Source organism: Lysobacter sp. ISL-50, from assembly GCF_018612875.1.
In the GTDB taxonomy this organism is placed as follows: domain Bacteria; phylum Pseudomonadota; class Gammaproteobacteria; order Xanthomonadales; family Xanthomonadaceae; genus Lysobacter.
Map to the genome: position 1 here is coordinate 1 of NZ_JAGGRI010000029.1, position 81,644 is coordinate 81,644.

The window sequence follows — 81,644 nt, forward strand, 5'->3', positions numbered from 1 at the left end:
GCGCTCGGCCTGGCGGCCCGCGCGTTCGGCGTCCCGGCCCGCCTGCTCGGCTTCGCGTCCGGCCTGCTCGGCCTCGCGCATCGCCTTGGCGGCTTCGCGGGTCGCGCGCTCGGCGTCGATGCCGGCCTGCCTGGCATCGGCCATGCGCTGTTGCAGGCGCGCGCGGGTGGCCGGGTCGCGCACGGCTTCGTAGCGGCCGTCGTCGCCGACGCGGTAGTACTCGCCGCCCTTCACCGCCCAGGTTTCCGGCTTGCCGCCGCCTTTGAGTTCGGTGATGCGGGTTTCGCCGCCGCGCGAATCGGAATGGATCGACACGGTCTGCGATTGGGTTTTCGGCGCGCGCTCGCCGGCGGCGGCGGTCACGCGGTAAGGCACCAGCCCCAACAGCACCACGGCGGCGGTCAGGACCAGTCCTCCGATATGCGAGGACGAAGTCGCGTTCTGCAACATGGTCAATCTCCTCTTCAGAACGACATAAGTGGGCGACGCGCTGGCCACGCCGGCCGCGGGCCGCGGCGCGACGCCCAGGCGCAGCAGCAGACGGCCGTAGTCGTGCGCCGCGTAACGCCGGCTTTCGAGCACGGCGGCGTCGCAGGCGGCTTCGCGCGCGATCGAGTATTCGCGCGCGATGACGTGCGCGAGCGGATGAAAGAAGAACAGGTGCTGCACCATCGCCGGCACCCAGCCCCACCACAGATCGCGGCGGCGCACGTGGACCAGTTCGTGATGCAGGGCCATCGACAGCTCTTCGCTGTTCAACTGCTGCGCTCGCGCACCGGGGAGCAGCACGGCGGCCGGCCACGGGCCGATCAGCTGCGGCGAATGGATCTGCGCCGACAAGCGCAGCGGCGGCAGGCGGCGCAGGCCGAGGCTGTCGCCGAGCGCGCGATAGGCCCGCAGCACCTGCGCTTGTTCGCACGGCAGCGAGTCGGCGACGCGGCGGCGCGCGGCGGCATAGCCGCGCGCGCTGGCGATGCCGACCAGGACGAAACCCGACAGCCACAGCGCGGCGAACACCAGCGGCCACGACAACCAGTCCGCGCCGGCCATCTGTTCGCCGACGGCCGGCCCCGCGGCGAGATCGGCGCGGGTCACGAAATACGGCAGCTGCGCGGCCGACGACAACGGCGGCGCGGGCTGCGTCGTGAGCGCCGCGTCGTTCCACGAGGCCGGTAACAGCGGCAGGCTCAACGGCGTCGGCCACAGCGCGCCGAGCAGCAGTTGCAGCGCCGCGCACCACCACAGCCAGCAGCGCATCGCCGCGCTCAGGCGCAGGTAGCGGCACAGCACCCACACCGCCGCGACCACCAGCACCGATTGCAATCCGGCCGCGACCAGGCGCGGCAACAGGGTCTCGCCAATCCAGTCCAGACTCATCTCAGTTCTCCTTGCGGCGCGACTGCAGATCGGCGACCAGGCTTTCCAGTTCAGCCAGTTCGTCGTCGCTGACCTGCGCGCGTTGCGACATCCAGGCCACGAACGGCGAGACCGAGCCTTGCAGCGTGTTGGCGACGAACTTGGCCACGGCCGAGCGCATCACGTCGTCGGGTTCGGTCGCGGTGGAATAGCGGTACACCCCGCCGGCCTTGCGCCGGCGCAGATAGGACTTGGCGCGCAGGCGCTCCATCATGGTCAGCACGGTCGAACGCGCCAGCCCGCGCGGCTCGCCGTAGCCGGCGGCGACGTCGCCGACCGAGGCCTCGCCCTGTTCGGAGAGGTATTGCAGCAGCGCCAGTTCCTGGTCGCCGATGGATTTCTGGGTCATGGCCGCTCCTTGACTACAGCTGTAGCCAAGGGTGCGTGTGACTACAGGCGTAGTCAAGCGTGCAGGAAGTCATAGGCCGGGTCCCGAGAGGCGCAGACAGGTATCGATGTCGGGGCGGCGGAAAAGGTTTAAGGAACGGCGGCTATCGATGGTGGACCGGGGCTCGGGCGGCCTCGGTGCGGATGCTTGCGGGCGGCGCCTCACGGCGGGCTCGCCGATGCGAAGGCGGCATCGCTTCGCGCGGTGCATTCCACGGCAGCATCGCGACAGCTTGCGATGTTCGCGCACGGCAATGCACTCGCGCCACCGAACGGCGCTCGCGAACGATCTCGACTACGCTGCGCGGCCGCGGGGTTGCCATCGATGCCACGCGATCGAAGCGCTCGCGCGACTCGCATCGCGATGCGCCTGTCGCCGCGCGACGCGGCAATGAAATGTTATGCCGTACCAACGCCGCGCCGCCGCATCGATCAATCCGCAAACCCCGAAGGAAAAGCCCGATCTGCGACGCGAGGCGCGCTTAACCGCCGCCGCCGCGGCGCTGTAATAGTGTTCACGACGGCGGCCGTGACAGCATGTGCGCATGCACTCGCACAACCACCACGGTCATCACCACGGCCTCAGCGGCACCCGCGCGTTCGCTGCGGTGACCTTGATCAATCTCGCCTACACCGCGCTGGAAGCCGGCTACGGCTTCATGACCAATTCGCTGGCGCTGCTGTCGGACGCGCTGCACAACTTCGGCGACGTGCTCGGCCTGGGCCTGGCCTGGGGCGCGGCGGCGCTGGCCAAGCGCGCGCCGACCGATCGGCACACCTACGGCTGGCGCCGCGCGACCTTGCTCTCGCCGCTGGCCAACTCGCTGCTGCTGGTCGGCTTCTCCGGCGCGCTGGGCTGGGAGGCGATCCGCCGTTTCAGCGCGCCGCCGGAGATCCCCGCGTTGCCGGTGATCATCGTCGCCGCGCTCGGCATCGCGGTGAATCTGGGCGCCGCATGGCTGGTGCGCGACGGTCACGATCACGATCTCAACCGCCGCGGCGCGTTCCTGCACCTGATGGCCGACGCCGCGGTGTCGCTGGCGGCGGTACTGGCCGGCGCCGGCATGTGGCTGACCGGCTGGGAATGGCTGGACCCGGCGATCGCGCTGCTGATCGGCGTGGTGGTCGCGGTCGGCGCGTTCGGGCTGCTGCGCGAGGCGTTCAACGCGGCGATGGACGCGGTGCCGCGCGGGGTCGATCGCGGCGAAGTCGAAGCGCTGCTGCGCGGGCAACCCGGAGTGATCGCGATCCATCATCTGCACATCTGGTCGCTGGGCGCCGGCGAGATCGCCATGACCGCGCATATCGTGCGGCCCGACGACAGCGACCACGACGCGTTCATCGATCGGCTCAATCGCGAACTCGACCGCCGCTTCGGCATCAATCACCCGACCCTGCAGGTCGAGCACGGCCGCGCCTGCGAGCACGACCGCCACGATCGCGCGCCGCACGGCGATCGTGCGCATGCGGGCGGACATCGCCACGCTCACGATCACGGCGATCACAGCGATCACAGCGATCACAGCCACGACGATCACGATCACGGCGACCACGCCCACGGGCACGGCGCCGCCGACCGCACCGACGGCGACAAGGCCGACGCACCGGCGCACCCGCACGGCGCCACGCACCGGCATTGACCCGCGCGCCGGGGTCGCCATGCTGCAACGCAGCGAAACCGGCGACACTGATCGCCCCGCCCATCCGCGGCCGGCGAATTCGGCCGCGAACGCGCGCAAAACGTGACCGATGCCAGCGCAAACCCGGGCATCGGTCGATTCGCTCGATCCCGCCGCGGCACGCGCAAAACAGCGGCGATCGCGCGCGCGGCGGCGGTCGCGATGGGTCCGGGGCGCCGGTCGTCGTCCGCAAAACCCGCCCGAGCCCATATAATCCCGCGATTACCGCCACTGGAACGGAGCCGGCGATGCTCAATGAAATCAAGAAAGACGCACAGAACCGCATGGCCAAGAGCGTCGAAGCCTTTCGCCACGATCTGACCAAGATCCGCACCGGGCGCGCCTCCACTGCGCTGGTCGATCATCTGAAGGTCAACTACCACGGCTCCGAGATGCCGCTGGGCCAAGTCGCCAGCGTCCAGGTCAGCGATGCGCGCACGCTCACCATCACCCCGTGGGAAAGGCAGATCGTCGGCGCGGTCGAGAAGGCCATCCTCGCCTCCGACCTGGGCCTGACCCCCAACACCGCCGGCACCGTGATCCGCATCAACCTGCCGGCGCTGACCGAAGAACGCCGCAAGGAACTGACCAAGGTCGTCCACAGCCAGAGCGAGGACGCCAAGGTCGCGATCCGCAATATCCGCCGCGACGCCAACCATCAGGCCAAAGAGCTGCTCAAGGACAAGAAGGTCACCGAGGACGAGCTGCGCGGCTTCGAAGGCGATATCCAGAAGGTCACCGACAACGCGATCAAGGACGTGGACGGCGTGGTCAAGGCCAAGGAACAGGAACTGATGGCGGTCTGAACGCAGACCATCGCGGCGACCGGCGACCGGTTCACCCGTCGCAGCCGCGCTGAACTTCTGCGTATCGTGCAGGTCCACAACGGGCAGTGTCCCCGGCCGACTCGCCGACACCGCCGCGCCGCACGATGGACACCGCGGCTTCCACCCTCGTCCATCGCCCCATCCGTTGCCTGAGGTCCACATCATCGGCGCCATGCCTTCCGAGCCCGCCAACGCCGCGCCCGCACGCATCCCGCGCCATCTGGCCGTCATCATGGACGGCAACGGTCGCTGGGCCGAGCGCCGGCGCCGGCCGCGCATCATCGGCCACCGCGCCGGCGCGCGCGCGGTCAATGTCTGTATCGATTTCTGCATCAACCGCGGCATCCGCGCGCTGACCCTGTTCGCTTTCTCCAGCGAAAACTGGGGCCGGCCCGAGGACGAGGTCGGCGCGTTGATGAAGCTGTTCCTCAATGCGCTGGAACGCGAGGTCGAGGAGCTCGACCGCCGCGGCGTGCGCGTGCGCTTCATCGGCGAACGCGACCGTTTCGGAACAAAGATCGGCGAACGCATGGCCGCGGCCGAACGCCAGACCCAGGGCAACGACGTCCTGCATCTGAGCATCGCCGCCAGCTACGGCGGGCGCTGGGACATCGCCCAGGCCGCGCGCGGGCTGGCCCAGGACGTGGCCGCCGGCCTCCTGGACCCGAGCGATATCGACGAAACCCTGCTCGCCTCGCGCATGTCGCTGTCCGACCTGCCGGCGCCGGATCTTTTCATCCGCACCGGCGGCGACACCCGCATCAGCAATTTCCTGCTGTGGCAGCTGGCCTATACCGAACTGTGGTTCACCGAAGCGCTGTGGCCGGAAGTCGACGCCGGCCTGCTGCAGAACGCGCTGGACGATTTCGCCAGCCGCGAACGCCGCTTCGGCCTGACCGGGGCGCAGGTCGCGGCCCAGACCAACGAGATCGTTGAATGACCCGAACCCGCCTGCTTGCCGCGCTGGTCATGGCACCTGTCGCGATCTCGGCGATCTTGCTGCTGTCCACGCCGTGGATCACCGCGCTGGCCGCGGTGATCTTCCTGATCGGCTTGTGGGAGTGGTTCGATCTGGCCGAAATCGACGACACCTTGTCGCGCACCGTGCTGCTGGTCGTGCATGCGGCGCTGATGGTGGCGATCGTGTGGGCCTCGCGCACCGGCGGGCTCGGCGCGACGCAGGCGCCGATGGTGTTGTTCAAGATCGCCTCGCTGGTCGGCGTGATCTGGTGGCTGCTGGCGTTCCTGTGGCTGCAGCGCTTCAACTTCGCCAGCGATCACCGCACCTATGCGCGCATGTTCAAGCTCGCCGCCGCCGCACTGAGCGTGATCCCGGCCTGGGCCGCGCTGGTGTGGATTCATGCCGAAGGCCCGATCGGCCTGTGGGGGCTGCCCGACGGCCATTGGTGGCTGCTGACCGCCTTGGCGGTGGTGTGGGCGGCCGATTCGGGCGCGTATTTCGCCGGGCGCAAGTTCGGCATGCTCAAGCTGGCGCCGCGGGTCAGCCCGAACAAGACCGTCGAAGGCCTGATCGGCGGCGCGTTCGCCGGCGTCGCCGCCGGCGTGGGTTTCTCGCTGCTGGCCGGCGCGACCACCGACCAACTGCCGTGGGTGGCGCTGGTGTCCTTCGTCGCGGTGCTGTTCTCGGTGGTAGGCGATCTGTTCGAAAGCCTGCTCAAGCGCCATGTCGGGGTGAAGGATTCGGGCCATCTGATTCCCGGCCACGGCGGCATTCTCGACCGCATCGACGGCGTCCTCGCCGCGTTGCCGGTGTTCGCGCTGGGCAAGGCGATTTTCGGATTCTGATGATGAGTACGCGGGTCCGCCTGGTTGAAGCAAATCCCCCCTGCCCCCCTTTTTCAAAGGGGGGAACAGCCGATAGCGCCGGCGATACCGCGGCGTCGGCCGTTGCCGTTCCCCCCTTTGAAAAAGGGGGGCAGGGGGGATTCGCTCTTGTTGCCCCGCACATCGCCGCGCCCCGCGCGAGCGGAGCCTTCGCATGAGCGCCCCCGCCCACAAGGTCGCCGTGCTCGGCGCCACCGGTTCGATCGGCACCTCCGCGCTCGACGTGATCGCCCGCCACGGCGACAACCTGCGCGCCACGGTGCTCGCCGCCGGCGGCAAGGTCGATGCACTGCTCGCGCTGTGCGAGCGCCATCTCCCCGAACACGCGGTCATCGCCGACGAGGCCGGCTTCCCCGCCCTGCGCGAGGGTCTGCGCGAACGCGGCCTGGCCACCCAGGCGCATTGCGGCGACCAGGCATTGGTCGAACTGGTGTCCTCGGAGGTCTGCGACACGGTCGTGGCCGCGATCGTCGGCGCCGCCGGGCTGGCGTCCACCCTGGCCGCGGCCCGCGCCGGCAAGCGCCTGCTGCTGGCCAACAAGGAATCCCTGGTCCTGGCCGGCGAACTGCTGATGCAGGCCGCGCACGAGGCCGGCGCCTGCATCGTGCCGATCGACAGCGAGCACAACGCGATCTTCCAGTGCCTGCCCACCGCGCAGACCGGCGGCGAACGCGCCGATACCCGCGCCCACGCCGGTTTGAAGCGGATTCTGCTGACCGCCTCGGGCGGGCCGTTCCGCGGCCGTACACGTTCGGACCTGACCCAGGTCACACCCGAGCAGGCCGTCGCCCACCCGAAATGGTCCATGGGCCCGAAGATCTCCGTCGATTCGGCCACGCTCATGAACAAGGGCCTGGAAGTCATCGAGGCCCACCACCTGTTCGGCGTGGAAGGCCAGCGCATCGAGGTTCTGGTGCATCCGCAAAGCCTGGTGCATTCGCTGGTCGAATTCGTCGATGGCTCGACCCTGGCCCAACTGGGCCTGCCGGACATGCGCACCGCGCTGGCGGTGGGCTTCTCCTGGCCGCAGCGGATCGAATCCGGGGTGGCCGGACTGGACTTGCTGGCCCACGGCCGCCTGGATTTCGAACGTCCCGACCTGGAAGCCTTCCCCTGCCTGCGCCTGGCCTTCGAGGCTCTGGCCGCCGGCGGCACCGCTCCGGCGGTGCTCAACGCCGCCAACGAAGTGGCCGTTTCAGCCTTTCTTCAGCGGCGCGTGGGTTTCCTAGCCATACCCGCGCTGGTCGAGGACACTCTCGCCGCGCTCCCGCCCACCCCGGCCAGTTCGCTGGCGGCGTTGCGCGAGGCCGATACCCAGGCCCGACGCCATGCCGAGCAGGCGATCGGTCGCGCAGCCCAAGCCTACAGAGCCTGATACAGCCATGAGCGAAATCCTGGGCTCGTTGTGGTGGCTCATCATCAGCATCGGCGTGCTGGTGACCTTCCACGAATTCGGCCATTTCTGGGTCGCCCGCCGCTGCGGGGTGAAGGTGCTGCGCTTCTCGGTGGGCTTCGGCAAACCGCTGTACGAGCGCACCGGCAAGGACGGCACCGTCTACGCGATCGGCATGATCCCGCTCGGTGGCTACGTCAAGATGCTCGACGAGCGCGAGTACGAAATCACCGAGGCGCTGGCGCCGCAGGCCTTCAATCGCAAGCCGGTGTGGCAGCGCATCGCCATCGTCGCCGCCGGCCCGGTCGCCAACCTGATCCTGTGCGTGGCGTTCCTGTGGGGCATGTTCGTGATCGGCCGTCCGGACTTCGCGCCGGTGGTCGGCAGCGCCAGCGGCATCGCCGCCGAGTCCGGCCTGCGCCGCGGCGACACCCTGATGCAGATCGGCGACCGCCCCACTCCGACCTGGAGCGAGGTGCAGATGGCGCTGATTCCCTACGCCCTGGACCGCGAGGACGTGCAGGTCAAGGTGCGCACCGACAACGGCACCGAACTGAACCGCGAACTGCGGCTTTCGCGCCTGCCGGCGGCCTTCGACGAACGCCGCGCGGTCCAGGTCATCGGCCTGGGCGGGCGCCATGAACTGGTGCCGCCGGTGATCGGCCGGATCGAGCCGGGCACCGCGGCCTGGGGCGTGCTGGCCGAAGGCGACCGCATCACCGCCCTGGACGGCGAGCCGATCCCGAGCTGGAACGACCTGCCGCCGGCGGTGGCCCGCCTGGGCGAGCGCGGCGGCACGGCCATGATCGAGGTCGTCCGCAACGGCGACCGGCTGGCGCTGGAGATCGCGCCCAAGCGCATGGAGCGCGAAACCGGCGAGAAATTCTGGGGCCTGGGCGTCGCGACCGCGCCGCCGCAGCCGCCGCGCCGCGACGCGGTGCTGCGCTACGGCCCGATCCAGGCGCTGCCGGCGGCGCTGAGCGAAAGCGTGCATCAGGCCCGCGAGCTGTTCGCCATGATCGGCCGCGCGTTCACCGGCCGGGTCTCGCTGCAGAACACCGTGGCCGGCCCGGTGACCATCGGCCGCGCCGCCAACGCCTACGCCAGCAACGGCCCGGCCTGGTATCTGCAACTGCTGGCGATGCTGTCGCTCAGCCTGGGAATCCTGAACCTGCTGCCGATCCCGATCTTGGACGGCGGACACCTGCTGTATTACCTTATCGAGCTTGTCAAAGGCAGCCCGGTCAGCGAGCGCGTGATGGCGGCCGGGCATTTCGTCGGCCTGGCGTTGATCGCGAGCCTCATGGGCCTGGCGTTCTACAACGACATTTTGAACAACCTGGTGCGCTGATGCCGGCCTGACGCTCGATCGAACGCTTTAGCTCCACCTGGCCTGCTTCAAACCAGCCGCCCGAAACCTGCCGCCTTGACCCCCGCCAGCCCGCTCCGCGAGCGCTGGCAGACCAGCCCCCAACGGACGTAATGATGACGCGAATTCCTAATCGCCGCCTGCTCGCCCTCGCCCTTGCCACGGCAATGACCTCGGCCCCGGCGATTCCGGCGTTGGCGCAGTCCGCCGATCCGTTCGCCCTCAAAGGCGCGACCCCGAACACGCCCGGCCCGGGCTCGTTCACCGTCGGCGACATCCGCATCGACGGCCTGCAGCGCATCTCGGCCGGCACCGTCTTCACCTACCTGCCGATCGAGCGCGGCGACACGATGGACGCGGCCAAGGCCGGCGAAGCCATCCGCGCGCTGTACAAGACCGGCTTCTTCGAAGACGTGCAGCTCGACCGCCAGGACAACATCCTGGTGGTGACCGTGACCGAGCGTCCGGCCATCAACAAGCTCACTCTGAGCGGCAACAAGGACATCAAGTCCGAGGACCTGCTCAAGGGCCTGAAGGAAATCGGCCTGGCCGAAGGCGAAACCTTCGACCGCCTGGCGCTGGACAAGGTCACGCAGGACTTGGCGCGCCAGTACAACAACCGCGGCAAGTACAACGTCGAGATCACCCCGACCGTCGCCCGCCTGGATCGCAACCGCGTCGATATCACGATCAACGTCAAGGAAGGCAAGGCGGCCAAGATCCGCCACATCAACCTGATCGGCAACGACAAGTTCGAGCAGAAGGACATCCTCGACGGCTGGGAATCGCGCGAGCACAACTGGCTCAGCTGGTACCGCCGCGACGACCAGTACTCGCGCGAAAAGCTGTCGGGCGATCTGGAAAAGCTCAACTCGTATTACCTGGACCGCGGCTACGTCGATTTCAGCATCGACTCGACCCAGGTCTCGATCAGCCAGGACCGCCAGGACATGTTCCTGAGCGCCGGCCTGAGCGAAGGCGAGCAGTACAAGGTCTCCACCGTGGTGGTCACCGGCGACACGATCCTGCCCAAGGAGCAGGTCGAGAAGCTGGTCATCGTCAAGCCCGAACAGATCTTCTCGCGCCGCCTGCTGGAAATCAGCTCCGAGGCGATCACCGCCTCGCTGGGCAACGTCGGCTACGCCTTCGCCCAGGTCAATCCGATCCCGGACGTCAATCGCGAGAACAAGACCGTCGGCATCAACATGCAGGTGGTGCCGGGTCCGCGCGTCAACGTGCGCCGGGTCATCTTCAAGGGCAACACGCGCACCGGCGATGAAGTCCTGCGCCGCGAAATGCGCCAGTTCGAAGGCAGCTGGTACTCGCAGGCCGCGATCGACCGCTCCAAGATCCGCCTGCAGGGCCTGGGTTACTTCGAAACCGTCGACGTCGAGAGCAAGCCGGTTCCCGGCACCAGCGATCAGGTCGATGTGATCTACAACCTCAAGGAAACCACCTCGGGCAGCTTCGTGTTCGGCCTGGGTTATTCGCAGCTGGGCAAGCTGACCACGCAGGTGCAGCTGTCGCAGAACAACTTCCTCGGCAGCGGCAACCGCGTGTCGGTGCAGGCGCAGCGCAGCTACTACCAGGAGCGCTTCGACTTCTCCTACACCAACCCGTATTTCACCGACGACGGCGTGTCGCTGGGCTACAACCTGTCGTGGCGCAAGCTGGACTACTCCGACTTCAACACCGCGCAGTACTCGACCACCAACGGCACCGCGCAGGTCGTGCTGGGCGTGCCGCTGACCGAGACCGACTCGATCACCGGCCTGATCGGCATCGACAGCAACGAAATCATCGCCGGCTACGGCTACACGCCCAAGAGCATCGTCGATTACCTCGACGCGCTGGGTCACCGCACCTTCCACGCCTGGCGCGCGCAGATCGGCTGGGGCCGCAACAGCCTCAACCACGCGCTGACGCCGACCGCCGGCACCCAGCAGCGCCTGTGGCTGGAAGCGACCCTGCCCGGCTCGACCGTCGAGTACTACAAGCTCAACTACAGCTTCTCCAAGTTCTGGCCGCTGTCGCGCCACCTGGTGCTCAACACCCGCGCCGAACTGGGCTACGGCGACAGCTACGGCAAGGACGTCAGCCGCGTCATCGATCGCGACGGCCCGGACGGCCCGTTGCCGGCGGAAAGGATCACCGCCACCGGCCTGCCGTTCTTCGAAAACTTCTACGCCGGCGGCGTGCGCTCGGTGCGCGGCTTCACCGACAACACCCTGGGCCCGCGCGAAGCCGCGGTCGCGGGCAGCTACACCCAGCCGTTGGGCGGTTCGTTCAAGACCACCGGCTCGCTGGAAATGTACTTCCCGACCCTGCTCGACACTCCGGCGGCGCGCGTTTCGGCGTTCCTGGACTTCGGTAACGTCTACAAGGACTACGACGCCTTCGACGCCGGCGACCTGCGCGCTTCGGCCGGTATCGCGATGATGTGGCGCTCGCCGATGGGCCCGATCTCGATCAGCTACGCGTTCCCGTTCAAGAAGAAGGGCCCGATCTACAGCGCCGACGGCAAGACCCAGTTGGACCGCGGCGACGAGTTGGAGCGTCTGCAGTTCACCTTCGGCGGTACGTTCTGAGCGCGGCGGCCCAGCCGCACGGCCCGGTGGACGCGCCCGCCTATACCGCACGCGAATTGGCCGAGCGTTTCTCGCTCGGCCTGCACGGCGATGCCGATGCCCGCGTAAGCGGCGTCGGCACGCTCGCCAAGGCCGGTCCCGGCCAACTGGCCTTCCTCGCCAATCCCAAGTACCGCGCGCAACTGGCCGAAAGCCACGCGGGCGTGGTGGTCATGCGCGAGGACGACGCCGCCGCGCACGCCGGCACCGCCTTGATCGCGCGCGACCCCTACTCCGCCTTCGCCAAGATGTCGGCGCTGTTCGAGCCCAAGCCGGTGCGCGAGCCGGGCATCCACGCCCTGGCCGTCGTCGATCCCAGCGCGCAGGTCTCGGCCGATGCGCACATCGGCCCGTTCGTCAGCATCGGCGCGCGCAGCCGCGTCGAGGCCGGAGCGATGATCGGCCCGGGCTGCGTGATCGGCGAGGACTGCGTGGTCGGCGAAGGCTGCGAACTGATCGCGCGCGTGACCCTGGTGACCCGCGTGCGCCTGGGCCGGCGCGTGCTGATCCATCCCGGCGCGGTGCTCGGCGCGGACGGCTTTGGCCTGGCGATGGAAGCCGGCCGCTGGCTCAAGGTGCCGCAGCTGGGCGGGGTGTCGATCGGCGACGATTGCGAGATCGGCGCCAACACCTGCATCGACCGCGGCGCGATCGAGGACACCGTGCTGGAAGAGGACGTGCGCCTGGATAACCAGATCCAGATCGGCCACAACGTCCACATCGGCGCGCACAGCGCCATGGCCGGCTGCTCGGCCGCCGCCGGCAGCGCCCGCATCGGCCGCTACTGCCTGATCGGCGGCGGCGCCGGCGTGCTCGGCCACCTGGAGGTCTGCGACAAGGTCACCATCACCGCGATGAGCCTGGTCACCAGCTCGATCCGCGAGCCGGGCGAGTACTCCTCGGGCACCCCGCTGATGGACAATCGCAGCTGGCGCAAGAACGCCGCGCGTTTCAAGCAGCTCGACGCGATCGCGCGGCGCACGCGCGGCCGCGGGGGCGACGAGACCTGAGCGGCCGGCGGCCGGGCCCGGTCCCGGCCGTTTCCATACGGTGGCGCCACACCCGCGCGGGAAACTGCGGGACAATACACGCGAACACGCGCCACCCTCGATAGGCCGCGACGGACTGCGGATCGCAACGCAGGAGGCGACCGCCGTCGGCGCGACACAGATGGACACAGGACGAACACGAAGATGAGCCAGACCCTGCAACTCCCGCTCGACATTCCGGCGATCCAGAAGCTGTTGCCGCACCGCTATCCGTTTCTGCTGATCGACCGGGTGGTGGAGCTCGAGCCCAACAAGCGCGTGCTCGCCTACAAGAACGTGAGCTGCAACGAGCCCTTCTTCAACGGCCACTTTCCCGGCAACCCGGTCATGCCCGGCGTGCTGGTGGTCGAGGCGCTGGCCCAGGCCGGCGGCCTGCTGACCCAGATATCGCACGGCGGCGTTGCCGCCGGCCGTTCCTTCTACCTGGTCAAGATCGACGGCGCGCGCTTCTCGCGCATGGTCACCCCGGGCGACAAGCTGGAACTGGAAGTCACCCTCAAGCGCATGATCCGCAACATGGCCATGTACACGGGCGTTGCGCGCGTGGACGGCGAAATCGCCGCCTGCGCCGACATCATGTGCGCCGAGGCCAAGGACTGAACCGATGAGCGCGACCGTCCATCCCAGCGCTTACGTCGAGCCCGGCGCCAGACTCGCCGACGGCGTCGTGGTCGGCGCGTTCACCTACATCGGCGATGAGGTCGAAGTCGGCGAAGGCACCGTGTTCGGACCGCATTGCGTGGTCCACGGCCCGACCACGATCGGCCGCGACAACCGCTTCTACGCGCAGTGCGCGATCGGCGGCGATCCGCAGGACAAGAAATTCGCCGGCGAGCGCACTCAGTTGCACATCGGCGACGGCAACGTGTTCCGCGAGTTCGTCACCGTCAACCGCGGCACCGGCAACGGCGGCGGCATCACCCGCATCGGCGACGGCAACTGGCTGCTGGCCTACACGCATGTCGCCCACGACTGCGCGATCGGCAACCTGTGCGTGTTCTCGAACAACTCCACGCTGGCCGGCCATGTCACCGTCGAAGACCAGGTGATCATGAGCGGCTTCTCCGGCATCCATCAGTTCTGCCGCATCGGCGCGCACGCCTTCATCGGCATGGGCGCGCTGGTCAACGGCGACGTGCCGCCGTTCGTGATGGTCGCCCAGGACGGCTACGGCCGCCCGCGCGGCATCAACAGCGAAGGCCTCAAGCGCCGCGGCTTCGACGCCGAGCGCATCGGCGCGATCAAGCGCGCGTATCGCGCCTTGTACGTGTCCGGCGCGCCGCTGGAAGAAGCGCGGGTCAAGCTCGAAGACATGGCCGCGACCAGCGCCGATGTGCGCGCGTTGCTGGATTTCATCGGCAACGGCGAGCGGCCGCTGCTGCGCTGAAGCGGCCCCGATGACGACGGTCCATCGGTTGCGCATCGGACCGGCCGTCGTCGAATACGAAATCGGCGGCGTGGTCCATCGCAGCGAAGTCGCGGAGATTTTCATCGACGAGCGCTCGCTCGCCGACTGGCTCGGCATCGAGCGTCATCTGGGCAACAGCGGCAGCGACCTGGACCTGGACCATCCGCCGGCCCTGCGCCAGCACGGCCGGGCGATGTTTCTCGGCCTGGAGCCCGCATCCAATCGCAGCGGCCGCCACGTGCTGTACCGCTGTCACTGCGGCAGCGACTATTGCGGCGTGATTTCCTGCATGCTGGAATTCGACGGCGATCACGTCGCGTGGCGTGAGGTGGCGTTCGAAGACGACGCCGGCATCATGCCCGCTGCGTATGCTGTCGAACATCCGCACGCCCGCGCCTTCGCGCCGGACGCGCCGTTGCGATTCGTATTCGATCGCGCGCAGTATCTGGACGAATTGGAACGTCACTACGCCCAATGACGACGACCTCCCCGAGCACCGCGATAAACGAAATCTTCCCCGCCGCGCCTCCGCCGCCGCCGCGCTTCGCCCTGATCGCCGGCGAAGCTTCCGGCGACCTGCTCGGCGCGGGCCTGATCGAGGAACTCAAGCGCCGCTATCCGGGCGCGGAATTCGTCGGCATCGGCGGCGAACAAATGCGCGCGGCCGGCATGGATACCTGGTTCGACGCCACTGAACTTGCGGTGATGGGCCTGGCCGAAGTGCTCAAGCACCTGCCGCGCCTGCTGCGCCTGCGCCGCGACGTGCGCCAGCGCATCCTCGACTGGAAACCCGACGCCTTCATCGGCATCGACGCGCCCGACTTCAATCTCGGCGTGGAGCGCTGGCTCAAGCAACGCGGCGTGCGCACCGTGCACTACGTCAGCCCTTCGGTCTGGGCCTGGCGCAGGAAGCGCGCGCAGAAGATCGGCCGCAGCGCCGATCGCGTGTTGTGCCTGTTCCCGATGGAACCGCCGATCTACGCCGAATACGGCGTGGACGCGCGTTTCGTCGGCCATCCGCTGGCCGACGAGATGCCGATCCATCCCGATCGCGACGAAGCGCGGATGAACCTGGGCCTGGACGACGAAGCGCCGGTGCTGGCGATGCTGCCGGGCTCGCGCGTGGGCGAAATCGAAACCCTGGCCGGCGATTTTATCGCCGCCGCTTCGATCCTGCTCGGCGCCGAGCCCAAGCTCAACATCGTCGCGCCGATGGCCAACGCCAGCGCGCGCGCGGCGTTCGAGCGCGTACTCGCCGCCCATCCCGACGGCGAGCGCCTGCGCCGCGCCCTGCGCGTCGTCGACCGCGGCGCGCGCGCGGTGATGGTCGCCAGCAACGTGGTGCTGCTCGCTTCGGGCACGGCGACGCTGGAAGCGATGCTGGCCAAGCGGCCGATGGTGGTCGGCTACAAGATCGCGCCGCTGACTTACACCCTGGTCAAGCGCATGGGCATGCTCAAGGTCGATCACTACGCCCTGCCCAACGTGCTGGCCGGCGAGGTGGTGGTGCCCGAGCTGATGCAGCACGACTGCACGCCGGAGAACCTGGCCGGCGCGGTGCTGCGCTGGCTGCGCGATCCGGCCGCGAGCGCGGCGCTGCTGCCCAAGTTCCAGCGCATCCATCTGGAGCTCAAGCGCGACGCCTCGGCGCGCGCGGCCGATGCGATCGCCGAGTTGATCGCCGAACCCAGGCCCGCGGCCTGAGCCGGCCGTGGCGACCGTGAATCCGCCGTCGCGCCCGCGGCGGCATACACTGGCGCCGAACCCGCACCGAACGCCGTCACCGTGGACAGCCTGATCGCCCCCGCCCCCGCCCCGCCCCGGCCGCGCGCGAAGCCGCGCCTGATCGCCGGCGTGGACGAGGCCGGCCGCGGCCCGCTGGCCGGGCCGGTGTCGGTGGCGGCGGTGATCCTCAATCCGCGCCGCCGCATCGACGGCCTGGACGATTCGAAGAAACTCAGCGAACCCAAGCGCGAAGCGCTGTACGCGCTGATCGTCGAGCGCGCCGTGGCTTGGCGCATCGAGTTCGTCGAAGTCGAGGAGATCGACCGGGTCAACATTTTCCAGGCGACCATGCTCGGCATGCGCCGCGCCGTGCAGGCGCTGGCGCCGCAGGCGGAATTCGTGCGCGTGGACGGCAATCACCTGCCCAAGGGCCTGCCCTGCGGCGGCGAGGCGCTGATCGGCGGCGACGCGCTGGAGCCGTCGATCATGGCCGCCTCGATCCTGGCCAAGGTGGCGCGCGACCGGATGATGCGCAGCTTGCACGAAACCTTCCCGCATTACGGTTTCGACCAGCACAAGGGCTATTCCACGCCTTCGCACCTGGCCGCGCTGAACCAGCACGGGCCTTGCCCGCAGCATCGGCGCAGCTTCGCGCCGGTGCGCATGGCGCTGGAGACGTTGAGTTTGTTCTGAGGTTTTCCCTCTTGTTCCCGCGAATTTTTCACTCGTCATTCCCGCGAACGCGGGAATCCAGGGCCTTTCGTGCGAGAACGTTTGAGGTCGCTGGATTCCCGCGTTCGCGGGAATGACGATCTGGAAGGATTTCGCGGCAAACGAGCAACACGCCCCTCCACCGCGAACACGACAATACGCATGACCGCAACACGGTACGCAACGCAAAAGTTCCCCGCCGCGCCGTTCCCGGTCGGCTGAACGCGTAACCCGTGCCACAGGTCACAGCGACTTCATACCGGCGCGCTCACACTGGCCGCAGGCGCAAAGTTCGTTCATAGACCGCAACCGCTACGCGTCGCCACCGGCCCGCGACGCGCACCGCCCCCGCCTGATCCGGCCGGACGCGAGGTGTTCCATGCGTCTGCCTCATCCCACGCCCACGCCCGAACCGTTTCCGTTCGAACGCGAAAGCGCGCTGCCTCACTACGTTCAACCCGACGAGCCGGCGATGACGATCCGCCCAGCCGCGATCGCCGCCTTCGACGCGCTCGTTCACGAACTGCATCCCGACGCCGCGCGCGTGGACGCCACCCGCCTGCAGCGCCTGGCCGGCTGGCTGGCCTCGCTGCCGGCCAGCGAAGCGCGGCGCGCGATCGACGAGCGCCTGCAATGCCTGCAGGATCTGCGTTCGATGGTCGCCGACCCCGGCTGGGACTGCGAACCGGCCATGCGCCGGCGCCTGGATCAGCTGTTCGCCTACGTGGACAGCGACGACGACCTGATTCCCGACCGCGAGCCCTTGTTCGGTCTGCTCGACGACGTGCTGCTGATCGAGCTGACCTGGCCGGCGTTCGCGGCCGAGGCGGAGGACTTCCGCGATTTCTGCGCGTACCGGCGGATCGAGCATCCGGACGGCGATGTGACGCAGCAGCGCGCGGCCTGGGTTCGCGATCGCTTGGCCGAGTTGGCGTTGTTGCAGCATCACGCTCGGGTCAGCGATAGCCATTACGCCGATGGGCGCAGTCCGGAGGCGGTGTTTCGGGTGGCTTGAGTTGGGGGTGAAGCAAATCCCCCCTGCCCCCCTTTTTCAAAGGGGGGAACAGCCAAGGCATGGGCTGAACCAAGTACGTTGATTCGCCCCCTTTGAAAAAGGGGGCCAGCGCCCGGCGCGACCACATCAACCCACGACAGCCCAAAGCGCGGGGGATTTGCCCCGCCGCCTCCCCACAACACCACTCGCCAGTTTTCGCGATTCACCCAATTCGCCCCGCAACCCCCAATCCGATCCTGTCAAGGCTTGCCCCCGGCCGCCGGGCTGATACCCTGCAAGGCGGCTCGCACGCCGCCAGCCGACCTACGGCTTGAGTCTCCATCGGCAGGGCCGCAGAACCGGTACGCATGTCCGCTCCATTCGTTCATCTCCACTTGCACAGCGAGTACTCGCTGGCCGACTCGACGATCCGCATCGGCGATCTGGTCAAACGTTGCGTCGCGCTCGGCCAGCCGGCCGTCGCGCTGACCGACGTCGACAACATGTTCGCCGCTGTGAAGTTCTACAAAGCCTGCGAAGGCGCCGGCATCAAGCCGATCATCGGCGCCGACGTGCATCTGGCCGACGGCAACGAAACCGCTTCGCGCCTGACCCTGCTGTGCCGCGATCGCGGCGGCTACCTGAGCCTGTCGCGCCTGCTCAGCCGCGCCTGGATGGAAGGCCACCGCACCGAAGGCGTGGTGCTGCGTCCGGAATGGCTGCGCGAGGACAACGAAGGCCTGTTCGCGCTGGCCGGCCGCCACAGCCTCGCCGGCCGCCTGGCCGCGAGCAACCGCGACGAACTCGCCCACGCCTGGCTGGTCGATTGGCAGGGCGTGTTCGGCGATCGCCTGCACCTGGAGCTGACCCGCTCGCAGCGCGACGGCGAGGAAGCCTTCAACGCCTTCGCCCTGCACGCCGCCAGCAAACGCGGCCTGCCGGTCATCGCCAGCAACGACGCGCGCTTCATCGACGCGGAAGGCTATGAGGCGCACGAAGCGCGCGTGTGCATCGCCTCCGGCCGCGTGCTCGACGATCCCAAGCGCCCGCGCGACTACAGCGCCGAGCAGTTCCTCAAGTCCAGCGAGGAAATGCGCGAACTGTTCGCCGACGTGCCCGACGCGATCGACAACGCGCTGGCCCTGGCCAAACGCTGCAACGTCGAACTCAAACTCGGCGAATACGCGCTGCCGGATTTCCCGGTACCCGACGATCACACCATCGAGTCCTGGCTGCGCGCGCAATCGCGCGAAGGCCTGATCAAGCGCCTGGAGAAGAATCCGATCGCGCCGGGCAAGACCCGGCAGATTTACGACGAGCGCCTGGAAATCGAGCTGGACGTCATCATCAAGATGGGGTTCCCCGGTTACTTCCTGATCGTCGCGGACTTCATCAACTGGGCCAAGGACCACGACATCCCGGTCGGTCCGGGCCGCGGTTCGGGCGCCGGTTCGCTGGTGGCCTGGGCGCTGGGCATCACCGATCTCGATCCGCTGCCCTACGACTTGCTGTTCGAGCGATTCCTCAATCCCGAACGCGTGTCGATGCCCGACTTCGACATCGACTTCTGCATGGACCGCCGCGACGAAGTCATCGACTACGTCGCGCGCAAGTACGGCCGCGACCGCGTCAGCCAGATCATCACCTACGGCACCATGGCGGCGAAGGCGGTGGTGCGCGACGCCGGTCGCGTGCTCGGCCATCCGTACGGCTTCGTCGATGGCATCGCCAAGCTGATTCCGAACACGCTCGGCATTTCGCTCGACGATGCGCTGGGCGAATCGGAAGCGGCGGCGAAGAACCAGGAACTGGCCTCGGCCGATCTGATCGCGCGCTATCGCAGCGAAGACGACGTGCGCGATCTGCTGGACCTGGCGCGCGAACTCGAAGACCTGACCCGCAACGCCGGCAAGCACGCCGGCGGCGTGGTGATCGCGCCGAGCCCGCTGTCGGACTTCTGCCCGCTGTTCGCCGAACACGACGGCGAGGGCCGCGGCAAGAGCCCGGTCACCCAGTTCGACAAGGACGACGTGGAAGCCGTCGGCCTGGTCAAGTTCGACTTCCTCGGCCTGCGCACGCTCACGATCATCGATTGGGCGGTCAAGGCGATCAACAAGCGCTTGGCGAAGCAAGCCGCGGGACTCGGGACTCGGGACTCGGGACTCGAAAAGCCCGCTGTTGCCGTCGGCGAGTCCCGAGTCCCGAGTCCCGAGTCCCGCCCCACTCACCTCGACATCACCGCGCTGCCGCTCGACGACAAGGAAACCTACGAGCTGTTCGCCCGCGGCGACACCGTCGCGGTGTTCCAGTTCGAATCGCGCGGCATGCGCGAGTTGCTCAAGCGCGCCAAGCCCGACACCTTCGAAGACATCATCGCGCTGGCCGCCTTGTTCCGTCCCGGCCCGCTGGGCTCGGGGATGGACAAGGACTGGGTCGATCGCAAGCACGGCAACGCCGAAGTCACCTATCCGCACGACAGCCTGGAACCGGTGCTGGGGCCGACCTACGGCGTCATCGTCTACCAGGAACAGGTGATGCAGATCGCCCAGGTCCTGGCCGGCTACTCGCTCGGCGGCGCGGACATGCTGCGCCGCGCGATGGGCAAGAAGAAACCGGAGGAAATGGCGAAGGAGCGCGCCAAGTTCGAAGCCGGTTGCGCCGAGCGCAATATTCCGGCCAAGCAGGCCAGCCCGATCTTCGACTTGATGGAGAAGTTCGCCGAGTACGGCTTCAACAAGTCGCACTCCGCCGCGTATGCGCTGGTCGCGTACCAGACCGGCTGGCTGAAGCGTCACTACCCGGCCGAATTCATGTCCGCGACCTGTTCGTCGGACATGGACAACACCGAAAAGGTCGTGAACTTCCTCGACGAAGCGCGGGTCATGGGCCTCACCGTCCTGCCGCCGCACGTCAACGAATCGGACTATATGTTCGAAGCGATCGACGCCACCACGATCCGCTACGGCATCGGCGCGGTGAAGGGCGTCGGCCGCGGCGTGTGCGAGGCGATCGTGGAAGCGCGCCGCGCCGGCCCGTTCTGCGACCTGCTGGATTTCTGCAAGCGCGTGGACACCGGCAAGCTCAATCGCCGCGCGCTGGAAGCCTTGGCCCATGCCGGCGCGCTCGACGGCCTGGGCCGCAACCGCGCCAGCTTGATGCTGCAGCTGCCGGAAGTGCTCAAGGCCACCGACCAGTTGGCCAAGGAACGCGCCGCGGGTCAGGTCTCGCTGTTCGGCGGTTTCGAAGCCGCCACGCCGGCATTGCACCTGGACCTGCCCGAAGCCAACGAATGGCCGCTGAGCCAGATCCTGCACGGCGAGCGCGAAACCCTCGGCCACTATCTCAGCGGCCATCCCTTCGATCCGTACCGCGACGAGTTGCGCAGCCTGGTCGGCAACGACCTGGGCGAGCTGGAAACGATCTGGGAAAAACGCCCGGAAAGCGCGCGCAGTGGCTGGCGTCCGGAATTGGACATCATCATCGCCGGGCAAGTCGTCGGCTTCCGCAAGAAGGGCGACAGCCAGATGTTCGTGCAGATCGAGGACGGCCGCGGCCGCCTGGAGTGCGCGTTCTTCTCCGAGACCTACAGCGAGTTCGCCTCGATGCTGGCGCGCGACCGCTTGCTGGTGATCCAGGGCGGCCTGCGCGAGGACGCCTTCAGCGGCGGCTTCGCCCTGCGCGCGGCGCGCTGCTGGGATTACGCCCAGGTCTGCGCCAAGCACGCGCAGCGCCTGGCCCTGCGTCTGGACCTGCGCGTGCCCGGCACCTGGCAACGCGTGGACGCGCTGCTAGCCAAGCAGCGCCCCGGCCCGACCCCGATCCGCCTGGATCTGCTGCGCCAGGGCGCGGCCGGCATGCTCGACCTCAACGGCCCGCAATCGGTGCGCGTGGATGCCGATCTGGTCGGCATCCTGCGCTCGCAGCCCGGCGTGACGGCGGTCAAGTTGAGCCTGTCCAAGCCCTGGGCGAATTAGGAGCAGGAAAGAGTGGAGAGGAGTGAGGAGTGAGTAAAAGCCTGCTCCTACTCGTTCCTCACTCCTCTCCACTGTTTCCTCGCCTCCCGCTCCCATCCGTCTCGGTACGGTCCGGCCCACTGGGCTAGACTGTCCTTTGACCAAGGCCCACGGCCCCCGAATGAATCCGAACTACCTCGACTTCGAGCAGCCCATCGCCGACCTGGAAGCCAAAATCCAGGAACTGCGACACGCCAGCAGCGGCCCGGCGGTCGATATCGACGCCGAAATCCATGCCCTGCAGGACAAGCTGCGGCTGCGCACGGCGCAGATCTTCCGCGACCTGTCGTCCTGGCAGATTTCCCAACTCGCCCGCCATCCGGCGCGGCCGTACACGCTCGATTACATCCGGGTGATGTGCGACGAATTCCAGGAACTGGCCGGCGACCGCGCCTTCGCCAACGACAGCGCCATCGTCGGCGGCCTGGGCCGCATCGCCGGGCGCAGCGTGGTTATCGTCGGCCACCAGAAGGGCCGCGACACCAAGAGCAAGATCAAGCGCAACTTCGGCATGCCGCGTCCGGAGGGCTACCGCAAGGCGCTGCGCCTGATGAAGCTGGCCGAGCGCTTCAAGCTACCGCTGCTGACCTTCATCGACACTGCCGGCGCCTGGCCGGGCATCGACGCCGAAGAGCGCGGCCAGTCCGAAGCCATCGCGCGCAATCTGCTGGAAATGGCCGAACTCAAGATTCCGGTGATCTGCACCGTGATCGGCGAAGGCGGCTCCGGCGGCGCCCTGGCGATCGGCGTCGGCGATCGCACGCTGATGCTCGAATACAGCACCTACTCGGTGATCACGCCCGAAGGTTGCGCCTCGATCCTGTGGAAGACCGCGGAAAAAGCCAAGGACGCGGCCGAACAGCTCGGCCTGACCGCCAAGCGCCTGCACGAGTTGGGCCTGATCGACAAGATCGTGCGCGAACCCATCGGCGGCGCCCATCGCAATCCCAAGCAGATGGCCACGCGTTTGAAGGCGGTGTTGATCAACGAGATCGACGCGCTGGAAAACGTGCCGGCCGATGAACTGCTGCAGCGGCGCTATGAGCGCTTGCGCGGGTACGGCGCGTACGAGGCGGCGTGAGCGGCGCGGCGAACTGAGCCGAAAGCATCGGGCCTGAAGGCCCTCCCACAAAAGACTTCGTACTGTCGGCCGCTGTTGTGGGAGGGCCTTCAGGCCCGATGCTTTCGTTACAGCCGCGGTCTCAGCCCCAAGCCCGCTGATACTGCTCCGGCACATGCGTCGCCGCGCCCAGCTCGCGCGCCGCGCGATGCGGGAAGTACGGATCGCGCAACAACTCGCGCGCCAGCAGCACCACGTCGGCTTCGCCGTCTACGACGATCTTCTCGGCCTGCCGCGCCTGCGTGATCAATCCGACCGCGCCGGTGGCGATGCCGGCTTCGCGGCGGATGCGCGCGGAGAACGGCACCTGATAACCGGGTTCGTTCGGAATCCGTGCATGCGGCACCAGGCCGCCGCTGGAGACGTCGATCAGATCGACGCCGAGGTCTTTCACGATCCGCGCCAGCTCCACGCTCTGTTCGATATCCCAACCGCCCTCGGCCCAATCGGTCGCGGAAATGCGCAGCCACAGCGGTAGGCGCTCGGGCCACACCTCGCGCACCGCGGCCAGCACCTCGCGCAACAGGCGCGTGCGGTTTTCGAAACTGCCGCCGTAGCGATCGGTGCGCTGGTTCGACAGCGGCGACAGGAACTGATGCAGCAGATAACCGTGCGCGCCGTGGATCTCGACCAGTTGGAAGCACGAGTCCAGCGCGCGCTGCGCCGCGGCGGCGAAATCGTCGATCACGGTGCGGATTTCGATCGGCTGCAATTCGCGCGGTTCCGGCGCGCCTTCGCGGAACGCCAGCGGCGACGGCGCGACCGTGGTCCAACCGCCCTCCTCCACCGACACCGCGTTGCCGCCGAGCCACGGCGGCTCGACGCTGGCTTTGCGCCCGGCATGGCCGAGCTGCACGCCGACCACCGCTTCGCGCGAGCGCAGGAAGCAGGTAATGCGATGCCAGGCCTCGGCCTGCGCGCCGTTCCATAAGCCGGTATCTGCGGCGGAAATGCGCCCCTCCGGCGACACCGCGCTGGCTTCGGTCATGACCAGACCCGCGCCGCCGACCGCGCGGCTGCCCAGATGGACCAGATGCCAGTTGTTCGGCAGGCCATCGGCCGCCGAGTACTGGCACATGGGCGAAACCACCAGACGGTTGCGCAAGCTCAGGGATCGTTGCGAAAGCGGAGCGAAAAGCCGGGACACGGGGGAATCTCTGCATGGATGACTGCGAACCAAGGTAGTGGCGGCCTCGCGCGGTTGCAGCATCACGCATGGGTTGCTGCGTCCCGCGACCGTGGCACCATGCCCGCATGTCCGTATCAAACGCCGATGCGATCGCCCTCGCCCTGGCTCACGCGCCGGATGCGCCGCTGTGCGTGGCCTACAGCGGCGGCCTGGATTCGACCGTGCTGCTGCATGCGCTGGCGGCGCACGCGCGTGCGCGCGGCCAGCGCGTGCGCGCCTGGCATGTCCATCACGGCCTGCATCCGAACGCCGACGATTGGGCGCGGCATTGCCAGGAAATCTGCGGCCGCGACGGCCTGGAACTGACCGTTTCGCGGGTATCGGTTGCGCGCGACGACGGCGACGGCCCGGAGGCCGCGGCGCGCCGCGCCCGTCATGCCGCGTTCGAGGCCGGACTGGGCGAAGGCGAAGTCCTGGCGCTGGCGCATCATCGCGACGATCAGGCCGAAACCTTGTTGCTGCGCCTGCTGCGCGGCTCCGGCCCGGACGGTCTGGCGGCGATGCGGCCCTGGCGCGATTGCGGCCGCGGCCGCTTGTGGCGGCCGCTGCTGGCGTTGCCGCGCGACGCCTTGCAGGCCTACGCGCAAGCGCACGGCCTGCGCTGGATCGACGACCCCAGCAACCAGGAACACCGCTACGACCGCAACTTCCTGCGCCACCGCGTATTGCCGCTGCTGCGCGAACGCTGGCCGCGGGCCGACGCCGCTTTCGCCCTATCGGCCCAGCTCAACGGCGAAGCCGCGCGCTTGCTCCACAGTGAAGACGCGCAAGCCCTGGCCCAGGTGCGCAGCCTGGACCCGCAGGCCTTGTCGCGCTCGGCCTTGCTCGCCCTGCCCGCGGCGCGGCGCGCGCGGGTGCTGCGGCGCTGGATCGCGACGCTCGGGCTGCCGCCGCTGCCGGCGCAGGGCGTAATGCGGATCGAAACCGATCTGCTGCCCGCGCGTGCCGACGCCGAAGCCGAATTCGCCTGGCAAGGCACAAGCATCCGCGCCTGGCGCGATCTGCTGCACGCGCAACCTCAGCGCCCGGCCTGGCCCGAGAACTGGAACCAAACCTGGGACGGCCGCGCGCCGCTGCGGCTGCCCTGCGGCGGCGAATGGCGGCTGGAAAACGCGCAAGCCTTCGACAGTCCGTGCCTGGCGCATGCGCGCCGCGGCGGCGAACGCATCGCCCTGCCCGGCCGCGCCCATCGGCATGCGCTCAAGAACCTGTTGCAGGAACTGGGCGTGCCGCCGTGGGAACGCGCGCGCCTGCCGTTGCTGTCGTCGCCGCAGGGCGAACTGCTGGCGGTCGGCGATCTGGTCTATTCGGCGTCGATGGATGCGTGGCTGCGCGAACGCGCGGCGCGACTGCACTGGAGCGGCTGAGCGCGGTGGCGCTGCGAATGCCGCCGCGATCGGCAATGCGGCCACGGCCTGGAACCTGACCGCGACCGATTGTCGCAGCCATCGCGGCGAACGCGCATTGACCCCGCCCCGTCCCCGCCGCACACTTCTCACATGGCCCGTAAATCCACCACAGACGCCTCGCCGGTCGCAGATTTCGAGCAGTCCCTGGACGCGCTCGAACAACTGGTCGAGAAAATGGAGCACGGCGAAATGAGCCTGGAAGACTCGCTCGCCGCCTACGAACGCGGGGTCGGGCTCTACCGCCGCTGCCAGAGCGCGCTGGAGCAAGCCGAACTGCGCGTGCGCCTGCTTACCGATCCGCAGGAACCGGCCAGCGCCGAGCCCTTCGGCAATGCCGGCCCGCCGGGCAGCGAAGTCGATGCCTGACACGCCCGCGACCGGCCGCTGACATCATGGCCGTTCCCGCTCCGACCGGCTCACCAAGGCCCGATTTCTCCATGCTCGACGGCATCCTGAGCGAATGGCGCCAACGCGCCGACGCCGCACTCGCACGCGCCCTGCCTCCGACCGACGAGCAACCGCGGCGTCTGCACCAGGCCATGGGCCATGCGGTGCTGCTCGGCGGCAAGCGCATGCGGCCGCTGCTGGTCTACGCCAGCGGCGCCTTGTTCGAAGTCGCCCCGCTGGTGCTCGACGCGCCGGCGGCGGCGGTCGAATTCATCCACGCCTATTCGCTGGTCCACGACGATCTGCCGGCGATGGACGACGACGCGCTGCGCCGCGGCCAGCCGACCGTGCACGTGGCCTTCGACGAAGCCACCGCGATCCTCGCCGGCGACGCGTTGCAGTCGCTGGCTTTCGGCGTGCTCGCCGACACCCAGGTCGCCGACGCGATCCGGGTCGATCTGCTGCGCACCCTGGCCCAGGCCGCGGGCGTGGCCGGCATGTGCGGCGGCCAGGCGCTCGACATCGACGCCACCGGCGCCGGCGTGCGCCTGGACCTGGCGGCGCTGGAACGGCTGCATTCGCTCAAGACCGGCGCGCTGATCCGCGCTTCGGTGCGCCTGGGCGCGCTGTGCGGCGGCGCCGACACCGCCGCGCTGGACGCGCTGGATCGCTACGCGCGCGCGCTCGGGCTGGCGTTCCAGGTGCGCGACGACATTCTCGATATCGAAGGCGACAGCCAGACCCTGGGCAAGACCGCCGGCAAGGACATCGCCCAGGACAAATCGACCTTCCCCGCGTTGATCGGCGTGGAGGCGTCGCGCGCGCGCCTGGACGAGCTCGCGCAGGCGATGCGCGATGCGCTGGAGCCGTTCGGCGAGCGCGCGAACGCGCTGCAGGCGCTGGGCCGGCTGGCGATCGAACGCGATCGCTGAGGCGGTCGCCGGCGCGCAAATCGCGGATATGAAAAAAGCGGGCCGAAGCCCGCTTTTTTCTTTCTTACCGCGATGCGCGTCTTACTTGACCAGACGCAGCGTCCACGGATAACGGTATTCCTCGCCCTTGTTGGCGGCGAGCGCGGCCATGATGGTCAGCACCAGCCATGCCAGGCCGACCAGCGGCAACAGCACCAGACCGATCAGCACGAAGGTCAGCAGGAAGCTGACGATGCCGGCGATCAGCGCGGTGATGTTGAAGTTCAGCGCTTCTTTGCCTTGGTCGGCGACGAAGGGCATGGTGTCCTTCTTGATCAGCCATACCACCAGCGGGCCCAGGACGGTGCCGAAGGGAATGATCAAACCGACCAGCGTGCTCAGATGAGCCAGCATGCCCCAAGTCTTTTCGTCCTGACTGATATCGTTCATTACGCTTCCCCTACGTGTTGGATGGTGTCGGTTGAGGTTCCGTGCCGCACGGCCCGGCGCCCCTTGCGGGCATCATAAACCTTTATTCATCACAGAATAACAACGCAGTGGCGCAAGTTTTCCGGCCCTTTGTCCACGTAGGAAGGGCGCAAATGCGGCCGTGCGCGGCCGCATGGATCGCGGGATAAGCGCTGGTTTGCGAGCCCGGTCGCGCCGAGCGTATCCGCGGCCCGGCGAATCGCTGCCGAACCGCGCGCATTCGCGCCAGTCAGCGCTGCGATCCGGCCAGAGCCGCGCTCAGGCCAGGCTTACGCCCTGCATCGCCGCGACCGCGCGGCTGCCGGGGAACACCTTCGATTCGATCGCCGCATCCGCCAGCCCCACGTGTTCGACCAACACGCGCTTGAACAAGCCGCGCAGATCGCTGGTGGCGCGCACGTCGCGGCCTTCGTTGAGCTGCGCCGGCGCCAGTCCCGGCCAGTCGCCGCCGATGCGGCCGCCGTGCACGGCGCCGCCGCACAGCAGGGCGACGCCGCCGGTGCCGTGGTCGGTGCCGCCACTGCCGTTGATCGCCGCGGTGCGGCCGAATTCGGTCACCACCGCCACCACCGTGCGCGGCCACGCCGCGCCGAACGCGTCGCGCGCGTTGGCCAGGCCTTGATCGAGTTCGGCGAGCTTGCGCTGCAACAGCGCCGCCTGATTGCGGTGCGTGTCCCAGCCGCTGTCCTCGACGAAGCCGATGCGCGGGCCGTCGGCCGCGCTCATGCGCTGCGCGGCCACGCGCATCGCCTCGGGCAGCGCGAACGCGCCCTTGCCGTCGCGCAGCATCGTCGCGCCGTGGATGGAGCGCTCGAAGGTTTCGCTGAGCCGCGCATCGGCGGCGTACAGCGGACCCAACTGCTGCAGCAACAGCGGATCGACTTTCTTCGACAACGGCGGCGACCAGTTGCTGGCGCGATCGCTGCCGCGCAGGGCCAGCGGCATCACCGCCGCGATCGCGATGGCCGAGTTGCCGGGCATCGCGCCGACGCAGCGGCCGAGCCAGCCGTCGCGCGCGCCGCTGGGCGTGGCGGTGCCGTTCTCCAGGCAATCCTGCGCTTCGAAATGCGAGCGCTGACGATACGGCGGCGCGATCGCCACGATCGGCAGCAATTGTTTTTCGCGGTACATCGCCGCGCTTTGCTGCATCGCCGGATGCAGGCCGAACTGGCTGTCGATGCGGATCGGATCGGCGATGGCGCCGTCGCCGCGCAAGGCGGCGTAGGCTGGATCGCCGATCGCCGGCAGCATGTGCAGGCCGTCGAGCCCGCCGCGCAGCAGCACCAACAGGAAACGCGTGTCGTGCCCGGTGACCGCGCGGGTCGTGCCGGGGAACAGGGTCAGCAGCGCGCTCGCGCCGAACGCCGCCAGCAGGCTACGTCGTTGAGCGTCGATCATCTCAAGCCCTCCATTGGAACGCCGGGCTGGCGAACAGCAGCGAATAGCCGTCGCTGGCCGAGCCGGCGCGGCGCAGGCCGATGGCGAAATCGCCGCTCACCGCCTCGCTGCCCAGCACCGATACCGCGCGCTGATACGGGGTGATGCCGTTCGTCGCATCCACGCGCGCGGCGAACAACTGCGCGGCCTGGATGCGCTTGAACAAGCCGTCCGGACTGCTCCAGTCGGCGGTGGTGTCGGGGAAACCGGCCGGCGAGCGCGGCGTGAACACCGGCTGGCCGAGGCTGGCGAGCAGCGCGATCAAGGCGCGCGCATCGTCGTCCACCGGCAGTTCGCCGGCGCGCAGCGCCGAGATCACGAAATCGTTCGGCGTCTTGAACTTGCGCGCGTCCGGCGCCCACGCCAGCTGACTTTCGACCAGGGCGGTATAGAGCGCGCGCAAATCGCCGCCGCTGCGCAGGTAGGCCTTGGCCATGGCATCGACCAGCGCCGGCGGCGGTTCGTCGGCGACGAAATGACGCGCCAGCTTGAAGCTCAAATGCTTGGCGGTGGCCGGATGCCGGGCCAGATCGGCCAATACCGCGCGGCCCTGATCGAGCCCGCCTTCGGCGTAGTCGCGGCCCAGCACGCGACGCGCGCCGGGCTCGTGCGCGTTGGCGCGGAACACGAACGGATTGTCGATGTCGGTATCGCGCGGCGCCGGCGTGCTCCAGCCGGTGATCGCGCGCGCCAGTTCGGTCACGTCGGCCTGCTTGTAACCGCCGTTGACGCCCAGGGTGTGCAGTTCCAGGATTTCTCGGGCGAGGTTTTCGTTGAGCCCGCGCTTGGGCTTGTTGGCGCGTTCGGCGTTCATCGCCACGCGCGAGTCGTTGCCGATGGACACCGCGTTGTCGAGGTAACGCAGCATCGCCGGATGGGTTTCCACCGCGAACAGCATGTCCTCGAAGCGCCCGGTCACGTGCGGGCGGATCGCTTCGCGCTCCATCGACGCGGCGTACAGGCGCGCATTGGACTTGTCGATGGAGACCGCGAAATGGTTCGACCAGAACTGGGTCAGGCGCTCGACGAACGGCGCCTGGGTGCGCGCGGCGTGGCGATAGCGCGCGGCGAATTCGTTGAGCTGTTGCCTGCGCAGATCGCGCAGCATGGCCTGGCCGGGATTGTCGGCGTCGCTGGCGGCGGCGTTCGGCTTATTGTCGCCGGGCATCGTCGCGGCGGCCGCATTGGCGCGGCGACGGCGCGGCGGCGCGGCGGACAGGTTCGGCGCGGCCATGTCGCCGGCCGCCATATCGGCGGCGGCGGCCTGCGCGGCGGATGCCGGCGGCGGCGTTGCCGGCGCGGCATCGCGGCGGTTCTCGCGATTGATCCGCTGTTGTTCGAACTCGCTGCGCATCGTCGCGGCGCTGCCGGGCAGGCCTTCGAATTCGCTCAGCGACGCGGGTTGCTGCAGTTGTGCGAGCAGCACCTCGCGCCCGTCGCTGCCGCGATCGATCTCGCCGGGACGCGCGCCGAGTCCGAAACGATTGGCGGCAGTGGCCTTGCTTGCGCTCATCGGGCTCTCCGGGGGCAGTGGGAAGATACCCTCGGAAACGGACGTGCACTTTGCGGGTTGACAACAAACGGCGCCCGTTCAGGCGCCGATGTCGTGTTTCGAGAAATCGAACGGAAATTCGATGGCGCAGGTTCATGATCGAACCGCGCCGGCCGTTCATGCCGCGATCAATCGTCCGCGCTGTCGCCGGCCACGGTCATGCGCCCGACCAGGATCGAACCGGTGCGCACATGCGAGCGCAAATCCACGTCGGTGCCGACCGCTTCGATCGCCTCGAACATCTTGCGCAGGTTGCCGGCGATGGTGATGCCGTCCACCGGGTACTGGATTTCGCCGTTATCGACCCAGAAACCGGCCGCGCCGCGCGAATAGTCGCCGGTGACGCTGTTGACGCCCTGCCCCATCAGCTCGGTGACCAGCAGGCCGCGGCCCATCTGCCGCAGCATCGACTCGAAATCGCCGGCATTGGCCGCGACTTGCAGGTTGTGCACGCCGCCGGCGTTGGCGGTGCTCTGCAGGCCGAGCTTGCGCGCCGAGTAACTGCCCAGCACGTAGCGCTGCAGCACGCCGGCGTCGATCAGCGCCGATTCGCGCGTGGCCACGCCTTCGGCGTCGTAGGAAGTCGAACGCAGGCCGCGATGCAGGAACGGCTGTTCCTCGATGCGGAACCACGACGGGAACAACTGCGTGCCGACGCTATCGACCAGGAAGCTCGCGCGCCGGTACAGCGCGCCGCCGCTGACCGCGCCGAGCAGATGGCCGATCAGCGAACGCGCGCTCTCGGCGGCGAACAGCACCGGGTATTCGCCGGTGTTGAGCTGGCGCGGCGCCAGCCGCGCGACCGTGCGTTCGGCCGATTTGCGACCGACGCTCGCGGCCGATTCCAGTTCGTCCGCGATCAGCGCCGAGGTGTACCAGCCGTCGCGCTGCATGCTGTCGCCGCGGCCGGCGATCAGCGCGCAGCCCAGGCTGTGCTGGGTGCCGCGATCGCGGCCGATGAAGCCGTGCGAATTGGCATACACGCCCAGGCTGGCGCCGGTGCCGACCGAGGCGCCGTCGGAATTCTCGATGCGCGCGTCGAACTCGCGCCCGGCCGCTTCGCAGGCCAAGGCCAGCTCGATGGCGCGGTCGGCGTCGATATGCCACGGGTGCCAGGTGTCGAATTCGCGCAGATCCGTCGCCATCAGCGCCGCGTCGGCCAGGCCGGCGGCGCTGTCGTCCTCGGTGTAGCGGGCGATCGCGCAGGCCTGCTCGACCGTGGCTTCCAGGCTGCTGTCGCGCAGGTCGGCGGTGCTGGCGCTGCCCTTGCGCTGGCCGAAATACACGGTCACGGCGATGCCGCGGTCGCGGGTGGCTTCGACGGTTTCGACCTCGCCCATGCGCACGTTGACGTTGAGGCCGGTCTCTTCCGAGCACGAGACCTCGGCCTGGGTCGCGCCGCGCGCGCGCGCGGCCGCGAGCAGACGCTGCGACAGGTCCGACAGCGCGTCCAGGCGCGCTTCGGGGTCGGCGAAGATATGGGCCGGAGCGGCCTGGCTGAGGGCTGACGCGTTCAATGGCTTATCCTAGTCATGGGCCGCGCTGCGGGCGCGGCCGTCGTAATGTTCAGTTTGCAGGCTATAGAGGTGTTTTGCGATGCGCGGCAGAGACGAGGAAACCGGTGAATTCCTGAGCCCCAGCCGGAGCCAGAACCGGCGCGAAGCGCTGGAAACCCTGGCCCTGGGCGAAAAACTGGTGTCGCTGACCGAGGCCCAGCTGGCCAAGCTGCCGGTGCCCGAAGCCCTGCTGCCGCACATCCGCGATTGCAAGCGCATCACCGCCCACGTCGCGCACAAGCGCCAGTTGGCGTTCCTGGCCAAGCAGATGCGCCGCGAGGACGATGCGGCGATGGACGCGCTGCGCGATGCGCTCGACGAAAACGGCGAAGCCGCGCGGCGCGAAATCGCCGCGATGCACCGGATCGAGCAATGGCGCGAGCGCCTGCTCATCGACGGCGACAGCGCGCTGGCCGAGCTGCTGAGCGAATACCCCGGCGCCGACCGCCAGCGCCTGCGCCAACTGGCGCGCAACACGCTGGAAGAGCGCAAGCGCAACAAGCCGCCGCATTCGTTCCGCGAGTTGTATCGCGAGTTGCGCACGGTGATGTTGGGGGCTAATGAGGCGGATGACGGCGTGGAAGACAACGACGAATTCAGCGGCGACGAACGAGATTGATCTTCGATCGCTGCGTGTAGCCCCTCTCCCGCTTGCGGGGTGAGCGCACGCAGCTTGCGAGCCACTGGCTCGCGTGTGCGCGAACGCCCAAACGCCATGCGTTTGGGCCGGGCCGGGGTTGGGGTGAGGGAGCGCAAGATCGCGCCGTAGCTCGATGCTCCGCGCGCCCTCATCCGGCCCTGCGGGCCACCTTCTCCCGCAGGCGGGAGAAGGGAAAAGCGGAGGCCACGCATCACGCGCTGGTGCCGCCCACCGTCAACCCGTCGATCAACAGCGAAGGCTGGCCCACGCCGACCGGGACGCTCTGCCCGTCCTTGCCGCACACGCCCACGCCTTCGTCCAACGCCAGGTCGTGGCCGATCATGCTGACCTTCTGCATGGTCTCCGGGCCGTTGCCGATCAAGGTCGCGCCCTTCACCGGCGCGGTGATCTTGCCGTCTTCGATCAGATACGCCTCGGTCGCCGAGAACACGTACTTGCCGCTGGTGATATCGACCTGGCCGCCGCCGAAATTGACCGCGTACAAGCCCTTTTTCACCGAGCGGATCATCTCTTCCGGGTCATGCGTGCCGGCCAGCATGTAGGTGTTGGTCATTCGCGGCATCGGCAGATGGGCAAAGGATTCGCGGCGGCCGTTGCCGGTCGGCTGCATGCCCATCAGACGCGCGTTGAGGGTGTCCTGCATGTAACCGACCAGCACGCCGTCTTCGATCAGCGTGGTGCAGTTCGTCGGCGTGCCTTCGTCGTCGACGTTGAGCGAGCCGCGGCGGCCTTCCAACGTGCCGTCATCGACGATGGTCACGCCCTTGGAAGCCACGCGCTGACCCATGCGGCCGGCGTAGACCGAGGTGCTCTTACGGTTGAAATCGCCTTCCAGGCCGTGCCCGACCGCTTCGTGCAACAACACGCCGGGCCAGCCGGAACCCAGCACCACCGGCATCACCCCGGCCGGCGCGTCGATCGCGTCCAGATTCACCAGCGCCTGGCGCAGCGCTTCGCGCGCGAGCCGCTCGGGCTTGTCGCCGCCTAGCAGCTCGGCGTAGCTGTAGCGTCCGCCGCCGCCGGAATAACCGCTTTCGCGGCGGCCGTTATGCTCGACGATCACCTGCACGTTCAAGCGCACCAGCGGGCGCACGTCGGCGGCGAGCACGCCGTCGCTGCGCGCGACCAGCACGGTGTCGATGCCGCCGCTGAGGCTGACCATGACCTGCTTGACCCGCGGATCGGCCGCGCGCAGCAGCTTGTCGATCTTGCGCAGCGCCTCGACCTTGGTTTCGTTCGCCAGCGAATCGATCGGATCGTCGCTGGGATACAGCGAACGGCCGCCGCCGCGCACCAGCGAACGCGCCTGTTGCGCGTTGCCGTCGCGGGCGATGGCGCGCGCCGACTTGGCCGCGCCGAGCAAGGCCTCGCTGTTGATTTCGTCGGAATAGGCGAAGCCGGTTTTCTCGCCGCTGATCGCGCGCACGCCGACGCCCTGCTCGATCGAATGCGAACCGTCCTTGACGATGCCGTCTTCCACGCTCCAGCTCTCGCGGCGCGAATGCTGGAAATACAGATCGCCGAAATCGATGCCCGGCCCGAGCAGGGTGCCGAAGCTGCGCTCCAGGCCGCTGGCGTCGAGCCCGGCGGGCAGGAGGAGGCGGGATTCGGCGATCTGGATCGGTAGGGTCATGACGGAACCGTGGTGGCGTGGAATGGGCATCTTAGGCGGCCGGGCCGCCGCTGTATCGGACCGCGGACGCAGCCCGGGCGGCGCGGCACCGGCATGCACCCAAGATGGTGGCGCCGCGGCGGCCGATCAATGGGGCCGGGCTAGCGCAATCCAGCCCCGGGCGCGGCGGATGGTCGCGATCCGAGCGCGGGTTCGGCGAAGTTTCGCGCGCGGCGCGGGTTCGATGCGGTTTCCTGCGCACCCGGTCGGGGCTGAAAGCCCCTCCCACGAAGAACATCGCGGCACCGGCAACGTTTGCGCGACGGGCTTTCAACCCCGACCGGCGAAGCGCCGCCACCGCCAATCGGCGAAAGAACCGACGCCGAACGACGGCTCAGCCCTCCGGCGGCGACGCCTTCTGCGTCAGCCGCGTCTGCTCGCGCGTGACCACTTCGACCTTGGGTTCCTTCCACGGCCCGGTGACCCGGTAGGTCTTGGACGCCAGACTGCCCAGCGGCTTTTGCAGCACCGCGTTCGCCGCCGCGCCGATCGCCGCGCCGATCGGGCCGGCGGCCAGCGCGCCGACCGCGGTCAGCACGTTGGCGGCCTTGGGCCGCACTTCGATGGTCTGGTCGTAGCTCTGCGCGCGAAGGTCGGTGGCGCCGCGGATGGCGATGTTGGCGGCCGGGCCGTCGATCACCAGATCGTCGCTGCGCGCGCTGCCGTTGCCGAAGCGCACGTTGCCGCCGATGCGGTCGAAGGCGAAGCCCTTCGAGAACAGGTCGCGGAAATCCAGAGTCAGGCGCCGCGGCAACTGGGCCACGCTGAGCAGGCCCAGCACGCGACCGGCGCCGGGATCGATTTCGATCAGGCGGCCGTCGCGCACGTCCAGGTTCAAATTGCCTTCCAGCGATCCGAGCGCGAACCCGGCCGGACTGCCGGGCCAGCCGGCGTCGAGCTTGGCCTTGGCCTTGCCGCCGCCGATCTGCCCGCCGAAACCGAAAGCGCCGATCAGGCCGCCGACATCGGCGCTGTCGAGGGCGACGCTCAGATGCGTGCGCGCCGCCGCGCCGCGTCCGGTCCAGTCGCCGCTGATGTCGATCGACTGCTTGTTGCCGCGGGTATTGAATTGATCGATGCGCATGCCCGCCGGGGTCGGCCGGGTGCGCAGGCTGGCGCTGCCGAGGACGGCGTCGCCGATGCGCAGATCGGCGATGTCCAGGGTCAGGCCGGGAATCTTCGCCGGGTCCATGCCCGCGTCGGGCACCGGCTTGGCCGCGGCCTGCGCGGTGTTGGCGGCGACCGCGGTGCTCGCGTTGACGCCGTTGGCGCCGGGATTGACCGGGGCGTTGGTCGCCGCGGCGTTGCTGTCGGAGCGCCAATGCAGGCGCGCGAACTTGCCGGCGATGGCGCCGCCGTCGCTGCCCGGGACCATCAGCGCGCCTTCCAGCGCCGCGCCCTCGGCGCGCACCGCGGTGGCGCCGCGCGCGGCCGGGGCGACGATCACGCGCGTGTTCGGAAATACCGCGCCGAGCAATTGCAGGCGCTGCGCGGTGACATCGATGCGTTGCAAGGCCACGCCTTCGCCGGAACCGTCGCCGTGCGCGATCGCGATCCAGTCGATCGCCTCCAGCGCATTGGCGCGGCCGGTGGCGATCAGTCCGCTGGCCGGCGGCACTTCATCGACCCGGTTGCTGCCCAGCACCACGCGCACGCCGGTCTTGCCGTTGGTGGTGCGCGCGCGCAGCGCGAGCGTGTTGCCGAGCGCGACCCGCACATCGCCGCTGCCCAACGGCAAGGGCGTATCGATCGTGGTCGCCAGCGGCACGCCGGCGGCCTTGTCCAGCGGCGGCGGCAACGTCATCGCGGTGCCGATCAGATTGGATTGCAGATGCAGGACGGTCGGGGTCGAATTGGACGCGACCGGTTTCGGCGGCGCACCTGGCGCGCCGACCGTACTGACGTGCGCGGACTTGGGAATCGAAATGCCCACCGTCCACAGCGAGCGTCCGTCCAGATACGACTTCAGCCAGGCCAATTCGTCCGGGCCGCGCGCGATCAATTCGTCGGCGCCGGAAATCACGTCGAGCCCGGCTTCGAACACGTTGCCGCGATCGCGCACGAAGTTCTCGCCGGCGCGCAGCGACAACTTGCCCGGCGCGCCTTCGTGCAGCACCGCCAGATCCTCCGCGCGGAAACCGCCGCGGCCGTATTCGGCGCGGCCGCGCACTTGTTCGAAGGCGAGCTTCCAGCGCGGGTCGGCGAGTTTCGCGTTGTTCAGATCGACCGTACCGGTGACCTCGGTCTGCGCATTCGGATGCAGCGGCAGGCGCATGTCGAAGCCGACCGTCGCCGCGCCGCTGACGCGCAGATTGTCGAGCGTGTCGGCCTGATCCTTGTGCAGCGGGCTTTGCTTGAGCAAGCTCAGCAGTTGGTTGGCATCGGAGGTCGCATCGGCCTTGACGCTGAGCGAGCCGTCCTTGTAGTGATCGATGCCGGCCTGGATCTTGCGGATGCCGACGCCGGCGATCTTGCCGGTGCCTTCCACGTTGAAACCGTCGGCGACGAAGCTCACGTCCGCGTCCAGCGCTTCCACCGCCGGCCATTCGGGCTGGAACTTCACCACCGCCCCGCTCAGGTGCGCGCTGGCCTGGAACAGGCCGTTGTTGCGGTTGAATGGCCACTCGTCGAGATCGCCGGAGACCACCGCGTGGGCGTTGTCGAGCCGGCCGGCGACCAAGGCGGTGTCGAGCCAGTTCAACAATCGCGGCGACATCTGGCTGCGAATCCAGAAGCCTTTCGCCACCGGTATCTGGGTCGCGTCGAGATCGGCGGCGATGTCGATCCTGGGCCGCGAGCCGTCGCCCTGCCACCACATGCCGCCGCGCGCGCTGACGCCGAAATCCTGGCCCTTGATGCGCAGCGCCGTGGTGCCCATGCGCAAGCCCGCGCCTTCGCGCCAGCCGCCGACCCGGCCCTTGAGCGCAACCGTGTGGACCACGCCGAAACCGCTCGGCCAGTCGAAGCGCATCGGCGCGTTTTCGTCGAGATCGACGGTGAAACCGTCGAGGTCGGCCTGCAGGGTTCCGGCCAGGCCGCTCAGTCCCGGCGAACGGCCGACCGCGTCGAAGCCGAGCGCGTCGATCCGCGCGCTGGCGAACATCGGCCCGTTGCGGCGGCCGTTGACCGCGATCGAACTGAGCGACACGCGCGGCTTGGCGGTTTCGAACCAATGGCGCAGGCGTTCGGGCAAGGCGTCGCTGAGCGCGGCGACCGCGATCAGCGGGCCGGCGTCGATGCGGTCGGCGCGCAGCGCGTAGTGCTCGCCGCCGGCTACGGCCAGGCCATCGAGCGTCTGCACGTTCTGGCCGCTGCCGATGCGCAGGGTGGGTGCGTCCAGGCGCCAGCCGGTGTTGGTCAGGCGCCAGTGCGACAGGGTTTCGACGTGTTCGAATTCGATTCGCGCGGGGGGAGTTGGGGTGAGCGTTTCGGGTGTTGGGGACGCGGCTATCGGAGCGGAAGGCATCGGGCCTGAAGGCCCTCCCACAAGAGCAGGCCCTCCCACAAGAGCAGGCCCTCCCACAGTTGCGGGGCCTCCCACAACAGCGGGGCCTCCTACAGCGGCGGGGCTTCCGGCAACAGTGGTGGCGAGAGACGGCACCATGCGCTCGGCGCGCAGTCCTACGCGGTCGAGCGCGGCGGACACCGTCACGCCGGCGACGCGATGCCCGCGCAGATCGGCCCAGGCCTGGGCGCGGCCTTGTCCGGATTCGATGCGGATGCCGGCCACTTTCAGCAGCGGCGACCAGCCGGACAGATCGGCGCGGGTGGCGCCGGCGTAGACGCGGCCGTCGCCGCGCTTGCGATCGAAATCCAGGACCGCGTCGAGCGGCGTGGACGGCGCGCCGGCGACGCCGACGCTCGGCCATGCGCGCATGCCCGCGCGCACGCGGTCGCCGTCCACGCGCAGGCGCAGATCGATCTTGGGAACGCGCGCGTCGATGCCCAGGGTCGGCGCGATCACCGCGAGCTTGCCGTCGATCACCTGCAGTTCGCCCAGCCCTTCCAGCGCCGACAGCGGATCGCGTTGCGCGGGCTGCTCCTGTCCGGGCAGGCCGCGCACTTTCCAGCGGCCGTCGTCGGCGCGTTCCAAGGTCAGGTCCAGGCCCTTGAGCCGCAACTCGGAGAACGACTGCCCCGGCAGCAGGCCGGCATACACCGACACCAGCATTTCCGCATCGCCGATGGTGAACGCCTGCGCGCCCTCGCCGATTCGCAATCCGTCCAGACGCAGCAGCGGGCCGCGTCGGGTCCACTGGGTTTCGACCTTGTCGAACGCGACCGGCCGCCCGGCGCGCTGGCTGAGCCAGGCCGCGACTTGCTCGGGATGGCTTTCGGCCAACGGCAGCACCTGGCTGGCCGCGGCCAACAGCAACGCCACCAGCACGAGCACGACCGCGGCGCCATAGAAGGCGCCACGACGGGCCATGCGCAGGCGGCGGCGCAGCGGGGTGGGCATCAGCGCTGCGCTCCGCTTTTTGCCGGGAATCGGGAATGGGGAATCGGGAATCGGCAAATCAAGGGCCGGGCTTCGCTTTTACGATTCCCGATTCCCCATTCCCGATTCCCGGCGTCAGAGCAACACAACATCGAACTGCTCCTGCGCATACTGATCGTCAGCCTGGAAACGGATCGACTTGCCGAGGAATTCCTCCAGCTCGGCCACCGCCGCCGACTCCTCGTCGGTGATGCGCGCGACCACTTTCGGCGAGGCGATCACCAACAGCCGCGCCGCGTCGAACTGGCGCACCTGCCGCACGATGTCGCGGAAGATTTCGTACGTCACCGTCTCCGGCGTCTTCAAGGTGCCGCGCCCGCCGCATTCGTGGCAGGCCTCGCTGAGCTGGCGCTCCAGGCTCTCGGTGGTGCGCTTGCGGGTCATCTCGACCAGGCCCAGCGGCGAGAATTCGTAGACCGTGGTCTTGGCGTGGTCGCGCGTGAGCGCCTTCTCCAACTGCCGCAGCACCTGACGGCGGTGCTCCACATCGGTCATGTCGATGAAGTCGATGATGATGATCCCGCCCAGGTTGCGCAGCCGCAGCTGCCGGGCGACCGATTGCGCCGCCTCCAGATTGGTGCGGTAAACGGTTTCCTCCAGATTGCGTTGACCCAGGAAAGAACCGGTGTTGACGTCGATGGTGGTCATCGCTTCGGTCTGGTCGATGACCAGATAGCCGCCAGACTTGAGCGGGACTTCCTTCTCCAGCGCGCGCTGTATCTCGTCCTCGACCCCGTACAGATCGAAGATCGGCCGCGCGCCGGTGTAGTGCTCGATCTTCTCCGCGAGGCCGGGCATGTACTGCGCGGCGAAGCTGCGCAGGCGCTCGCAGGTTTCGCGCGAATCGACCTTGACCTTCTCCACGTCGCGGCGGATCAGGTCGCGCACCGCGCGCAGCGGCAGGCTCAGGTCTTCGTAGACCCGCTCGCCGATCTTCGAACTGCCGGATTTTTCCGCGATCAGCGCCCAGGCCCGGCTCAGATAACCGATGTCTTCCGCCAGCGCTTCCTCCGGCTGGCCCTCGGCGTTGGTGCGCACGATGTAGCCGTGGTTGTCGCCGGCCGGCGCCAGGGTGGTCACCAGCGATTTGAGCCGCGCGCGTTCGCCCTCGTCCTCGATCCGCGCCGACACCCCGACCACGCGCGTGCGCGGCAGCAGCACCAGATAACGCGAGGGGATGCTCAGCTGGGTGGTCAGGCGCGCGCCCTTGCTGCCGATCGGGTCCTTGACGACCTGGACCACGATTTCCTGGCCTTCGCGCAGCAACTCGGCGATCGGCCGGGTCGGCGTCGGCGGCAGCGGCGCTTCGTCGCCCTCGCCTTCGTTGCTCTGGTTGGGCTTGACGATATCGGCCGCGTGCAGGAACGCGGCGCGCTCCAGGCCGATCTCGACGAACGCCGCCTGCATGCCGGGCATGACCCGCTGCACCCGGCCCTTGTAGATGTTGCCGACCACGCCGCGGCGCCAGCCGCGTTCGATGTGCAGCTCCTGCAGCATGCCGTTTTCGACGACGGCGACGCGGGTTTCGCGCGGAGTAACGTTGACCAGGATTTCTTCAGTCATGAGGCGGCGCGGATCCCAATGCGGTGATACGGGGCGGTGATACGGGACGACGATAGCGAGCAGTAAACGCCCGCTCGGGTGAAGCGCAAGTGCTGCGGTAATGGAAAGCGGCGCGGCAGCTTAAGTTCAACGCTGTCGGAATGATGCATGCGCGCTCCCCGGCGCGCGATTCACACGTCCAGGCCGAATTCGCGCAGCAGGCGCGCGGTCTCGTGCAGCGGCAAGCCCATGACCCCGGAGTAACTGCCGTCCAGGCGGCTGACGAACACCTGCGCATAGCCCTGGATGGCGTAGGCGCCGGCCTTGCCCATCGGCTCGCCGGTGGCGACGTAGCGCTCGATGGCGGCGTCGTCGAGCTCGGCGAAACCGACCTGCGAGATCGACACCGCCTGCGCCTCGCGCGAAGGCGATACCAGCGACACCGCGGAAATCACCTGGTGGGTGCGGCCGGAGAGCTTGCGCAACATGGCCGCGGCGTCCGCGGCGTCGCGCGGCTTGCCGAAAACCTCGTCGTCCAGCACCACTTCGGTGTCCGAACCCAGCACCAGCGCCGAGGGATTGGCGACCACCTTGAGCAGGCCGGCGCCGGCCTTCTCGCGGGCGACGCGGCGCACGTACTCCAGCGCCGGCTCGCCGGGCTGGCGGTGTTCGGGCAGGTCGAGATCGATGAGGCCGAATTCCAGGCCGAGACGGCCGAGCAATTCGCGTCGCCGCGGCGACTGAGAGGCTAGATAGAGCATGCGCGAAAGCATAACCCGCGCTGACTGAGCGCCAGCCGACGCCGTCCGGCGCAAACCCCGCACCGAATCACGGTTCGTTAACCGGTTCAGCAAGACCCTAGCCCTCGTCCATCAAGGAGTTCCACATGACCCGGTTGTCGTCCTCGTCCACGCCCCTGTCCTTCGCCCGTCTTTCGTTGCGCCCGCTGGCGCTCGCCGCCGTTCTCGCCTTCGGAGCCGCAACCGCCATGACCGCTTCCGCCCAGCCCGCTTCCTACGTCGCCACCGACGGCACCCTGCTGTCGGTCTCGGCCACCTCCGAAGCCAAGCGCATCCCGAACATCGCCACCGTGTCCACCGGCGTGGTCACCCAGGCCGCCGACGCCAACGCCGCCATGCGCGCCAACGCCGACCAGATGGCCAAGGTCGTGGCCGCGATCAAGGCCGCCGGCATCGCCGAGCGCGACATCCAGACCAGCGGCATCAGCCTCAACCCGCAGTACCGCTACGCCGAGAACCAGCCGCCGGTGATCACCGGCTATCAGGCCAGCAACAACGTCAACATCGTGGTGCGCGACATTTCCAAGGTCGGCAAGATCCTCGACTCGCTGGTCGCCACCGGCGCCAACCAGATCAACGGCCCGACCTTCGACCTCGACGACAAGGACAAGGACGCCGCGTTCGACGAAGCCCGCCGCGGCGCGATCGAAAAAGCCCAGGCCCGCGCCGAGTTGTACGCCAAGACCCTCGGCATGAAGGTGCGCCGCATCGTCAGCGTCAGCGAAGGCGGCCGCTTCGCGCCGCCGATGCCGATGCCGATGATGGCCATGCGCATGGAGAAGGCCGGCGCGGCGTCCGACACCTCGGTCTCGCCGGGCGAAAACTCGCTGTCGATGAGCCTGGACGTGGTCTTCGAACTGGGTAAGTGAGCATGGCCGGCCCCGACAAGACCGCGCCGCCGGCGCCCGATCCGCGGCCGCGACGCAATCCCGGCTACCCCGAGCCGCAGCCGCGCGACCCGGACGACGCGCGTCAGCCGCATCCGCGCAAGCCGCCCAATCCGGACGACGGCGGCCTGGAGCGCAAGCCCGGGGCGGATCAGGACCCGGCCGGGGATTGAGTCGGCGGCGGCACCTGTAGGCACACGAGGCCCGCGCAAGCGGGCCTCGTTTCGTTTGGTCCGCGCGCGCTGGGGCTCAGCGTCGCCGCCATCGCCTATCGGACAGAATCGGCAAAGTTTCCGAAGAAACCGCGATGCTTTGCGCCAATACGCAAGTGGCCAAGCGCATGACCGCCTGGCGTCCGTTGTTATTCGTTCAGCGATTCGACACTTGCCGATGGCGCCTCGCCGCCGCGCCTGCGATCGGCGATCCCGGGAAAACCCCGGCGAAAAACCGCGACGCCGCCTTCGAAGCGCTCATCGCGATAGCGCTTCGCCCCGCGCGCCCACCCACCAAAGTCGTAAACGAGAACCGCTTGCATTACCCGCCCGCGCCAGCGCATTTTTGTGACGCGGCTCCGTCTTCAGTTTCAACCCCGTTGGCGGAACCCGGCCGTTGTCTGAGTTGTGTAGACAATCCAAGGAGGCAGCACATGGTTCGCGCGATCCCTTCTCACCACGCCCGTCAGCCGCTGGACGGAACCCGTATCGCGGCCAATGCCGGCGCGATCTTGTTCAACGGCGCGATGCTTCTGCTGATGCTGGCACCGCTGAGCGCCCCCAGTCTGATCATGCCGAAGACCGACGATCCGACGGAATTCATCCCCATTCCGAGGACAGCCCCCCCGGTGATCATCACCCATGATCCGCCGCCGAAAGACGAGCCGGTGAAGATCACCCACGCCCCGACTCCACGCACCCAGACGGTGCAACCGCAGCCGGAGATGATCGTCGAGAACACCACGCCGAGCGATATCGACACACGTGTGGCAGTGGCCACTCCGACGATTGAAACGCCGCCATCCAACGTCGGCAACGAAGTCTTGACCGGCGCCACCCTGCAAAGCCTCAAAAATCCGCCTCCGTCCTACCCGCCCGACGCCGTGCGCGGCAACCTCACCGGTGTGGTCGAACTGGAAATCCTGGTCGGCATCGACGGCAAGCCGATCGACGTCAGCATCGTGCGCAGCAGCGGCCATCGCATCCTCGATCAGGCCGCGGTCCGGGTGGTCAAGTCGCGCTGGACCTTCCAGCCGGCGATGAGCAACGGCCAGCCCGTGCAGGCACGCGGCCGCGTGCCGATCGAGTTCAAGCTCGACCAGTAGTCGCTTCGACATCGCGCAGAACCGAAAAGCTCGGGCTCAGGCCCGGGCTTTTTCATCGCCGCGCGAAAACGCGCAAGCGGCCGATCAGGCCCGGTGATACGGATGATTGGCCAACAGCGCCGCGGCCCGATACAACTGCTCGGCCGCGACCAATCGCACCAGCATGTGCGGCAAGGTCAGCGGCCCCAGCGACCATTGTTCGTCCGCGCGCGCCAGCACTTCGGGCGCGTGGCCTTCCGGGCCGCCGATCAGGAACGCCAGATCGCGTCCCTGACCGCGCCAATGCTCCAGGCGCTGCGCCAATTGCTCCGACGTCCACAAACGCCCGCGTCCTTCCAGCGCGACCACGCAGGCCGTCTTCGGCAAGGCCGCAAGCACGCGCGCGCCTTCGTCCTGAGTCGCGCGCACCGCGTCGCGGCCTTTGCCGCGCAGCCCCGGCTCGATTTCTACCAACTCCAGCGGCAGCCAATGCGACAGCCGCTTCTGGTATTCGCCGAAGCCCTCCGCGACCCAGCGCGGCGCGCGTTCGCCGACGGCGATGAGTTTGCTTTTCATGCGCCCATGGTAGCCAAGCCGTCGGGATCGCGCCGCCGACCGCGATGGACCGGCATCCGGCCGCGCAAGAAAAAGGCCCGACGAATGCCGGGCCCTTTGCTTCGCGAATCCGCGCCGGAACGAGCCGGCCGGCTACGCCGTCCTCAGCGCCGCGGCCTGAAGATCAGCGCGACCAGCGCCGAAACGATCGCCGGTGAAAAAGCCAGCGCCGCGGCGTAGGCCATCAAGCGCGCCCATGAGTCCGCGGCCGAAATCGCCAGATGCACCACCCAAGCGGCCTCCAATCCGCCGACCGCGACGATCAGCCAGCGCGCGATACCCAACGCGGCGGCCCATCGGGGCAAGGGACGAAACCGGTGCCAGACCAGCAGCAAGGCCCCCAGCACGCACAGGCCCTGCACCGATAAAAAGACGTAACCCAAGCTATTGTCGCCGACCACGCCTGTCTCCTTGAACGCGTGGCGGGCATCGCGAAGTGTCGTTGCGACACCTCACGGCGGATCTTCCCAAACTCCAAGGAAGATCGCCCGATGCCCGCGGCCGCCGTCATCCGCGACGGCGCGCGGTTACTTCATGCCCGCCTGCTCTCAGCGCAGATTCTCTTCGATCACCTTGATCTGCACGCGCTTGCGCAGCGCCGAGGTCAGCTCGCGGCTTTCCTCGAAACCGCCCATCTGCGCGATCTGCGTGCGCAGCATGTCCATCTGCGCCGCGGGGATATCCGACTTGTTGCCCGGCACCACCTTGTTGAGCGCGAACAGCACCACGCGGCCGTCGTCGAGCTTGGCCTTGCCGGCCGCCACCTTGCCCGCGGCCGGAGCCTTCAGGGCGAAGATCGCCTCGCTGACTTCCGGCGTCGGCAGCGGCATGCCGCGGCTCACGCCCGGCAGCGTTTCCGGCGCCGGCAGCTGCTTGGACGCAGCCACCGCGGCGATGGTTTCGCCGCCGTTGATGCGCGCGATCAGCGCGTCGGCTTCCTTCTCGGCGGCCTTGGCGCCGCGATCGGCACGCACCGCGGCGATCACCTTGTCGCGCACCTGGGCCAGCGGCTGCGCGCGCTCGGGCGTGTGCGCGAGCACGCGGATCAGCACGCTGTGGTCCTGGCCGATATCGATCGGATCGCTGACCGTGTTGTCCTGGATGCGCGCGTCGGAGAACGCGGCGCGGATCACCGCGGCGTTGGCGCCGATGCCGGTGTTGGCCGCGGCGTTGCGGGTGAGACCGTCCAGCTTGAGCACCGGCAGGTTCATCGCCTTGGCCGGCTCGGCCAACGTGGTCGGATTCTTGTAGACGCGATCGACCAGCTTGGCCGAGAAGTCGTTGAACGCGCGCTCGCGGCTGGTTTCGGATTCTTCCCGCACCAGGGTCTCGCGCACCTGCTCGAACGACTCCTGCTGGCCGCTCTTGATTTCGCGCACCCAGATCACGTGCCAACCGCTGTCGTCCTTGACCGGATTGCTGATCTGGCCGGACTGCAGCGCGAACGCGGCATCGTCGAACGGACCGGGAATCGCGCCCTTGCCCATCCAGCCCAGGTCGCCGCCGGTGGTCCTGGAACCCAAGTCGTCGCTGTTCGCCCGGGCCAGCGCGGCGAAGTCGGCGCCCGGCGCCTTGGCCTGCGCGGCGATCTGCTTGGCCTTGTCTTCGGCGGCCTTCTGCGCGGCCGCATCGGCGCCGGCCGGCACGTTGATCTGGATGTGCGAGATCTGGCGCTGCTCGGCGGCGAGGAAACGGTTCTTTTCGTCGTCGTAACGCTTGCGCAATGCTTCCTCGCTCGGCGGACCCGGCGGCGGCAGGCTCGCGCCGTTGAGTTCGACGTATTCGATATTGACGCTTTCCGGCGCGCGGAAATCCTTCGCGTGGCTGTCGTACCACTTCTGGATGTCGGCGGCGGCGACTTCGCTGGTGTCGGCGGGCGGCGCCGGCAGCATGACCAGGCTGACGTCGCGCTTTTCGCCCATCAGCTTGACCAGACGGTCGATCTCGCCGTGGGTCAGGAAGCTGCTTTCGCCGATGCCGCCGGTCAGCAGGGTTTCCATCAGGCGATCGCGCACGAACTGCTCGAACTGCGTCGGCGTCTGCTGCGGCTGGCGCATCTGCAGGCCGAGGATGTAACGCTCCTGATTGAACTTGCCGTTGCTGTCCTGGAAGTCCGGCACGCCCTGGATGGTCTTGACCACCAGCGCATCGCTGACCGTAAGACCGTCGATTTCCGCCGCGAGCTTGCGCACGCGTTCGTCGATCAGTTGATCGAGCACTTCGCGCTTGCTTTCGAGCTTTTCGAACTCGCGCGCGTCGAAGGCTTCGCCCTGCTGCGCGCGGCGGCGATCGCGTTCGCGCTGGAAGCGCTCGCTGAATTCGCCCGCGTCGATCGATTCCTTGCGCCACAGCATCGACGCCGGCCACCACGTCGGCGCGGTGCGCCACCACGTCGGCGCGATCTCGATGCGCGCCACGGCGTTGTCCACGCGCTGCACAAGGTACTGCTCGATGCCGACGAAGGCGAAGGGAATGATCAGCAGGCCGAGGATCACGGTGGCGATCCAGCCCGAGGTCTTGTCGCGTAGGGTCTGCAGCATGTCCGGGTCGCGTTAAGTCGTAAGCCGGACAGTTTAGCGCGGTTCCCACACACCGCACGCGGCACCGGCCGAATCTGGGCGACGGCGCCCCGCCCCCGGGTCCAAGGCCTCAGCCCCTCGCCAGTCCCGCCCTGGACGGGACACCGGCGGACCCAAAGAAAAAGGGCGCCCCATCTGGGACGCCCCGAACAAAACGAAGGCACCGTTGCCGATGCCTTCGGTAAAACTGGCGGAGTGGACGGGACTCGAACCCGCGACCTCCGGCGTGACAGGCCAGCATTCTAACCAACTGAACTACCACTCCGCGCTTTGAAACTTTCAAGGCCTCCGACCGGTTATTGCCGCATCGCGACAAAATCGAAGCCCCTCACTTATATAAAAACAAAGGCGCCGTATAAACGGCGCCCTTGGCAAAACTGGCGGAGTGGACGGGCGTGACAGGCCAGCATTCTAACCGACTGAACTACCACTCCGCATGCTTTGAAACTTTTACCGCTGAACGCTTGTAACCGGGAACCCGACTCTTACCGCGTACCGCCTTGCGGGGAACGCTTCGGCAGAAAGACCAGCCAGCCTGGTGGGTGCTGAGGGTTTCGAACCCCCGACCCTCTCCGTGTAAAGGAGACGCTCTACCGCTGAGCTAAGCACCCGAATGATTTGGGCCTACTGCTTTGGGTTCCGTTCGGCGATGCCCTGCACCGCCGTCGAGTTACTCAGTTTACAGCATCCTTCAGCGCCTTGCCAGCCTTGAAGGAGGGATTCTTCGAGGCCGCGATCTTGATCGTTTCGCCGGTCTTCGGGTTACGGCCCTGGCGGGCGGCGCGCTTGCGCACCTGGAAGGTGCCGAAGCCTACGAGCGTGACTGTGTCGCCCTTCTTGAGCGCCTTGGTGACGACGTCGATCAGCGCATCGACGGCGGCGGTAGCGTCGGTCTTCGACAGCTCGGCGGTTTCGGCGACGGCGCCTACGAGTTCGGCCTTGTTCATTATTTTTTTGACTCCCTGTGCGGTGTGACCGCGTGTTCTGAGAATCGAAACGGTCGCCGCAGGAGGCGAACGTTTCGATCAAGTGTGCCGCGCAACAGTTTTGTTGTGCATTGATGCAGCGCGGTTGCGCTCGTTATACCAGCGGCATTTTGGGGGCGCAAGCTTGAAAGCTAGCTGTGGCGCGGCTTTCAGAGGTTTTTTGCGTCCCCATTCGATCTGCCCGACCAGCGGCCCGAGTCAGTGCTTGACGTCGGGCTGCGGATTGGTCTTGCCGCTTTCTCGAACCGGAAGTTCGCCTTCGCCGGAGGCCGGAGGCGGCGCGATAGGACGTTCAAGCGCGAGATCGAGCACTTCGTCGATCCAGCGCGCCGGCACGATCTTCAAGCCCTGGGTCACGCTCTTGGGCAGATCGGCCAGATCCTTGCGGTTCTCTTCGGGGATGATCACGGTGCGGATGCCGCCGCGCAGCGCGGCGAGCAATTTCTCTTTCAAGCCGCCGATCGGCAACACGCGGCCGCGCAAGGTGATCTCGCCGGTCATCGCCACATCGGCCTTGACCGGATTCTTGGTCAGCATCGACACCAGCGCGGTCGCCATGCCGATGCCGGCGCTCGGGCCGTCCTTCGGCGTCGCGCCTTCGGGCACGTGCACGTGCACGTCGTGCTTCTGCAGGAACTCGACATCGATGCCCAGCGTCTGCGCGCGCGCGCGCACCACCGACAACGCCGCCGACGCCGACTCCTTCATCACGTCGCCGAGCTGGCCGGTGAGGATCAGCTGGCCCTTGCCCGGCACCAGCGTGGCTTCGACCTGCAGCAAGTCGCCGCCGACTTCGGTCCATGCCAGGCCGGTGACCAGACCGATCTCGTTCTGCTCTTCCGCGCGGCCGAAATCGAAGCGACGCACGCCCAGGTACTTCTCGAGATTCTTCGAGCTGATGCTGAGCGCGCTGTCCTTGCCCTTCTTGACCTTGGGGCCGGCGAGCGCGATTTCCTTCACCACCTTGCGGCAGATCTTGGAGATTTCGCGTTCCAGATTACGCACGCCCGATTCGCGCGTGTAGTAACGCACGATGTCGCGCACCGCCGATTCGGCGATCTTGATTTCCTCGGCCTTCAGACCGTTGTTCTTGATCTGCTTGGGCAGCAGATAGCGCATGGCGATGTTGAGCTTCTCTTCCTCGGTGTAACCCGGGATGCGGATCACTTCCATGCGGTCCAGCAGCGGACCTGGAATGTTGAGCGAGTTGGAGGTGGCCACGAACATCACTTCGCTGAGGTCGAGATCGACTTCCAGGTAGTGGTCGTTGAACGAGTTGTTCTGCTCAGGGTCGAGCACTTCCAGCAACGCCGAGGACGGATCGCCACGGAAGTCCATCGACATCTTGTCGATTTCGTCGAGCACGAACAGCGGGTTCTTGGTGCCGATCTTGTTGAGGTTCTGCACGATGCGGCCCGGCATCGAACCGACGTAGGTACGGCGATGACCGCGGATCTCGGCCTCGTCGCGCACGCCGCCGAGCGACATGCGCACGAACTTGCGATTGGTGGCCTTGGCGATGGACTGGCCCAGCGAGGTCTTGCCCACGCCGGGCGGGCCGACCAGGCACAGGATCGCGCCCTTCATGTTTTTCACGCGCGTCTGCACGGCGAGATATTCGAGAATGCGTTCCTTGACCTTCTCCAGGCCGAAGTGATCCGCGTCGAGCACGTCCTGCGCGGCCTTGAGGTCCTTGCGGATCTTGCTGCGCTTCTTCCACGGCACGCCCAGCAGCCAGTCCAGATAGTTGCGCACGACCGCGGCTTCGGCCGACATCGGCGACATCTGCTTGAGCTTGTTGAGCTCGGCCTTGGCCTTGGTCTCGACCGGCTTGGGCATGCCGGCTTCGGCGATCTTGCGCGCGAGTTCGTCGATGTCGTTGGGCGCATCATCGATTTCGCCGAGCTCCTTCTGGATCGCCTTCATCTGCTCGTTGAGGTAGTACTCGCGCTGGCTCTTCTCCATCTGCGACTTGACCCGGCCGCGGATGCGCTTTTCCAACTGCTGCACATCGATCTCGCCATCGACCAGTCCGACCAGTTGCTCCAGGCGGGTGCCGATGGCATGGGTTTCGAGCAGTTTCTGCTTGTCGCCGATGCGCACGCCCAGGTGGGCGGCGACGGTATCGGCCAGGCGGCCGGGTTCGTCGATGCCGGCCAGGGTCTGCATCAGTTCCGGCGGCAGCTTGCGGTTGGTCTTGACGTACTGCTCGAACAGGCCCATCAGCGAGCGCGCGATCGCTTCGACTTCGCGCTCTTCGCGATCGACGACCGGCTCGACCATCACGGCGTGGCCCGACAGCGCGCCGTCGCGCTCCAGCACGTCGCTGACGCTGACGCGCGAGACGCCTTCGACCAGCACCTTGATGGTGCCGTCGGGCAGCTTGAGCAATTGCAGCACCTGGGCGAGCGTGCCGATCTCGTAGAGATCCTCCGCGCCCGGATCGTCGGTCTCGGCGGACTTCTGCGCGACCAACAGGATGCGCTTATCGGATTCCATGGCCTGATCGAGCGCGCGAATGGATTTGTCGCGCCCCACGAACAGCGGGATCACCATGTGCGGGAATACGACCACATCGCGCAGCGGCAGCACCGGCAGGGTCATGGATTCGGCGGAAGACTCAGTCATCGTAGGTCTCGACAAGCGTGGGGTGAGGACGCTGGAGCGTCCAGGCTCCCGTTATGGGGGTGCCGGCCCGGGAGCGCAAGCAAAGGCGGCCGGGTCGCTCGCAAAAACCTGAAAAACAGCTTCGAAATCACCAACTTGCGGCACAGATTCGAGCCTGGGACAAAGCGTCCCGCAGCCCTGGCCCCACATACCGGATGCCCCGGACATGAGGCGATTGCGCGAGCCCATCGAGCTATACAACGCAAGCGAGCACAAGTACCGGAACAGCGGCCGCAAGCCCCTCATTCAGCTGGGCCCGTCTACCCCGCCGCCAGGTCCGGCGGTGGCCGGCATCGGGCGGCCCGCCGTCGCCTCAAGCGCCGTGCGAGGCGCAGGCCGGGCGCGTGAGCGATGCCTCGAAGATCAATCTCCATTTGTATGATCAATCATATTTACGAGTCTAAAACCGAGACAAGCTGCAAGCGCAGCAATAAGCGTGGCTGAAGGCACGAAATGGACGTCGGCTTTGGCGCCGGCAGGACGTAACCCACGCGCATACGAAAACGCCCCGGCGGTCCGGGGCGTTTTCACTGCTTCTGATCCGTCTTCGGCTTACTCGGCCGAAGCGACCTTGGGCTGCGCCGGCGGCGTCTGATAGATCAGATACGGCTCGGACTTGTGCTCGATCACCGACTCGTCCACGACCACCTTGCTGACGTTTTCCAGCGACGGCAGTTCGTACATCGTGTCCAGCAGCACCGACTCGACGATGGTGCGCAGGCCGCGCGCGCCGGTCTTGCGCTTGAGCGCCTTGCGCGCGATCGCCGCGAGCGCGTCGGGACGGAATTCGAGCTCGACGCTCTCCATCTCGAACAGCTTGCGGAACTGCTTGGTGATCGCGTTCTTGGGCTCGGTCAGGATCGACACCAGCGCCGCTTCGTCGAGTTCCTCGAGCGTGGCGACCACCGGCAGGCGGCCGACGAACTCGGGGATCAGGCCGAACTTGATCAGGTCTTCGGGCTCGACTTCGGCCAGGATCTTGCCGATGTCGATCTTGCGCTCGCTGCTCTTGACCTTGGCGCCGAAACCGATGCCGCCGGCCTCGGTGCTGCGCTGCTGGATGATCTTGTCCAGACCGGCGAACGCGCCGCCGACCACGAACAGGATGTTGCGCGTATCGACCTGCAGGAATTCCTGCTGCGGATGCTTGCGCCCGCCCTGCGGCGGCACGCTGGCGATGGTGCCTTCGATCAGCTTCAGCAGCGCCTGCTGCACGCCTTCGCCGGACACGTCGCGGGTGATCGACGGGTTATCGCTCTTGCGCGAAATCTTGTCGATTTCATCGATGTAGACGATGCCCTGCTGCGCCTTCTCGACGTCGTAGTCGCATTTTTGCAGAAGCTTTTGAATGATGTTCTCGACGTCCTCGCCCACGTAACCGGCTTCGGTCAGGGTGGTGGCGTCGGCGATCGTGAACGGCACGTTGAGCAGGCGCGCCAGCGTTTCGGCCAGCAGCGTCTTGCCCGAACCGGTCGGCCCGACCAGCAGAATGTTCGACTTCGACAATTCGACGTCGTCGTTCTTCTGGCGGCTTTCGATGCGCTTGTAGTGGTTGTACACGGCCACAGCCAGCGTGCGCTTGGCGCGCAGCTGGCCGATCACGTACTGGTCGAGCACCTCCAGGATCTCGCGCGGCTTCGGCAGGTGACTGCGTGCCGACTGCGCCTTTTCCTCGAGTTCTTCACGGATGATGTCGTTGCAAAGCTCGACGCACTCATCGCAGATGAAGACGCTCGGACCCGCAATCAGCTTGCGGACTTCGTGCTGGCTTTTACCGCAGAACGAGCAATACAGGATCTTGTTGCTGTCGCCCGTGCTGCGTCCTTGTCGATCGTCGGTCATGCTTGGTGGGGTCCGTTGCTGCTCAGTCGTGAAGCTTGATTCTTAATATGCCCAAATGAGCTTGACGGCAAGCGCCGCCAGTACTCATTCAGCTATGACGATCCGAGAATAACACAGCGCCCCCGACCCACCCCGCAGGATGGGCCGCGCCGGGGGTTCCCCAGCGCTATCAAGGGTTTGCGTGTCATGTCCGGTCGCTGATCGGCGCCGGTCAGGAGGCCTGGACCGAATCTTCCGGGCGGCGTTCCAGCACCTGGTCGATCAGGCCGTAATCGCGCGCGGCCTCGGCGCTCTTGAAGTTGTCGCGCTCGGTGTCGCGCGCGATGGTCTCCAGGGCCTGCCCGGTGTGCTTGGACAGGATTTCGTTGAGGCGCTGACGCAGGGTCAGGATCTCGCGGGCGTGGATGTCGATATCGGTCGCCTGACCCTGGAAGCCGCCCAGCGGCTGGTGGATCATCACGCGCGAATTCGGCAGCGCCAGGCGCTTGCCCTTGGCGCCGGCGGCGAGCAGCAGCGCGCCCATGCTGGCGGCCTGGCCGATGCAGATGGTGCTCACGTCGGGCTTGATGTACTGCATGGTGTCGTAGATCGCCATGCCGGCGGTGACCACGCCGCCCGGGGAGTTGATGTAGAGGTTGATGTCCTTCTCGGGGTTTTCCGCCTCGAGAAACAGCATCTGGGCGACGATCACGTTGGCCACGTGGTCGTCCACGCCGCCGACGAGGAAGATCACGCGCTCTTTGAGCAGGCGCGAATAGATGTCGTAGGCGCGCTCGCCGCGGCTGGTCTGCTCGACCACCATCGGCACCAGGTTGAGGGCTTTGGTTCGGTTATCCATGTTCAACGGCACCTATTGGCTGACGTAGAAGTGCGCTTGATTAACGCAGCGCGGTCCGGCCAACTTGGGGCCGGCCGGACCGCAGCGCAAGAGGCGCGATTGCTAAATGTGGCGAAGCCGCTGAGCGTGCCCGATTCGGACAGCCCCGTAGCGGGCCGCCCGGGCCGCATACGGCGACGGCCCGCGGCCTTCGCCGCGGGCCGCGCGAAGGTCAGCTCGGGCGGATCGCTTCACTGAACGACAACGGCTGCTCGGTGTGCTGGGCGCGCTCGGCGATCCAGTCGATCACCTGCTCTTCCATCACCCGGTTCTGCAGGCCGGCCATCAGCTGCTGGTCGTTGCGGTACAGGTCGATCACCTGCTGCGGCTCCTCGTAGGTCGAGGCGATCAGGCGCAGGGTCTCGTTGACGCGCTTGGGCTCCAGGCGCAGCTCGTTGCGGCGGGCGATCTCGCCGACCAGCAAGCCGACCAGCACGCGCTGGCGGGCGGCGTCCATGTAGTTCAGGTGAGCGTCGGCCGGCGCTTCGATCTGGCGGCCCTGGCGGCGGGCCTGCTCGACGGTCTGCCAGACCATGTCGCGGGCTTCGTTCTCGACCAGCTTCGGCGGCATTTCCACCGATTCGTAGGCCTTGACCAGCTGCTCGCCGACTTCGCGGCGCAGGCGGGTCATCAGCGCGCCCTTGAGCTCGCGCTCCAGGTTGGTGCGGATGTCGTTGCGGAACTGCTCGGCATCGCCGCTCTTGACGCCGAAGCTCTTGATGAAGGCATCGTCCACGTCCGGCAGCACCGGCTCGGAGACGTGATTGAGCTTGAGGTGCACGTTGGCCGTCTTGCCGGCGACTTCAGCCGCGCGCCAATCGGCCGGGAACTCGACTTCGGCGATCTTCTCTTCGCCGGCCTTGACGCCGACCATGGCGTCTTCCAGCGGCTTGAACATCGCGCCCGAGCCGATCTGGGTGCTGCCGTACTCGGCGCCCTCGGCCGGCAGACGCACGCCGTCCACTTCGGTCCAGGTTTCCACTTCGACCACGTCGCCTTCCTGCGCCGGACGCTCGACCGTGGTCAGAGTGCGGCGCTGCAAGCGCAGGTTTTCGATCATCGCGTCGATGTCGGTGTCGGTCACCTCCGCGGTATGGCGGGTGATCTCCAGCTTAGCGACGTCGATGTCGCCGAAATCCGGCACGACTTCGAAGGTGGCGGTATACGAAAGCGTCTCGCCGCTTTCCACCGCCGGCTCGATGCGCGGGTTGCCCGCGATCTGCAGCTTTTCTTCACGCACGGCGTTGCTGAAGCTTTCGCGCAGCATGCCATCGAGGATTTCGGCGCGGACCTGGGCGCCGAAGCGCTGCTCGATGACCTTGGTCGGCACCTTGCCCGGGCGGAAGCCCTTGATCTTGGCGCCGCGCGCGATTTCGCGCAGGCGGCCGCCGACCTGGTTTTCCAGATTCTCGGCCGGGAGGCTGAAGGTCAGTCGGCGTTCCAGCGAGCCCAGCGATTCGAGCGAAACTTGCATATCCACTCCTGCGACCACGGCACTTGCCGCAGCGACGATGTTGATGATCTTGTCCGGCCGCCAGTCCTTGCGAAAAGCTCGCCGGCCAGCGGAACTTGCTAGTTTGGCCGATAAAGGTCGCCGCTGCCAGCGTTAAAGGGCCGCAAATCCGCCATGGATAGGGTTTTGCGGGCGATTGGCCGGTTTTGAGGGCTAAATCGGGGGCTGGGCCGGGTTTGTGGCGTGGGGTGATCGCGGCCAGCGCTACCGGACTGAATCTTGAGATGGTGAGACGGCGGTGCGGCCGGCTGGGGCGGCGGCGCACAGCGGCCGCGAGGGCAGCCCGCCCTGCCGGCTAGGAGCTCGGCCGGGGTGACCGGCCATTGGGGCATTCAAGGCGGATGGTCTTTAGACCAGACGCCTTGGTGCGAAAGGCGGGACTCGAACCCGCACGGGGGTTACCCGCTGGAACCTAAATCCAGTGCGTCTACCAATTCCGCCACTTTCGCATGGGCCGGCATCGTGCGATGCGGCCGTCGCATTCTAGCCATGCGCCGGTAAAAAATCGCCTGCGCCCCCAATCATCCGCAAGACGATCGCCGCGCGCGCCCTGCACCGCCGCCATCGCAAGCCAGCACGCAGCCGCGGCATCCGGATTCTGTTCGCCGACCGGCGCGGCTATGCTCGCGCAAACCCAACGGAGCCTCCGCCGTGCGCGAGCTATACCCCGAGATCGAGCCGTACCAGACCCATCGCCTCGCCGTCGGCGATCTGCACGAATTGCACGTGGAAGAATGCGGAAATCCCGACGGCCTGCCGGTGGTGTTCCTGCACGGCGGCCCCGGCGCGGGCGTGTCGCCCTATCACCGCCGCTTCTTCGATCCCAAGCGCTATCGCATCGTGTTGTTCGATCAGCGCGGCGCCGGCAAGTCCACGCCGCATGCCGAGCTTCGCGACAATACGACGCAGCATCTGGTCGCCGACATCGAAACCATCCGCGCGCATTTCGGCATCGAACGCTGGGCGGTGTTCGGCGGCTCGTGGGGCTCCACGCTCTCGCTGGCCTATGCGCAGGCCCATCCCGAGCGCGTGCTCGGACTGGTGTTGCGCGGAATTTTCCTGGGCCGGCCGGGCGAGATGCGCTGGTTCAACGAACTCGACGGCGGCGCGCGCTGGGTGTTCCCGGAACGCTGGGCGCATTACCTGGCGCACATCCCGGAAGAAGAACACGACAACCTGACCGAGGCCTACTGGCGCCGGCTCGACAGCGACGACCCGGCGGTGCGCCTGGCCGCGGCGCTCGCCTGGGGCTATTGGGAAGGCGGCAGCACGACCTTGATCCACGATCCGCTAGAACCGGGCAGTTTCGAACAGCCGGACGTGGCGATCAGCGTCGCGCGCGCGGAAGCGCACTACTTCCGCCACGACATCTTCCTGGAGCCGGATCAGCTGCTGCGCGACGTCGGCCGCATCCGCCATATTCCGGCGACGATCGTGCAGGGTCGCTACGACATGATCTGCCCGGTCAAGAGCGCGGTCGATCTGGCCGCGGCGTGGCCGGAAGCCGAGCTTCGCATCGTGCTGGCGGGCCACAGCGCGGCCGACCCGGCGATCGTCGATGTGCTGGTGAGCGCGACCGACGCCCTGGCCGACCGCTTCGGCTGACCGGCGCCTCACTCCCGCCAAGACGAATCGCTGTTGCGCGAAGCCGGTCGCTCGAACGCCGGCTCGCTCAGTCCCCGCCGGCGGCCGACGCCGGCAGTCGCATGCCCGGCGTCCATCCGCTCTGCGCGAGAAACGCCTTGGGATCTTCGAGCTCGATCAGGCGTTTGAGCGCGGCCTTGCGATCGCCGGCTTGCAGGTAATACGACTTCGCGATCCGGTAGCCGACCCAGTAACCCAGGTCGTAGGGCTCGTCCGAGCCCTTGCGATAGTTGAAGAACCAGTCGGATAGATCGGTGCTGTCCATTTCGCGCACGAACTTGGTTTCGATCTGCGCCTCCTTGCCGCGCGTCCACTCGGCATGGCGCGCATTGGCGACATTGCCCGAAGTGACCTCGGCGATGAGCTCGGCCACGCCTTCGGCCATCGCGAGCCGCAGCACCGTGGCGTTGGGATCGCCTTTCTCGAAATCGGTGGATGCGCGCTGCTGGATGTGGGCGTATTCGTGAGCGATCACATGGACGAAGCGATCTTCCGGATTCGGATTCATGAAATCCGCCCAGCACAGCGCTTCCAGACCGATGGTGACGCCCGCGGGATTGGTGATTCCCACCGGCCGGCCGCGGCCGACCACGATGGCCACCGGCGGAAACCGGGCCTGGGGATACAGGGACGAGAGCGTGCGGAACGTCCCCGCGAGCCGGCGCTTGACCGCCGGCAGCGCGCTCAGGCACCGCTTGGCCTTTTCGTACATCGCCGGATCGCTGGCCAACTGCTCGGCGATGCGCTGCGCGGTGACGCGCCTGGCCGCGGCGAATTCGCTCAAGCTCTGCGTGCCCTTGGCGAGGTAGTCGCTCTGGATCTGCTCTACGGTCGGATGGCCGCCGGTGGCGTCGTACAGCGCATAGAAGCGGGTGACATCGTCGATGCGGATTTCCGGCCCATGCAGCGGCTGCGCATGAGCGAAAACGGGCGCCGCAAGCGCTGCGAGAAGAACCATCGTGCGCAAAGGGTTCGGCATGGCGTCGATCCTGGAATGAGCCCGCGCCAGTGCGCCGGGACTGGGGCCGTGTGAGTTCGCGCCGACATCACAGCACACGCCCTACCGATTCGAGAACGTGGCATTAGTCACCCTGCCCTTTGCATGGGCGTGCGCACTCCGATCGATCCGGCAGCGACCGAAAACGCGGATCGCTATGCGTCAGGAACAAAGTCAGCCGAGCGGCCTTCAACGCGGCCGCAGCGCGAGCGATCTGCCGAGTTCGCGCAACGCGTCATGCATGAGCGCCACGCACCAAGACATGCAACGCCGCCTGTTGCGCCGACCGCCAGACGCCGTGAGTTTTTCGAGGCAAAGAAAAAGGCCCCTGGATCGCTCCAGAGGCCTTTCAATTTGGTGGGCTGTCAAGGATTCGAACCTTGGACCTATTGATTAAGAGTCAACTGCTCTACCAACTGAGCTAACAGCCCGATAAAACCGGAGCGACACTATAACGAACTACTGCGTGCCGCACAACTAGAAATTTGGGGTGGAAGACGGGATTTGAACCCGCGACCCCCGGAATCACAATCCGGTGCTCTAACCAACTGAGCTACATCCACCATAAACACTTGCGGGGTGAAACGACTTGCCTACCGCGAATCTTAATACAAAACGTGGCGCGCCCGGCGGGACTCGAACCCACAACCACCGGCTTAGAAGGCCGGTGCTCTATCCGGTTGAGCTACGGGCGCCAGAGTTGAATCTTAACTGACGTCCGCCCTGATGCTATGGATGGTCGGGGCAGAGGGATTCGAACCCACGACATCCAGCTCCCAAAGCTGGCGCTCTACCAGGCTGAGCTATACCCCGAGCCGGGACTTCCGTTGCACGCCAATGCCGCGAAAGGCCGCATAGTGTGGGCGGCAGTCCGGACACTGTCAATCCTGTCCGTGCGGCCGTTGCGAATCGGTTTGAACGCCAACACAGATAGACACGTCTTCGCCGGCATCGGCCGCGCTTGCGCCGTGTATGCTTCAGCCCCAATTAGTACCCATTCTCAAGTATCGGCCAGCCCCGGCGATGCGTTTCAAAAAGGAGCACGACCATGATGCGCAGCGGCAATCCCGCATTGAAGGAATCCACCTTCCTCGACCTCGGCACCGGCACCGTGGTGCGCGGCGGCGATCAGGTGATGACCCTGAACGGTACGGTCAACAAGACCGGCTTCCTGCTCCTGCTGACGGTGCTTACCGCGTCCTTCGCCTGGAGCCAGGTGCAGATCACCGAACAGGGCGTGGTCGGCGGGGCGCCGTACCTGTGGGGCGGCGCGATCGGCGGCCTGATCCTGGCCCTGATCACCACCTTCAAGAAGACCTGGGCGCCGGTGACCGCGCCGTTGTACGCGCTGGTCGAGGGCTTCTTTCTCGGCGCGGTTTCCTCGATCTTCGAAGCGCGCTTTCCGGGCATCGTGATCCAGGCAGTGATGCTGACCTTCGGCACCTTGTTCGCGCTGCTGGCCGCCTACCGCACGGGCCTGATCAAGGCAACGGAGAACTTCAAGCTCGGCGTGGTCGCGGCCACCGGCGGCATCGCCCTGCTCTATCTGGCGTCGATCGTGCTGCGGATGTTCAACATCAACATTCCGTACATCCACGACTCGGGGATCATCGGGATCGGTTTCAGCCTGTTCGTCGTCGTAGTCGCCGCGCTTAACTTGGTGCTGGACTTCGACTTCATCGAAACCGGCGTCGAGCAAGGCGCGCCGAAGTACATGGAGTGGTACGGCGCGTTCGGCCTGATGGTCACGCTGGTGTGGCTGTACATCGAGTTCCTGCGCCTGCTGTCGAAGCTGCAGTCGCGCAACTGACGGCTCGATCGACATGCGACGAAAAAGGGCGCCATCGGCGCCCTTTTTCTTTGCGCGCGGCGGCGCGGGCCGATGCGGATAGCGCCCGCCAGAAACGACGACGGCGCCCGAAGGCGCCGTCGTGGGTGGCGTGCGAAACGCGCCGGACGGATCAGAAGCGATCTTCGTCGTCGGTCTCGAACTTGCCTTCGTAGCCTTCCGGCGGCGGCGGCTGGTCGCCGACCGTCCACAGGCGCTCGAGTGCATAGAACTCGCGCACGCGCGGCAGCATGACGTGCACGACCACGTCGCCGAGGTCGACCAGCACCCATTCGGCCTCGCGCTCGCCTTCCACGCCCAGCGGCATGACGTCGAGATTCTTCGCGAATTTGACGACTTCGTTGGCGATCGACTTGACGTGGCGGGTCGAGGTGCCGGAGGCGACGACCATGAAATCGGTAACGCTGCTCTTGCCGCGCACATCGATTTCGACGACATCCTTGGCCTTGAGTTCTTCGACCGCAGCGTGGACCGTCTTGAGCAGGAGTTCGATCGGCGGCGGCGGGTTCGGCAGCTGGGTCTTGATGACTTGGGCTTGACTGGTCAAGAGGATGCGGCTCGTTAATGCGGGAGATGTGCCGGGATTATACCGAAGGGCCATGCGACAGCGTGCGGATCGCGCGGCACAGACGCGCGGGCCCGGATCGGGCGCCCCTGAGACGGCCCAGAACGGCCGCTCAGACTACCGCTCCGCGCTGGATCGGCACCCCGTACAAACCATGGCGTTCGATGTAGGCGGCCACCGGCGCCGGCACGAACGGCTGCCAGGCCTGTCCGGCGGCGATCAACTGGCGGACCTGGCTGGCCGATTCGGCGTACAGCGGCTGATGGAGGCGATAGACCCGCCCGGCCGGGGCGCCGCGCAACGCGTCCACTTCGGCCGTCTCGCGATTGGCTGCGATGGCTTCGACACGCTCGCTGTCGAGCGGGCTGCCGGGACGTTCGGCGACGACGAAATGGGCCAGTTCGAACAAGGCCTGCCATTCGCGCCATTTGGGCAGATCGAGAAAGCTGTCGGCGCCGACCAGCAGCGCCAGCGGTTGCCCGGGGCCGACTTCGGCGCGGATTTCGCGCAGGGTCTCGACGCTGTAGGACGGGCCGTCGCGGCGCAGTTCGCGGCGATCGACGACCAGATCGGGTTCGCCCGCCACGGCCAGGTCCAGCATCCGCGCGCGATGCTCGGCGCTGGCGCCGGGCGGCGCGCGATGCGGCGGATCGGCGGCCGGCATCAGCCGCACCCGCGCGGCCAGCGCGTCGCGCGCGGCGCGGGCGATGGCCAGATGGCCGTCGTGGATCGGATCGAAGGTGCCGCCGTAGAAAACGAGCAGACTCATGGCGCAGCGCGGCTCAGACGGCCGAAACCGAGAGCAGCCGCAGCGCGCGCGGTTCGGCCACCGCCAGCAGCAGGCGTTCCAGCGCCACCCAGGCGTCGCCGGCTTCGCGGCCCTTGGCCATGCGATCGACCCGGCCGGCCTGGGCCAGCAGGCCTTCCCAGCGGCGCGCGTCGTGGCGCTGCAGGGCGCGGCGGTACATGGGCTGCTTGGAGTCCCAGATCCGCTGCGCCTTGAATTCCGAAGCGATATTGCCGCCGCGCGCGGCGACCCGCGCCAGCGCGGCGGTGCGCTGCAGTTCCATCACCACCATGCCGAGCAGAGCCGGCACCGCTTCGCCCTCGGCGCGCAGGCCGGCGAGCATGCGCGAGACTTGCGCGCCCTGCCCGTTCATGGCCGCGTCCAGCACCCGGAACACGTCGAAGCGCGCGGCATCGGCGACCAGGGCCTGCATGCGATCGACGGTAAGCGTTTCGCCATCGGACAACAGCGCGAGCTTGTCCACTTCCTGCGCCGCGGCAAGCAGATTGCCCTCGACCCGGTCGGCCAGGCTCTGCACCGCGTCGCGCTCGGCGCGCAGGCCGCGCGCGCGCAGGCGGCGTTCGATCCAGTCCGGCAGTTCGTGCGGCTTTACCGCCCAGGCCACGGCCACATGCCCGACCTTGGCTACGTTTTCGCTCCACTTGCCGCCGTGTTGCTTGCTCCATTCGCCGGCGGTGATCAGCAGGCTGACATCGCCGGGCGGATCGGCGCAGAAGTCGCTGATGACCTCGGCGCCTTCCTTGCCCGGCTTGCCGGTGGGCAGGCGCAGTTCCAGCAGGCGCCGGCTGGCGAACAGGCTGGGGGCGCGGAACGAGGCCGACATCGCGTTCCAGTCGGGCTCGCGCTGATTGCCTTCGGCTTCGAAGATTTCGCGTTCGGCGATGCCCTGCTTGCGCGCGGATGCGCGCACCGCGTCGGCGGCTTCGAGCACGCGCAGCGGTTCCGGGCCGGCGATCAGGTAGACCGGACGCAGCGCTTCCTGGTCGAGCTGGGCGAGCAGGCGCTCGGGGGTGAGTTCCATGGCGGCAGGCTAGCGCCGGCGGGACGGATGCGGCGGACGCGAGCGGCTCAACGCCGTTCGCTGACCGCGCCGACCCGGCGCAGCACCGCGGCGCTCATCTCGCGGCGCATTTCGCGCATCAGGATTTCGCGCTCGCCTTCGGTGCCGATGGCGTTGGTCGGGTTGGACACGTAGTCGCGCGACAGCTCGATGCTCTGGCGCGGGACCAGCGCCTTGCCGTCGGCCTTGCGCAGCTCGAACACCACCGCGTAGCGCAGGCTGTATTCCTGCACGCGGCCGAGCTCGTCGAGCGCGGCCGGGGTATCGCCCCAGCGCTCGGACAACAGGTCGAGGACGGCGACTTCGCTCGAGTCCGGCTGCGCCGGCACCGCGCCCGCGCGGGTCAGGGCCTGGGCCAGCGATTCGGCCAGCGGGCTGTAGCGGTCGGCCGAGACCACCCGCACCGGACCGAGATCGGGCGGCAGGACCAGGGCTTGGCGCAGCTGGAATCCGCAGGCCGACAGGGTCAGCACGAGCGCGGCGAGCGAGGTGCGGGTAAGAAGGGAGCGAGGAGTCATGGGCGAAGTCTGGACGAGGCGGCTGCGGGCATCAATAGGAAGACTGAACCGTGCAGGGCCCGAACGATGCGAAGCGGCGCGGCGATGCGCGCGGGATCACGCCGAGGCTGCGAGGCCGGCGACGACGCGCACAGATCGCGCGCAACGCCGGTCAGTAGCGCAGTTCGTACCCGGCGAACAGGTCCTGCGCGCTCTGCGCGCCCGGCAGCGCCAGCACGCGCTGGTACCAGGCCGCGAGCGCCGGCCAGCGCTGCGCCCAGGACTGCATGGCGACGCCGGCGTCCTGCGCCCAAGGCTCTTGCGTGAAGCACAGATAGCCCATGCAGGCCACATCGGCGATGGTCGGCGCCGGCCCGGCCAGCCACGGCGTCAGGCTCAGCTGCTGCTGCAGGCGGTCGAGGTCGGCGACGGAGCGGCGGTCGTACCACGCCAGCACGGCCGGGTCGTAACTGCCGAACTGGCGGCCGTAGCGCGAATGGGCGAGGTTGAGGCTGATGCGGTTGGCTTCCCACGACAGCCATTCGCGCACGTGCAGCCGCTGCCCGGTGTCGGCGCCGTCGAGGCGGCGTGCGCCCTCGCCCAGGGCGTCCTGACGGGTGGCGAGGTAATCCAGGATCACGTTGGACTGGCACAGCACCAGGTCGTCGATCAGCAGCACCGGGATTTCGCCGTGCGCGGCGAGGTCGCGGAATTCCTGCGAACGCTGGTCGCGCGGGATGCGGATGTTGACGTGGCGCTGCTCGAAGTCGATGCCGAGCAGGCGCAGGGCGAGTGCGGCTTTGTAACTGAAGCCGGAGTCGGGGTGGCAGTAGAGGATGGCGGGCATGGGGGGCTCGATTGAGATTTGGGGCGAAGAGCGAATCCCCCCTGCCCCCCTTTTTCAAAGGGGGGATGCTTCGGGTGGGTGTGGTGCGATCTGGGTGGGATGTCGTGCCGCAACACCGTGCTTGTCTTCCCCCTTTGAAAAAGGGGGACCGAGGGGGATTCGCTCTCCCGCCCCGCAGCTTACGAAGCAACGATATTGACGATCTTCCCCGGCACCACGATCACCTTGCGCACGGTCAGCCCTCCCATGTACTTGACCACGTTCGGCTCGGCCAGCGCCAAGCGCTCGACCTCGTCCTTGGGCAGATTCACCGCGACCTCGATGGTCCCGCGCAGCTTGCCGTTGACCTGCACCGCCAGCGTCGCCGAATCGCGCGTCAGCGCCGACGCATCGGCCTGCGGGAACGCCAGGTCTTCCAGCAAGGTCTCGCCGTGCCCCAGCACCTGCCACAGCGCGTGGCTGGTGTGCGGGGTGATCGGGTTGAGCAGCAGCACGATCGCCGTCAAGGCTTCCTGACGCAGCGCGCGGCCGTTGCCGCTGGCGTCGTCGAACTTGGACAGGTGATTGTGCAGTTCCATCACCGCGGCGATCGCGGTGTTGAAGCTGTGGCGATGGCCGTAATCGTTGCCGACCTTCTGGATCGCTTCGTGCAACTGCCGACGCAGGACCTTCTGCGCGGGGTCCAGCGCCGTCAGGTCGAGCGCCGGCGCGGCGCCGTCGGCGACGTGCTTGTGCACCGACACCCACACGCGGCGCAAGAACCGCGCCATGCCTTCGACGCCGGCTTCGTTCCACTCCAGCGACTGGTCCGGCGGCGCGGCGAACATCGAGAACAGGCGCACGGTGTCGGCGCCGAACTTGCCGACCATCAACTGCGGATCGACGCCGTTGTTCTTCGACTTCGACATTTTCTCGGTGCCGCCGATCTCGACCGGCAGACCATCCGCCTTGAGCGTGGCGGCGACAATCCGGCCTCGCTCATCGCGAGTCAAATCCAGATCGGCGGGGTTGAACCATTCTTCCGAACCCTTCGATCCGCGGTAGAACGCATCCGCGATCACCATGCCCTGGGTCATCAGGTTGATCGCCGGCTCATCGCTGTTCACCAGCCCCTGATCGCGCATGAGCTTGTGATAGAAGCGGAAGTACATCAGGTGCAGGATCGCGTGCTCGATGCCGCCGATGTATTGATCCACCGGGGTCCAGTACTTGGCGCGCTCGTCCACCTGCTGGGCCGCGCCCGGCGAGGTGTAGCGGGCGTAGTACCAGCTCGACTCCATGAAGGTGTCGAAGGTGTCGGTCTCGCGCTCGGCCGCGCCGCCGCAGTTCGGGCAGGTGGTCTTGCGCCACTGCGGGTCGGCCTTGATCGGCGAGGCCACGCCGCTGAATTCCACGTCTTCCGGCAGCACCACCGGCAACTGGTCTTCCGGCACCGGCACGTCGCCGCACTTGGCGCACAGGATCACCGGGATCGGGCAGCCCCAATAACGCTGGCGGCTCACGCCCCAGTCGCGCAGACGGAAGTTGACCCGGCGGTTGCCGCGGCCTTCGGCTTCGAACCGCGCCGCCAGCGCATCGAGCGACTGCTGGAAATCCATGCCGTCGTATTCGCCGGAATTGACCAGCCAGCCGCGCTCGGTCCACGGACCTTGTTCCTGGATCGAATTCTGGAACTCCTCGACCACCTGCACCGCGGCGCTGGTTTCGTACACGTCCAGCGACGGCGCGCTGCCCAGCGCGCTGCTCATCGGGTCCTTGTGCCTGGCCATGTCGCCGGCGATTTCCGCCAGCGCGTCGCGCACCGCGTCGGGCACGATCACGGTCTTGATCGGCAGGTGATAACGCTTGGCGAATTCCCAGTCGCGCTGATCGTGGCCGGGCACAGCCATGACCGCGCCGGTGCCGTAGTTCATCAGCACGAAGTTGGCCACGTACACCGGCACTTGCTCGCCGGTGACCGGGTGGATCGCGCGCAGGCCGGTGTCGCGGCCGCGCTTCTCCTGGGTTTCCAGTTCGGCTTCGGACACGCCGCCCTTGCGCAGTTCGGCGATGAAGGCGGCCAGGTCGGCGTCGGTCCGGGCGGCGTGCGCGGCCAGCGGGTGCTCGGCGGCGATCGATACGAAGCTCGCGCCCATCAGCGTGTCCGGACGCGTGGTGAACACGGTCAGCGGCTCGACCGGGTTGCCGGCTTCGTCGCGCACGTCGAAGCGGATTTCCAGGCCTTCGCTGCGGCCGATCCAGTTGCGCTGCATGGTCTTGACCGCGTCCGGCCAGCCCGGCAGCGTGTCCAGGCCGTCGAGCAGTTCCTGCGCGTAGTCGGTGATCTTGAGGAACCACTGCGGGATTTCGCGCTTCTCGACCAAGGCGCCGGTACGCCAGCCGCGGCCGTCGATGACCTGCTCGTTGGCCAGCACGGTCTGATCCACCGGGTCCCAGTTCACCACCGAGTTCTTGCGGTAGGCCAGGCCCTGCTTCATCAGCCGCACGAACATGCGCTGCTCGTGGACGTAGTAGTCCGGCGTGCAGGTGGCGAATTCGCGCGACCAGTCGATGGCATAGCCCATCGTCTTGAGCTGCGCCTTCATGTGGGCGATGTTGGCGTAGGTCCACTTCGCCGGCGCGGTGTTGTTCTTGATCGCGGCGTTTTCCGCCGGCAGGCCGAACGCGTCCCAGCCCATCGGCTGCAGCACATTAAAGCCGGTCATGCGCTTGTAGCGGCTGATCACGTCGCCGATGGTGTAGTTGCGCACGTGGCCCATGTGCAGCGCGCCGGAGGGGTACGGCAGCATCGACAGGCAGTAGTACTTGGGCTTGTCCGAGCGCTCATCGACCTCGAACGCGCGCGTGCCGTCCCAGAAACGTTGCGCGGCGGCTTCGATCAGGCCGGGCTCGAAGGCCAGGGGATCGTTCTGGGGGTCGTTCGGGGCGGGGGCGGCGTCGGACACAGGCAGGTAATGGCAATGGGACAGGACCGGCAAGCCTACCGCAGCGCACAAAAGCCCGCCACGCACCGGCGCCGGTCGATGGGCGCGATTCCGCGATCCGGGCCCGCCCGGGCCCGCGACCGCGCCGCGAGGATCGCGCGCGGCGAGGCCACCGGCGGGCGAAATCGCGGTTCGTTCATTCCGCGAACCGGAGCGCGGTCGGCGCTCCGGTTCGCGGCGGGCGGGCGCCCGGGAACCTCAACTCACACGCAAACGCGCGCGATCGGCCGGCCCGACTTGTCGTAGATCACCTGCTCGCTCTTGCCCAGCGGGCACGGCTGGGGCAAGGGCTTGAAGATGTCGGAGCTGACGATAACGCCCGCCACCGACGCGGATTTACGCTCGGCCGCGTTGACGGCGAAGGACAGAACGCAGGCGGCCACGATCAGGGCCGGACAGATCAACTTGCTCATAAAGATATCGACTCGCTGTAGTGAACCGGACAGACGTGGCGATGGCCTGGAACCCCCGGTCCGTAATGGCTCCCTGCCGGCGCCCACCTTGCGCAGCCCCGGCCGCGCTGACAACCGCCCGCAACCGTCGCGGCGAGGTTTTTTGGCCAACCCGGTTACGGAATCGGGATCGCGCCCGGCCGCGAGCGCTTCGGCCCACCGACCATACGCCAGCGTGTTCGCGCCGGCGGCCGTGCGCGGGCAAGGCCGGGGCGGTCGCGACTGCGCAACGCGCCGACTAGTACGTTAGTCACGTTGACCCGTCGCCGGCCCGGCTTGCATGCTGCGACGGCTTCGGCAGAGTCGCGCAGGGGCCCGTTGGCGCGGCTCCCCTCGTCGATGCACATCGCGATTCGTCCTGCGCGCCGCGCGGCGAATCTCCGGGCGCCCACGCCCGCACTCAGCCGGAATTGTTCATGACCCGCCTGTCCGTCGCCGTATCGATCGTTCTCGCCGCCAGCGCCGGCGCATTCGCCGCGCCCGTCCACGCCGCCGTCGCCACCGCCGAGCCGGTGGCCTTGCAGTGCGGACGCCTGTTCGATGCGCGCAGCGGCAAAATCCTGTCGGCGCGCACCGTGGTCGTGCGCGAGGGCAAGATCGAGAAGATCCTCGACGGCCGCGGCGAAGCGCCCGGCGCGCGCGCGATCGATCTGTCCCAGCACACCTGCACGCCCGGCTGGACCGATCTGCACGTGCACATGAGTTCGCAATCCAGCCCGCAGAGCTACTCGGAAGGCTTCCGCCTTGACGACACCGACTTCGCTTTCCGCTCGGTCGGCTACGCGAAGAAAACCCTGCTGGCCGGCTTCACCAGCGTGCGCGACCTGGGCGGCGAAGTGGCGCCGCACCTGCGCGACGCGATCAACCAGGGACTGGTCGATGGCCCGCGCATCTGGGCGGCCGGCAAGTCCATCGCCACCACCGGCGGCCATGCCGATCCCACCAACGGCTACAACGACGCGCTCTCGCACCTGATCGGCCCGCCCGGCCCGACCGAGGGCGTGATCAATTCCATCGACGATGCGCGCCAGGCCGTGCGCCAGCGCTACAAGGAAGGCAGCGACGTCATCAAGATCACCGCCACCGGCGGCGTGCTCAGCTATGCGCGCTCCGGCGACGCGCCGCAGTTCACGGTGGAGGAAGTCAAAGCGATCGTGGATACCGCGAACGACTACGGCTATCGCGTCGCCGCGCATGCGCACGGCACCGAGGGCATGAAGCGCGCGGTGCTCGGCGGCGTCACCTCGATCGAGCACGGCACCTACATGGATGTCGAGGTCATGTCGCTGATGAAACAGAAAGGCACCTGGTACGTTCCGACCATCTACGCCGGCCGCTTCGTCGCCGACAAGGCCAAGCTCGACGGCTATTTTCCCGAAGTGGTGCGGCCCAAGGCCGCGCGGATCGGCGCGCTGATCCAGCAGACCGCGGCCAACGCGTACAAGAACGGCGTCAAGATCGCCTTCGGCACCGACATGGGCGTGGGCCCGCACGGCGATAACGCGCGCGAATTCCTGTACATGGTCGAAGCCGGCATTCCCGCGTCGGTGGCCCTGCAGGCCGCGACCATCCGCGCCGCGGAAGTGCTGGGCGTGGACGATCAGGGCGTGATCGAAGCGGGCAAGCGCGCGGACATCGTCGCGGTCAAGGGCGATCCGGTCGAGGACATCAACACGGTCATGAACGTCGATTTCGTGATGAAGGACGGGCAGGTCTACAAGCAGGCGCTGTGAGCGGGCGCTGTTCCGACCGAGTCCTCAGTTTGGCCAGCGCGACGGCGCCGAGCGACCGCGCATTGCCGCGCCCGTGAGCGCGGTCACGGCGATCATGGCGACGCCGTGACATAAGTCATGAGACCGGATCACGTCCGCGCGGACGAACGTCACCGTCGCATCCACCCGGATCGTTCGCGCCCCTGGGAAAAGGAGTTCGCATGAAATCCTGGTCGTTGATCGCCGCGCGGGCGGCGGGTTGTTTCGGCTTCGCCGCGGCGTTCATCGCCACGCCCTCGCAGGCCGCGGGGCGATGCCCGTTCTGCCAGACGCACGCAGCCACGCCGGCGCGCGAGGCCGCTTGCCGGGCGTCGTTCGATCGATGCCTCGTGAGCGCCTGCCCCTGAGCCGATGCCAAGTTTCGCCGTTGCCGCAACAAGGCCTATGCGGAATTCGTTCCGCGATGGGCGCCGGTCACGACTGGCCTTGTTGCGGCATCGGCACCACTTCCTCGGCGGCGACCGCCGCCGCATCGTCCAAGGAATGACCGATGCACATCGCATGGCAGCGCAGCACTCTCCTGGCGATCGCGATCGCCACCGCCGCTTTCGGTTCACCGCCACGCCGCGGGCCAGCGAGCCCTGCGACTGCGAGGCGCAGCGCCAGCAATGCATCCTCGACAATCAGAACAACTGGCCCGGCCCGCAGTTGGAATGCGATGTGATGTTCCGCATGTGTCAGCGCAGGACCTGCGCGAGTTGATCGCCCGCGCGTCGCGGCGCAAGCCGGGACGGATTCGCGCGCCGCGACACCCGACGGCGCGCGCTCATCCCGCCGATCCGCGCCGCGGCCACGCCGCGGCGACATAGGCCGCCAGCCACGCCAGCAGCGCCACGCGCTGCGCCGGCGCCGACGGCGCCATGCGCAGATCGGCCAGGACGATCGCCAAGGTCAGCACCGCCGCCGCGGCCAGCGCGATCGCGCCCAAACGCCGCCATGCCGGCGCCGCCAGCGTCGCCCGCGCCAGCAACAGCGCGCCCGGCACGAACGCCAGCCACCACAGCAGCCATGCCAGCGCGTGCAAACGGCTGGCCTGCGCGTCCAGATCACGCGGATCGAGCGCCGCCACGCCCTGCGCCGCCCAGGCCAGCGCCGACCACAGCCACAGCCATGCGCCGATCCGCGCCGACGCGCCCCGCGCCTGCAGCGCATCGCGCAATCGCCATGCGACCCAGGCCATCACTAACCCAGGGCCGATATAGACCAGCAGATTGAACGCCAGCGCGCGCTCGATGCCGCGCGCGCCGAGCAAGCCCGGCGGATGCAGCCATTGCGAATAGCCGTCGAGCGCCGCGCCGAAACCGAGCAAGGCCGCCACGCAACACAGCGCCGCGGCCAAGGCCAGCGCGCGCGCGCCGGACGCGGGCGCGGCATCGCCGACGGTGGAATTCGCGGCCGCGGCGGCGGCCGGTTTCGATGAGCGTTTCATCGCGACATGCTAGCGTGCGCTGCCGCGGCGCGCGCCGGCCGGGCCATGGCTTGCCTGACGCGCGCATCGCCCCCACTTCGGGTTTCGACCCCGCACCGCCTCACGAGCCAGCCGATGACCGCACCCGCCAAACCCCACGTCTTCGACGCCACCGCCGACCGCTTCCAGGACGAGGTCCTGCAGAAATCGCTGACGACGCCGGTCCTGATCGATTTCTGGGCGGAATGGTGCCAGCCGTGCAAGACCCTCGGCCCGATCCTGGAAAAGCTGGCCGGCGAATACCACGGCGCGTTCGAACTGGCCAAGGTCGATGTCGAGGCCGAGCAGCAGCTCGGCGCGGCGTTCCAGATCCGCTCGATCCCGACCGTGTTCCTGGTCAAGGACGGGCAGTTGGTGGACGGTTTCGCCGAAGCGCTGCCGGAAAGCGCGGTGCGCGAATTCCTCAAGCACCACGGCATCGAGCCGGCCGCCGCGCCGGTGGAAGAGCCCGTGGAAGCCGAAGCGCCCGCGCTCGACCCGCACGCCGAAGTCGTGCGCCTGCGCCACGAGGTGGCCGAGCAGCCGGACAAGGCCGAATTGCGGCTCGACCTGGCCCTGGCCCTGCTCGACACGGGCGCGGCGCACGAGTCCGAACAACTGCTCGACGCCCTGCCCGCCAACCTGGCCACCGACGACCGCAGCCTGCGCGCCCGCGCCCGCCTGGGCTTCATCGCCGCCAGCAAGGACGCGCCGCCGGTGCCGACATTGGAAGCGGCGGTCGCCGCTCAACCTGAAGACCTGCAGGCGCGTTACCTGCTGGGCGCGCGCCTGATCGCCGCCGGCCGCGACGAGCCCGGCCTGGAGCAGTTCATCGAAATGCTGCGCCGCGACCGCGCCTTCCAGGACGGCCTGCCGCGCAAGGCCCTGATCGACGCGTTCCGGGTGGTCGCCGACGAAGACCTGGTCGGCAAGTACCGGCGCAAGATGTCCTCGCTGCTGTTCTGAGCCGGCGGCGGCGCCCGGCGCAGGCCGGCGCGCCACATTCGCGGCGGCCCGAATCCATCGAAGCCGCCGCGAGACTTGACTATACGCCACCGTATGGCAGGCTAGGCAGGCCTTCCCCACCTGCGCCCGCATGAAAGCCTCGACCCTGCGACACGGCCTGAACCTGTGGCCGCCGTTCCTGTTTTCCGGTATCCACGTCGCCCAGATCGCGCCCGACTACCGCCACGCCACCGTCGAGCTGCGCATGCGGCCGTGGAACCGCAACTACGTCGGCACCCATTTCGGCGGCAGCCTGTTCTCGATGACCGACCCGTTCTGGATGCTGCTGGCGATGAACGCGCTGGGCCGCGACTACATCGTCTGGGACCGCGCCGGCGCCATCGAATTCGTCAAACCCGGCCGCGGCACCGTGCGCGCCCAGTTCGACCTGAACGACGAGGTGCTGCGCGAACTGCGCGAGGCCACCGCCGGCGGCGACAAATACCTGCGCTGGTTCGACACCGACATCACCGACGCCAGCGGCGAAGTAGTGGCCAAAGTCCGCAAACAGCTGTACGTGCGGCGCAAGCGCGACCGCTGAATGCCGTCGTTGGCGTGCCCGCGCGGGGTCGCAATGAGACGCAAGCCAACATTCGTTGCACGCCCGGGAAGTACGGCAGCCCCGCATACAGGCTTGTAAATAAAGCCACAGAAAAGCCACACTACGCGTCACGCGGGCACTGCCGCAGCGCTATGCTGCACAGTCGCGACACGGGGCCGCGAATGTCGAACGTCACACCGCAAACCGATGCAATCAGCGCGCCGATGCCGGAGATCCCCGGCTACCGGTTGAGCCGGATCATCAACCACGGCGGCTTGTCCACGGTTTACCTGGGCGAGCAGAGCGCGCTTGGGCGCGAAGTGGCGATCAAGATCATGCTGCCGCACGCGCTGGCCGACGAGGTCAGCCGCCGCCGCTTCGAAAACGAAGTGCGCACCATCGCGCGGCTGGAACACCCGCACGTGGTCAGCATCCACGAAGTCGGCCGCACCCGCGACGGCCTGCCCTACTACGCCATGCCGTTCCTGCCGCGCGGCCATCTGGGCAAGCGCATCGAGCAGGGCTTCGCGCGCGGCGAAGCCGACGTCATCTCGATCATGGAGCCGCTGCTGTCGGCGCTGGAGTACGCGCACGCGCGCGGCGTCGTGCATCGCGACGTCAAGGCCGAGAACGTCCTGTTCGACGTCACCGAGCGCCCGCTGCTGGCCGACTTCGGCATCGCCCTGCGCCGCGGTTTCGGCGCGCGCATGACCGCCACCGGCCTGGCCGTGGGCAGCACCGCCTACATGGCGCCGGAACAGGCGCGCGGCGAAGAAGTCGATGGCCGCGCCGATCTCTACAGCCTGGGCGTGCTGTGCTGGGAAATGCTCACCGGCCGCCTGCCGTTCGAAGCGCCCGACGCGCTGTCGATGGCGGTGATGCACGCGCAGAACCCGATCCCGAAACTGCCGCCGCCGCTCAAGCACTGGCAGCGTTTCATGAACCGCGCGCTGTCCAAGCAGCCCGACCAACGTTTCGACGACGCCGCCGAAATGGCCACGGCGCTGGCCGAGATCAAGCATCGCGGTCAGATGAGCGGCTTCGGCCGCATGATGAGCCACCTGCGCCCGCTCAAGCGCTGGGCCACGCCGGCCTGGGCCGGGCTGGCGGTGGTCGCGATCGCCGTGGTCACCATCGCCTTCGCGCTGAACCGGGTCGAGAAAGACGGCTTCTTCCGGGTCGATCCGGCCACCGCCGACAAGACCAGCGCGGCCGCCACCGACAACGATCCGACCCAGGCGATGATGGCGCCGCTGCCGCAGGCGCCGCTGCAGGACTCGCTGCAGTCCGCGCGCACCTACATCGCGCAGGGGCGGCTGGCCTCGCCGGCCGACGCCAACGCTTACAACAGCCTGTTGACCGCCTGGCATCTGGACAGCACCAATCCGGAAGTCGCGGTGGTGGTCACCGAACTCACGCAGGCCTTCGCGAACGAACTCGAACGCGATCTGCGCGAAGGCCGCGACCAGCGCGCGCGCGAACATCTGGTCAACGCCACCGCCCTGGGCCAGCAGACCGGCACCGCCGATTCCGACGCCCAGCGCAGCCTGCGCGAGAAGGCCGAGCAGGCCTTGCAGGCGCGGCTGGAACTGGCCGCCCGCCGCGGCGATGGCGCCGATGCCGGCAAAGTGATCGCGCTGGCGGACGAATTCGGACTGTCGCGCGCGGCGTCCAGCAAGTTGATCGCCCAGGCCCGCAGCATCGCCGGCGACGGCAGCGTCGCGCGCGGCCTGAGCACCAGCGCGATTTCCCCGGCCGCCAGCGTGGCGGTGAGCTTCAATCCGCGTCCGGTCAGCCGCGGCGAGTACGCGCGTTTCGCCAGCGCTCACCAGCGTTCGCCGGCGCTGTGCCGCGAACGCGTGTCGCTGCTGCGGATGATCGCGCCGAAGGACTGGAAGGCGCCGGGCTTCGATCAGACCGAATCCGAACCGGTGGTGTGCGTGTCGATCGCCGACGCCGAGACGTATGCGCAGTGGTACAGCCAGCAGACCGGCCGCCGTTATCGCCTGCCGACCGCGGAAGAAGCGCAGCGCATGCCCGGCAGCAGCGGCCGCGCCCTGTCGATGTGGTCGGCCGATTGCGGCCGCAACTGCCAGCAGCGCCAGGTCGGCGGTAATTCCTGGCGCAGCGGGACGCCGCAGCGGCCGCTGAGCGCGGGGCGCGGGTACGACGACGTCGGGTTCCGCTTGGTGCGCGAACGCTGAGGTTGGGCGCGGAGCGAATCCCCCGCGCCTTTGGTTTTTCTGGACTTCGTATTGGCGCAGGGCGCTCGCCCCCTTTTTCAAAGTGGGCGACGATTGGCGCAGGTCGCTCCTGTGAAAGTGGGCGACGGCTGGCGCGGGTCGTCCCTGTGATCGAGCGCGTTACTCATCGCCCACTTTGAAAAAGGGGGCGAGCGCCCTGCGCAACTCCCTGCAACGCCATCCTCCACCGGCGCGGGGGATTACCCCCACATCGCCCGAACCCACGCCCGCCGTCGTCCCCTACAATCGAGCCCATGCGCTCGTCCAACCTGCAACGCCTGTTCCTCACCGGCCTTCTCACCCTGCTGCCGATCTGGCTGACCTGGGTGGTGGTCAAATTCGTGTTCGTGCTGCTCTCCGACACCAGCCGGCCACTGATCGGGCCGCTGCTCAACAATCTCGCCACGGCCTCGCCGCAAGCGCTGGGCTGGTTGAACGATCAGTGGGTGCAGACCGCCATCGCCCTGGCCGCGACGATCGGCGTGATCCTGCTGTCCGGCGCGATGGCGCGGCGCGTGGTCGGCCAGACCGTGCTGCGCTGGTTCGAGTCGCTGATCAAGCGCATCCCGCTGGCCAACACCATCTACGGCAGCGCACGGCAGTTGCTCGACATCCTGCAGACCAAGCCCGACGGCACCCAGCGCGTGGTGCTGGTGGATTTCCCGCACAACCAGATGAAGTCGATCGGCTTCGTCACCAAGGTCATGCGCGAGGAAGGCACCGGCCGCGAACTGGCCGCGGTGTACGTGCCGACCACGCCCAATCCGACCTCCGGTTATCTGGAAATCGTGCCGGTGGAACTGATCACCCCGACCGACTGGACCGTCGATCAGGCGATGAGCTTCATCATCTCCGGCGGCGCGGTGTCGCCGGCGACGATTCCCTTCTCCGCTCCCGCCGCCAGCGCGGCGACCGATACGGATACTCCCGCATGATGCCTGCCCTGGTTTCCGCGTTGCGCGCGGCGGCGGCCGCGACCGCGCTGCTGGCCGGCGCCGCCCTCGCCGCGCCGACCACGGCGCTGACGCCGCATCCGGTCAAGCTCGACGACGGCCGCAGCTTCAATCTCAACCTGCCCGCCAACCTGGACATCGTGCCGGTGGTGCAAGGCCTCAAGCGCGTGCGCTTCTTCGCCCGCAGCCCCGACGGCCGCCTGTTCGTCACCGACATGCACGATCTGAGCGACAACAAGCTCGGCCGCGTGTACGCGCTGGACGGCTGGGACGAGAAGACCGAGCGCTACACAAAGGTATCGGTGTATCTCGACAAGCTGCGCAATCCCAACAGCGTGGCGTTCTATACCGATCCGGCCGGGCAGTCTTGGCTGTACCTGGCCAACACCGACAAGCTGCTGCGTTATCGCTACCGCAACGGCGACCTCAAGCCGTCCTCGGAGCCCGAAGCGCTGGCGAGCTTTCCCGACTACGGCCTGAGCTACAAATACGGCGGCTGGCATCTGACCCGCACCCTGGCTTTCGGCGGCGGCAAGCTCTATGTCGCGGTCGGCAGCAGCTGCAATGCCTGCGTCGAGAAAGAAGACGTGCGCGCGGCGATCGTGCAAATGAACCCCGACGGCAGCCGCCGCCGCATCTACGCCAGCGGACTGCGCAACGCGGTCGGTCTGCTCTACCGCGACGGCAAGCTGTTCGCGACCAACCAAGGCTCGGACCACCTGGGCGACCAGAAGCCGGACGAAACCATGTTCGTGGTGCAGGACGGCGCGGACTATGGCTGGCCGTATTGCTATTACAGCAACGGCAAGGTTACGGCCGATCCCAAGTTTCCGCGCAAGAGCGGCTGCGCGAATGCGCCGAAGACGTTCTCGTATTTTCCCTCTCACGCTTCCGCACTCGGCTTCGGTTGGTTTCCGGCGAGCGACAACGGCCAGTTGCGCGATGAGTACGTGGTCGCGCTGCACGGCGCCAGCAAGCTCGCGCTCAATCACGGCTACCGGTTGGTGCGGGTCAAGGCCGATGGGCGCAGCGGCGGCGACTTGGTCACCGGCTTCCTGGCGAACGGCAAGGTGCTCGGCCGTCCCTGCGACGTGCTGCGCACCGGCCGCGACAGCTTCCTGTTCACCGACGACAAAAGCGGGGTGATCTACCGCGTGAGGCCGAAACGATGAGCGCAGGCGAATCCAGCATCCCCTTCGCCACCGGCGAAGGCACGCGTACCTTGCAGGATCGCTCGCTGCGATTGTTCATCGTGTTGTCGTCGTTCTTCTGCGTCAACGCCGCGCTGGCCGAGTTCATCGGGGTGAAGATCTTCGCCCTGGAAGACACGCTCGGGATCGCGCCGCTGCAATGGAATCTGTTCGGCCAGAGCGGTTCGCTGAACTTCACCGCCGGCACCTTGCTGTGGCCGGTGGTGTTCCTGATGACCGACGTCATCAACGAATTCTTCGGCCGTCGCGGCGTGCGCATGATTTCCTGGCTGGCGGCGATCCTGATCGCATACGGCTTCCTGTTCGCCTTCGCCGCGATCGCGCTGGCGCCGGCCGGCTGGTGGGTCAAGGCCGCGCAGGCGCAGGGCGTGCCGGACTATCAGGCCGCGTTCGCGGCGATCTTCGGCCAGGGCATGTGGAGCATCGGCGGTTCGCTGGTGGCCTTCATGCTCGGCCAGCTGATCGACGTGGCGGTGTTCCACCGCATCCGCAGCGTCACCGGCGACAAGCACATCTGGCTGCGCGCGACCGGCTCGACCGCGGTGTCGCAACTGGTGGACAGCTTCGTGGTGCTGTACATCGCCTTCGTGCTCGGCCCGCAGCACTGGCCGATCCCGCAATTCCTGGCGATCGGCTCGGTCAACTACGTCTACAAGATGCTGGCCGCGGTGGCGATGATCCCGCTGATCTATCTGCTGCGGGTGTGGATCCACGGCTACCTGGGCCATGCGCGGGCCAAGCAGTTGCAGGACGAGGCGGCGGCGGACTGAAGGCGCGCGGCCGGGCGCGCCGATCCGGCATTGACGCGCATAACCCGCATCGCGGGCGCTACCGCATGACCTTCGGCTCTTCCGCCCGCCCGCGGCGCGCGCGAGCCTGCCGGTCCATCCGTCCGGATCGCCTGCGACATGACCGCTTCCTCGCTCCGCCCGCGCGCCCGCGCGCGCTCGACCGTCTCCTTCCTCAGCCTCGCCCTCGCCGCCGCGCTGTGCCTGGCGGCGCCGGCGTTCGCCGCCGAACCGGCGCCGGCCGCGCCCAAGCTCACCGTGCAGACCAAGAGCCAGAAGCTCGACCGCCTGTACGAGCAGTACTGGGAAGAAAACCTCAAGCTCAACCCGTTGCTCGCCACCATGCAGGGCGATCCGCGCTACAACGACCAACTGCCGAACTTCGCCACCGCCGCGTTCCGCAAGCAGGACCGCGAGTTCACCCAGCGCTGGCTCAAGACGATCGAAGCGGTCGGCTCGCAAGGCCTGTCCGCGCAGGATCTGCTGAGCTACGAGATCTTCGTGCGCAGCGCCAGAATCGACCTGGAATCCGACCAGTACCCGACCTGGCTGCTGCCGATCAACCAGTTCTACAACTTCGCCGCCAGCGTCGCCCAGTTCGGTTCCGGCACCGGCGCGCAGCCGTTCAAGACCGTGGCCGACTACGAAAACTGGCGCGCCCGCGCCGGCCACGTGCCGGCGATCTTCGATCAGTTCATCGTCAACAGCCGCGAAGGCGTCAAGCGCGGCGTGGTCCAGCCCAAGTCGCTGATGGTCAAGGTGCTCTCGCAGCTCGACGCGCTGATCAAGGATCGCGCGGAAGACACCTTGTTCTGGAAGCCCATCGCCGGCCTGCCGGCCTCGTTCTCCGACGCCGACAAGGCGCGCTTGACCTCCGAATACCGCCGCGGCATCGACGGCGAGCTGATGCCGGCCTACCGCCGCCTGCGCGATTACCTGCGCGACGACTACATGAAGCACGCGCGCGACACCGACGGCCTGGGCGCACTGCCCGACGGCGAGGCCTGGTACGCGTTCAACGCGCGGCGCACCACCACCACCTCGATGAGCCCGGCGCAGATCCACCAGATCGGCCTGGACGAAGTCGCGCGCATCCACGGCGAGATGGACAAGGTCATCGCCGAGCTGAAGTTCAAGGGCACGCGGCCGGAGTTCTTCAAGTTCCTGCAGACCGATCCGCGCTTCGTGTTCAAGACCGAGGACGAACTGCTGACCCACTACCGCGGCCTGGAAGCGACCATCAACGCGAAAATTCCCGCGCTGTTCTCGCTGACGCCGAAGGCGCCGTTCGAAATCCGCGCGGTCGAAGCCTTCCGCGCGCAGTCGGCCGCGGGCGGCTCGTACATGCGCCCGAGCGGCGACGGCAGCCGGCCGGGCATCTTCTACGTCAACACCTACGACTTGCCCACGCGCAAGACCTGGGACGCGGAGGACTTGTTCCTGCACGAAGCGATCCCGGGCCATCATTTCCAGCTGGCGCTGCAGCAGGAGCTCACCGACCTGCCGAAGTTCCGCCGCTTCGGCAGCGAGATCGCGTTCTCGGAAGGCTGGGGCCTGTACGCCGAATCGCTGGGCAAGGAACTGGGCGTGTACCGCAATGCCTACGACTACTTCGGCTACCTGCAGAACGAGTTGTGGCGCGCGATCCGCCTGGTCGTGGACACCGGCCTGCACAGCAAGAACTGGACGCGCGAGCAGGTGATCGCCTACATGCTGGCCAATTCGGCCGAGAGCGAGACCCAGGCCACCGCCGAGGCCGAGCGCTACATGGCGATCCCGGCCCGGGCGCTGGCGTACAAGATCGGCGAGCTCAAGATCATGGAACTGCGCAAGCGCGCCGAGAAAGAACTGGGCGCGCGCTTCGACATTCGCGAATTCCATGCCGAAATGCTCAAGGACGGCTCGCTGCCGCTGGAAATCCTCGACAAGAAGATCGATCGCTGGATCGCGGCGAAGAAAGCCTGAGCCACGCGGCGGCGTCCGGCCAAGGCGTGAACGCGTCCCGCGGGCGCAGGGGGTGATCGAAACCCGCTGCGTTCGAAAGCCCCTCCCGCCCGAACGGAGAGGGGTTGAGCCCGCGCGGCGATCGGCGCCGGAGCGCGGACACCGCGCGCCCGGCGTCCGCGCCGGGCCGGGCTCCGGAGAGAACCGGGCTCCGGTTGCGGCTAACCTCCCCGCCCCCTCACCACCCGCACGGCATCGGCGCTACGATCAGCCGGCAGGGCACCCACAACGCGCCCCTGGCAGCGTCTCATGCACCTCGGAGCCTCATTGGATACCTACCGGATACGGCCGCCCAGCCGCCGTCCATCCGCCCAGACCGCCGCGCGAGAGGGTACAGAGCAGAAAAAATGTGACTGAAGCCGCATAATTGGGGGTTGCTGTGCCCACAGTCGCCGGCCCGGCCGGTGTTCGCCATCCCACTCAGCCACGGATTACGGATGTCTTCGATTACAGCGCTCCTGTTTCCGTTCACGTCCCGCGCCGCCCGGCGCGCGACCGCGTCCCGGGTCAAGACATCCGGCCGTTTCCTGGCTCTCGCGGCCCTGCTGTTGTGCGTTTCCGGTCTGGCCCAGGCGCAGGACTGGAGTTATCGCGTGCGCCCCGGCGACACCTTGTGGGACCTGGGCGCGCGCCATCTGAAAACCGGCATCAACTGGCGCCGGCTGCAGGAACACAACCGCATCGTCGATCCCTATCACCTGCCGCCGGGCACCAGCATGCGCTTCCCGATCGGCTGGCTGCGGATCGAGCCGGCCAAGGCGCGGGTGGTGGCGGTGCGCGGCGCGGTCAATGTGCTCGCCACCGATAAAACGCCAGGGGTGTTGGTCAGCGAAGGCATGCGCATCGGCATCGGCAGCCGTCTGGAAACCGGGCCCGGCGCCAGCGCGACCCTGGAATTCGCCGACGGCTCGCGGCTGATGGTCCAGGACAACAGCCGCGTGATGTTCGACGAACTCAGCAGTTACGGCAGCACCGGCATGGTCGATACGCGCATGCGCCTGCAGCGCGGCCGCACCAGCAACCGGGTGATCCCGGCCAAGGGCCCGGCCTCGCGCTACATCATCGAAACGCCGTCGGCGACCTCGAGCGTGCGCGGCACCCACTTCCGGGTCAGCGCCGGCGACGCGGACGGCGGCGACAGCGGCGCGATGGACGCGACCGAAGTGCTCGAAGGCAAGGTCCAGGTCGGCGCGCAGCGCGGCCAGGTCTTGGTGACCCCGGGCTTCGGCGCCGTCGCCGGCGCGGGCGCCGCGCCGTCGCAGCCGATCGAACTGCTGCCGGCGCCGACCCTGGCGCGCACGGCGACCCAACTCGAACAACTGCCGGCGACCGCGAGCTGGGCCGCGGTGCCCGGCGCGACCGCATACCGGGTCGAAGTGGTGCGCGACGACGCCCCGGAAGTGCTGCTGTTCGAAAGCCGCGTGACCGACACCCGCGTGCGCATCGACGACCTGCCCGCCGGCCGCCAGCGCCTGCTGGTGCGCGCGATCGCCGGCAACGGCCTGGGCGGCCGCGACAGCGCGCAAGTGTTCACCGTCAACGATCAACCGCTGCCGCCGCTGACCATCAGCCCGCTCGACGGCCAGGTCCTGCATCAGCCCAAGCCGCGCTTCGAGTGGGCGCGCGCGCAGGACGCCGAGCGCACGCGCCTGCAGATCGCGCGCGATGAGCACTTCGCCGAGCCGGTCGCGGACATGGAAGTCGGCGGCTTGCGCGCACGCCCCGAACAAGCCCTGCAAGCGGGTAGCTACTACTGGCGCGTGGCCTCGCGCGACGGCAACGGCCGCATCGGCCGTTTCGGCAACGCCCTGCCGTTCCAGATCAGCGATGCGCCGGTCGATCCCGGCCTGGAACCGCCGCAGGCGGCCAAGGGCCAGCTGACCCTGCGCTGGCAGAAAGGCGAGCCCGGTCAGCGTTATCGTGTGCAGATATCGCGCAAGGCCGACTTCTCGCAACTGCTGTTGGAACAGGTGGTGGACGTGCCGCAGATCGAACTCAAGCGCCCCGGCGGCGGAACCTGGCACGTGCGCGTGCAGACCATCGAAGACGACGGCTACGAAGCGCCGTACGGCCCCGCGCAGGAAATCCGCCTGCCCTGCCGCCTGTGCTACGCCGGCGGCGCGGCCGGCGCGGTGCTGTTGCTGCTGGCCTTATGAGCCCCATCGCACTGTCCAGGCTGATGCGTGGCGGTGCGGCCCTGTGCGCGGCCGGTCTGGCGGCGCTGCTGACCGTCAGCGGCGCGACCTGGCGCCTGGACGACTTCTTCTACGACCAACACCTGTCGAACTGGGGCTACGCGCCCGACGACGACGTGGTGATCGTCGCCATCGACGACCGCAGCCTCAACGAACTCGGCCAATGGCCATGGCCGCGCGACATCCACGCGCAGGTGCTCGACCGGCTGGGCTATGCCGGCGTGCGCGGCGTCGCCCTGGATCTGGTGCTGGCCGAAGCCGACCGCAGCGGCGACGACCACGACCTCGCCCTGGCCGCCTCGATGCGCCGGCTGGGCCGCGTCGCCCTGCCGGTGACCACCGCGCCGCTGCGCCAGAACGGCCCGCCGGTGGAAGTGCTGCCGACGCCGGTGATCGCCACCGCCGCCAACACCCTGGGTCACACCGACATCGAACTCGATGCCGAAGGCACCACCCGCGGCATGTACCTCAAGGCCGGCCTCGGCGATTCGCGCTGGCCGGCGCTGGGACTGGCCTTGATCGGCCTGGAACCGGGCGCCGCGCCCAACCCCCTGCCCGGATTGCGCCGGCCCGCGCTGGTGCAGGGCTCGCCTTACCAATGGACGCGCGACAACTACGTGCGCATCCGCTTCGCCGGCCCGCCGGGCACCTTCGGCCAGGTCTCGTATTCCGACGTGCTCAGCGGCCAGGTGCCGGCCGAACTGCTGCGCGGGCGCTGGGTGGTGATCGGCGTGACCGCGACCGGACTGGTGCCGCGCTACCTCACGCCGATGTCCGACGACGTGCGCATGCACGGCGCCGAGTACCAGGCCAACGTCATCGAAATGCTGTTGCACGATCGCGCGATCGTGCCGCTGTCGTCGTTCTGGCAAGCGCTGCTGGCGGCGGCGATGCTGTTGGCGGTGGTATCGCTGTTGCTGCTGTCGCGCTTCCAGCGGCCGCTGCTGATCACCGGCGCGGCGGCGCTGCTGACCGCGGCCGGCAGCGTGATCGTGCTGCGCCTGGGCAACCTGTGGTTTCCGCCGGCGGCGGCGATCGTGATGATCGCGCTGGCGTATCTGGCCTGGATGGTCGGCCACCTGCGCCACTGGCGCCGCGAAGCCAACCTCGACACCCTGACCCGGCTCGGCAACCGCCGCCGTTTCGACCACGTCCTGCAGCGCGAACTGGCCAGCGCCCGCCGCACCCGCGCGCCGATGTCGCTGGCGTTGATCGACGTGGATTACTTCAAGGCCTACAACGATTCGGTGGGCCATCGCGCCGGCGACAAGCTGCTGCAGAAGATCGCCGAGATCATCGCCTCGCACGCGCGCCGCCCGCGCGATCTGGCCGCGCGTTTCGGCGGCGACGAATTCGCGGTGATCCTGCCCGACACTCATGTCGAAGGCGCCGCGCGCGTGGCCGACATGATCCTGGCCGACATGCGCAAGCTCGATGCGCGTTATGGCCAGGGCGAAGACCAGAAGGTGAGCCTGAGCATCGGCTTGTACACCTGCGTTCCGGGTGTGCACACGCATGTGCGGACGTTGTTCGACGGGGCGGACGCGGCGTTGTATCGCGCCAAGGAGAATGGGCGCGATCGGCGCGAGGCGGCGCGGTTGGGCGAGTTGTGATCGGCGCTTGAGTTCGGCTTAACTGCGCCACTAACCCATGCTGTAGCGATCACGACGAGCGAAGCGTTGCTGGGCCTTCGCTCAGCCGTTGCCGTTGCCGTTGCCGTTGCCGTTGCCGTTGCCGTTGCCGTTGCCGTTGCCGAGATTTTGCTTTGCCTCAGCTTTGCTTTGTCTCGGCCTTGCTTTGCTGTGCGCTCGGCTTTGCTGTTGCTTTTGCTGGGCGCCGCTTGTAACTCGCGA

General features: G+C 67.8%; 64 protein-coding genes and 7 tRNA genes. 35 read left to right on the plus strand and 36 right to left on the minus strand.

The window, feature by feature from the left end:
* Both J7J50_RS17050 and J7J50_RS17055 read right to left on the minus strand, forming a co-directional pair.
* A partial coding sequence (locus J7J50_RS17050) for a M56 family metallopeptidase (RefSeq protein WP_215097519.1) occupies positions 1-1,377 on the minus strand: 1,377 nt, incomplete at its 3' end.
* 1 nt (position 1,378) lies between these two features.
* On the minus strand, positions 1,379-1,765 hold the full coding sequence (locus J7J50_RS17055) for a BlaI/MecI/CopY family transcriptional regulator (RefSeq protein WP_215055999.1): 387 nt from the start codon (positions 1,763-1,765) through the stop codon (positions 1,379-1,381).
* A 583-nt stretch (positions 1,766-2,348) separates the two neighbouring features.
* Here J7J50_RS17055 and J7J50_RS17060 point away from each other — a divergent pair.
* From J7J50_RS17060 to J7J50_RS17135, 16 genes are all read left to right on the plus strand, one after another.
* Positions 2,349-3,443, plus strand: a complete 1,095-nt coding sequence (locus tag J7J50_RS17060) for a cation diffusion facilitator family transporter (RefSeq protein ID WP_215056000.1) — start codon at positions 2,349-2,351, stop codon at positions 3,441-3,443.
* Positions 3,444-3,730: 287 nt separating this feature from the next.
* Complete coding sequence (gene frr / locus J7J50_RS17065; protein WP_215056001.1) at positions 3,731-4,288, plus strand: ribosome recycling factor; 558 nt, start codon at positions 3,731-3,733, stop codon at positions 4,286-4,288.
* A gap of 193 nt (positions 4,289-4,481) precedes the next feature.
* On the plus strand, positions 4,482-5,249 hold the full coding sequence (gene uppS, locus J7J50_RS17070; RefSeq protein WP_215056002.1) for a polyprenyl diphosphate synthase: 768 nt from the start codon (positions 4,482-4,484) through the stop codon (positions 5,247-5,249).
* Positions 5,246-6,115 carry a phosphatidate cytidylyltransferase gene (locus J7J50_RS17075; protein WP_215056003.1) on the plus strand — a complete coding sequence of 290 codons (870 nt, stop codon included), beginning with the start codon at positions 5,246-5,248 and terminating at the stop codon, positions 6,113-6,115. Before uppS ends, J7J50_RS17075 begins: the two co-directional genes overlap by 4 nt.
* Before the next feature lie 193 nt (positions 6,116-6,308).
* Positions 6,309-7,529, plus strand: coding sequence for a 1-deoxy-D-xylulose-5-phosphate reductoisomerase (locus J7J50_RS17080; protein WP_215056004.1), 1,221 nt, complete (start codon positions 6,309-6,311; stop codon positions 7,527-7,529).
* A 7-nt stretch (positions 7,530-7,536) separates the two neighbouring features.
* Entirely contained in the window at positions 7,537-8,898 is a 1,362-nt protein-coding gene (rseP, locus tag J7J50_RS17085) for an RIP metalloprotease RseP (RefSeq protein WP_215056005.1), read from the plus strand.
* Between the two features lie 134 nt (positions 8,899-9,032).
* Positions 9,033-11,504: an outer membrane protein assembly factor BamA gene (gene bamA, locus J7J50_RS17090; protein ID WP_215056006.1), complete on the plus strand. Its 2,472-nt coding sequence runs from the start codon at positions 9,033-9,035 to the stop codon at positions 11,502-11,504.
* Positions 11,505-11,530: 26 nt separating this feature from the next.
* Positions 11,531-12,553 (plus strand): UDP-3-O-(3-hydroxymyristoyl)glucosamine N-acyltransferase, encoded by a 1,023-nt coding sequence (gene lpxD, locus J7J50_RS17095; protein WP_215056007.1) that lies wholly within the window; start codon positions 11,531-11,533, stop codon positions 12,551-12,553.
* 183 nt (positions 12,554-12,736) lie between these two features.
* Complete coding sequence (gene fabZ, locus J7J50_RS17100; RefSeq protein ID WP_057943556.1) at positions 12,737-13,192, plus strand: 3-hydroxyacyl-ACP dehydratase FabZ; 456 nt, start codon at positions 12,737-12,739, stop codon at positions 13,190-13,192.
* A gap of 4 nt (positions 13,193-13,196) precedes the next feature.
* A complete protein-coding gene (gene lpxA / locus J7J50_RS17105) occupies positions 13,197-13,979 on the plus strand; it encodes an acyl-ACP--UDP-N-acetylglucosamine O-acyltransferase (RefSeq protein WP_215056008.1) in 783 nt (260 codons plus the stop codon).
* 10 nt (positions 13,980-13,989) lie between these two features.
* Positions 13,990-14,478, plus strand: coding sequence for a hypothetical protein (locus tag J7J50_RS17110; RefSeq protein ID WP_215056009.1), 489 nt, complete (start codon positions 13,990-13,992; stop codon positions 14,476-14,478).
* Complete coding sequence (gene lpxB, locus J7J50_RS17115; protein WP_215056010.1) at positions 14,475-15,704, plus strand: lipid-A-disaccharide synthase; 1,230 nt, start codon at positions 14,475-14,477, stop codon at positions 15,702-15,704. The genes J7J50_RS17110 and lpxB overlap by 4 nt, the downstream gene beginning before the upstream one ends.
* Positions 15,705-15,785: 81 nt before the next feature.
* The gene (gene rnhB / locus J7J50_RS17120) at positions 15,786-16,418 is read left to right on the plus strand and encodes a ribonuclease HII (RefSeq protein ID WP_215056011.1); all 633 of its coding nucleotides are present in this window, start codon (positions 15,786-15,788) and stop codon (positions 16,416-16,418) included.
* A gap of 397 nt (positions 16,419-16,815) precedes the next feature.
* Positions 16,816-17,451, plus strand: coding sequence for a YkvA family protein (locus tag J7J50_RS17125; protein ID WP_215056012.1), 636 nt, complete (start codon positions 16,816-16,818; stop codon positions 17,449-17,451).
* Positions 17,452-17,798: 347 nt separating this feature from the next.
* The gene (dnaE, locus tag J7J50_RS17130; protein WP_215056013.1) at positions 17,799-21,404 is read left to right on the plus strand and encodes a DNA polymerase III subunit alpha; all 3,606 of its coding nucleotides are present in this window, start codon (positions 17,799-17,801) and stop codon (positions 21,402-21,404) included.
* Between the two features lie 160 nt (positions 21,405-21,564).
* A complete protein-coding gene (locus J7J50_RS17135) occupies positions 21,565-22,524 on the plus strand; it encodes an acetyl-CoA carboxylase carboxyltransferase subunit alpha (protein ID WP_215056014.1) in 960 nt (319 codons plus the stop codon).
* A gap of 121 nt (positions 22,525-22,645) precedes the next feature.
* On the opposite strand, the gene J7J50_RS17140 is transcribed toward J7J50_RS17135, so the two are convergent.
* On the minus strand, positions 22,646-23,710 hold the full coding sequence (locus J7J50_RS17140; protein ID WP_343222533.1) for an NADH:flavin oxidoreductase/NADH oxidase: 1,065 nt from the start codon (positions 23,708-23,710) through the stop codon (positions 22,646-22,648).
* A 107-nt stretch (positions 23,711-23,817) separates the two neighbouring features.
* On the opposite strand from J7J50_RS17140, the gene tilS reads away from it, so the two are divergent.
* From tilS to ispA, 3 genes are all read left to right on the plus strand, one after another.
* Positions 23,818-25,119 carry a tRNA lysidine(34) synthetase TilS gene (tilS, locus tag J7J50_RS17145; RefSeq protein WP_215056015.1) on the plus strand — a complete coding sequence of 434 codons (1,302 nt, stop codon included), beginning with the start codon at positions 23,818-23,820 and terminating at the stop codon, positions 25,117-25,119.
* Between the two features lie 132 nt (positions 25,120-25,251).
* Positions 25,252-25,527: an exodeoxyribonuclease VII small subunit gene (locus J7J50_RS17150; RefSeq protein WP_057943566.1), complete on the plus strand. Its 276-nt coding sequence runs from the start codon at positions 25,252-25,254 to the stop codon at positions 25,525-25,527.
* A gap of 71 nt (positions 25,528-25,598) precedes the next feature.
* Complete coding sequence (gene ispA / locus J7J50_RS17155) at positions 25,599-26,480, plus strand: (2E,6E)-farnesyl diphosphate synthase (protein ID WP_215056016.1); 882 nt, start codon at positions 25,599-25,601, stop codon at positions 26,478-26,480.
* 81 nt (positions 26,481-26,561) lie between these two features.
* Here the strand turns inward: ispA and J7J50_RS17160 are convergent, their stop codons facing one another.
* From J7J50_RS17160 to pmbA, 4 genes are all read right to left on the minus strand, one after another.
* On the minus strand, positions 26,562-26,909 hold the full coding sequence (locus J7J50_RS17160; protein WP_251044587.1) for a DUF4870 domain-containing protein: 348 nt from the start codon (positions 26,907-26,909) through the stop codon (positions 26,562-26,564).
* Positions 26,910-27,206: 297 nt separating this feature from the next.
* Complete coding sequence (locus J7J50_RS17165; RefSeq protein ID WP_251044586.1) at positions 27,207-28,346, minus strand: DUF1501 domain-containing protein; 1,140 nt, start codon at positions 28,344-28,346, stop codon at positions 27,207-27,209.
* Position 28,347: 1 nt separating this feature from the next.
* On the minus strand, positions 28,348-29,898 hold the full coding sequence (locus J7J50_RS17170; RefSeq protein ID WP_215056017.1) for a DUF1800 domain-containing protein: 1,551 nt from the start codon (positions 29,896-29,898) through the stop codon (positions 28,348-28,350).
* 167 nt (positions 29,899-30,065) lie between these two features.
* Entirely contained in the window at positions 30,066-31,415 is a 1,350-nt protein-coding gene (gene pmbA, locus J7J50_RS17175) for a metalloprotease PmbA (RefSeq protein WP_215056051.1), read from the minus strand.
* 118 nt (positions 31,416-31,533) lie between these two features.
* Here pmbA and yjgA point away from each other — a divergent pair, with 118 nt between their 5' ends.
* Positions 31,534-32,112, plus strand: coding sequence for a ribosome biogenesis factor YjgA (yjgA, locus tag J7J50_RS17180; RefSeq protein WP_215056018.1), 579 nt, complete (start codon positions 31,534-31,536; stop codon positions 32,110-32,112).
* Positions 32,113-32,344: 232 nt separating this feature from the next.
* On the opposite strand, the gene tldD is transcribed toward yjgA, so the two are convergent.
* From tldD to J7J50_RS17200, 4 genes are all read right to left on the minus strand, one after another.
* Complete coding sequence (tldD, locus tag J7J50_RS17185) at positions 32,345-33,787, minus strand: metalloprotease TldD (RefSeq protein WP_215056019.1); 1,443 nt, start codon at positions 33,785-33,787, stop codon at positions 32,345-32,347.
* A 373-nt stretch (positions 33,788-34,160) separates the two neighbouring features.
* Positions 34,161-38,285, minus strand: coding sequence for a YhdP family protein (locus tag J7J50_RS17190; RefSeq protein WP_215056020.1), 4,125 nt, complete (start codon positions 38,283-38,285; stop codon positions 34,161-34,163).
* A gap of 114 nt (positions 38,286-38,399) precedes the next feature.
* Positions 38,400-39,887: a ribonuclease G gene (gene rng / locus J7J50_RS17195; protein ID WP_215056021.1), complete on the minus strand. Its 1,488-nt coding sequence runs from the start codon at positions 39,885-39,887 to the stop codon at positions 38,400-38,402.
* A gap of 170 nt (positions 39,888-40,057) precedes the next feature.
* The gene (locus tag J7J50_RS17200) at positions 40,058-40,627 is read right to left on the minus strand and encodes a Maf family protein (RefSeq protein WP_215056022.1); all 570 of its coding nucleotides are present in this window, start codon (positions 40,625-40,627) and stop codon (positions 40,058-40,060) included.
* 125 nt (positions 40,628-40,752) lie between these two features.
* Between J7J50_RS17200 and J7J50_RS17205 the strand changes: the two genes are divergently transcribed.
* The 3 genes from J7J50_RS17205 (at position 40,753) to J7J50_RS17215 (ending at position 42,871) form a co-directional block, all read left to right on the plus strand.
* Entirely contained in the window at positions 40,753-41,535 is a 783-nt protein-coding gene (locus tag J7J50_RS17205) for an SIMPL domain-containing protein (protein WP_215056023.1), read from the plus strand.
* Positions 41,532-41,726, plus strand: a complete 195-nt coding sequence (locus tag J7J50_RS17210) for a hypothetical protein (protein ID WP_215056024.1) — start codon at positions 41,532-41,534, stop codon at positions 41,724-41,726. Before J7J50_RS17205 ends, J7J50_RS17210 begins: the two co-directional genes overlap by 4 nt.
* A 134-nt stretch (positions 41,727-41,860) precedes the next feature.
* Positions 41,861-42,871, plus strand: coding sequence for an energy transducer TonB (locus J7J50_RS17215; protein ID WP_215097521.1), 1,011 nt, complete (start codon positions 41,861-41,863; stop codon positions 42,869-42,871).
* Positions 42,872-42,955: 84 nt separating this feature from the next.
* Here J7J50_RS17215 and rlmH read toward each other — a convergent pair whose 3' ends face one another.
* The 11 genes from rlmH to J7J50_RS17270 all read right to left on the minus strand — a co-directional run bounded on the left by rlmH (position 42,956) and on the right by J7J50_RS17270 (position 54,378).
* On the minus strand, positions 42,956-43,426 hold the full coding sequence (gene rlmH / locus J7J50_RS17220) for a 23S rRNA (pseudouridine(1915)-N(3))-methyltransferase RlmH (RefSeq protein ID WP_215056026.1): 471 nt from the start codon (positions 43,424-43,426) through the stop codon (positions 42,956-42,958).
* 143 nt (positions 43,427-43,569) lie between these two features.
* A complete protein-coding gene (locus tag J7J50_RS17225) occupies positions 43,570-43,866 on the minus strand; it encodes a hypothetical protein (protein ID WP_215056027.1) in 297 nt (98 codons plus the stop codon).
* Positions 43,867-44,013: 147 nt separating this feature from the next.
* Positions 44,014-46,005, minus strand: coding sequence for a peptidyl-prolyl cis-trans isomerase (locus J7J50_RS17230; protein ID WP_215056028.1), 1,992 nt, complete (start codon positions 46,003-46,005; stop codon positions 44,014-44,016).
* A 227-nt stretch (positions 46,006-46,232) separates the two neighbouring features.
* A tRNA-Asp gene (locus J7J50_RS17235) sits at positions 46,233-46,309 on the minus strand.
* A gap of 271 nt (positions 46,310-46,580) precedes the next feature.
* A tRNA-Val gene (locus J7J50_RS17240) sits at positions 46,581-46,655 on the minus strand.
* A gap of 63 nt (positions 46,656-46,718) precedes the next feature.
* Complete coding sequence (locus J7J50_RS17245) at positions 46,719-46,991, minus strand: HU family DNA-binding protein (RefSeq protein WP_057943583.1); 273 nt, start codon at positions 46,989-46,991, stop codon at positions 46,719-46,721.
* Positions 46,992-47,228: 237 nt separating this feature from the next.
* Positions 47,229-49,658: an endopeptidase La gene (gene lon, locus J7J50_RS17250; RefSeq protein WP_215056029.1), complete on the minus strand. Its 2,430-nt coding sequence runs from the start codon at positions 49,656-49,658 to the stop codon at positions 47,229-47,231.
* A gap of 591 nt (positions 49,659-50,249) precedes the next feature.
* On the minus strand, positions 50,250-51,539 hold the full coding sequence (gene clpX / locus J7J50_RS17255) for an ATP-dependent Clp protease ATP-binding subunit ClpX (protein ID WP_057943585.1): 1,290 nt from the start codon (positions 51,537-51,539) through the stop codon (positions 50,250-50,252).
* A gap of 211 nt (positions 51,540-51,750) precedes the next feature.
* Positions 51,751-52,377, minus strand: a complete 627-nt coding sequence (gene clpP / locus J7J50_RS17260; RefSeq protein ID WP_057945515.1) for an ATP-dependent Clp endopeptidase proteolytic subunit ClpP — start codon at positions 52,375-52,377, stop codon at positions 51,751-51,753.
* A gap of 211 nt (positions 52,378-52,588) precedes the next feature.
* Positions 52,589-53,890, minus strand: coding sequence for a trigger factor (gene tig, locus J7J50_RS17265; RefSeq protein ID WP_215056030.1), 1,302 nt, complete (start codon positions 53,888-53,890; stop codon positions 52,589-52,591).
* 402 nt (positions 53,891-54,292) lie between these two features.
* Positions 54,293-54,378: transfer RNA gene (locus J7J50_RS17270), tRNA-Leu, on the minus strand.
* 202 nt (positions 54,379-54,580) lie between these two features.
* Between J7J50_RS17270 and pip the strand changes: the two genes are divergently transcribed.
* The gene (gene pip, locus J7J50_RS17275) at positions 54,581-55,534 is read left to right on the plus strand and encodes a prolyl aminopeptidase (protein ID WP_215056031.1); all 954 of its coding nucleotides are present in this window, start codon (positions 54,581-54,583) and stop codon (positions 55,532-55,534) included.
* 67 nt (positions 55,535-55,601) lie between these two features.
* Here the strand turns inward: pip and J7J50_RS17280 are convergent, their stop codons facing one another.
* The 5 genes from J7J50_RS17280 to J7J50_RS17300 form a co-directional block, all read right to left on the minus strand.
* Positions 55,602-56,552 (minus strand): DUF2268 domain-containing putative Zn-dependent protease, encoded by a 951-nt coding sequence (locus tag J7J50_RS17280; protein ID WP_215056032.1) that lies wholly within the window; start codon positions 56,550-56,552, stop codon positions 55,602-55,604.
* A gap of 373 nt (positions 56,553-56,925) precedes the next feature.
* Positions 56,926-57,001, minus strand: a tRNA-Lys gene (locus tag J7J50_RS17285).
* A 55-nt stretch (positions 57,002-57,056) separates the two neighbouring features.
* A tRNA-His gene (locus J7J50_RS17290) sits at positions 57,057-57,133 on the minus strand.
* A gap of 55 nt (positions 57,134-57,188) precedes the next feature.
* Positions 57,189-57,265 (minus strand) — tRNA-Arg (locus J7J50_RS17295).
* A 41-nt stretch (positions 57,266-57,306) separates the two neighbouring features.
* Positions 57,307-57,383: transfer RNA gene (locus J7J50_RS17300), tRNA-Pro, on the minus strand.
* 238 nt (positions 57,384-57,621) lie between these two features.
* On the opposite strand from J7J50_RS17300, the gene J7J50_RS17305 reads away from it, so the two are divergent.
* Positions 57,622-58,380, plus strand: coding sequence for a Bax inhibitor-1/YccA family protein (locus J7J50_RS17305; RefSeq protein WP_215056052.1), 759 nt, complete (start codon positions 57,622-57,624; stop codon positions 58,378-58,380).
* A gap of 151 nt (positions 58,381-58,531) precedes the next feature.
* Here J7J50_RS17305 and rsfS read toward each other — a convergent pair whose 3' ends face one another.
* The 7 genes from rsfS to J7J50_RS17340 form a co-directional block, all read right to left on the minus strand.
* On the minus strand, positions 58,532-58,966 hold the full coding sequence (gene rsfS / locus J7J50_RS17310) for a ribosome silencing factor (protein WP_057943589.1): 435 nt from the start codon (positions 58,964-58,966) through the stop codon (positions 58,532-58,534).
* A 130-nt stretch (positions 58,967-59,096) separates the two neighbouring features.
* Complete coding sequence (gene nadD, locus J7J50_RS17315) at positions 59,097-59,753, minus strand: nicotinate-nucleotide adenylyltransferase (RefSeq protein ID WP_215056033.1); 657 nt, start codon at positions 59,751-59,753, stop codon at positions 59,097-59,099.
* A 13-nt stretch (positions 59,754-59,766) separates the two neighbouring features.
* Complete coding sequence (holA, locus tag J7J50_RS17320) at positions 59,767-60,813, minus strand: DNA polymerase III subunit delta (RefSeq protein WP_215056034.1); 1,047 nt, start codon at positions 60,811-60,813, stop codon at positions 59,767-59,769.
* Positions 60,814-60,860: 47 nt separating this feature from the next.
* On the minus strand, positions 60,861-61,370 hold the full coding sequence (gene lptE / locus J7J50_RS17325) for an LPS assembly lipoprotein LptE (protein WP_057943592.1): 510 nt from the start codon (positions 61,368-61,370) through the stop codon (positions 60,861-60,863).
* A gap of 151 nt (positions 61,371-61,521) precedes the next feature.
* Positions 61,522-62,196: a glutathione S-transferase family protein gene (locus J7J50_RS17330; RefSeq protein WP_215056035.1), complete on the minus strand. Its 675-nt coding sequence runs from the start codon at positions 62,194-62,196 to the stop codon at positions 61,522-61,524.
* A 179-nt stretch (positions 62,197-62,375) separates the two neighbouring features.
* Positions 62,376-65,096, minus strand: a complete 2,721-nt coding sequence (gene leuS, locus J7J50_RS17335) for a leucine--tRNA ligase (protein WP_215056053.1) — start codon at positions 65,094-65,096, stop codon at positions 62,376-62,378.
* Between the two features lie 287 nt (positions 65,097-65,383).
* Positions 65,384-65,593, minus strand: a complete 210-nt coding sequence (locus J7J50_RS17340) for a hypothetical protein (protein ID WP_215056036.1) — start codon at positions 65,591-65,593, stop codon at positions 65,384-65,386.
* A 455-nt stretch (positions 65,594-66,048) separates the two neighbouring features.
* Here J7J50_RS17340 and J7J50_RS17345 point away from each other — a divergent pair, with 455 nt between their 5' ends.
* Positions 66,049-67,365: an amidohydrolase family protein gene (locus J7J50_RS17345; protein ID WP_251044584.1), complete on the plus strand. Its 1,317-nt coding sequence runs from the start codon at positions 66,049-66,051 to the stop codon at positions 67,363-67,365.
* 453 nt (positions 67,366-67,818) lie between these two features.
* On the opposite strand, the gene J7J50_RS17350 is transcribed toward J7J50_RS17345, so the two are convergent.
* Both J7J50_RS17350 and J7J50_RS17355 read right to left on the minus strand, forming a co-directional pair.
* On the minus strand, positions 67,819-68,013 hold the full coding sequence (locus tag J7J50_RS17350; protein WP_215063433.1) for a hypothetical protein: 195 nt from the start codon (positions 68,011-68,013) through the stop codon (positions 67,819-67,821).
* 157 nt (positions 68,014-68,170) lie between these two features.
* Positions 68,171-68,833 (minus strand): DUF998 domain-containing protein, encoded by a 663-nt coding sequence (locus J7J50_RS17355; RefSeq protein ID WP_215056038.1) that lies wholly within the window; start codon positions 68,831-68,833, stop codon positions 68,171-68,173.
* Between the two features lie 114 nt (positions 68,834-68,947).
* On the opposite strand from J7J50_RS17355, the gene J7J50_RS17360 reads away from it, so the two are divergent.
* From J7J50_RS17360 to J7J50_RS17400, 9 genes are all read left to right on the plus strand, one after another.
* Positions 68,948-69,817 (plus strand): tetratricopeptide repeat protein, encoded by an 870-nt coding sequence (locus tag J7J50_RS17360; protein WP_215056039.1) that lies wholly within the window; start codon positions 68,948-68,950, stop codon positions 69,815-69,817.
* Positions 69,818-69,947: 130 nt separating this feature from the next.
* On the plus strand, positions 69,948-70,397 hold the full coding sequence (locus J7J50_RS17365; RefSeq protein ID WP_215056040.1) for a DUF4442 domain-containing protein: 450 nt from the start codon (positions 69,948-69,950) through the stop codon (positions 70,395-70,397).
* A gap of 182 nt (positions 70,398-70,579) precedes the next feature.
* A complete protein-coding gene (locus J7J50_RS17370; protein ID WP_215056041.1) occupies positions 70,580-72,601 on the plus strand; it encodes a bifunctional serine/threonine-protein kinase/formylglycine-generating enzyme family protein in 2,022 nt (673 codons plus the stop codon).
* 293 nt (positions 72,602-72,894) lie between these two features.
* Positions 72,895-73,575 (plus strand): DUF502 domain-containing protein, encoded by a 681-nt coding sequence (locus J7J50_RS17375; protein ID WP_215056042.1) that lies wholly within the window; start codon positions 72,895-72,897, stop codon positions 73,573-73,575.
* Positions 73,572-74,765, plus strand: a complete 1,194-nt coding sequence (locus J7J50_RS17380; protein ID WP_215056043.1) for a PQQ-dependent sugar dehydrogenase — start codon at positions 73,572-73,574, stop codon at positions 74,763-74,765. Before J7J50_RS17375 ends, J7J50_RS17380 begins: the two co-directional genes overlap by 4 nt.
* Positions 74,762-75,574, plus strand: a complete 813-nt coding sequence (locus J7J50_RS17385) for a queuosine precursor transporter (RefSeq protein WP_215056044.1) — start codon at positions 74,762-74,764, stop codon at positions 75,572-75,574. The genes J7J50_RS17380 and J7J50_RS17385 overlap by 4 nt, the downstream gene beginning before the upstream one ends.
* A 138-nt stretch (positions 75,575-75,712) precedes the next feature.
* A complete protein-coding gene (locus J7J50_RS17390; protein WP_215056045.1) occupies positions 75,713-77,557 on the plus strand; it encodes a DUF885 family protein in 1,845 nt (614 codons plus the stop codon).
* Between the two features lie 476 nt (positions 77,558-78,033).
* Positions 78,034-79,752: a FecR domain-containing protein gene (locus tag J7J50_RS17395; RefSeq protein ID WP_215056046.1), complete on the plus strand. Its 1,719-nt coding sequence runs from the start codon at positions 78,034-78,036 to the stop codon at positions 79,750-79,752.
* Entirely contained in the window at positions 79,749-81,404 is a 1,656-nt protein-coding gene (locus J7J50_RS17400) for a CHASE2 domain-containing protein (RefSeq protein ID WP_215056047.1), read from the plus strand. Before J7J50_RS17395 ends, J7J50_RS17400 begins: the two co-directional genes overlap by 4 nt.
* Positions 81,405-81,644 lie beyond the last annotated feature (240 nt).

Coding starts and splice junctions, on each gene's coding strand:
- J7J50_RS17055 (WP_215055999.1), bottom strand. CDS start 1,765: ATGACCCAGAAATCCATCGGCGACCAGGAACTGGCGCTGCTGCAATAC.
- J7J50_RS17060 (WP_215056000.1), top strand. CDS start 2,349: ATGCACTCGCACAACCACCACGGTCATCACCACGGCCTCAGCGGCACC.
- frr (WP_215056001.1), top strand. CDS start 3,731: ATGCTCAATGAAATCAAGAAAGACGCACAGAACCGCATGGCCAAGAGC.
- uppS (WP_215056002.1), top strand. CDS start 4,482: ATGCCTTCCGAGCCCGCCAACGCCGCGCCCGCACGCATCCCGCGCCAT.
- J7J50_RS17075 (WP_215056003.1), top strand. CDS start 5,246: ATGACCCGAACCCGCCTGCTTGCCGCGCTGGTCATGGCACCTGTCGCG.
- J7J50_RS17080 (WP_215056004.1), top strand. CDS start 6,309: ATGAGCGCCCCCGCCCACAAGGTCGCCGTGCTCGGCGCCACCGGTTCG.
- rseP (WP_215056005.1), top strand. CDS start 7,537: ATGAGCGAAATCCTGGGCTCGTTGTGGTGGCTCATCATCAGCATCGGC.
- bamA (WP_215056006.1), top strand. CDS start 9,033: ATGACGCGAATTCCTAATCGCCGCCTGCTCGCCCTCGCCCTTGCCACG.
- fabZ (WP_057943556.1), top strand. CDS start 12,737: ATGAGCCAGACCCTGCAACTCCCGCTCGACATTCCGGCGATCCAGAAG.
- lpxA (WP_215056008.1), top strand. CDS start 13,197: ATGAGCGCGACCGTCCATCCCAGCGCTTACGTCGAGCCCGGCGCCAGA.
- J7J50_RS17110 (WP_215056009.1), top strand. CDS start 13,990: ATGACGACGGTCCATCGGTTGCGCATCGGACCGGCCGTCGTCGAATAC.
- lpxB (WP_215056010.1), top strand. CDS start 14,475: ATGACGACGACCTCCCCGAGCACCGCGATAAACGAAATCTTCCCCGCC.
- J7J50_RS17125 (WP_215056012.1), top strand. CDS start 16,816: ATGCGTCTGCCTCATCCCACGCCCACGCCCGAACCGTTTCCGTTCGAA.
- dnaE (WP_215056013.1), top strand. CDS start 17,799: ATGTCCGCTCCATTCGTTCATCTCCACTTGCACAGCGAGTACTCGCTG.
- J7J50_RS17135 (WP_215056014.1), top strand. CDS start 21,565: ATGAATCCGAACTACCTCGACTTCGAGCAGCCCATCGCCGACCTGGAA.
- tilS (WP_215056015.1), top strand. CDS start 23,818: ATGTCCGTATCAAACGCCGATGCGATCGCCCTCGCCCTGGCTCACGCG.
- J7J50_RS17150 (WP_057943566.1), top strand. CDS start 25,252: ATGGCCCGTAAATCCACCACAGACGCCTCGCCGGTCGCAGATTTCGAG.
- ispA (WP_215056016.1), top strand. CDS start 25,599: ATGCTCGACGGCATCCTGAGCGAATGGCGCCAACGCGCCGACGCCGCA.
- J7J50_RS17160 (WP_251044587.1), bottom strand. CDS start 26,909: ATGAACGATATCAGTCAGGACGAAAAGACTTGGGGCATGCTGGCTCAT.
- J7J50_RS17165 (WP_251044586.1), bottom strand. CDS start 28,346: ATGATCGACGCTCAACGACGTAGCCTGCTGGCGGCGTTCGGCGCGAGC.
- J7J50_RS17170 (WP_215056017.1), bottom strand. CDS start 29,898: ATGAGCGCAAGCAAGGCCACTGCCGCCAATCGTTTCGGACTCGGCGCG.
- yjgA (WP_215056018.1), top strand. CDS start 31,534: ATGCGCGGCAGAGACGAGGAAACCGGTGAATTCCTGAGCCCCAGCCGG.
- tldD (WP_215056019.1), bottom strand. CDS start 33,787: ATGACCCTACCGATCCAGATCGCCGAATCCCGCCTCCTCCTGCCCGCC.
- J7J50_RS17190 (WP_215056020.1), bottom strand. CDS start 38,285: ATGCCCACCCCGCTGCGCCGCCGCCTGCGCATGGCCCGTCGTGGCGCC.
- rng (WP_215056021.1), bottom strand. CDS start 39,887: ATGACTGAAGAAATCCTGGTCAACGTTACTCCGCGCGAAACCCGCGTC.
- J7J50_RS17200 (WP_215056022.1), bottom strand. CDS start 40,627: ATGCTCTATCTAGCCTCTCAGTCGCCGCGGCGACGCGAATTGCTCGGC.
- J7J50_RS17205 (WP_215056023.1), top strand. CDS start 40,753: ATGACCCGGTTGTCGTCCTCGTCCACGCCCCTGTCCTTCGCCCGTCTT.
- J7J50_RS17215 (WP_215097521.1), top strand. CDS start 41,861: ATGCTTTGCGCCAATACGCAAGTGGCCAAGCGCATGACCGCCTGGCGT.
- rlmH (WP_215056026.1), bottom strand. CDS start 43,426: ATGAAAAGCAAACTCATCGCCGTCGGCGAACGCGCGCCGCGCTGGGTC.
- J7J50_RS17230 (WP_215056028.1), bottom strand. CDS start 46,005: ATGCTGCAGACCCTACGCGACAAGACCTCGGGCTGGATCGCCACCGTG.
- J7J50_RS17245 (WP_057943583.1), bottom strand. CDS start 46,991: ATGAACAAGGCCGAACTCGTAGGCGCCGTCGCCGAAACCGCCGAGCTG.
- lon (WP_215056029.1), bottom strand. CDS start 49,658: ATGACTGAGTCTTCCGCCGAATCCATGACCCTGCCGGTGCTGCCGCTG.
- clpX (WP_057943585.1), bottom strand. CDS start 51,539: ATGACCGACGATCGACAAGGACGCAGCACGGGCGACAGCAACAAGATC.
- clpP (WP_057945515.1), bottom strand. CDS start 52,377: ATGGATAACCGAACCAAAGCCCTCAACCTGGTGCCGATGGTGGTCGAG.
- tig (WP_215056030.1), bottom strand. CDS start 53,890: ATGCAAGTTTCGCTCGAATCGCTGGGCTCGCTGGAACGCCGACTGACC.
- J7J50_RS17280 (WP_215056032.1), bottom strand. CDS start 56,552: ATGCCGAACCCTTTGCGCACGATGGTTCTTCTCGCAGCGCTTGCGGCG.
- J7J50_RS17305 (WP_215056052.1), top strand. CDS start 57,622: ATGCGCAGCGGCAATCCCGCATTGAAGGAATCCACCTTCCTCGACCTC.
- nadD (WP_215056033.1), bottom strand. CDS start 59,753: ATGAGTCTGCTCGTTTTCTACGGCGGCACCTTCGATCCGATCCACGAC.
- holA (WP_215056034.1), bottom strand. CDS start 60,813: ATGGAACTCACCCCCGAGCGCCTGCTCGCCCAGCTCGACCAGGAAGCG.
- lptE (WP_057943592.1), bottom strand. CDS start 61,370: ATGACTCCTCGCTCCCTTCTTACCCGCACCTCGCTCGCCGCGCTCGTG.
- J7J50_RS17330 (WP_215056035.1), bottom strand. CDS start 62,196: ATGCCCGCCATCCTCTACTGCCACCCCGACTCCGGCTTCAGTTACAAA.
- J7J50_RS17340 (WP_215056036.1), bottom strand. CDS start 65,593: ATGAGCAAGTTGATCTGTCCGGCCCTGATCGTGGCCGCCTGCGTTCTG.
- J7J50_RS17345 (WP_251044584.1), top strand. CDS start 66,049: ATGACCCGCCTGTCCGTCGCCGTATCGATCGTTCTCGCCGCCAGCGCC.
- J7J50_RS17355 (WP_215056038.1), bottom strand. CDS start 68,833: ATGAAACGCTCATCGAAACCGGCCGCCGCCGCGGCCGCGAATTCCACC.
- J7J50_RS17360 (WP_215056039.1), top strand. CDS start 68,948: ATGACCGCACCCGCCAAACCCCACGTCTTCGACGCCACCGCCGACCGC.
- J7J50_RS17365 (WP_215056040.1), top strand. CDS start 69,948: ATGAAAGCCTCGACCCTGCGACACGGCCTGAACCTGTGGCCGCCGTTC.
- J7J50_RS17370 (WP_215056041.1), top strand. CDS start 70,580: ATGTCGAACGTCACACCGCAAACCGATGCAATCAGCGCGCCGATGCCG.
- J7J50_RS17375 (WP_215056042.1), top strand. CDS start 72,895: ATGCGCTCGTCCAACCTGCAACGCCTGTTCCTCACCGGCCTTCTCACC.
- J7J50_RS17380 (WP_215056043.1), top strand. CDS start 73,572: ATGATGCCTGCCCTGGTTTCCGCGTTGCGCGCGGCGGCGGCCGCGACC.
- J7J50_RS17385 (WP_215056044.1), top strand. CDS start 74,762: ATGAGCGCAGGCGAATCCAGCATCCCCTTCGCCACCGGCGAAGGCACG.
- J7J50_RS17390 (WP_215056045.1), top strand. CDS start 75,713: ATGACCGCTTCCTCGCTCCGCCCGCGCGCCCGCGCGCGCTCGACCGTC.
- J7J50_RS17395 (WP_215056046.1), top strand. CDS start 78,034: ATGTCTTCGATTACAGCGCTCCTGTTTCCGTTCACGTCCCGCGCCGCC.
- J7J50_RS17400 (WP_215056047.1), top strand. CDS start 79,749: ATGAGCCCCATCGCACTGTCCAGGCTGATGCGTGGCGGTGCGGCCCTG.